This window comes from Leclercia sp. UBA2479 (genome assembly GCF_002341985.1).
Lineage (GTDB): Bacteria > Pseudomonadota > Gammaproteobacteria > Enterobacterales > Enterobacteriaceae > Enterobacter > Enterobacter pneumoniae.
Map to the genome: position 1 here is coordinate 57672 of NZ_DDPB01000001.1, position 115343 is coordinate 173014.

Annotated in this window: 107 protein-coding genes, 1 tRNA gene and 2 pseudogenes (2 of these 110 cut by a window edge); 51 read left to right on the forward strand and 59 right to left on the reverse strand. The window is 54.7% G+C overall.

Annotated features, from left to right (window positions below):
- From B3B59_RS00270 to trmL, 8 genes are all read left to right on the forward strand, one after another.
- On the forward strand, positions 1–1807 hold the 3' portion of the coding sequence (locus tag B3B59_RS00270; protein ID WP_040077872.1) for a PTS mannitol transporter subunit IICBA. 101 nt of this gene lie to the left of the window's left edge; the window shows 1807 of its 1908 coding nt (coding positions 102–1908); its start codon lies beyond the left edge, outside the window; the stop codon is at positions 1805–1807.
- A 102-nt stretch (positions 1808–1909) separates the two neighbouring features.
- A complete protein-coding gene (mtlD, locus tag B3B59_RS00275; protein WP_286807857.1) occupies positions 1910–3058 on the forward strand; it encodes a mannitol-1-phosphate 5-dehydrogenase in 1149 nt (382 codons plus the stop codon).
- A complete protein-coding gene (gene mtlR / locus B3B59_RS00280; RefSeq protein ID WP_040077870.1) occupies positions 3055–3645 on the forward strand; it encodes a mannitol operon repressor MtlR in 591 nt (196 codons plus the stop codon). Before mtlD ends, mtlR begins: the two co-directional genes overlap by 4 nt.
- Before the next feature lie 59 nt (positions 3646–3704).
- Entirely contained in the window at positions 3705–4067 is a 363-nt protein-coding gene (locus B3B59_RS00285) for a YibL family ribosome-associated protein (RefSeq protein ID WP_046886287.1), read from the forward strand.
- Positions 4068–4386: 319 nt separating this feature from the next.
- Positions 4387–6042 carry an L-lactate permease gene (lldP, locus tag B3B59_RS00290; protein ID WP_040077868.1) on the forward strand — a complete coding sequence of 552 codons (1656 nt, stop codon included), beginning with the start codon at positions 4387–4389 and terminating at the stop codon, positions 6040–6042.
- Positions 6039–6812 carry a transcriptional regulator LldR gene (gene lldR / locus B3B59_RS00295; protein ID WP_040077867.1) on the forward strand — a complete coding sequence of 258 codons (774 nt, stop codon included), beginning with the start codon at positions 6039–6041 and terminating at the stop codon, positions 6810–6812. Before lldP ends, lldR begins: the two co-directional genes overlap by 4 nt.
- Positions 6809–7996: an FMN-dependent L-lactate dehydrogenase LldD gene (gene lldD / locus B3B59_RS00300; protein WP_040077866.1), complete on the forward strand. Its 1188-nt coding sequence runs from the start codon at positions 6809–6811 to the stop codon at positions 7994–7996. The genes lldR and lldD overlap by 4 nt, the downstream gene beginning before the upstream one ends.
- Before the next feature lie 43 nt (positions 7997–8039).
- A complete protein-coding gene (trmL, locus tag B3B59_RS00305; RefSeq protein ID WP_040077865.1) occupies positions 8040–8513 on the forward strand; it encodes a tRNA (uridine(34)/cytosine(34)/5-carboxymethylaminomethyluridine(34)-2'-O)-methyltransferase TrmL in 474 nt (157 codons plus the stop codon).
- On the opposite strand, the gene cysE is transcribed toward trmL, so the two are convergent.
- The 5 genes from cysE to B3B59_RS00330 form a co-directional block, all read right to left on the reverse strand.
- Positions 8510–9331 (reverse strand): serine O-acetyltransferase, encoded by an 822-nt coding sequence (gene cysE / locus B3B59_RS00310; RefSeq protein WP_040077864.1) that lies wholly within the window; start codon positions 9329–9331, stop codon positions 8510–8512. The two genes, trmL and cysE, sit on opposite strands and share 4 nt — an antisense overlap.
- Before the next feature lie 132 nt (positions 9332–9463).
- Positions 9464–10495 carry an NAD(P)H-dependent glycerol-3-phosphate dehydrogenase gene (gene gpsA, locus B3B59_RS00315; protein WP_046886289.1) on the reverse strand — a complete coding sequence of 344 codons (1032 nt, stop codon included), beginning with the start codon at positions 10493–10495 and terminating at the stop codon, positions 9464–9466.
- A complete protein-coding gene (secB, locus tag B3B59_RS00320; RefSeq protein ID WP_014168079.1) occupies positions 10495–10962 on the reverse strand; it encodes a protein-export chaperone SecB in 468 nt (155 codons plus the stop codon). Before secB ends, gpsA begins: the two co-directional genes overlap by 1 nt.
- A 34-nt stretch (positions 10963–10996) precedes the next feature.
- Positions 10997–11248, reverse strand: a complete 252-nt coding sequence (grxC, locus tag B3B59_RS00325) for a glutaredoxin 3 (protein WP_040077862.1) — start codon at positions 11246–11248, stop codon at positions 10997–10999.
- Positions 11249–11262: 14 nt separating this feature from the next.
- The gene (locus B3B59_RS00330) at positions 11263–11694 is read right to left on the reverse strand and encodes a rhodanese-like domain-containing protein (protein ID WP_046886290.1); all 432 of its coding nucleotides are present in this window, start codon (positions 11692–11694) and stop codon (positions 11263–11265) included.
- A gap of 247 nt (positions 11695–11941) precedes the next feature.
- On the opposite strand from B3B59_RS00330, the gene gpmM reads away from it, so the two are divergent.
- Genes gpmM through B3B59_RS00345 form a run of 3 tightly spaced genes read left to right on the forward strand, consistent with a single transcriptional unit; the run spans position 11942 to position 15748 of the window.
- Positions 11942–13486, forward strand: a complete 1545-nt coding sequence (gpmM, locus tag B3B59_RS00335) for a 2,3-bisphosphoglycerate-independent phosphoglycerate mutase (protein ID WP_286807858.1) — start codon at positions 11942–11944, stop codon at positions 13484–13486.
- Between the two features lie 33 nt (positions 13487–13519).
- Positions 13520–14779 (forward strand): murein hydrolase activator EnvC, encoded by a 1260-nt coding sequence (gene envC / locus B3B59_RS00340; protein ID WP_286807920.1) that lies wholly within the window; start codon positions 13520–13522, stop codon positions 14777–14779.
- Positions 14780–14782: 3 nt separating this feature from the next.
- Positions 14783–15748, forward strand: a complete 966-nt coding sequence (locus B3B59_RS00345; RefSeq protein WP_286807859.1) for a divergent polysaccharide deacetylase family protein — start codon at positions 14783–14785, stop codon at positions 15746–15748.
- Here the strand turns inward: B3B59_RS00345 and B3B59_RS00350 are convergent.
- From B3B59_RS00350 to kbl, 3 genes are all read right to left on the reverse strand, one after another.
- Positions 15735–16769: a glycosyltransferase gene (locus tag B3B59_RS00350; protein WP_286807921.1), complete on the reverse strand. Its 1035-nt coding sequence runs from the start codon at positions 16767–16769 to the stop codon at positions 15735–15737. The genes B3B59_RS00345 and B3B59_RS00350 overlap by 14 nt on opposite strands.
- 241 nt (positions 16770–17010) lie before the next feature.
- Positions 17011–18039, reverse strand: coding sequence for an L-threonine 3-dehydrogenase (tdh, locus tag B3B59_RS00355; RefSeq protein ID WP_040077852.1), 1029 nt, complete (start codon positions 18037–18039; stop codon positions 17011–17013).
- Positions 18040–18048: 9 nt separating this feature from the next.
- Positions 18049–19245 (reverse strand): glycine C-acetyltransferase, encoded by a 1197-nt coding sequence (gene kbl, locus B3B59_RS00360; protein WP_046886295.1) that lies wholly within the window; start codon positions 19243–19245, stop codon positions 18049–18051.
- Positions 19246–19460: 215 nt separating this feature from the next.
- On the opposite strand from kbl, the gene rfaD reads away from it, so the two are divergent.
- The 5 genes and pseudogenes from rfaD to B3B59_RS00385 form a co-directional block, all read left to right on the forward strand.
- A complete protein-coding gene (rfaD, locus tag B3B59_RS00365; protein ID WP_046886296.1) occupies positions 19461–20393 on the forward strand; it encodes an ADP-glyceromanno-heptose 6-epimerase in 933 nt (310 codons plus the stop codon).
- A 12-nt stretch (positions 20394–20405) separates the two neighbouring features.
- The gene (gene rfaF / locus B3B59_RS00370; protein ID WP_286807860.1) at positions 20406–21452 is read left to right on the forward strand and encodes an ADP-heptose--LPS heptosyltransferase RfaF; all 1047 of its coding nucleotides are present in this window, start codon (positions 20406–20408) and stop codon (positions 21450–21452) included.
- Positions 21453–21455: 3 nt separating this feature from the next.
- Positions 21456–22418: a lipopolysaccharide heptosyltransferase RfaC gene (gene rfaC, locus B3B59_RS00375; protein WP_286807861.1), complete on the forward strand. Its 963-nt coding sequence runs from the start codon at positions 21456–21458 to the stop codon at positions 22416–22418.
- A gap of 27 nt (positions 22419–22445) precedes the next feature.
- Positions 22446–23678: an O-antigen ligase RfaL gene (gene rfaL, locus B3B59_RS00380; RefSeq protein WP_286772313.1), complete on the forward strand. Its 1233-nt coding sequence runs from the start codon at positions 22446–22448 to the stop codon at positions 23676–23678.
- 226 nt (positions 23679–23904) lie between these two features.
- A pseudogene (locus B3B59_RS00385) lies at positions 23905–24035 on the forward strand (IS4 family transposase); the annotation flags it as partial.
- Positions 24036–24234: 199 nt separating this feature from the next.
- Here the strand turns inward: B3B59_RS00385 and B3B59_RS00390 are convergent.
- The 8 genes from B3B59_RS00390 to B3B59_RS00425 all read right to left on the reverse strand — a co-directional run bounded on the left by B3B59_RS00390 (position 24235) and on the right by B3B59_RS00425 (position 31627).
- Positions 24235–25377, reverse strand: coding sequence for a lipopolysaccharide N-acetylglucosaminyltransferase (locus tag B3B59_RS00390; protein WP_286807862.1), 1143 nt, complete (start codon positions 25375–25377; stop codon positions 24235–24237).
- Positions 25378–25383: 6 nt separating this feature from the next.
- The gene (locus B3B59_RS00395) at positions 25384–26403 is read right to left on the reverse strand and encodes a glycosyltransferase family 8 protein (RefSeq protein ID WP_286807863.1); all 1020 of its coding nucleotides are present in this window, start codon (positions 26401–26403) and stop codon (positions 25384–25386) included.
- Positions 26404–26465: 62 nt separating this feature from the next.
- Positions 26466–27173 carry a lipopolysaccharide core heptose(II) kinase RfaY gene (gene rfaY / locus B3B59_RS00400; protein ID WP_286807864.1) on the reverse strand — a complete coding sequence of 236 codons (708 nt, stop codon included), beginning with the start codon at positions 27171–27173 and terminating at the stop codon, positions 26466–26468.
- A gap of 41 nt (positions 27174–27214) precedes the next feature.
- Positions 27215–28225: a lipopolysaccharide 3-alpha-galactosyltransferase gene (gene waaO, locus B3B59_RS00405; RefSeq protein ID WP_286807865.1), complete on the reverse strand. Its 1011-nt coding sequence runs from the start codon at positions 28223–28225 to the stop codon at positions 27215–27217.
- A gap of 49 nt (positions 28226–28274) precedes the next feature.
- Complete coding sequence (rfaP, locus tag B3B59_RS00410; RefSeq protein ID WP_286807866.1) at positions 28275–29072, reverse strand: lipopolysaccharide core heptose(I) kinase RfaP; 798 nt, start codon at positions 29070–29072, stop codon at positions 28275–28277.
- Positions 29065–30189: a glycosyltransferase family 4 protein gene (locus B3B59_RS00415; RefSeq protein ID WP_040077837.1), complete on the reverse strand. Its 1125-nt coding sequence runs from the start codon at positions 30187–30189 to the stop codon at positions 29065–29067. Before B3B59_RS00415 ends, rfaP begins: the two co-directional genes overlap by 8 nt.
- Positions 30186–31256, reverse strand: coding sequence for a lipopolysaccharide core heptosyltransferase RfaQ (gene rfaQ / locus B3B59_RS00420; protein ID WP_286807867.1), 1071 nt, complete (start codon positions 31254–31256; stop codon positions 30186–30188). Before rfaQ ends, B3B59_RS00415 begins: the two co-directional genes overlap by 4 nt.
- 170 nt (positions 31257–31426) lie before the next feature.
- Positions 31427–31627, reverse strand: coding sequence for a hypothetical protein (locus B3B59_RS00425; RefSeq protein WP_233803681.1), 201 nt, complete (start codon positions 31625–31627; stop codon positions 31427–31429).
- Positions 31628–31663: 36 nt separating this feature from the next.
- Between B3B59_RS00425 and waaA the strand changes: the two genes are divergently transcribed.
- Positions 31664–32941 carry a lipid IV(A) 3-deoxy-D-manno-octulosonic acid transferase gene (gene waaA / locus B3B59_RS00430; RefSeq protein WP_040077834.1) on the forward strand — a complete coding sequence of 426 codons (1278 nt, stop codon included), beginning with the start codon at positions 31664–31666 and terminating at the stop codon, positions 32939–32941.
- Positions 32942–32949: 8 nt separating this feature from the next.
- Positions 32950–33429 carry a pantetheine-phosphate adenylyltransferase gene (gene coaD, locus B3B59_RS00435; protein ID WP_286807869.1) on the forward strand — a complete coding sequence of 160 codons (480 nt, stop codon included), beginning with the start codon at positions 32950–32952 and terminating at the stop codon, positions 33427–33429.
- A gap of 17 nt (positions 33430–33446) precedes the next feature.
- Here the strand turns inward: coaD and mutM are convergent, their stop codons facing one another.
- The 4 genes from mutM to radC all read right to left on the reverse strand — a co-directional run bounded on the left by mutM (position 33447) and on the right by radC (position 35637).
- Complete coding sequence (mutM, locus tag B3B59_RS00440; protein WP_046886307.1) at positions 33447–34256, reverse strand: bifunctional DNA-formamidopyrimidine glycosylase/DNA-(apurinic or apyrimidinic site) lyase; 810 nt, start codon at positions 34254–34256, stop codon at positions 33447–33449.
- A 72-nt stretch (positions 34257–34328) separates the two neighbouring features.
- Positions 34329–34496, reverse strand: a complete 168-nt coding sequence (gene rpmG / locus B3B59_RS00445; protein WP_003024094.1) for a 50S ribosomal protein L33 — start codon at positions 34494–34496, stop codon at positions 34329–34331.
- Between the two features lie 22 nt (positions 34497–34518).
- The gene (gene rpmB, locus B3B59_RS00450; RefSeq protein WP_002436699.1) at positions 34519–34755 is read right to left on the reverse strand and encodes a 50S ribosomal protein L28; all 237 of its coding nucleotides are present in this window, start codon (positions 34753–34755) and stop codon (positions 34519–34521) included.
- 216 nt (positions 34756–34971) lie between these two features.
- A complete protein-coding gene (radC, locus tag B3B59_RS00455) occupies positions 34972–35637 on the reverse strand; it encodes a RadC family protein (RefSeq protein ID WP_286807870.1) in 666 nt (221 codons plus the stop codon).
- Between the two features lie 174 nt (positions 35638–35811).
- Between radC and coaBC the strand changes: the two genes are divergently transcribed.
- The 3 genes from coaBC (at position 35812) to slmA (ending at position 38179) form a co-directional block, all read left to right on the forward strand.
- The gene (gene coaBC, locus B3B59_RS00460; protein WP_286807871.1) at positions 35812–37026 is read left to right on the forward strand and encodes a bifunctional phosphopantothenoylcysteine decarboxylase/phosphopantothenate--cysteine ligase CoaBC; all 1215 of its coding nucleotides are present in this window, start codon (positions 35812–35814) and stop codon (positions 37024–37026) included.
- Positions 37004–37462: a dUTP diphosphatase gene (dut, locus tag B3B59_RS00465; RefSeq protein ID WP_040077828.1), complete on the forward strand. Its 459-nt coding sequence runs from the start codon at positions 37004–37006 to the stop codon at positions 37460–37462. Before coaBC ends, dut begins: the two co-directional genes overlap by 23 nt.
- Positions 37463–37582: 120 nt before the next feature.
- The gene (gene slmA / locus B3B59_RS00470; RefSeq protein ID WP_040077827.1) at positions 37583–38179 is read left to right on the forward strand and encodes a nucleoid occlusion factor SlmA; all 597 of its coding nucleotides are present in this window, start codon (positions 37583–37585) and stop codon (positions 38177–38179) included.
- 60 nt (positions 38180–38239) lie between these two features.
- Here the strand turns inward: slmA and pyrE are convergent, their stop codons facing one another.
- On the reverse strand, positions 38240–38881 hold the full coding sequence (pyrE, locus tag B3B59_RS00475) for an orotate phosphoribosyltransferase (RefSeq protein WP_040077826.1): 642 nt from the start codon (positions 38879–38881) through the stop codon (positions 38240–38242).
- Between the two features lie 62 nt (positions 38882–38943).
- Positions 38944–39660 carry a ribonuclease PH gene (gene rph / locus B3B59_RS00480; RefSeq protein ID WP_040077825.1) on the reverse strand — a complete coding sequence of 239 codons (717 nt, stop codon included), beginning with the start codon at positions 39658–39660 and terminating at the stop codon, positions 38944–38946.
- Between the two features lie 125 nt (positions 39661–39785).
- On the opposite strand from rph, the gene B3B59_RS00485 reads away from it, so the two are divergent.
- Both B3B59_RS00485 and B3B59_RS00490 read left to right on the forward strand, forming a co-directional pair.
- A complete protein-coding gene (locus tag B3B59_RS00485; protein ID WP_040077824.1) occupies positions 39786–40649 on the forward strand; it encodes a YicC/YloC family endoribonuclease in 864 nt (287 codons plus the stop codon).
- A 210-nt stretch (positions 40650–40859) separates the two neighbouring features.
- On the forward strand, positions 40860–41477 hold the full coding sequence (locus B3B59_RS00490) for a trimeric intracellular cation channel family protein (protein ID WP_040077823.1): 618 nt from the start codon (positions 40860–40862) through the stop codon (positions 41475–41477).
- Here the strand turns inward: B3B59_RS00490 and ligB are convergent.
- Positions 41404–43158, reverse strand: a complete 1755-nt coding sequence (ligB, locus tag B3B59_RS00495; RefSeq protein WP_286807872.1) for an NAD-dependent DNA ligase LigB — start codon at positions 43156–43158, stop codon at positions 41404–41406. The two genes, B3B59_RS00490 and ligB, sit on opposite strands and share 74 nt — an antisense overlap.
- A 252-nt stretch (positions 43159–43410) precedes the next feature.
- On the opposite strand from ligB, the gene gmk reads away from it, so the two are divergent.
- From gmk to recG, 5 genes are read left to right on the forward strand one after another with little or no spacing between them, the layout of a single operon-like run.
- A complete protein-coding gene (gene gmk, locus B3B59_RS00500) occupies positions 43411–44034 on the forward strand; it encodes a guanylate kinase (protein WP_040077822.1) in 624 nt (207 codons plus the stop codon).
- 54 nt (positions 44035–44088) lie between these two features.
- Positions 44089–44364 carry a DNA-directed RNA polymerase subunit omega gene (rpoZ, locus tag B3B59_RS00505; RefSeq protein WP_000135058.1) on the forward strand — a complete coding sequence of 92 codons (276 nt, stop codon included), beginning with the start codon at positions 44089–44091 and terminating at the stop codon, positions 44362–44364.
- A gap of 19 nt (positions 44365–44383) precedes the next feature.
- The gene (gene spoT / locus B3B59_RS00510) at positions 44384–46495 is read left to right on the forward strand and encodes a bifunctional GTP diphosphokinase/guanosine-3',5'-bis pyrophosphate 3'-pyrophosphohydrolase (protein WP_040077821.1); all 2112 of its coding nucleotides are present in this window, start codon (positions 44384–44386) and stop codon (positions 46493–46495) included.
- A gap of 4 nt (positions 46496–46499) precedes the next feature.
- On the forward strand, positions 46500–47189 hold the full coding sequence (gene trmH, locus B3B59_RS00515; protein WP_040077819.1) for a tRNA (guanosine(18)-2'-O)-methyltransferase TrmH: 690 nt from the start codon (positions 46500–46502) through the stop codon (positions 47187–47189).
- A gap of 3 nt (positions 47190–47192) precedes the next feature.
- Entirely contained in the window at positions 47193–49274 is a 2082-nt protein-coding gene (gene recG / locus B3B59_RS00520) for an ATP-dependent DNA helicase RecG (protein ID WP_286807873.1), read from the forward strand.
- Between the two features lie 3 nt (positions 49275–49277).
- On the opposite strand, the gene gltS is transcribed toward recG, so the two are convergent.
- Complete coding sequence (gltS, locus tag B3B59_RS00525) at positions 49278–50480, reverse strand: sodium/glutamate symporter (RefSeq protein WP_207292723.1); 1203 nt, start codon at positions 50478–50480, stop codon at positions 49278–49280.
- Between the two features lie 222 nt (positions 50481–50702).
- Here gltS and B3B59_RS00530 point away from each other — a divergent pair, with 222 nt between their 5' ends.
- Entirely contained in the window at positions 50703–52094 is a 1392-nt protein-coding gene (locus tag B3B59_RS00530) for a nucleobase:cation symporter-2 family protein (RefSeq protein WP_286807874.1), read from the forward strand.
- Positions 52095–52212: 118 nt separating this feature from the next.
- Entirely contained in the window at positions 52213–53928 is a 1716-nt protein-coding gene (locus B3B59_RS00535) for an AsmA family protein (RefSeq protein ID WP_286807875.1), read from the forward strand.
- Positions 53929–54063: 135 nt separating this feature from the next.
- Here B3B59_RS00535 and yicI read toward each other — a convergent pair whose 3' ends face one another.
- Both yicI and B3B59_RS00545 read right to left on the reverse strand, forming a co-directional pair.
- Positions 54064–56382: an alpha-xylosidase gene (gene yicI, locus B3B59_RS00540; protein ID WP_286807876.1), complete on the reverse strand. Its 2319-nt coding sequence runs from the start codon at positions 56380–56382 to the stop codon at positions 54064–54066.
- A 12-nt stretch (positions 56383–56394) separates the two neighbouring features.
- Entirely contained in the window at positions 56395–57786 is a 1392-nt protein-coding gene (locus B3B59_RS00545; protein WP_286807877.1) for a glycoside-pentoside-hexuronide family transporter, read from the reverse strand.
- Between the two features lie 291 nt (positions 57787–58077).
- On the opposite strand from B3B59_RS00545, the gene B3B59_RS00550 reads away from it, so the two are divergent.
- A tRNA-Sec gene (locus tag B3B59_RS00550) sits at positions 58078–58172 on the forward strand.
- 4 nt (positions 58173–58176) lie between these two features.
- Here B3B59_RS00550 and B3B59_RS00555 read toward each other — a convergent pair.
- Together B3B59_RS00555 and B3B59_RS00560 are read right to left on the reverse strand one after the other, a co-directional pair.
- A complete protein-coding gene (locus tag B3B59_RS00555; protein WP_286807878.1) occupies positions 58177–58980 on the reverse strand; it encodes a toll/interleukin-1 receptor domain-containing protein in 804 nt (267 codons plus the stop codon).
- A 23-nt stretch (positions 58981–59003) separates the two neighbouring features.
- Positions 59004–59195: a toxin-antitoxin system HicB family antitoxin gene (locus B3B59_RS00560; RefSeq protein WP_286807879.1), complete on the reverse strand. Its 192-nt coding sequence runs from the start codon at positions 59193–59195 to the stop codon at positions 59004–59006.
- Between the two features lie 125 nt (positions 59196–59320).
- On the opposite strand from B3B59_RS00560, the gene B3B59_RS00565 reads away from it, so the two are divergent.
- Complete coding sequence (locus B3B59_RS00565) at positions 59321–59620, forward strand: SymE family type I addiction module toxin (protein ID WP_286807881.1); 300 nt, start codon at positions 59321–59323, stop codon at positions 59618–59620.
- A 531-nt stretch (positions 59621–60151) separates the two neighbouring features.
- On the opposite strand, the gene B3B59_RS00570 is transcribed toward B3B59_RS00565, so the two are convergent.
- From B3B59_RS00570 to B3B59_RS00580, 3 genes are read right to left on the reverse strand one after another with little or no spacing between them, the layout of a single operon-like run.
- Complete coding sequence (locus B3B59_RS00570; protein ID WP_286807882.1) at positions 60152–60622, reverse strand: Hcp family type VI secretion system effector; 471 nt, start codon at positions 60620–60622, stop codon at positions 60152–60154.
- A gap of 11 nt (positions 60623–60633) precedes the next feature.
- The gene (locus tag B3B59_RS00575; RefSeq protein ID WP_286807883.1) at positions 60634–60981 is read right to left on the reverse strand and encodes a putative T6SS immunity periplasmic lipoprotein; all 348 of its coding nucleotides are present in this window, start codon (positions 60979–60981) and stop codon (positions 60634–60636) included.
- Positions 60978–61520: a type IV secretion protein Rhs gene (locus B3B59_RS00580; protein ID WP_286807884.1), complete on the reverse strand. Its 543-nt coding sequence runs from the start codon at positions 61518–61520 to the stop codon at positions 60978–60980. Before B3B59_RS00580 ends, B3B59_RS00575 begins: the two co-directional genes overlap by 4 nt.
- Positions 61521–61744: 224 nt before the next feature.
- Between B3B59_RS00580 and B3B59_RS00585 the strand changes: the two genes are divergently transcribed.
- Positions 61745–61870, forward strand: a complete 126-nt coding sequence (locus tag B3B59_RS00585; protein WP_286807885.1) for a hypothetical protein — start codon at positions 61745–61747, stop codon at positions 61868–61870.
- Between the two features lie 19 nt (positions 61871–61889).
- On the opposite strand, the gene B3B59_RS00590 is transcribed toward B3B59_RS00585, so the two are convergent.
- The 8 genes from B3B59_RS00590 to B3B59_RS00625 form a co-directional block, all read right to left on the reverse strand.
- Positions 61890–62345, reverse strand: coding sequence for a GNAT family N-acetyltransferase (locus B3B59_RS00590; RefSeq protein ID WP_286807887.1), 456 nt, complete (start codon positions 62343–62345; stop codon positions 61890–61892).
- A gap of 46 nt (positions 62346–62391) precedes the next feature.
- A complete protein-coding gene (locus tag B3B59_RS00595) occupies positions 62392–62655 on the reverse strand; it encodes a YkgJ family cysteine cluster protein (RefSeq protein ID WP_040077809.1) in 264 nt (87 codons plus the stop codon).
- Complete coding sequence (locus B3B59_RS00600) at positions 62652–64301, reverse strand: GTPase (RefSeq protein WP_286807888.1); 1650 nt, start codon at positions 64299–64301, stop codon at positions 62652–62654. The genes B3B59_RS00595 and B3B59_RS00600 overlap by 4 nt, the downstream gene beginning before the upstream one ends.
- Position 64302: 1 nt before the next feature.
- Entirely contained in the window at positions 64303–66132 is a 1830-nt protein-coding gene (locus B3B59_RS00605; protein WP_286807889.1) for a dynamin family protein, read from the reverse strand.
- Positions 66133–66148: 16 nt separating this feature from the next.
- The gene (locus tag B3B59_RS00610; protein WP_286807890.1) at positions 66149–66685 is read right to left on the reverse strand and encodes a hypothetical protein; all 537 of its coding nucleotides are present in this window, start codon (positions 66683–66685) and stop codon (positions 66149–66151) included.
- A gap of 11 nt (positions 66686–66696) precedes the next feature.
- Positions 66697–67530 carry a GTPase gene (locus B3B59_RS00615; protein WP_080346633.1) on the reverse strand — a complete coding sequence of 278 codons (834 nt, stop codon included), beginning with the start codon at positions 67528–67530 and terminating at the stop codon, positions 66697–66699.
- Between the two features lie 201 nt (positions 67531–67731).
- Positions 67732–68733: a class I SAM-dependent methyltransferase gene (locus B3B59_RS00620; RefSeq protein ID WP_286807891.1), complete on the reverse strand. Its 1002-nt coding sequence runs from the start codon at positions 68731–68733 to the stop codon at positions 67732–67734.
- Positions 68734–68820: 87 nt separating this feature from the next.
- Positions 68821–69345, reverse strand: coding sequence for a lipocalin family protein (locus B3B59_RS00625; protein ID WP_286807892.1), 525 nt, complete (start codon positions 69343–69345; stop codon positions 68821–68823).
- Positions 69346–69456: 111 nt separating this feature from the next.
- Between B3B59_RS00625 and B3B59_RS00630 the strand changes: the two genes are divergently transcribed.
- The 5 genes and pseudogenes from B3B59_RS00630 to B3B59_RS00650 all read left to right on the forward strand — a co-directional run.
- Positions 69457–70182 (forward strand): MerR family transcriptional regulator, encoded by a 726-nt coding sequence (locus B3B59_RS00630; protein ID WP_040077802.1) that lies wholly within the window; start codon positions 69457–69459, stop codon positions 70180–70182.
- A gap of 86 nt (positions 70183–70268) precedes the next feature.
- Positions 70269–70679: a hydroxyisourate hydrolase gene (uraH, locus tag B3B59_RS00635; protein ID WP_040077801.1), complete on the forward strand. Its 411-nt coding sequence runs from the start codon at positions 70269–70271 to the stop codon at positions 70677–70679.
- Positions 70680–70805: 126 nt separating this feature from the next.
- Positions 70806–71765 (forward strand): YbgA family protein, encoded by a 960-nt coding sequence (locus B3B59_RS00640; protein ID WP_207292712.1) that lies wholly within the window; start codon positions 70806–70808, stop codon positions 71763–71765.
- A gap of 145 nt (positions 71766–71910) precedes the next feature.
- Positions 71911–72999, forward strand: a complete 1089-nt coding sequence (locus B3B59_RS00645; protein ID WP_286807893.1) for an AAA family ATPase — start codon at positions 71911–71913, stop codon at positions 72997–72999.
- Positions 73000–73247: 248 nt separating this feature from the next.
- Positions 73248–73967, forward strand: a pseudogene (locus B3B59_RS00650) (IS3 family transposase); the annotation flags it as partial.
- Positions 73968–74046: 79 nt separating this feature from the next.
- Here B3B59_RS00650 and B3B59_RS00655 read toward each other — a convergent pair.
- Together B3B59_RS00655 and B3B59_RS00660 are read right to left on the reverse strand one after the other, a co-directional pair.
- Positions 74047–74538 (reverse strand): hypothetical protein, encoded by a 492-nt coding sequence (locus B3B59_RS00655; protein WP_233803375.1) that lies wholly within the window; start codon positions 74536–74538, stop codon positions 74047–74049.
- A 352-nt stretch (positions 74539–74890) separates the two neighbouring features.
- Positions 74891–75139 carry a hypothetical protein gene (locus B3B59_RS00660; protein WP_212478194.1) on the reverse strand — a complete coding sequence of 83 codons (249 nt, stop codon included), beginning with the start codon at positions 75137–75139 and terminating at the stop codon, positions 74891–74893.
- A 536-nt stretch (positions 75140–75675) separates the two neighbouring features.
- Here B3B59_RS00660 and B3B59_RS00665 point away from each other — a divergent pair.
- Positions 75676–75861: a SymE family type I addiction module toxin gene (locus B3B59_RS00665; protein WP_286807894.1), complete on the forward strand. Its 186-nt coding sequence runs from the start codon at positions 75676–75678 to the stop codon at positions 75859–75861.
- Positions 75862–75916: 55 nt separating this feature from the next.
- On the opposite strand, the gene B3B59_RS00670 is transcribed toward B3B59_RS00665, so the two are convergent.
- The 6 genes from B3B59_RS00670 to B3B59_RS00695 all read right to left on the reverse strand — a co-directional run bounded on the left by B3B59_RS00670 (position 75917) and on the right by B3B59_RS00695 (position 93112).
- Entirely contained in the window at positions 75917–76168 is a 252-nt protein-coding gene (locus B3B59_RS00670) for a MafI family immunity protein (RefSeq protein WP_207292709.1), read from the reverse strand.
- Between the two features lie 10 nt (positions 76169–76178).
- On the reverse strand, positions 76179–88472 hold the full coding sequence (locus tag B3B59_RS00675) for a hemagglutinin repeat-containing protein (protein WP_286807895.1): 12294 nt from the start codon (positions 88470–88472) through the stop codon (positions 76179–76181).
- A 14-nt stretch (positions 88473–88486) separates the two neighbouring features.
- Positions 88487–90184, reverse strand: coding sequence for a ShlB/FhaC/HecB family hemolysin secretion/activation protein (locus B3B59_RS00680; RefSeq protein WP_207292706.1), 1698 nt, complete (start codon positions 90182–90184; stop codon positions 88487–88489).
- A gap of 291 nt (positions 90185–90475) precedes the next feature.
- Positions 90476–91276, reverse strand: a complete 801-nt coding sequence (gene nlpA, locus B3B59_RS00685; protein ID WP_046886327.1) for a lipoprotein NlpA — start codon at positions 91274–91276, stop codon at positions 90476–90478.
- A 118-nt stretch (positions 91277–91394) separates the two neighbouring features.
- Positions 91395–91532 carry a hypothetical protein gene (locus B3B59_RS00690; RefSeq protein WP_154298902.1) on the reverse strand — a complete coding sequence of 46 codons (138 nt, stop codon included), beginning with the start codon at positions 91530–91532 and terminating at the stop codon, positions 91395–91397.
- 92 nt (positions 91533–91624) lie between these two features.
- Positions 91625–93112 carry an MDR family MFS transporter gene (locus B3B59_RS00695; RefSeq protein ID WP_207292704.1) on the reverse strand — a complete coding sequence of 496 codons (1488 nt, stop codon included), beginning with the start codon at positions 93110–93112 and terminating at the stop codon, positions 91625–91627.
- 78 nt (positions 93113–93190) lie between these two features.
- Here B3B59_RS00695 and B3B59_RS00700 point away from each other — a divergent pair, with 78 nt between their 5' ends.
- A complete protein-coding gene (locus B3B59_RS00700; RefSeq protein ID WP_286807896.1) occupies positions 93191–93838 on the forward strand; it encodes a TetR/AcrR family transcriptional regulator in 648 nt (215 codons plus the stop codon).
- Here the strand turns inward: B3B59_RS00700 and B3B59_RS00705 are convergent.
- Entirely contained in the window at positions 93835–94251 is a 417-nt protein-coding gene (locus tag B3B59_RS00705; RefSeq protein ID WP_040077786.1) for a GNAT family N-acetyltransferase, read from the reverse strand. The genes B3B59_RS00700 and B3B59_RS00705 overlap by 4 nt on opposite strands.
- Positions 94252–94472: 221 nt before the next feature.
- Between B3B59_RS00705 and B3B59_RS00710 the strand changes: the two genes are divergently transcribed.
- A complete protein-coding gene (locus tag B3B59_RS00710; protein WP_040077784.1) occupies positions 94473–94769 on the forward strand; it encodes a YicS family protein in 297 nt (98 codons plus the stop codon).
- Positions 94770–94796: 27 nt separating this feature from the next.
- Here the strand turns inward: B3B59_RS00710 and B3B59_RS00715 are convergent, their stop codons facing one another.
- Positions 94797–95750, reverse strand: a complete 954-nt coding sequence (locus B3B59_RS00715; protein WP_040077783.1) for a LacI family DNA-binding transcriptional regulator — start codon at positions 95748–95750, stop codon at positions 94797–94799.
- Between the two features lie 292 nt (positions 95751–96042).
- On the opposite strand from B3B59_RS00715, the gene B3B59_RS00720 reads away from it, so the two are divergent.
- The 6 genes from B3B59_RS00720 (at position 96043) to B3B59_RS00745 (ending at position 101983) form a co-directional block, all read left to right on the forward strand.
- Positions 96043–96357 (forward strand): PTS sugar transporter subunit IIB, encoded by a 315-nt coding sequence (locus B3B59_RS00720; protein ID WP_040077780.1) that lies wholly within the window; start codon positions 96043–96045, stop codon positions 96355–96357.
- Between the two features lie 12 nt (positions 96358–96369).
- Complete coding sequence (locus B3B59_RS00725) at positions 96370–97695, forward strand: PTS sugar transporter subunit IIC (RefSeq protein WP_040077779.1); 1326 nt, start codon at positions 96370–96372, stop codon at positions 97693–97695.
- Between the two features lie 17 nt (positions 97696–97712).
- Positions 97713–99101 (forward strand): glycoside hydrolase family 1 protein, encoded by a 1389-nt coding sequence (locus B3B59_RS00730; protein WP_286807898.1) that lies wholly within the window; start codon positions 97713–97715, stop codon positions 99099–99101.
- A 6-nt stretch (positions 99102–99107) separates the two neighbouring features.
- Positions 99108–99410 (forward strand): PTS lactose/cellobiose transporter subunit IIA, encoded by a 303-nt coding sequence (locus tag B3B59_RS00735; protein WP_040077777.1) that lies wholly within the window; start codon positions 99108–99110, stop codon positions 99408–99410.
- A gap of 139 nt (positions 99411–99549) precedes the next feature.
- Positions 99550–100929: a carbohydrate porin gene (locus B3B59_RS00740; protein ID WP_046886332.1), complete on the forward strand. Its 1380-nt coding sequence runs from the start codon at positions 99550–99552 to the stop codon at positions 100927–100929.
- Positions 100930–101077: 148 nt separating this feature from the next.
- Entirely contained in the window at positions 101078–101983 is a 906-nt protein-coding gene (locus B3B59_RS00745) for an EamA family transporter (RefSeq protein WP_040077775.1), read from the forward strand.
- A gap of 102 nt (positions 101984–102085) precedes the next feature.
- Here the strand turns inward: B3B59_RS00745 and nepI are convergent, their stop codons facing one another.
- The 9 genes from nepI to ivbL form a co-directional block, all read right to left on the reverse strand.
- The gene (gene nepI / locus B3B59_RS00750; protein WP_212478204.1) at positions 102086–103273 is read right to left on the reverse strand and encodes a purine ribonucleoside efflux pump NepI; all 1188 of its coding nucleotides are present in this window, start codon (positions 103271–103273) and stop codon (positions 102086–102088) included.
- Positions 103274–103405: 132 nt separating this feature from the next.
- Positions 103406–103858, reverse strand: a complete 453-nt coding sequence (locus B3B59_RS00755; RefSeq protein WP_040077773.1) for a DUF1198 domain-containing protein — start codon at positions 103856–103858, stop codon at positions 103406–103408.
- 231 nt (positions 103859–104089) lie between these two features.
- Positions 104090–105487 carry a hexose-6-phosphate:phosphate antiporter gene (gene uhpT, locus B3B59_RS00760; protein WP_006177624.1) on the reverse strand — a complete coding sequence of 466 codons (1398 nt, stop codon included), beginning with the start codon at positions 105485–105487 and terminating at the stop codon, positions 104090–104092.
- A 142-nt stretch (positions 105488–105629) separates the two neighbouring features.
- Positions 105630–106940, reverse strand: a complete 1311-nt coding sequence (locus B3B59_RS00765; RefSeq protein ID WP_040077770.1) for an MFS transporter — start codon at positions 106938–106940, stop codon at positions 105630–105632.
- A complete protein-coding gene (gene uhpB, locus B3B59_RS00770) occupies positions 106933–108438 on the reverse strand; it encodes a signal transduction histidine-protein kinase/phosphatase UhpB (RefSeq protein WP_286807900.1) in 1506 nt (501 codons plus the stop codon). Before uhpB ends, B3B59_RS00765 begins: the two co-directional genes overlap by 8 nt.
- Positions 108435–109028 carry a transcriptional regulator UhpA gene (gene uhpA, locus B3B59_RS00775; RefSeq protein WP_040077767.1) on the reverse strand — a complete coding sequence of 198 codons (594 nt, stop codon included), beginning with the start codon at positions 109026–109028 and terminating at the stop codon, positions 108435–108437. The genes uhpB and uhpA overlap by 4 nt, the downstream gene beginning before the upstream one ends.
- A 76-nt stretch (positions 109029–109104) precedes the next feature.
- Entirely contained in the window at positions 109105–109392 is a 288-nt protein-coding gene (gene ilvN / locus B3B59_RS00780) for an acetolactate synthase small subunit (protein ID WP_040077766.1), read from the reverse strand.
- Between the two features lie 3 nt (positions 109393–109395).
- Positions 109396–111084, reverse strand: a complete 1689-nt coding sequence (gene ilvB / locus B3B59_RS00785) for an acetolactate synthase large subunit (RefSeq protein ID WP_286807901.1) — start codon at positions 111082–111084, stop codon at positions 109396–109398.
- A 114-nt stretch (positions 111085–111198) separates the two neighbouring features.
- Entirely contained in the window at positions 111199–111297 is a 99-nt protein-coding gene (ivbL, locus tag B3B59_RS00790; protein ID WP_088208941.1) for an ilvB operon leader peptide IvbL, read from the reverse strand.
- A 523-nt stretch (positions 111298–111820) separates the two neighbouring features.
- Here ivbL and tisB point away from each other — a divergent pair.
- The 4 genes from tisB (at position 111821) to emrD (ending at position 114675) form a co-directional block, all read left to right on the forward strand.
- Positions 111821–111910: a type I toxin-antitoxin system toxin TisB gene (gene tisB, locus B3B59_RS00795; protein WP_040077764.1), complete on the forward strand. Its 90-nt coding sequence runs from the start codon at positions 111821–111823 to the stop codon at positions 111908–111910.
- Positions 111911–111974: 64 nt separating this feature from the next.
- Positions 111975–112421, forward strand: a complete 447-nt coding sequence (locus B3B59_RS00800; protein WP_040077762.1) for a GNAT family N-acetyltransferase — start codon at positions 111975–111977, stop codon at positions 112419–112421.
- A 61-nt stretch (positions 112422–112482) separates the two neighbouring features.
- Positions 112483–113316, forward strand: coding sequence for an EamA family transporter (locus B3B59_RS00805; RefSeq protein WP_046886340.1), 834 nt, complete (start codon positions 112483–112485; stop codon positions 113314–113316).
- A 174-nt stretch (positions 113317–113490) separates the two neighbouring features.
- Entirely contained in the window at positions 113491–114675 is a 1185-nt protein-coding gene (emrD, locus tag B3B59_RS00810; RefSeq protein WP_040077760.1) for a multidrug efflux MFS transporter EmrD, read from the forward strand.
- Here emrD and B3B59_RS00815 read toward each other — a convergent pair.
- Positions 114578–115343, reverse strand: partial view of a cellulase family glycosylhydrolase gene (locus B3B59_RS00815; protein WP_286807902.1) — the 3' portion only. The gene runs 323 nt beyond the window's last position; the window shows 766 of its 1089 coding nt (coding positions 324–1089); its start codon lies off the right edge, out of view; the stop codon is at positions 114578–114580. The genes emrD and B3B59_RS00815 overlap by 98 nt on opposite strands.

Consider the following 115343-nt stretch of genomic DNA (forward strand, 5'->3'; position numbering starts at 1 on the left):
TGCATTGTTCATTCCGACAGGGTGGTTGCCTAACGAAACGCTGGCAAAACTTGTTGGCCCAATGATTACTTACCTGCTGCCACTGCTCATCGGTTATACCGGTGGTCGTCTGGTGGGCGGTGACCGCGGCGGCGTAGTGGGTGCCATCACCACTATGGGCGTGATCGTCGGTGCAGATATGCCAATGTTCCTCGGCGCGATGATTGCCGGTCCTCTGGGCGGCTGGGCGATTAAGAAATTCGACGTCTGGGTAGATGGTAAGATCAAGTCCGGCTTCGAAATGCTGGTGAACAACTTCTCTGCGGGCATCATCGGGATGATCCTCGCGATTCTGGCGTTCCTCGGCATTGGCCCTGCGGTTGAAGTTCTGTCCAAAATTCTGGCGGCAGGCGTTAACTTCATGGTGGCGCACGACATGCTGCCGCTGGCGTCTATCTTTGTTGAACCGGCGAAAATCCTGTTCCTCAACAACGCCATTAACCACGGTATCTTCTCCCCGCTGGGTATTCAGCAGTCGCATGACCTCGGCAAGTCCATCTTCTTCCTGATTGAAGCAAACCCGGGTCCGGGTATGGGCGTGCTGCTGGCGTATATGTTCTTCGGTCGCGGCAGTGCAAAACAGTCTGCAGGCGGCGCGGCGATCATCCACTTCCTGGGTGGTATCCACGAAATTTACTTCCCGTACGTGCTGATGAACCCACGTCTGATCCTGGCCGTTATCCTTGGCGGTATGACCGGCGTGTTCACCCTGAGCGTGCTGGGCGGTGGTCTGGTTTCTCCGGCCTCTCCAGGTTCTATCCTGGCGGTACTGGCGATGACACCGAAAGGCGCTTACTTCGCTAACATCGCCGCAATCTGTGCGGCCATGGCGGTCTCCTTCGTGGTCTCGGCTATCCTGCTGAAAACCAGCAAGGTGAAAGAAGAAGACGATATCGAAGCGGCAACCCGTCGTATGCACGACATGAAAGCGGAATCCAAAGGCGCAACCCCGCTGGCGGCTGGCGATGTCTCTAACGACCTGAGCCACGTGCGTAAAATCATCGTTGCCTGCGACGCCGGTATGGGCTCCAGCGCAATGGGTGCAGGCGTCCTGCGTAAGAAAGTGCAGGACGCGGGCCTGACCAACATCTCCGTCACCAACAGTGCTATTAACAGCCTGCCGGGGGACGTTGACCTGGTTATCACCCACCGCGACCTGACCGAACGCGCGATGCGCCAGGTGCCGCAGGCGCAGCACATTTCGTTGACCAACTTCCTCGACAGCGGCCTGTATACCAGCCTGACCGAACGTCTGGTTGCTGCTCAGCGCCATGAAAGCAACGAAGTGAAAGTGCGTACCAGCCTGCAGGACAGCTTTGACGAGAGCAATGCGCATCTGTTCCGACTGGGCGCGGAAAACATCTTCCTTGGCCGTACTGCTACTACGAAAGAAGAAGCCATTCGCTTTGCGGGTGAGCAGCTGGTTGCCGGCGGTTACGTTCAGCCAGAATACGTTGAAGCGATGCTGGAACGTGAAAAACTGACCCCGACCTACCTGGGCGAATCCATTGCGGTTCCACACGGTACGGTTGAGGCGAAAGACCGCGTGCTGAAAACCGGCGTTGTGTTCTGCCAGTATCCGCAGGGCGTACGTTTCGGTGAAGAAGAAGATGACATCGCCCGTCTGGTGATTGGTATCGCCGCACGCAACAACGAGCACATTCAGGTGATTACCAGCCTGACCAACGCCCTCGACGATGAAACCGTCATTGAGCGTCTGGCTAACACCACCAGCGTTGAAGAAGTGCTGGCGCTGTTGAATAAGTAAGTTCGTTCTCTTCCCTCTCCCCCATGGGGAGAGGGCTAGGGTGAGGGGAAAAGTTCCTCACCCCAGCCCTCTCGGGTAAAAACATTAATGAAGGTTAACACTATGAAAGCATTACATTTTGGCGCAGGTAATATCGGTCGTGGATTTATCGGCAAACTGCTGGCAGACGCGGGCATTACGCTGACATTCGCCGATGTGAATCAGGTAGTCCTCGATGCCCTGAATGCCCGTCATAGCTATCAGGTGCACGTGGTGGGTGAAAACGAACAGGTAGATACCGTGAGCGGTGTTAACGCGGTCAGCAGCATTGGCGACGAGGTCATTGACCTGATCGCTGAAGTCGACCTGGTAACCACCGCCGTTGGCCCTGTCGTCCTGGAGCGTATCGCCCCCGCCGTAGCAAAAGGGCTGGCCAAACGTAAAGCCCAGGGCAATGACGCGCCGCTGAACATTATCGCCTGTGAAAACATGGTGCGTGGTACCTCCCAGCTGAAAGGCCATGTGCTGGCCGCCGTGGCTGAAGAAGATAAAGCCTGGGTTGAAGAGCATGTTGGTTTCGTGGACTCCGCCGTAGACCGTATTGTGCCGCCGTCTGCCTCCGCGACCAATGACCCGCTGGAAGTGACCGTTGAGACCTTCAGCGAGTGGATCGTCGATAAAACCCAGTTTAAAGGCCCCCTGCCCACCATTCCGGGTATGGAGTTGACCGACAACCTGATGGCCTTTGTCGAACGCAAACTCTTCACGCTGAACACCGGGCATGCTATAACCGCCTACCTCGGAAAATTGGCCGGCCATCAGACCATCCGTGACGCGATTCTCGATGAGAAAATTCGCGCTGTGGTAAAAGGTGCCATGGAAGAGAGCGGCGCGGTGCTGATCAAACGCTACGGTTTTGATGCCGAAAAACATGCGGCATACATTCAGAAAATCCTCGGCCGTTTTGAAAACCCGTATCTGAAAGATGACGTCGAGCGCGTGGGCCGTCAGCCGCTGCGTAAGCTAAGCGCAGGCGACCGTCTGATTAAGCCGGTACTGGGCACCCTGGAATATGGCCTGCCTAACAAAAACCTGGTCAAGGGGATTGCCGCCGCCATGCATTACCGTAGCGCAGAGGATCCGCAGGCTCAGGAACTGGCGCAATTAATTAACGATAATGGCCCACAGGCCGCACTGGCGCAGGTATCCGGACTGGATGCAAATAGCGAAGTGGTTGTGGAGGCGGTTAACGTTTACAACGCAACCAAATGATGCAGGAACTGGCGCAGGTCATCCTGCGCCCGGATAAAAGATTGTCAGATATGCAGGCAATAATGGAACAAACCCAGGCCTTTGAAAATCGTGTGCTTGAACGTCTGAATGCTGGCAAAACTGTACGAAGTTTCCTGATTTCCGCCGTCGAGTTACTCACCGAGGCGGTGAATATCCTGGTGCTTCAGGTGTTTCGCAAAGACGATTACGCGGTGAAATATGCGGTAGAACCGTTACTGGACGGCGACGGACCGCTGGGCGATTTATCTGTCCGCCTGAAGTTAATCTACGGTCTGGGCGTTATTAGCCGACCGGAGTACGAAGATGCCGAACTGTTGATGGCCTTGCGGGAAGAGCTAAATCACGACGGCAACGAGTATGGTTTCACCGACGACGAGATCCTCGGGCCGCTGGGTGAGCTACATTGCGTTACGGCTCTTCCCCCGGCGCCGCAGTTCGATACCAGCGATCCTGAGCTTTACGCCATGCAGAAGCAGCGTTATCAGCAGATGGTGCGCTCCACCATGGTGCTCTCTTTAACTGAGCTGATTTCCCGGATCAGCTTAAAAAAAGCGTTTCAGAAGTAAGCCTGCGCACATTGGTGTATCCTTCCCTGTAATCTCCCCCGTTTTTAGAGTTATTTGTGATGAAAGAAGTCGAAAAGAACGAAATTAAACGCCTGAGCGACCGCCTGGATCTGATCCGCCACCAGATGGCTGGCCTCTCGCTGGTTGAGTCCGCCGAGAAGTATGCCGAGCTGGAAAAAGAGACCGCGACGCTGGAAGCCGAAATTGATCGCCTGCGCGCAGTGAAAAACCACAAGCTGAGTAAAGAAGCGCAGAAGCTGATGGACATGCCGCACCGCCGCCCGATCACCAAAAAAGAGCAGGCTGATATGGGCAAGCTGAAGAAAAGCGTTCGTGGTCTGGTCGTCGTGCACCCGATGACTGAACTTGGCCGTGAAATGGGCCTGAAAGAGATGACCGGCTTTTGTAAGACGGCATTCTGATAATTTCCCCTCCCTCTCTTCCTAAAGAGGCGAGGGAACTGCGCCTTTCTCCCCCTTCCGGGGAGAGGGCCGGGGTGAGGGCATCAGGCCTTACCCCGCCCAAAATTGGCCCAACCAATTCCCCCTTTGACTGTCCACTGGTTCACATTTCCATTATTTCCCATCACAAAATCGTTGCCCAATCATAACATCTGGTTAACCATTCATTGTCATTACCCCTACATCACCCTATTGGCAGGACCACTTTTACACGCATTGTGACGTTGAGATGAGCGCAGACTCACCGCGTACAGGGCGGGTGGTCCTCAGGAGACCTGCAATGAGCCTCTGGCAACAAAACTACGATCCGGCCGGCAATATCTGGCTATCGAGCCTGATCGCATCGCTACCCATTCTGTTCTTCTTCTTTGCGCTGATTAAGCTCAAGCTGAAGGGCTACCTTGCCGCGACCTGGACTGTCGCCATCGCCCTGCTGGTCGCGCTGTTCTTTTATAAAATGCCGGTCGATCGCGCGCTGGCTTCGGTTGTCTATGGCTTCTTCTACGGTCTATGGCCCATCGCATGGATTATTATTGCCGCCGTATTTGTCTATAAAATCTCGGTAAAAACCGGTCAGTTCGACATTATCCGTTCGTCGATTCTCTCCATCACACCGGACCAGCGCCTGCAAATGCTGATTGTCGGCTTCTCTTTTGGGGCATTCCTGGAGGGGGCGGCTGGCTTTGGCGCGCCGGTGGCCATCACCGCAGCCCTTTTGGTAGGTTTAGGCTTTAACCCGCTCTATGCCGCCGGTCTCTGTCTGATCGTTAACACCGCGCCGGTCGCCTTTGGCGCAATGGGGATCCCGATTCTGGTGGCCGGTCAGGTGACCGGGCTGGACAGCTTTGAGATTGGCCAGATGGTAGGACGTCAGCTGCCGTTCCTGACCATTATTGTGCTGTTCTGGATCATGGCGATTATGGACGGCTGGCGCGGCGTGAAAGAGACCTGGCCTGCGGTGATGGTCGCAGGCGGTTCCTTCGCCATCGCTCAGTACCTCAGCTCCAACTTCCTCGGCCCGGAGTTGCCGGACATTATCTCGTCGCTGGTTTCTCTGGTATGCCTGACGCTGTTCCTCAAGCGCTGGCAGCCGGTGCGTATTTTCCGTTTTGCCGATATGGGCGCCTCACACGTCGATCAGACCCTGGCGCGTACCGGTTATACTCCAGGACAAATCATTCGCGCCTGGTCGCCCTTCCTGTTCCTGACGGCAACCGTCACCCTGTGGAGCATTCCGCCGTTTAAAGCCCTGTTCGCCCCAGGCGGCGCGCTGTATGACATGGTGATTAATATCTCCGTGCCCTTCCTCGACAAGATGGTCGCGCGTATGCCGCCGGTGGTTAGCGAGGCGACACCCTATGCGGCGGTCTATAAGTTCGACTGGTTCTCCGCCACCGGTACGGCCATCCTGTTTGCCGCTATTCTTTCTGTGGTGTGGCTGCGCATGAAGCCTGCCGCCGCGGTGCAGACGTTTGCCAGCACGCTGAAAGAGCTGGCGCTGCCGATCTACTCCATCGGGATGGTTCTGGCGTTCGCGTTTATCTCGAACTACTCCGGGCTGTCGTCGACGCTGGCCCTGGCCCTGGCGCATACCGGGCACGCGTTTACCTTCTTCTCGCCGTTCCTCGGCTGGCTGGGTGTGTTCCTGACCGGGTCAGATACCTCGTCCAACGCCCTGTTTGCTGCGCTACAGGCGACGGCGGCCCAGCAGATTGGCGTCTCCGACGTCCTGCTTGTCGCGGCTAACACGACCGGCGGGGTGACCGGCAAAATGATCTCGCCGCAGTCCATCGCTATCGCCTGTGCGGCGGTAGGCCTGGTGGGCAAGGAGTCCGATTTGTTCCGCTTTACCGTCAAACACAGCCTGATATTCACCTGTATGGTGGGCGTGATCACCACGCTACAGGCCTACGTCTTAACCTGGATGATTCCATGATAGTGATGCCCAGACGTCTTTCCGACGAGATTGCCTCTCGCGTAAAGACGCTGATTAAAGAACAACAGCTGGAGGCGGGCATGAAATTGCCCGCCGAGCGCCAGCTGGCAGCCCAGCTTGGCGTTTCGCGTAACTCGTTACGTGAAGCCCTGGCGACGCTGGTGAATGAAGGGGTGCTGCTGAGCCGTCGTGGCGGCGGCACTTTTGTGCGCTGGCAGCATGATGACTGGTCGGAACAAAACATTGTTCAACCGTTAAAAACGCTGATGGAGAACGATCCGGACTACAGCTTCGATATCCTGGAAGCGCGTCACGCGATCGAAACCAGCACGGCATGGCATGCGGCCATGCGGGCGACGGAGGCCGACAAAGAGAAGCTTAAAGCCTGCTTCGACGCGACGCAAAGCCCCGACCCGGATATCGCCTCCCAGGCGGATGTCCGTTTTCACCTTGCCATTGCTGAAGCCTCGCACAACGTGGTGCTGCTGCAGACCATGCGCGGTTTTTTCGACCTGCTGCAATCCTCCGTGAAGCAGAGCCGCCAGCGTATGTATCAGGTGCCGCCGGTCTTTGCCCGCCTGACTGAGCAGCACGAGGCGGTGCTGAACGCCATTCTGAACGGAGATGCCGAAGCGGCGCGCAAGGCGATGATGGCGCATCTGGGCTTTGTCCACACCACCATCAAACAATTCGATGAAGATCAGGCCCGACAGGCGCGTATTACCCGTCTGCCTGGCGACAACGACACTACCAGGGAGACCAAAGCATGATTATTTCCGCAGCCAGTGACTACCGCGCCGCAGCGAAGCGCATCCTGCCCCCGTTCCTGTTTCACTATATCGACGGCGGTGCTTATGCCGAATACACGCTGCGCCGTAATGTAGAAGACCTGTCGGAAGTGGCCCTGCGTCAGCGCGTGCTGAAGAATATGTCCGATCTTAGCCTCGAGACAACGCTGTTTAACGAAACGCTCTCGATGCCGGTGGCTCTGGCGCCGGTGGGTTTGTGCGGCATGTATGCCCGGCGTGGAGAGGTGCAGGCCGCGGCGGCGGCCGATGCGAAAGGTATTCCCTTTACCCTCTCCACCGTTTCCGTCTGCCCCATTGAAGAGGTGGCGCCGACCATTAAGCGCCCGATGTGGTTCCAGCTGTATGTCCTGCGCGATCGCGGTTTTATGCGCAACGCGCTGGAGCGCGCTAAAGCGGCCGGCTGTTCGACGCTGGTCTTTACGGTGGATATGCCCACCCCCGGCGCGCGCTATCGTGATGCCCACTCAGGTATGAGCGGCGCCAATGCAGCGATGCGTCGCTACTGGCAGGCTGTGACCCATCCTCAGTGGGCATGGGATGTGGGACTTAACGGCCGTCCACACGATCTGGGGAATATCTCTACCTATCTGGGGAAACCCACCGGGCTGGAGGATTACATCGGCTGGCTGGCGAATAACTTCGATCCCTCCATCTCCTGGAAAGACCTGGAGTGGATCCGTGAATTCTGGGACGGCCCGATGGTGATCAAAGGGATCCTCGATCCGGAAGATGCCCGCGATGCGGTCCGTTTTGGTGCCGATGGCATTGTGGTCTCTAACCACGGTGGCCGCCAGCTGGATGGGGTGCTCTCTTCAGCACGGGCATTGCCTGCCATTGCCGACGCGGTGAAAGGGGATATCGCCATCCTGGCCGACAGTGGCATCCGCAACGGGCTGGATGTGGTACGCATGATTGCGCTGGGCGCAGACAGCGTGCTGCTGGGGCGCGCTTATCTCTATGCGCTGGCGACGCACGGCCAGGCGGGCGTGGCGAATCTGCTGAACCTGATCGAGAAAGAGATGAGGGTGGCGATGACGCTAACTGGCGCGAGGTCGATTAGTGAGATCAGCAAAGACTCTCTGGTGCAAGAGTTGAGTAAGCTTCCGGCTGCACTGGCCCCCTTGTCGCAGGGCGACGCGGCGTAGTGAAAATGCTATCCTGCCCCCCGCAAATAAGGGGGCAGTCAGCATGCTTAACATCGTACTCTTCGAACCAGAAATTCCGCCGAATACCGGCAATATCATCCGCCTGTGCGCTAACACCGGTTTTCGCCTGCATATCATTGAGCCAATGGGCTTTACGTGGGACGACAAACGCCTGCGTCGCGCGGGGCTGGATTACCATGAATTTACCGCCGTGGTTCGCCATCGGGATCTCGCGGCTTTTCTGGATGCAGAGAAACCCCAGCGCATGTTTGCCCTGACCACCAAAGGTACGCCAGCGCACAGTGCCGTGAGCTATCAGCAAGGGGATTATCTGCTGTTTGGCCCAGAGACGCGCGGCCTGCCCGCAACGATTCTGGATGCGCTGCCTGCTGAGCAAAAAATTCGTATTCCGATGATGCCGGACAGCCGCAGTATGAACCTCTCTAATGCGGTGTCGGTGGTGGTTTATGAAGCCTGGCGCCAGCTAGGTTATGCCGGCGCCATCCTCAGAAGTTAAATGCCATCACCATACTCAAAGGTATGGTGAATACCGTTGAAGAACTGATCCATATCCATCGCCGGCTTGTCGCTATCGGGCTTGCCGACAATACGCGCCGGAACGCCTGCGGCGGTGGTATGAGGAGGAACAGGTTGCAATACCACTGAGCCGGCACCAATTTTCGCACCGCGCCCCACTTCGATATTCCCCAGAATCTTCGCCCCGGCACCAATCATCACCCCTTCACGAATTTTCGGGTGGCGATCGCCGCTGGTTTTACCGGTACCGCCCAGGGTCACCGACTGCAGGATCGAAACATCATTTTCGATCACCGCCGTTTCACCCACCACAATACCGGTGGCGTGGTCGAGCATGATGCCCCGCCCAATCTTCGCGGCCGGGTGAATATCGACCTGGAAGGTGACCGAAACCTGGTTTTGCAGAAAAATCGCCAGCGCGCGGCGGCCTTCATTCCACAGCCAGTGGCCGATGCGGTAGGCCTGCAGCGCATGAAACCCTTTCAGGTAAAGCAGAGGGGTGGAGTATTTATCCACCGCCGGGTCACGCGTGCGTACAGCCTGAATATCACAGGCGGCAGAGGCGATCATTTCCGGGTCGGCGGCATAGGCCTCTTCGACCACTTCGCGAATGGCAATGGCGGGCATAATGGCGGAAGACAATTTATTGGCGAGCATATAACTCAGGGCACTGCCAAGATCTTCATGCTTGAGGAGCGTCGCGTGATAAAAGCTGGCCAGCATAGGCTCACAGTCGGCCAAAGCCCGGGCTTCGGCTTTAATATTGTTCCAGACGATATCCAGTTCTTCACACGGCATTGCTTACTCCAGACGTAATGGTACGACCGGCCAGTCTCTGCTGGCCGTGTCGTTGGATGACAAAGGATCCCTGCGATTATCCCCGACCGACATCAGGCTGCAGGGTTATTGGTTATTACCCTGCGGCCCCGGTTATTTCGGGGAGGCTTCGTTGCTGCGCTCGTCCTTTCGCGCACGACCTAATAAGGTCAATGCTGCCTCGCGCGCATTTTTTCCGCAATACAATACCTGATAAATTTCCTCGGTTATTGGCATTTCGACACCAAAACGGTGCGCCAATTCGCGAACTTCTTTGGTATTGCGGTAGCCTTCAACCACCTGACCAATCTTCTCCTGCGCGCCCGTGACATCCATGCCCTGTCCGAGCATCATGCCGAAGCGGCGGTTACGTGACTGGTTGTCGGTGCAGGTAAGCACCAGGTCGCCCAGCCCCGCCATGCCCATAAAGGTTGTAGGATCGGCACCCAGCGCAGCGCCCAGTCGGGACATCTCGGTCAGGCCACGGGTGATCAGCGCTGTTCGCGCATTGGCACCAAAGCCAATACCGTCGGACATCCCGGCACCGATGGCAATCACATTCTTCACCGCACCACCCAGCTGCACGCCGATAAAATCGGGGTTACTGTAGACACGGAAGCTCTTACCGCAGTGCAGAAGCTGCTGCAAATCGTCGGCAAAAGTCTCATCGGTGGACGCCAGAGAGATGGCCGTAGGCAGACCCGCTGCCAACTCTTTCGCAAATGTCGGACCGGAGATCACCGCCAGCGGTATCTCATCCCCCAGCGCTTCGCGCGCCACATCCTGCAGCAGACGTCCGGTTTCGGCTTCCAGCCCTTTGGTCGCCCAGACGATACGCGCATCGGCTCGCATCAGCGGTTTTATCTGACGCAGAACCTGGCCAAACACATGGCTGGGTACCACAACCAGAATGTTACGGCTGGCCGCCAGCGCCGTCGCGAGGTCGCTTTCAAGGTGCAGTGAGTCGGGGAAAGGCACATCAGGGAGGAACGCCACGTTACAGCGATCGGCTTGCAACGTTGCGATATGTTTTGGGTCATGGCCCCAGAGCACAACCTGGTGGCCATTTCTTGCCAGAGTAATGGCAAGAGCGGTGCCGTAAGAGCCGGCACCGATCACAGTCATTGACGCATTAACAGTACTCATCAGGCATCCTGATGTTGTTCAGTACCTTCGCCAGCTTGCTGCTGCAGATAGTTCATGAACAGCGCATCGAAGTTCACCGGCGCAAGGTTCAGTTGCGGGAATGTACCACGAGAAACCAGGCTGGTAATGCACTCACGGGCATACGGGAACAGAATGTTCGGGCAGTATGCACCCAGGCAATGCGCCATCTGGTTGCCTTCAATGCCACCGATAGAGAAGATACCACCCTGCTGTACTTCACACAGGAACGCCGTTTCTTCGCCCAGAGAAGCAGTTACGGTCACACGCAGCACGACTTCATACACGTCATCCGCCAGTTGGGTGGATGCGGTATCAAGATCAAGTTTAACCTCTGGCTGCCAGTCTTTCTGGAAAACATGCGGCGCATTTGGAGCCTCAAACGAGACATCCTTGGTATAAATGCGCTGGATCTGGAAAGTCATTTCGGTGTTGTTTTGTTCTGACATGAAAAAAACCCTTTTTTTATTGTCTTAAAACGCCTTAGCGCAGCAGAGGATCAAGCCCGCCGCGCGCGTCGAGCGCATATAAATCATCACAGCCGCCAATGTGCTGCGCATCGATAAAAATCTGCGGAACCGTCGTGCGGCCACTTCGCTTAATCATCTCTTCACGCTTCGCGCCGTCGCCATCAATCGGCAACTCCTGGAAAGAGACACCTTTGCTGTCCAGCAGCGCTTTTGCGCGATGGCAGAACGGGCAGGTCGCTTTGGTATAGATTTCGATATTGGCCATGACTTAACTCCTGTTTATTTGCCGCGAACCAGAGGCAGATTCTCGCCGCTCCAGCCGGAGATACCCTCTTTCAGGACGCTCACTTTTTCAAAGCCTGCCTTGTAGAGAATATTGGCGGGCTCCTGAGCCTGCATGCCGGTACCGTCCACAACGATAATCGGTTTCTCTTTATGCTTTTCCAGTTCGCCAAAATTGTTTGCTTTGATTTCAGCGGGCAGCAGGTTGATAGCGCCTGCAATGTGCCCTTTACGGAAATCGTCACGCTGACGCAGATCGACAACCACCGCGTCTTCTTTATTAATAAGACGCGTTGCTTCGCCACGAGTGATCACTTTCACTTTAGACGTGAGGCCTTTGAAAGTAGTGAACAGCACAGCGGCCAGTAAACCAATCCACGCGATACAAAGTATGGGGTGGCGGCTAACAAATTGCATAATTTCTTGCATGGGGGGTAACGACTCCCGACTAAGTGAATAAAAAACCAGGACAGGAGTATACCTGCGCGTTGGAGCAAATACAGCCAGCGACACTAAGCTAATCCATTTTCTGCGGCCTGCCACGAAAAAAAAGACCAAAATTGCCCTGAAGAACCTCTGCCCCGCGGGTTTCTTTGATCTTCTGCGGCTATTTGCACGATTCAGCTGTAGTAAAATTACGCAAATTTTTTGTCTATTACGCACAGAGGTTGTCGCAATGTCGGTTTCGAAAAAACCTATGGTACTGGTGATCCTGGATGGCTATGGCTACCGTGAAGAGAGTCAGGATAACGCCATTCTCAACGCCAAAACCCCGGTCATGGATGCACTGTGGGCTAAACGTCCTCATACCTTGATTGATGCTTCCGGTCTGGAAGTTGGTCTGCCGGATCGCCAGATGGGCAACTCCGAAGTCGGACACGTAAACCTGGGCGCCGGGCGCATTGTTTACCAGGATCTCACCCGTCTGGATGTTGAAATTAAAGAACGGACTTTCTTTGCTAACCCGACCCTGTGCGGCGCGGTAGATAAAGCGGTAGCGGCAGGCAAAGCAGTACACATTATGGGTCTGCTTTCTGCAGGTGGTGTGCACAGCCACGAAGATCATATTCTGGCGATGGTCGAGCTGGCGGCAGAACGCGGTGCAGAAAAAATCTATCTTCACGCCTTCCTTGATGGTCGCGATACCCCACCGCGTAGCGCTAAACACTCTCTGCAGCTGTTTGAAGAGAAGTTTGCTGCTTTGGGTAAAGGGCGCGTGGTTTCTCTCATCGGCCGTTACTACGCCATGGACCGCGATAATCGCTGGGATCGCGTTGAGCAGGCCTATGACCTGATGACGCTGGCAAAAGGTGAATTCCAGTTTGCGACCGCCGTCGAAGGCCTGGAAGCCGCTTACGCACGGGATGAAAACGACGAATTCGTGAAAGCGACCGTTATTCGCGCTGAAGGCCAGCCTGATGCCGCCATGAACGATGGCGATGCTTTGATCTTCATGAATTTCCGCGCCGATCGTGCCCGTGAAATTACCCGTGCGTTTGTAAACCGCGATTTCGACGGCTTCGCCCGTAAAAAAGTGGTCAATCTCGACTACATCCAGTTGACCGAATACGCCGCTGACATCAATGCCCCTTGCGCCTATCCCCCTGCTTCGCTGGAGAATACCTTCGGTGAGTGGATGGCGAAGAATGACAAAACCCAGCTACGTATCTCCGAAACCGAGAAATATGCTCACGTTACCTTCTTCTTTAATGGCGGCGTCGAAGAGCCGTTCAGCGGCGAAGATCGTATTCTGATTAACTCCCCGAAAGTAGCGACCTACGATCTGCAGCCTGAAATGAGCTCTGCAGAATTGACTGAAAAACTGGTGGCGGCAATCGAGAGCGGGAAATACGACACCATCATCTGTAACTACCCAAATGGCGACATGGTTGGTCATACCGGCGTAATGGAAGCCGCGGTGAAAGCCGTTGAAGCCCTGGATCACTGCGTTGAGCAGGTCGCGAAAGCGGTGGAAGCGGTGGGTGGACAACTGCTGATCACCGCCGACCACGGCAATGCCGAGCAGATGCGCGATCCGTCTACCGGGCAGGCACATACGGCGCACACGAACCTGCCCGTTCCGCTGATCTACGTGGGTGATAAATCAGTGAAAGCGGTCGAAGGCGGCAAGCTTTCTGACATCGCGCCCACTATGCTGACGCTGATGGGTATGGAAATCCCGAAAGAGATGACTGGCAAGGCGCTGTTCATCGTGGAATAATCCTTCCCCATGAGGGGAAAGGCGATTTTTTCAATCACATGGGTCGTGAAGCCGATACGGTTATCAGTCAGACCTCTGCTTTACGCCAGCGCGCTCAGCGCTGGCGTATTGCTGTGCGCTGCGTCCGCCCATGCGGATGACCGGGATCAGCTTAAATCTATTCAGGCCGATATCGCCGCGAAAGAGCGTGCGGTACGCCAGCAACAACAGCAGCGCGCCGCACTGCTTGCGCAACTTAAGCAGCAGGAAGAGGCGATTTCCGCCGCGACGCGTAAATTGCGCGAAACTCAAAACATCCTCACTCAGCTTAACAAGCAAATCGATGAAATGAACGCGTCGATCGCCAAACTTGAACGCCAGCGCATTAGCCAGGAGCGTAATCTTGCGGCGCAGCTCGACGCGGCCTTCCGTCAGGGCGAACATACCGGCATTCAATTGATTTTGAGCGGTGAAGAGAGTCAGCGTGGCCAGCGTTTGCAGGCCTATTTTGGCTATCTGAACCAGGCGCGTCAGGAGACCATTGCGCAGTTGAAACAGACGCGCGAAGAGGTCTCCTCACAAAAAGCCGAGCTGGAAGAGAAGCAGAGCCAGCAGCAGACCTTGCTCTACGAACAGCAGGCGCAGCAGGCGAAGCTGGAGCAGGCGCGCAACGAGCGTAAAAAAACGCTGAGCGGGCTGGAGTCTTCCATTCAGGCTGGTCAGAGTCAGCTCAGCGAAATGCGCGCTAACGAATCTAAATTGCGTAACAGCATTGCCCGTGCGGAAGCGGCTGCCAAAGCGCGTGCCGAAAAAGAGGCGCGCGAGGCGCAGGCTGTACGCAACAAACAGCAGGAAGCGTCCCGTAAAGGCACCACCTATAAACCAACTGAAAGCGAACGTTCATTGATGTCGCGTACCGGTGGCCTGGGCTCCCCGCGCGGTCAGGCTTACTGGCCTGTACGCGGTACAATTCTGCATCGCTATGGCGAACAACTGCAGGGTGAGCTACGTTGGAAAGGGATTGTTATCGGTGCGTCTGAAGGTAGCGAAGTGAAAGCCATTGCCGATGGCCGCGTAATTCTGGCCGACTGGCTGCAGGGTTACGGGCTGGTGGTAGTGGTGGAACACGGTAAAGGCGATATGAGTCTTTACGGCTATAACCAGAGCGCTCTGGTCAGCGTGGGCACCCAGGTGCGCGCCGGCCAACCCATCGCCCTTGTGGGCAGCAGTGGCGGTCAGGGCCGCCCGTCACTCTATTTCGAAATTCGTCGCCAGGGTCAGGCGGTCAATCCACAGCCGTGGTTGGGAAGATAAGTTTTGCTTCAATTTCGTCGTATCGTTCTCTCCGTCGCCAGCGCACTGGCGCTGGTTGCACCCGTTTACGCAGGCAAACTTGCCATCGTCATTGATGACTTCGGTTATCGTCCGCACAATGAAAATCAGGTGCTGGCGATGCCTCCCGCTATCTCCGTAGCAGTATTACCGAACGCGCCCCACGCTCGCGAGATGGCCACCAAAGCGCACAATAGCGGTCACGAGGTCTTGATTCATTTGCCGATGGCACCGCTAAGCAAACAGCCCTTAGAAAAAGATACACTGCGCCCGGAAATGAGCAGCGACGAGGTTGAACGCATCATCCGGGAGGCCTACGGCAAAGTACCGTACGCGGTGGGGCTGAACAACCATATGGGCAGCGCCATGACCTCAAGCCTGTTTGGAATGCAGAAGGTGATGCAGGCGCTGGAGCGCTATAACCTCTATTTCCTCGACAGCATGACCATTGGCAACAGCCAGGCGATGCGTGCGGCACAGGGTACAGGCGTGAAAGTGATTAAGCGCAAAGTGTTCCTGGACGATACGCAAAACGAGGCGGATATCCGCGTGCAGTTTAATCGTGCCGTTCAGCTGGCACGCCGCAATGGTTCTGCCATTGCGATTGGGCATCCCCACCCTTCTACCGTGCGCGTATTGCAGCAGATGCTACCGACGCTGCCCTCTGACATTACGCTGGTGCGCCCAAGCAGCCTGTTAAACGAGCCGCAGGTGGATACTTCCACACCCAATATGACGCCGCCGAAAGGCAATGCACCTGACACCCCGCGAAATCCGTTCCGCGGCGTGAATATCTGTAAACCGAAGGGGGCGCCTGAGCCGGTATATGCAGACCGATTCTTTAGCGTACTGAGCGACAGCATCGCTCACAGCATGCTGGTGAGCTATTTCCAGCATCAGTGGCAGGGATGGGGGCGATCCCCCGGTAGCAAAAACGTTAGCGTAGATTGAGCACTTTGCGGGTAATACGGTGGGGCGACAGCGTTTTGTCGCGCCATTTCCACAGGCGATATGTCCACAGCATCGCCTGCCAGGCCAGTTTCACGCTGCGCACGTTCATAACCATACGTTTATACATCCCGGAAGCATAAATCTCAGCAATCATACGTTGGCGCGTTGAGATATCTTTTTCTTTACGTACGCAGTGGCATACGCGCAATGCTTCATAGGTGATTTGCTGATGAAACTCAGGATAAATCGTAATGCGATTTGCATAGTCACGATTTAATTTCTCAAGTAATCGTGTGATCTTCATATAATGACGCTGGTAATTAAGGTTTTTATCCCCTTGTCTTTTAAGACGACTTACTGACTGGTCATGTAAAAAATATTTATATAAAGATTCTTCGGTATATCTTGCGCGGACAGCGTTAAACATAAATTCAGTGGTCCACACAATGTCCTGATGGTGTAAACCCGGAACAAACATAATTTTGTTTTTGAGAATAACCTCACGCCGATATACACCCATCCAGACAACATGCGTCCAGCGGCGTGATGCCAGTGCCATGCGCAACCAGTCCGGGCCGGTTAATATACCCGTAGAACGCAGACGATCGGTAGGGATGGATTGCCAGGTACTGCCCGTTTCTCGCACGCACCAGTCAGCATTACACTGGGCGACATCAAGATCGTCCTCCAGCGCCATCTTCATCAGCGTTTCGTACATATGTGGATAGACCAGGTCATCCGCATCGACAAAGGCGACGTAGTCGCCTGTAGCGACGGCAAGCCCGCGGTTACGGGCGACAGAGGCCCCGGCGTTACTCTGATGAATCAGCTTAACGTGGGGGTAGTTTTCAGCATAATATTGTGCAATTTCAACGGAGTTATCTGTAGAACCGTCGTTGACAATAATAATTTCCAGAGCAGTCCATGTTTGCCCGATTAATGATTCCATGCAGGCATTAAAGTCCTTTGCCGCATTGTACAACGGAATAATCACACTGAGCCTGATTGAACTATTCATCATCACTTACCAAATACCCTTGAGGTTACGCGGCATTGTACAGCCCTTATATTAAGAAAGTATTAAGGCTGGCAATGTATGCGGCGTCTAAGTGTAAAGTGTATTGACGTTCAGGTTAGGTAATTAAAATTAGCAGCACAACGAGACAATAACTCAATTACGCAATATTTATGACAAATGACATTTATTTACAACATTTCGGACAAGCCTTATAAGAAAAGGCCGAATAATTCGGCCTTTTTTATTATTTGTCCCAGCTGAGGATGACTTTACCGGATTGACCGGAACGCATGGCGTCGAAGCCTTTCTGGAACTCATCGACAGAGAAGTGATGAGTGATAATCGGAGTCAGATCCAGGCCAGACTGGATCAGCGCCGCCATCTTGTACCAGGTTTCGAACATCTCACGGCCATAAATGCCTTTGATGAAAAGCCCTTTGAAGATGACCTTGTTCCAGTCGATAGACATATCCGAAGGCGGAATACCCAGCATCGCGATACGACCGCCGTGGTTCATGGTGTCGAGCATGGTACGGAACGCTGGCGGCGCGCCGGACATTTCCAGACCGACGTCAAAACCTTCGGTCATACCCAGCTCTTCCATGACGTCATTCAGACTTTCTTTCGAAACATCTACCGCGCGGGTCACGCCCATTTTACGTGCCAGCGACAGGCGATACTCATTCACGTCAGTGATAACAACATTACGCGCACCCACGTGCTTCGCAACCGCAGCCGCCATAATCCCAATCGGGCCGGCACCGGAGACCAGCACATCTTCGCCCACCAGGTCGAAAGAGAGGGCGGTATGGACCGCGTTACCGAACGGGTCGAAGATGGAGGCCAGATCGTCAGAGATGTTGTCCGGGATTTTGAAGGCGTTGAACGCCGGGATCACCAGATATTCTGCGAAACAACCCGGACGGTTCACGCCTACACCGACGGTATTACGACACAGGTGCGTACGTCCACCACGGCAGTTACGGCAGTGGCCGCAGGTAATATGACCTTCGCCAGAGACGCGGTCGCCAATTTTGAAGCCTTTGACTTCCTGCCCGATACCGACCACTTCGCCCACATATTCATGACCTACAACCATCGGCACCGGGATGGTCTTCTGTGACCACTGGTCCCAGTTGTAGATATGAACGTCTGTGCCGCAGATGGCGGTTTTACGAATTTTGATCAGCAGATCGTTATGACCGACTTCCGGCTCCGGCACGTCGGTCATCCAAATCCCTTCTTCCGCTTTCAGTTTGGATAACGCTTTCATTACACGTCCTCAGGCAATTACGCCCAGCTGTTTACCGATGCGGGTAAAGGCTTCTACCGCACGTTCAATTTGTTCAGGCGAATGCGCCGCAGACATTTGGGTGCGGATGCGCGCCTGACCTTTTGGCACCACCGGGAAGAAGAACCCGGTAACGTAAATTCCTTCTTTTTGCAGCTCGCGAGCAAAGTTCTGTGCCACCACCGCATCGCCCAGCATCACCGGGATGATCGCGTGGTCAGCACCCGCCAGGGTAAAACCTGCCGCACTCATTTTCTCGCGGAATAGACGAGCGTTGGACCACAGACGGTCGCGCAGTTCGCTGCCCGCTTCTACCATCTCCAGCACTTTGATAGAGGCCGCAACAATCGCCGGGGCCAGCGAGTTGGAGAACAGATACGGGCGAGAACGCTGACGCAGCCACTCCACCACCTCTTTACGCGCAGCGGTATAGCCGCCGGACGCGCCGCCGAGCGCTTTGCCCAGCGTACCGGTGATGATGTCCACGCGGCCCATCACCTCACAGTATTCGTGCGAGCCACGGCCATTCTCACCTACGAAGCCGACGGCGTGAGAGTCATCAACCATTACCAGCGCGTCGTATTTGTCCGCCAGGTCGCATACGCCCTTCAGATTGGCGATCACGCCGTCCATAGAGAATACGCCGTCGGTGGCAATCAGCACATGGCGAGCGCCGGCTTCACGCGCCTCTTTCAGACGGGCTTCCAGCTCAACCATGTCGTTGTTGGCGTAACGGTAACGCTTCGCTTTACACAGGCGCACACCGTCAATAATGGAGGCGTGGTTCAGCGCGTCGGAAATGATTGCATCCTCTGCGCCAAGCAGCGTCTCAAAGAGACCACCGTTAGCATCGAAACAGGAGGAGTACAGAATGGAATCTTCCATCCCGAGGAAGTTCGCCAGCTTTTGCTCAAGCTGCTTATGGCTATCCTGCGTGCCGCAGATGAAGCGCACGGAGGCCATACCGAAACCGTGGGAGTCCATGCCATTTTTGGCTGCGGCAATCAGCTCAGGATGATTCGCGAGACCTAAGTAGTTGTTGGCGCAGAAGTTGATCACATGGCTGCCGTCGGCAACGGTGATATCGGCCTGCTGAGCAGAGGTAATAATACGCTCTTCTTTGAACAACCCTTCCGCACGTGCGGTCTCCAGGTCGCTGTTTAACTGTTTGTAAAAATCCCCACGCATTGCAATTCTCCAGACTCGGCAAATTTTGGCACATATTACCCAAAGCTATACGGGGATACGAGATGACGCATCATCTGTTGTCGTTTTTGCAGCATAAATCACGTGTATCCCTGCGGTGTATCGGTGAATGGCTGAAGGGTCGCCATACTAATGATATGATAGAACCATTAGCATCCGGGATTGTCCCCGGGCTCCACACTTCAAAGGTTACAGTTATGATCATCGTTACCGGCGGCGCAGGTTTCATCGGAAGTAACATCGTTAAAGCCCTTAATGACAAAGGCATCACCGACATCCTGGTGGTGGACAACCTGAAAGACGGCACCAAGTTCGTTAACCTGGTGGATCTGAACATTGCTGACTATATGGATAAAGAAGATTTCCTTATCCAGATTATGGCGGGTGAAGAGTTCGGCGAGATCGAAGCCATCTTCCACGAGGGGGCATGCTCCTCCACCACCGAGTGGGATGGCAAGTACATGATGGACAATAACTATCAGTACTCCAAAGAGATCCTGCACTACTGTCTGGAACGTGAAATCCCGTTCCTGTATGCCTCTTCTGCAGCAACCTACGGCGGCCGTACATCTGACTTTATCGAATCCCGCGAGTATGAGCAGCCGCTGAACGTCTACGGCTACTCCAAATTCCTGTTTGATGAATATGTCCGTCAGGTGCTGCCTGAAGCAAATTCCCAGATTGTTGGCTTCCGTTATTTTAACGTCTACGGGCCGCGTGAAGGGCACAAAGGCAGCATGGCGAGCGTGGCGTTCCACCTTAACACTCAGCTGAATAACGGTGAAAGTCCGAAACTGTTCGAAGGCAGCGACGGCTTCAAGCGCGACTTTGTCTACGTGGGCGATGTGGCAGCGGTGAACCTGTGGTTCTGGGAAAACGGCGTGTCCGGTATCTATAACCTGGGTACAGGCCGCGCAGAGTCCTTCCAGGCGGTCGCTGACGCCACGCTGGCATACCACAAAAAAGGCAGCATTGAATACATCCCGTTCCCGGACAAACTGAAAGGCCGCTACCAGGCGTTCACGCAGGCTGACCTGACAAACCTGCGTAAAGCGGGGTACGACAAGCCGTTCAAGACCGTTGCCGAAGGGGTAACGGAATATATGGCCTGGCTGAACCGCGACGCGTAAGGCAGGCAAGCAATGAGGATACTGGTGATCGGACCGTCATGGGTGGGCGACATGATGATGTCGCAAAGTCTCTATCGCACGCTCAAGGCGCGTTATCCCCAGGCGATTATTGATGTGATGGCACCTGCGTGGTGCCGTCCGCTCTTATCGCGTATGCCAGAAGTGAACGAAGCGATCCCGATGCCGCTCGGCCACGGGGCGCTGGAAATTGGCGAGCGACGTAAGCTCGGCCACAGTCTGCGTGAACGACGCTATGACCGCGCCTATGTGCTGCCCAACTCCTTTAAATCTGCTCTGGTGCCTTTTTTTGCCAGTATTCCTCATCGTACAGGCTGGCGCGGCGAAATGCGCTACGGCCTGCTCAATGACGCGCGCGTGCTGGGTAAAGATGCCTGGCCACTCATGGTCGAGCGCTATGTGGCGCTGGCCTATGATAAAGGCGTGATGCAAACAGCGAAGGACTTACCGCAGCCCCTGCTCTGGCCTCAACTGCAGGTGAATGACGGCGAAAAGTCCCAGGTTTGCAGTACGTTTGGTCTTTCTTCAGAACGTCCAATGATCGGCTTCTGTCCGGGCGCAGAATTCGGCCCGGCAAAGCGCTGGCCGCACTACCACTATGCCGAACTGGCAAAACAGCTTATTGATGAAGGCTTCCAAATTGTGTTGTTTGGCTCAGCCAAAGATCACGAAGCCGGCAATGAAATTCTCGCCACACTCAGCAACGAGCAGCAGGCGTGGTGTCGTAACCTGGCAGGAGAGACTCAGCTTGAGCAGGCGGTCATTTTGATAGCCGCCTGTAAAGCCGTAGTCACTAACGACTCAGGGCTGATGCACGTCGCTGCCGCTCTTAACCGCCCGCTGGTTGCCCTTTATGGCCCCAGCAGCCCGGACTTTACACCACCGTTGTCGCACAAAGCTCGCGTGATCCGCCTGATTACGGGCTATCACAAAGTACGTAAAGGCGATGCGGCTGAGGGTTACCATCAAAGCCTCATCGACATTACTCCACAGCGCGTGCTTGAAGAACTCAACAGCCTGTTACTGCAAGAGGAAAGCTGACAGATGCGGGTTCTGATCGTCAAAACATCCTCAATGGGCGATGTATTACATACGCTACCTGCGCTGACTGACGCACAGCAGGCAATACCGGGTATTCGATTTGACTGGGTGGTTGAGGAAGGTTTCGCTCAAATCCCCTCCTGGCATGCAGCGGTCGATCGCGTTATCCCGGTAGCCATTCGTCGCTGGCGTAAAGCATGGTTTTCAGCGCCGGTAAAAGCAGAGCGTAAAGCGTTTCGTGAGGCTGTACAGGCTGAAAAATACGATGCGATTATCGACGCGCAGGGTCTGGTTAAAAGCGCTGCGCTGGTCACCCGCCTCGCGCGCGGGATTAAGCACGGCATGGACTGGCAGTCCGCCCGCGAACCCCTGGCTTCGCTTTTCTATAACCAACGCCACTCAGTCCCAAAGCAGCAACATGCAGTGGAACGTACTCGTGAACTTTTTGCGCTCAGTCTGGGCTACAGCAAACCACGAGCACAGGGCGACTATGCGATAGCGCAGCATTTTTTGAATCATCTTAATGCAGATGCAGGCCAGTATGCGGTATTTTTACACGCTACGACCCGTGATGATAAACACTGGCCGGAAGCAAACTGGAGAGAGTTGATCGGATTACTGGCAGCGTCAGGGATTCGAATCAAACTGCCGTGGGGCGCGCCGCATGAAGAGGCGCGAGCCAAAAGGCTGGCAGACGGGTTTGAATACGTGGAAGTGTTGCCACGAATGAGTCTTGAAGAGGTGGCGAGGGTACTGGCTGGCGCGAAATTTGTTGTGTCGGTGGATACAGGTCTGAGCCATCTTACCGCGGCGCTGGATCGCCCAAATATCACTTTATATGGCCCAACGGATCCTGGGTTGATTGGGGGTTATGGGATGAACCAGTTGGAGTGCCGTTCTGCAAATAAAATGCTTGCGAACTTACCCGCTTCTATTGTGTTTGACCAATTAACGTCTAAATTTTAACTCTCGTGAGCAAACGTCGGAGAAAAAATGGCCTTAGCATTACTTTTCAATAATGAGAATAAAAACTGGAAGCAATACTGGAACAGAGCATTGGTTTTTTTGTTCATTGCGACTTACTTTTTAGATGGTATTACTCGCTATAAGCATCTTATTGTCATTTTGATGACAATTTCTACAATAGTCTATTTGTACAAACAACCCAGTCATTATGCAACGTTATTTAAGACTTTCATTTTTGGTAGCGTAGTATTATTAACAGTTTTGGCGTTTTTTTCGTTGTTTCACACACCAGATCTTAAAGCAAGCTTCAAAGCCATCAATAACTCTGTTGTTGAAAACCTTCTATTAAGCTCTATAACAATTTCGGTTTTATTAAAAAATGAAAGTAGAGAAATAATATCTAAAATAATATTATTTTCATTTTTAACCGCATTGTGCTTACGCTCACTTACCGAACTGGTTCTATATTTACAAGATTACCAGCAAGGTATTATGCCTTTTACGACATTTAAGCATCGTACGATTTCTGACTCAATGGTATTTTTGTTTCCAGCGCTGCTGAACCTATGGCTATTCAAAACGACAAAAGCACGTATTGCATTTTTGGCATTAAGTGTCATTTATCTTTTCTTAATGTTAGGTACGCTCTCGCGAGGCGCGTGGTTGGCTGTGCTTATCGTTGGCGTTGTGTGGACGCTAATGTATAAACAGTGGAAGTTATTGGTTTTGGGCGGAATCATTGCGGTGCTCGCATTAACGGCCATATTTTCACATAAAGACATAACTGCAAGGTTAGTTTTTAAGTTGCAGCAAACCGACAGTTCATACCGTTATGAAAATGGAACGCAGGGCAGCGCTCTGGATTTAATTAAAGAAAACCCTGTGGTAGGCTACGGTTTCGGAAATAAAGCTTATGACTATGTTTATAATAACAGAGTTGTAGACTATCCTGGCTGGAAGTTTAAAAAATCGATTGGCCCTCATAACCTTGCCTTATTTGTGTGGTTCGGAATGGGCATTGCAGGACTTCTTTCTCTAATTCTTTTATATGCGGGTATTTTAAGAGAGTGTATAAAACATGCCTTTAAGGAGGATCATTATTCTCCTCTAAATGCTTATATGATTATTTTACTATCTTTCATTGGATACTTTATAATTCGCGGTAACGTTGAGCAGATCGAGTTAGATCTATTGGGGATTTTTGTCGGATTTCTGTTAGCAATGAAGGGAAAAAAGCTTGATGTTATAAAGGCTACTTAAGGCAGTATTATCGATCAGTTAAGGATCAGTTGATGAATCCTATGGCTGTGTAAGAATCCGGAAATGTTCACTCGTTTCCGGTTTTTTTATGCACATTTAAAAGGCTCTGGATCTGGTATCCCGTTACGGCTCATCGCTTAAATAGCTAGTTTATTGAAGTTATCTGGATCCGAAGCTTTTCTCCCGTTGCCTTGCCGAGGCTGGCACTGTCACCCTGTACAAACGTCGCCTGCTATCTTTGATGCGCAAAGGAAAGTCAGCCACCTGCTGACGTCGATGGCAGATGCGATGCGTTACCCCGCCGCAGAAATGACAGACCTGCACAGCCATAGCTGGGAAATCGAACTGGGATACAGGTAGATAAAGCAGACGATACAGCTGAATAGGCTGACGCTGAAGACCAGGAAGCATGGTGGCAGCCGGTCAGGTTACCGACAAGAAGAGAAGGAACTTTTCTGAGGGTGCCCGGGAGAAGATCTGGAAATACACTACAGCCCCGAAAAAAGGGCCAGCCAGTTGCTTAACTGACTGGTATTATTTTTTATTAACGTGTTCTTTAATCAAACCATTGGCGTATGACATCTTCAAAAACTTGTGTTACTCCTAACCAACTGTAGTGCTCATAAACAAATTTTTTTCCATTCAATGCAATATTCGTCAATTGCTTATCCTTAAGGGTATTAACGATATCCTCTGCGATAGAATCAATGGTCATCGGTTCTCTAAGATGAAAACCTGTCTGTTTATGTTTCACAAATTCAGTCATACCTCCACGCGTACTTACCAAAACGGGTTTTCCCGCACCCATAGCTTCTATTGCTACCATGCAAAAAGCTTCTTGAACTTGTGATGGAATTACAACCAAATCTCCAACGGCATAGTAATTATTCATTTTCTCGGGAGACATACTGCCAAGCAATAAACACTTTCCATTTAGTCGCTCGGATATATTTCTCACTTCACGCTGGTATGCACCTTTATCACTTTTACTCACTTCTAAGTGATCGCCAACCACGACGAGTTTTAAATTCTCGTGAGATTCGGATATTTTCTCGAATGCTTGAAGTAATTGCAAAATCCCCTTATCAGGAACAATACGCCCTGCATAGAATATGACCGTATCATTTGCAGAAAGACCCAGATCGACTTTGGATTTTTCTTCATAACTTGCCTGATACGCTTCAAGATCAATCCCGTTTGGTACGATTGCTATATTCGCCTGTGGCAATTTTGCTTGATAGAAATCTTTAAGGAAGATACTTGGTACAATCATTTTGACATCAGCGTCAAGACCTTTGACTTCCAACGCGTTGTGCATGTGTAAAACAATTTTAGTTTGTGGCGCGCGCTCCCTGATCTGTCGATAAAGCTTCATACTGTTATGTACGACAATGACGCTGTTATCGGTAATCGGAAAATCGTTTGCTATGTTAAGAATACGTTGCGAATAGGGTAAAGGATCGAGACGCGTCCATTTCTGAAAAATGCGTTTGTAAACCCGACTAAAACCGATGCGATGTATACTGCAGTTATCGTTCACCTGCGTATAATCAGAATATCCTTCGTTTTTAATACACACAATACGATTAGGAATGGTGGTTCGTTGAGCAACCTGATACATCCATGTCTCTACTGCTGCGGCGCCCCGAGGAGGAATAGAGAATATCGGCGTAACCGTAAAGATGATTTTATCAACCATTCTAATTTAGCTCTTCATCAAATTATATTTAATTGCTGTGTATAAACCGGAAAAGTACTTATTTTGATATAATAAATGTTTGTATTTCTCACGGCACTCGTGTTTTCTTACGGCTGGCTGCAAGGGCTTTACTTTCCATGGCGAAAGCGCATAAACATCACGGAAAAAACGGGCTGACGGATAGTTTGCCCAGTCATGCCAGGGCTTCGTCACGCCCGTATAGTGTATAAACACTGTTTTATCTGTGATAAATGAAAGGTAATACTCTTTATTCTTTTCTTCAAACTCAGATTTAAGAGAATAAATTGTATTATATTCCCGCGGAAGAAGTTCAGCATGGTGGAGGAACATAATATTTAAAATATCCTGGTCTGGATACTTTATATTCTCTGTCACTTGAGGATCAGAAAGCAAATCAAAAAACTTTTCCGTCAGATGCGAATTCAACCACTGCTTCAGATTAATATACATCACACCAGAGTTAAAATAATGACCTTCGAACTCTGGATTTTTCAGTCGCTCGGCACTCTTCTTCTGCATAGAATCGACATCAACAACTACCGCACCGTACTGATCGTTAAACTCCAGAGCAATCAACTCTTCTAGTGAGCCTTTACAGGTGATGTCAGCATCAAGATACAACAGTTTATCCAGCCGTTCAGAGAAGTAATCGAACGATAGCAGTCTATAATAAATCGACACGGGCCAGATATTCGTTTTGGGTAGTGTCGATAAAGGTGCTGCATCAATATGATAGAGCTTAATAACTGTTCTGTACTGTTCAGCAAGCTCAGTAAGCAGATGAACAAACTCAGGATCTAAGACATCCGAAATAATATGAAAGGTAAACGGCGTGTCATGCTGCTTGTTATTCTCCAGGATCGATGCGATGGATATTGCTGCACCGATCTGATAGTTTTTATCGATACCCCATGAAATATTAAAAGTATCGCGGTCGTCGCATTTTTCAATGCGTTTATCCAGCACAATTATGTCTTTAAACCGGGTTAATTGTTTAAAATCCAAGTTATTTACCTTTCAGGCGTATTATCTACACGTACTGTTACTTACTAAGTCTTCAGAAATAACTAGCGTTTCTTCAGACCCAGCTTAACCTTTATTTCTCTAATAATATTTTTAACTTTCTTTTTAAAGAGGAGCGAGTTATATCCAGAATCATGCAGTGTATTTTTGATTCCGTAATGACGCTCAAGATCAAGCCTGTCTTTCGCTTTCAATAATGGGCTCGTTTTTTTACCAGAAAGATCTATCAAGCGTAATCCCTGCTCCGACACAATGAAATTAGCCTTATGTGGATCGCCTGACACCATACCATGATCATGTAACTCTTTTATTGAATCTGAAATCTCTTTCTTAATATGTTCAGGGACGTCAACATATTGTTCTAAACCTGTACCTTCAATGTATTCAATTAACATTATAAAGTAATGGGAGAAATTCAATGTCTTTTTCTCAGCCAATAGATAGTAATCATTAATCGAGGATACACCCTCGCTTCTGACTCTATTAGTCTGATAAATTAAGTTTTCGTAGTAATCTCTCTTTACGCACGATTTCAGGAATCGCTCTACTTTTTTATGTTTCGGCGCAAAGACTTTTAGTACTATCGGCCCGCGTTCGGTTTCGATCAGTATGACTTTAGTATCTTCAATTGAACGGAATACTTTTGTCACTTTAAGATTAAAACGAAGAAAATCTTTCAAAATATTTTCATAAAAGGGATCGTTATCTTTTACGAAAACCACTAAATTATCTATTGTCTTTTTTTGAATCATAATGAAACCGTTATTTTTAAATTTTTAGTAAGTATTTATCATTACTTAATAAGTTTACTTTTATAATAATTAATGTAACTCAAAATACCTTGCAAGGTCTTTCCTTGCCTGAATTTATGCTTGGCACAATATCTATACTGATTACTATTTACTGGTTTTAAAAGCTCAACGTTTTGCCATGGAGAATGCTTCTTAGCATCAAGGAAACTTTGCGATACCGGATAATTTACCCATTCATGCCAGGGTTTTGTAGGACCAACATAGTGAATAAATACTGTTTTATCATTCACAGGATTCACAACATCATCTTTCAGTTCATAATTGATACTAAAACGTGTGTTGTACTTCCCGTCGATAAAATTCACTTTACCTGCCAGTAAAATGTTCAGTACGTCCTGATCCAAATGCGTGATTTTCTCTACCCACTCAGGTATACGCAGCATTTCAATCGCTCGGGTAGAAATGTCATTTTTTTGCCATTCATTAATGTTGATCAGCAAAAATCCGGCATTAAAATACCCTGAAGCCAGGGCTGGGGTAGTAAGGGTATTCGCGCGATTGGTCCACCATTCGCTATCCCTTTCTGTTACCACCGCTGCAACTTCATTTTCCGCAAACGTATATTCGGCTAGTTCTTGAATAGTGCCCTTACAGGCGATGTCTGCATCAAGATACAATAACTTATCGATTTTATGATAAAAATAATCCGCTATAATAAAACGGAAATAAGTTGCATAGGACCAATTTTTGGTAAACGGAAGCGTCTTAAGTTTATCGCAATTAATCAGATAAACTTTAACAGAAGTGTGGTATTGCGCAGCCAACTCGGAAAAACGTACTTTATCTTCGTCGCTAAAATAATCGGTAAATACATGGAATTCAAAATTTAGCGATTTATTATTCAGCAATATTGATGCTATCGCAACACCACAGCCAAAGAGGAAGTTTTTATCGATGCCGAATGCAATATTAAGGCTATCGTTCGATTTAATTTCTCGATAGTCATAATCAAATACTGAAAGGATGACATCTTTGTCACTAAACTGAGACATGTTAATTCTTGTCCGCTAAATATAAAGAGAAAGGATAGCCCCGGGCGGGTTACAACGACTTGCGAATCGTTCTTTCGCGAATTTTACTGGCTTTTTCTTCTGCCTGCGTTAGTAGATCGCTCTCCTGGCGAAGAATGTCTTTTAATGGCAACTCAAAATAAATCTTCATAAATCGCCAGATATCCCGCTGCGTCAATCCAATATTCATTGACGAAAAATAGAGCCCAATAAGGTCCTTATCGCGCCAGCGGCGTGGGACTTGTTCACGAATTTGCGCACGATGGAGGTCAATCATTGAGATCTTTAAATCCGCTTCGTCGCCACTGAACGGCAGATGCAGAAGAAAGTGACAAATATAACAATCGCGGTGATTGATCCCTCCCGCGTGCATTTTACGAACCATGGTCGCAACACGATCGATAAGCATACGTTTCACGCGCACGTCCGGAGGATTGGTTGCCCAATCCGCACAGTAATCTTCCAGGCTTATCGTCGGGGTTAAATCTTCCGTTATGATGAAAGACGTACGCGTGAGTGGATTGAGGCCTTTCTCACCAAAGCCGACACCATACATGGTATCTACGCCCAGCTTGCTCAGCCGATGAATGGCGTGCCACTCTCTGTCGGCACCTAAAACCGGCATACGCAGCGAGAGCAGATTTTTCACGATCTCTTTCACGGACGTCCCGCGGTGCCATTTCAGAAAATAACTTTTACCAGCCAGCTCGAAGCGCAAGGTACGGCGAGTTTCCAGCTCCCGGAAGACCTCACCCTGCAGATTTTTGACCTCTTCGAAAGCATCTTTACCGCGCCATAATGTGGCTAACGGCTCTTTCAGCTCAACCATCTAAACCACCTGTTATGATATCCGCCGCTTTCTCCGGCAGGCTGTATAAATCCTGGGTATCCGCATAATGGCGCGCATTTTCCGCCCAGGCAGCGCGCAGTGACGGTTGTGTCAGCGCTTTGCGTAACGCTTCATTCAACGCTTCTTGCCGGAAAGGCTCTGCAATGGCGACGCCGCAATTAGCATCCTCAATATAGTGTGCATAGCCGCAAACTGCCGTTGTCAGTACGGGCAAGCCTGCGGTAATCGCCTCCAGCAATACGATACCGGCGGCTTCCTGATAGGCAGGATGCAGCAGTAAATCTGCCGCTGCCATCAGCTCTGCAACATCGTTACGTCCGGAGAAGAAATGAACATTACTGCGAACGCCGAGTTTTTCCGCCAGCGCCTCAAATTTCCGCGGCTTGTCCTGGCCAACGACAAAAAGCTGGGTATTCTGACGCTGCGCCTGAGGTAGCGACGCCAGCGCCTCGATAGAACGGTCTACGCCCTTACGGCTAAAGTCAGAGCCGACCTGCAGTATTAAGTGCTGCTGCTCGTTAATGCCATTTTTTTGACGATAGATTTCGCGACTGTTTGGAATCTGTTGGCTGTACTTCCGGTCGGGGTAAATACCGGGCGGAAGGATGTGAAAACGCTCAGCTTCAGTCTGATAATGTTTCTGAAAATCAGCGATCTGCTTATCCGTCAACATCAGTAATTGCGTTGGCTTGCCGTTCTCGAAGGTCGCACGTTCAAAGGCCGCATAGTGCCGATAGCGCGAAGTCAGACGATAGAAAAATCCCTTCTCCTGCGCCACTTTCTCGGCGTAACAGACATCGGCTGCATAATAGACATCGAGGCCAGGCATCTTATTAAAGCCAACGACCCGATCCACCGGATGGTCACGAAGATGTGCCTGTACCCAGGCATGATATTCCGCGTTACGTCCATGATTGGTGCGGGATTTTACCGGGACGCGTATCAACTCAAATACGTCCGGGCACTCACCTTCCCAGGACTGGGTGTACACGCGAACATGATGCCCACGAGCCGCAACGGTCTGAGCAATGCGCATAAAATCACGCTGCAGACCGCCGAACGGGAAATATTTATATAAACAGAAAGCAACGATCATAGTGCGTCACCTTCCAATGTCGTCACATGACTTACAGGCAACATTTTCTTTACCGCCGCAATAACATCACTGGCAGGAATGACGGATAGATACATCTCATTGCGATCGCGTTGCTCGCGCGGCGGCATTGGTCGGTAATCACCGGCCCAAAACTGAATCATATTCGTAGACCAGGGGCGCCAGAAATTATGGTCTGTCGCACCAAATAAGCACACCATAGGTGTGTTAACCGCCGCCGCGATATGTCCGGGCGCGGAATCCACGCCAATAAACAGTTCCGCATGATCAATCAGCGCCCCCAACTCAGGGAAAGTCACTTTACCGGCAAGCGCCGTTACGGGAGGCGTTTTACAGCCTTCGGCAATCGCCTTTATACAGGCCAGATCATCACTACCAGGCCCGGAGGTCAGTACGACCTGATAGCCTTCTGCATGCAGGGCATCGATGACCTCGGAAAACTTCTCGTTGTTCCAGCATTTAAATACCTGACGTGCCGTAGGCTGGATGACAACATAATGTTCGCCGACTCCGGCTTTATCCAGTTCGCTACGCACGCGTTCCCAGCATGACGGGTTATAACTCATCGTGGTACGGCTGACGAACGAGGTCAGGTTCAGGGGAGCCAGTACTGAGAGGTTACTTTCAACCACATTCTCGCCTACTAAAGGGGCAAGATGAGTAAAGCTATTGCGCCAGAATGATGACTGGCGATGGCTGTAATCTTGTGAAATCCGAACGGGTACGTTGAGAAGCCTGACTAATAGCGCAACCATCCACTGATCTGTCAGGTTAACAATCAGGTCATATCGATTAGCGCGGAGGGTTTTAATTAAATTTGCGAAATTCGCTATTTTCTCCGCCGCGTTGGCCTTCTTATTTTTAATGCCATACAGCGCATTAATTTCAGGATTCTCAGACAATATCGGCATCGTATCCTGATAAAGAAGCACATCAATCTTTGCGTCAGGATAATTCTGTTTTAGCGTACTGATGACAGGAGTTGTTAATAACATATCTCCATGGAAACGCATCTTTATAACCAGAATTTTTCGAAATGACTTTTCCACAAGCGGCTCTTTTGTTGTGATTGTCCGGTAAAGGCAGGCAGAAAAAAGCACGCTACCGCCCCAGGCTCAACAGCTACCTGAATACTGATACCGCACTCACTTTTGTGCGCTAGTGTAACACTTCTTTCGCTTCAATCCGATACGAATAAAATTTAATCAGAGCATTCATTTTATGCAGTTAAATCAGCATGATAAGCATGATAATTTGCGGTAAAAGCGGCTTGTTCACGTTGGTTCCGGGTGCCCCTGGCGGTAAAATTCAACAAATCGCATAAAAATACAAAAATCATAGGCATCGCAAGTGGCGGGGTACAGGCGTCTAAATAGACCAAAAACAGGAAAAGTAATGGCAAAGGCGCAGCTAAATACATAGAATCCCCAGCACATCCATAACCCAGCGATTTACTATGCTCGAATTGCTTTACACCGCCCTTCTATACCTCATTCAGCCACTGATCTGGATACGGCTATGGGTGCGTGGACGTAAAGCACCGGCTTATCGTAAACGTTGGGCGGAACGCTACGGGTTCTACCGTCGTCCACTCAAGCCAGGCGGCATCATGCTGCATTCGGTCTCCGTGGGCGAAACGCTGGCCGCAATCCCACTCGTTCGTGCTTTACGCCACCGTTACCCCGATCTGCCGATCACCGTAACTACCATGACTCCAACAGGGTCAGAGCGCGTGCAGTCAGCTTTTGGTAGCGATGTTCAGCATGTTTACCTGCCTTACGATCTACCTGATGCCGTTGGCCGTTTCCTGAATAAAGTTGACCCGAAGCTGGTGTTAATCATGGAGACGGAGCTGTGGCCAAACCTAATTGCGGCCCTGCATAAACGCAAAATTCCCCTGGTGATTGCCAACGCGCGTCTCTCTGCTCGTTCGGCGGCGGGGTATGCAAAGCTGGGCAAATTTGTACGCCGGCTGCTACGTCGTATTACCCTGATTGCCGCACAAAATGAAGAAGACGGTGAACGCTTTGTGACATTAGGTGCAAAGAACAATCAGGTTACCGTCACCGGCAGCCTTAAGTTCGATATTTCCGTCACGCCGCAGCTTGCAGCGAAAGCCGTCACGCTGCGTCGTCAATGGGCGCCGCACCGTCCAGTGTGGATTGCTACCAGCACGCACGATGGCGAAGAGAGCGCGGTGATCGCAGCCCATCAGGCATTGTTAGAACAGTTTCCTAATCTGCTGCTGATTCTGGTGCCACGTCATCCCGAGCGATTCCCGGATGCCGTTAACCTTGTGCGTGGCGCGGGTCTAAGCTATATCACACGTTCATCTGGCGAAGTACCTTCTGCCAGCACGCAGGTTGTGGTCGGCGACACGATGGGCGAGCTGATGCTGCTTTACGGCATTGCCGATCTCGCTTTCGTGGGCGGTTCGCTGGTTGAACGTGGTGGGCATAACCCCCTGGAAGCGGCAGCGCATGCTATTCCCGTCTTGATGGGGCCACATACTTTTAATTTTAAAGATATTTGTGCCCGTCTCGATAGTGCAGGCGGTCTGATTACCGTGACCGATGCTGCGACGCTGGCGAAAGAGGTCTCCTCTTTGCTAACCGATGCCGATTATCGCAATTTTTACGGCCGCCATGCCGTTGAAGTGCTGTATCAAAACCAGGGCGCTCTGCAACGCCTACTCCAGTTACTGGAACCGTATCTGCCACCTAAAACGCATTGAGGGCTGTTATGCTTAAACGGGCGATTTATCCGGGCACTTTCGATCCCATTACCAATGGTCACATTGATATTGTCACGCGCGCAGCAAGCATGTTTGATCAGGTTATCCTGGCCATCGCTGCCAGTCCCAGCAAGAAGCCGCTGTTCGACCTGGATGAACGTGTCGCCCTTGCAGAAAGCGCTACGGCTTACCTGCCCAATGTCAAAGTGGTCGGTTTTAGCGATTTAATGGCGAATTTTGCCCGCACACAGCAGGCCAACATCCTGATACGTGGCCTGCGTGCCGTTGCTGATTTTGAGTATGAAATGCAGCTGGCGCACATGAACCGCCATCTGATGCCCGAGCTGGAAAGTGTCTTTCTGATGCCGTCAAAAGAGTGGTCATTTATCTCTTCATCGCTGGTGAAAGAAGTGGCGCGTCATGCCGGGGATGTCACTCACTTCCTGCCAGAAAATGTCCATCAGGCGCTGTTAGCCAGGCTGAAATAAACGCCTGGCTTGCCATGTCATTTCTGGCACTGGCGGCAATAAAATGTTGCTCGCTGGGCATGTTTTGTCGCCACTATGGGCGAGCCGCATACCCGACAAGCCTCCCCTTTGCGGCCATAAACCTGCAGCTCTTGCGCAAAGTAGCCTGGCTTACCGTCGCTTTGCAGAAAATCCTTCAACGTCGTGCCGCCCTGCTCAATCGAGCGCTGTAAAACGGCTTTAATCACTTTTACCAGCAACGCGCACTCATCAGCAGAGAGTGACGAGGCCAGGCGATCCGGATGGATCCCGGCAGCAAACAGCGATTCACTGGCATAAATGTTACCGACACCCACGACCAGCTTGTTATCCATCAGCCAGGGCTTGATAGGGGTTTTCTTCTTCTCGCACTTAGCCTTCAGGTAATCCGCATCAAAATCTTCGCTCAGCGGCTCAGGGCCGAGATGAGCCAGTACATTGTGCCCTTCCAGCTCTTTCGTCCACAGCCAGGCACCAAAGCGACGCGGATCGGTATAGCGCAGCACTTTACCGTTGCTCATGACCAGATCAACATGGTCATGCTTCTCTGGTGGCAGCTCATGAGGCAAGATGCGCAGGCTCCCGGACATGCCGAGGTGGATGATAATCCAGCCATCAGGCAACTCCAGAAGCAGATATTTCGCGCGACGTTGCACACTGAGCACGGGTTTGTCGCTCAACGCATGAATCTCATCGGAGACAGGCCAGCGCAGGCGACCGTTGCGCACAATCGCATGAAGAATGGTTTCGCCGACCAGATGAGGCTCAATACCGCGGCGGCTGGTCTCTACCTCGGGTAATTCAGGCATGTTTCCTCCGTTGGGCTACGCAGAATGCAAAAAACCCCGCCGAAGCGGGGTTTTTCTACAAGGAGTCTAAAATTATTTAATTTTAGCTTCTTTGTACAGTACGTGCTGGCGTACAACTGGATCGAATTTTTTCAGTTCCAGTTTTTCCGGCTTAGTACGTTTGTTCTTCGTGGTGGTGTAGAAGTGACCTGTACCAGCAGAAGAAACCAGCTTGATTTTCTCGCGAATACCTTTAGCCATGATTTATTTCCTCTTTAAGTACTTAGTACTTTTCGCCACGGGCACGCAGTTCGGACAGAACTGTATCGATGCCTTTCTTATCAATAACACGCATACCTTTAGCAGATACACGCAGGGTGACAAAACGCTTCTCGCTCTCAACCCAGAAACGGTGAGAGTGCAGGTTCGGCAGGAAACGGCGTTTAGTCGCGTTCAGTGCGTGGGAACGGTTGTTACCGGTCACCGGACGCTTGCCAGTAACTTGGCAGACTCGGGACATGTCTATTCTCCAAAAATCAAATTAGCTCGAGCTTCGTATGGGGTATCGGCGCCTCGTCAGGCTTTACAGCCCGGTCATCGCAGTTCTAAGTGAACTCTCGATTGCCAGGCCCAAATGCCAAACCCGAGATTCTCAAAGGTGGCGTAGTATACGCTGACTCGGCGGTGTGCTCAAGTCCCGAACAGACAAAGATCCCTATGGATCGCGTGAAATGGCCTAAATCCAACCATGTTCTGCAAAAGAAACGTACTCTCCGCGGCCAATGATCAGATGGTCAACGACTCTAATGTCCATGAATTGACAACATTTTATGATACGTTGGGTCACTTCTTTGTCGGCGTTGCTCGGCTCTGCGCGCCCCGAGGGGTGATTATGCGCGAGGATCACGGCGGCTGCATTTACTTTTACTGCCTCCCGCACGATTTCACGCGGATGCACCTCAACAGAATTCAGCGTTCCTGAAAACAGACGGCAATGATGAATGACTCGATGCTGATTATCCAGAAAGATCACCATAAAGATCTCACGTTCTTCTTCACTTAGCTGGCTTTGTAAAAAGGCGAGGGCCTGGTCAGGGCTTAGCAGCGAGTCATCCTCGTGCATCTGTGACACGTAATAACGACGGGCCAGCTCAGCAATTCCTTTTAACTGCGCGTATTTCGCGATGCCGATACCTTCGACGCGCTCAAAATCAACCAGCTCGGCCGACAGCAAGCTATACAATGAGCCAAAGTGTTCGAGCATTTCGCTGGCAAGCGTAAAGACGTTTTTACCGCGCGTACCGGTGCGCAAAAACAGCGCCAGTAACTCGGTATCTGTTAAGGTGGCAACGCCATCTTTCAGCAGCTTTTCCCGGGGCAGCATCGGGCAGGTTATTTCCATATGCTTATCTCCTTACTATTGCAAAAGCATGCTGCCACAGGCCCGGACAGCACTCGACCTGAAATTTGCCGTCTTGCGTAGCGCCTCGCAAAGTGATTCAAGGGACAACAACACGATGCTTTTCGGATTGTGATAAAATGCCCCACTCTCTGGTGAACCCAACAGGAAAGAATCATGAAGAGCCTGGCCGGTAAAAAAATCGTTCTTGGCGTGAGCGGCGGTATTGCTGCCTATAAAGCGCCAGAGCTGGTGCGCCGTTTGCGCGAGCGCGGAGCGGAAGTACGGGTGGCGATCACCGAAGGCGGTAAAGCCTTTATCACGCCCATGAGCTTACAGGCCGTCTCCGGTTTTCCGGTTTCCGATAGTCTTCTCGACCCGGCAGCAGAAGCCGCCATGGGCCATATTGAGCTGGGGAAATGGGCAGACCTCGTGATTCTTGCCCCGGCGACAGCAGATTTAATCGCCCGCGTTGCAGCGGGCATGGCTAACGACCTTGTGTCGACAATTTGCCTGGCTACACCGGCCCCCGTAGCAGTGGTGCCGGCCATGAACCAGCAGATGTATCGCAATGCCGCAACCCAACATAACCTTGCGACGCTTGCGTCGCGCGGTCTGCTTATCTGGGGTCCGGACAGCGGCAGCCAGGCTTGTGGCGATATCGGTCCAGGGCGCATGCTCGACCCGCTTGCGATTGTCGATCTTGCCGCTGACCATTTTTCGCCTGTAAACGATCTGCAACATCTCAACATCATGATCACCGCGGGCCCGACACGTGAGTCCCTGGATCCGGTGCGTTACATCACGAACAAGAGCTCCGGTAAGATGGGGTTTGCTATCGCTGCCGCCGCTGCAGAGCGCGGGGCAAAAGTGACGCTGGTCAGCGGACCGGTCTCACTACCCACGCCGCCGCAGGTCCACCGTATTGATGTGACCACCGCGCTGGAGATGGATGCGGCTGTTCAGTCAGACGTCCAGCAGCAGCATATTTTTATCGGCTGCGCCGCCGTCGCGGATTACCGCGCAGCTGACATTGCCGAGCAGAAAATCAAAAAGCAAGGCGATGAAATTACAATAAAAATGGTCAAAAACCCCGATATCGTTGCGAATGTGGGGGCATTAAAGATCAATCGACCTTTTGTTGTTGGATTTGCTGCTGAAACAAATAATGTGGAAGAATACGCCCGGCAAAAACGTACCCGCAAACATCTCGATTTGATTTGTGCGAATGACGTATCGCTGGCTACACAAGGATTTAACAGCGACAGCAACGCGCTGCACTTATTCTGGCAGGATGGAGAAAAACGCTTACCGCTTGAGCGAAAAGCGCTCCTGGGCCAACAATTACTGGACGAGATCGTTACCCGTTATGATGAAAAAAATCGACGTTAAGATTCTGGACCCGCGTGTTGGACAGCAATTTCCGCTGCCAACCTATGCCACCTCCGGCTCTGCCGGTCTTGACCTGCGTGCCTGTCTCGACAACGCCGTAGAACTGGCTCCGGGCGCCACCACCCTGTTACCGACTGGCCTGGCAATTCACATTGCCGATCCTTCTCTGGCAGCGGTTATTCTGCCGCGTTCTGGCCTTGGCCATAAACACGGTATCGTCCTGGGCAACCTGGTCGGGCTGATTGACTCCGATTACCAGGGCCAGTTGATGGTTTCTGTCTGGAACCGTGGTCAGGACAGCTTTACCATTGAACCGGGCGAGCGTATCGCGCAGATGGTGTTTGTACCCGTAGTACAGGCAGAATTTAACCTGGTGGAAGACTTTGATGCCACCGACCGTGGCGAAGGCGGCTTCGGCCATTCCGGGCGCAAATAAACGCCCGAACACTCCGTATTTCACAGCGCCATAATGTCATAACAAACCGCAAACGCCAGTTTGCGGTCGCTGTGTGGATGCGAGCCTGACAAGTGCTTATTTTCAGGGGTATTTTGTAACATGGCAGAAAAACAAACTGCGAAAAGGAATCGTCGCGAAGAAATACTTCAATCTCTGGCTCTGATGCTTGAATCCAGCGACGGCAGTCAACGCATCACCACCGCTAAGCTGGCCGCCTCTGTCGGCGTGTCGGAAGCGGCGTTGTATCGTCATTTCCCCAGCAAGACACGCATGTTCGACAGTCTGATCGAGTTTATCGAAGACAGTCTGATTACGCGTATCAACCTGATTCTGAAAGATGAGAAAGACACCTCTGCGCGCCTGCGCCTGATTGTCCTATTGATTCTGGGATTCGGTGAACGTAACCCCGGGCTAACCCGTATCCTGACCGGACACGCGCTGATGTTCGAACAAGATCGACTGCAGGGGCGGATTAACCAGCTTTTTGAGCGTATCGAAGCGCAATTGCGTCAAGTGCTACGCGAAAAGAGAATGCGTGAAGGTGAAGGTTACACCATCGATGAAACGCTGCTGGCAAGCCAGGTGCTGGCTTTCTGTGAAGGCATGCTCTCCCGTTTCGTGCGCAGCGAGTTCAAATATCGCCCAACCGACGATTTCGACGCCCGCTGGCCGCTCGTCGCCGCGCAATTGCAATAACATCCGTTTCACTCTGCAAAAAGTATAAGCCCGGTAAGCATCGCGCCACCGGGCTATTTATTACACGCCGTATGCTTCCCTGTACGCACGCACCGCCGCCAGGTGATCTGCCATTTCCGGTTTCTCTTCCAGATAGCTAATCAGATCTTTCAGGGTCACGATAGAGATCACTTTGCAGCCGTAATCACGCTCCACTTCCTGAATGGCAGAAATCTCGCCGCGACCACGCTCCTGGCGATCCAGCGAAATGAGCACGCCTGCCAGCTCCGCGTTATTTGCCTGGATAATCTCCATCGATTCACGAATCGCAGTTCCCGCCGTAATCACATCGTCCACCAGCATGACACGTCCCTGCAGTTCGCTACCGACCAGGTTGCCGCCCTCGCCGTGTGTTTTGGCCTCTTTACGGTTGAAGCAGTATGGAACATCGCGTTCATGGTGTTCAGCCAGCGCCACCGCCGTGGTGGTCGCAATCGGAATGCCTTTGTAAGCAGGGCCGAACAGCAGATCGAAGTCAATGCCGGAATCCATCAGCGCTTCGGCATAAAAACGGCCTAACAGTGCCAGATCGCGCCCGGTATTAAACAGCCCGGCGTTGAAGAAATAGGGGCTCTTGCGCCCGGATTTCAACGTAAACTCGCCAAACTTCAGTACCTGCTTGTTAAGCGCAAATTCAATAAACTGGCGCTGATATGCTTTCATGGATTCGCTCCTCATTCACTTTTCTACAGACAAAAAAAAGGGCGACAACGTCGCCCTTAAAATCAGTTTTCCAACGCCGCCTTCTGCGTCGTTACGATGGACTCAATCCCCCCTCGGGCCAACGCCAGCAAGGTAAGAAGTTCTTCATGGGTGAAGGGTTCGCCTTCTGCGGTGCCCTGCACCTCGATAATGCGCCCGTCTTCGGTCATCACCACGTTCATGTCGGTCTCTGCAGCGGAATCTTCTACATATTCCAGATCGCATAGCGCTTCGCCATTAACAATCCCGACGGACACCGCAGCCACCATCCCTTTCATTGGGTTGGTTTTCAGTTTACCAGCCGCCACCAGCTTGTTCAGGGCATCGGCCAGCGCCACGCAGGCACCGGTAATAGAGGCTGTACGGGTACCGCCATCGGCCTGGATAACGTCGCAGTCCAGCGTAATGGTAAATTCACCCAGCACTTTCAAATCAACAGCTGCGCGCAGCGCACGCGCGATCAGTCGCTGGATTTCCATAGTGCGGCCGCCCTGCTTACCTTTCGCCGCTTCGCGGGCGTTACGGGTATGTGTGGCACGCGGCAACATACCGTACTCGGCGGTGATCCAGCCCTGGCCCTGGCCTTTCAGAAAGCGTGGAACGCCCTCTTCAATCGAGGCGGTGCAGAGCACTTTGGTATCACCAAATTCAACAAGCACGGAACCTTCAGCGTGTTTTGTGTAATTACGGGTCAGGGTGACGGGGCGCACCTGATTTGCGCTACGACCTGCTGGACGCATGATGGAATCTCCGGCTTGAAACGAATGTGGCTGCGCATTATACGGATTAATGCCGCTTATTCCTATCCTGGGAAGGCCCCGAAAGCTATAATCCCCCCATCTCTCCTTTAAAAACAGGAACGACTATGATCCGCAGTATGACCGCCTACGCCCGGCGTGAAATCAAAGGTGCATGGGGTAGCGCCACATGGGAAATGCGCTCGGTAAACCAGCGCTACCTGGAGACCTATTTTCGTCTGCCGGAGCAGTTCCGTGGCCTCGAGCCAGTGATTCGTGAGCGTATCCGCTCCCGTCTGACTCGCGGCAAAATCGAGTGCAGCCTGCGCTACGAACCCGATGCCAGCGCACAGGGGGAGTTGGTCCTGAACGAAAAACTGGCTAAACAGCTGGTTAATGCCGCGAACTGGGTCAAAATGCAGAGTGACGAAGGGGAAATTAACCCGGTTGATATCCTGCGCTGGCCAGGCGTGATGGCGGCTCAGGAACAGGATCTGGACGCCATTGCCGCAGAAATCCTCGCCGCGCTCGACAGCACCCTGGATGATTTCATCACCGCACGTGAAACCGAAGGCCAGGCACTGAAGGCGCTTATTGAGCAGCGTCTGGAAGGGGTGAGCGGTGAAGTGGCGAAAGTGCGCACTCACATGCCAGAAGTCCTGCAATGGCAGCGTGAACGCCTGGTTTCCAAACTGGAAGAGGCCGAAGTTCAGCTCGAGAACAATCGCCTGGAACAAGAGCTGGTGCTGATGGCTCAGCGCGTAGACGTTGCTGAAGAGCTGGACCGTCTGGAAGCGCATGTGAAAGAAACCTATAACATCCTGAAGAAGAAAGAGGCAGTAGGCCGTCGTCTCGACTTCATGATGCAGGAGTTCAACCGTGAGTCGAACACTCTGGCTTCAAAGTCTATTAACTCTGAAGTGACCAACTCTGCTATTGAGCTGAAAGTGCTGATCGAGCAGATGCGCGAGCAGATTCAAAACATCGAATAACCCGCGTTGTCTCCTATGGCCCCGTCTGGGGCCATTTACTCATTTTCCTCGAGTAAATCTAATCCTTATTCTTCCCTTAAATCACTCAACCCCAGCATTATCACTGTCCACGCATTAGAAAAAGTATGGGAAAGTGCCTCACACAAAAAAATCTAAATCGTGAGCTAACCCACAAAACGCTACCCTGACGCCCTCACATCTGGGGGTTATATGCTGCTACATATCCTTTACCTTATTGGTATCACCGCCGAAGCCATGACCGGTGCGCTGGCCGCAGGCCGCCGACGGATGGATACTTTCGGCGTGATCATTATTGCCACAGCGACGGCGCTTGGCGGCGGTTCAGTGCGCGATATCCTGCTGGGTCACTACCCGCTTGGCTGGGTAAAGCATCCTGAATACGTGATTATTGTCGCCGTAGCAGCCGTGTTGACGACCATTGTCGCCCCCGTCATGCCGCATTTGCGCCGCCTGTTCCTGGTGCTGGACGCCCTGGGCCTGATCGTCTTTTCCATTATCGGTGCCCAAATCGCCCTGGATATGGGCGAAGGCCCGGTCATTGCGACCATTGCTGCCGTCGTGACCGGCGTGTTTGGCGGCGTATTGCGGGATATGTTCTGCAAGCGCATCCCGCTGGTGTTCCAGAAAGAGCTATACGCCGGCGTGTCATTCGCCTCTGCCGTGTTATATGTGGCCTTACAACATTACGTTTCCAGCCAGGATGTGGTGATTATCTCTACTCTGCTGTTTGGCTTTACGGCTCGCATGCTGGCGTTGCGCCTGAAGCTGGGTCTGCCGGTTTTCCATTATCGCCACGACAGCCACTAATCTCCTCCGCCTGGAACCCTTTTACGCCCTGCGTCCTCAGCCATGAGGTCAGGGCGATTAGCGTAGGGTGATGAACAAATTCAATAAGCCTGCGTGCCCTCGCTTGTCCCACCCCGGCAACCTGCTGCCAGCTGCGTTCATCCCGCTGTTGAAGTGTTAACCAATCCTGGTCGCGAAGCGCATTCAAAGCGGTGCGCGGTAGTGGCACCCCAAGGGCTTCCAGCCAGCGAGTAAAAGGCAGCTGGCGCGCCAGATCAAAGCGGTGCCAAAGCTGAAGCCCGCGCTGGGCTGATAGCCCCGGCGTCTGTTGCAACTGCGCCTTGCTCAATGTCAGCCACGAAAACAGATGCTCGAAATGGTGGATCTGATGAAGCAGACGCCATCCCGCCTCCCCTACGCCTTCGATATTTAAAACCGATGGCGCGCTCAGCCGTACGAGCCGGGCGATAAACTGTTCACGACAAGCCGGTGTGGCATAAAAACAGGTTAGCGGGGTATACCCGGAGGCAGGAGGTTCAGGTTTTGTACGATCCGCCCCTCGCCAGACCACGCTGTCAATGCGCGGTATGCCCTGCCCCGCCAGGCTAACCTGAATCTGATCTCCCGGCGCAAGATCCAGCCTCTGCCAGCGCGCCACAGAACCGAGGTTAACCCGCTGGACACGCTTGTCATCCAGCTGTACGGGCTCCAGCGTGGCGACTACCGCTATTCGCCCGGTGCGTCCCACGGTAAAAGTAATTGCCTTCACTTCTGTCACCCGGGCCGCCGGGGCATATTTCCACGCCACGACCCAGCGCCCCTCGCCCGGCAACCACTCCTCTCCCTTTGGCTCTTGCCCCGAGCGAACCACAATGCCATCCGTTACGAAGGGCAACGGCGAGTGATACCACTGCTGGCGGAGCGCTTCTGCCTCTTCTGCACGGGTGATTTTTCGTGTCCATGCTTCGGTCCAGAGAAAACCGGCCTGGGTGAGCGCCGTCAGCCGCTGCGGCATCGAAGCGGGCCCATCAGGCCAGGCCCAGATAAAAACAGCAATATCGTTAAGTAGTGCGCTTTCACCATGTCGCATCATTGCCCCGGCAACCCTGGCCCGCGCGTTCATCCCTCCCATTTGCTGCTGAATGTGCCCCTCACGGCGTAAAAAGAGCTCTCCCTGCAAGACGCTGTTTGCCAGCAGACCCGTCGTATGAACAGGTATCCGCGGCAACGCCTGCACTTTTGTTGTCCAGTCCTCTCCTTTCAGGCCATCTCCGCGGCTCGTCGCCTGCACCAGTCGCCCCTGGCGATAAACCAGCGTGACCGCCACCTCATCAACCTTAGGTTGCACCCAGAGATCGCCACGATTTCGCATCCACTCGCGAAGCGCCGCGCTATCTTTGATTTTTTCTACACCGGTATGGCTAACAGGATGGCGGGTTGTGCCCCGCGTGGCGGGCAGCATCAGTGCCGCGTGCTCATCGCCAAAACAGCGCTGCCACTGTTTTAACCGCTCGCTAAGTTGGTCATACACCTCGTCGTTGACGTTGCTCACCCCATCCTGCCAGTAAGCCTTATCCCAGCGGGCAATCTGCGCGCTAAGCCGGTTTATCTCTTGCTCGGCTTTTGCGTGCGACCAGACAGGGCAAACCGCCATTCCGTAGCCGCTCCATACCATCATTACTGCTCCAGCCCATCGCCACATTGTTACCCCTCCCTGCAATGAAAATGGGTATAACGCAGACCGACTCCCGGGAGCGACGGGCAAAAACCAATTCCACGAGGCGTTATCCAGAAATTGTTTTTGTTGCAGCAAACGGGCAATAAATCTGGAAAAAAGCAGGCAAAAATCTGCAAGAGAGGGAAAAAATGTGACAAAGGCTACGTCGCGCAGCGGCGACGTGTATAATAAGCCCGTATGTAGGACTTTCTTCGCTAACACATACAAAAGACTCTCATGGCTCAAGGCACGCTTTATATTGTTTCTGCCCCTAGTGGCGCGGGTAAATCCAGTCTGATTCAGGCGCTGTTAAAAACCCAACCGTTGTACGACACGCAGGTGTCCGTTTCTCATACCACGCGAGCGCCGCGTCCAGGTGAGGTGCACGGTGAACACTATTTCTTTGTTAATCACGACGAATTCAGAGCGATGATTGCCAGAGATGCGTTTCTTGAACACGCCGAGGTCTTTGGCAACTATTACGGCACATCCCGCGAGACCATTGAGCAAGTTCTGGCTACGGGCGTAAATGTGTTTCTGGATATCGACTGGCAGGGCGCGCAGCAAATCCGCAATAAAATGCCTGATTCGCGTAGCATCTTTATTTTACCGCCGTCGAAAGATGAGCTAGACCGCCGCCTGCGTGGCCGTGGTCAGGATAGCGAAGAGGTAATCGCCAAACGTATGGCTCAGGCAGTTGCGGAAATGAGCCATTACGCTGAATATGATTACCTGATTGTGAATGATGACTTTGATGCCGCCCTGAGCGATCTCAAAACCATTCTTCGCGCCGAACGTCTGCGTATGAGCCGCCAGAAGCAGCGACATGACGCATTAATCACCAAACTGTTGGCAGACTGAACCTACATTCAGTATCATGCCCAGTCATTTCTTCATCTGTGGAGCATTTCAAGTATGGCACGCGTAACTGTTCAGGACGCTGTAGAGAAAATTGGTAACCGTTTTGACCTGGTGCTGGTCGCCGCGCGTCGCGCTCGTCAGATGCAGGTTGGCGGTAAAGATCCGCTGGTACCGGAAGAAAACGATAAAACCACCGTTATTGCACTTCGCGAAATCGAAGAAGGTCTGATCAACAACCAGATCCTCGACGTGCGTGAGCGCCAGGAGCAGCAAGAGCAGGAAGCCGCAGAACTGCAGGCCGTTACCGCCATTGCTGAAGGTCGTCGTTAATTAAACCTGCGGGTCGCCCTTGTATCTGTTTGAAAGCCTGAATCAACTGATTCAAACCTACCTGCCTGAAGACCAGATTAAGCGTCTTCAGCAGGCGTATCTCGTTGCACGTGACGCTCACGAGGGCCAGACACGTTCAAGCGGTGAACCCTACATCACGCACCCGGTGGCGGTTGCCTGCATTCTGGCCGAGATGAAACTCGACTATGAAACGCTGATGGCCGCGCTGCTGCATGATGTGATCGAAGATACCCCCGCCACCTACCAGGATATGGAACAGCTGTTTGGCAAAAGCGTTGCCGAGCTGGTGGAAGGGGTCTCTAAGCTGGATAAGCTTAAATTCCAGGATAAGAAAGAGGCGCAAGCCGAAAACTTTCGCAAGATGATAATGGCGATGGTGCAGGATATCCGCGTCATTCTCATTAAACTCGCTGACCGTACCCACAATATGCGCACGCTGGGCTCACTTCGCCCGGATAAACGTCGCCGCATCGCCCGTGAAACCCTCGAAATCTATAGCCCGCTGGCGCACCGTTTAGGTATTCATCACATCAAGACCGAGCTTGAAGAGCTGGGCTTTGAAGCGTTGTACCCGAACCGCTTCCGCGTGATCAAAGAGGTGGTGAAAGCCGCACGTGGCAACCGTAAAGAGATGATTCAAAAAATCCTCTCTGAAATCGAAGGGCGTCTACAGGAAGCGGGTATTCCGTGCCGCGTCAGCGGTCGCGAAAAACATCTCTACTCCATCTACTGCAAAATGGTGCTTAAAGAGCAACGTTTTCACTCGATCATGGATATCTACGCCTTCCGCGTCATCGTCCATGATTCCGACACCTGTTATCGCGTGTTGGGCCAGATGCACAGCCTCTACAAGCCGCGTCCGGGGCGCATGAAAGACTATATCGCCATTCCTAAAGCGAACGGCTATCAGTCTCTGCACACCTCGATGATCGGGCCACACGGCGTGCCGGTCGAAGTGCAGATCCGTACCGAAGACATGGATCAGATGGCAGAGATGGGGGTTGCGGCACACTGGGCGTATAAAGAGCACGGTGAAACCAGCACTACGGCGCAAATTCGCGCCCAGCGCTGGATGCAAAGCCTGCTGGAGCTGCAACAAAGCGCCGGTAGCTCGTTTGAATTTATCGAGAGCGTTAAATCCGATCTCTTCCCGGATGAGATTTACGTTTTCACGCCGGAAGGGCGCATTGTCGAACTGCCTGCCGGCGCCACGCCGGTTGACTTCGCCTATGCCGTGCACACCGATATCGGTCATGCCTGCGTAGGTGCCCGCGTCGACAGACAGCCGTATCCGCTGTCGCAGCCGCTGACCAGCGGTCAGACCGTGGAAATCATTACCGCACCCGGCGCCCGCCCAAATGCGGCGTGGCTTAACTTTGTCGTCAGCTCCAAAGCCCGCGCCAAAATTCGCCAGCTGCTGAAGAACCTCAAGCGTGACGACTCCGTCAGCCTGGGGCGTCGTCTGCTCAACCATGCTCTGGGCGGTAGCCGTAAACTGAACGAGATTCCGAAAGAGAACATTCAGCGTGAGCTTGAGCGCATGAAGCTCGCCACGATGGACGATCTGCTGGCGGAAATCGGTCTTGGCAACGCCATGAGCGTGGTCGTGGCGAAGAATCTGCAACAGGGCGAAGCCACGCCGATAGCACCTGGCGCGTCTGGCCACACCCATCTGCCCATCAAAGGCGCAGACGGGGTGCTTATCACCTTCGCCAAATGTTGCCGCCCGATCCCTGGCGACCCGATTCTGGCGCACGTCAGCCCAGGTAAAGGCCTGGTTATCCACCACGAATCCTGTCGTAACATCCGCGGCTACCAGAAAGAGCCTGAGAAGTTCATGGCGGTTGAGTGGGATAAAGAGACCGAGCAAGAATTTATCACCGAAATTAAGGTCGATATGTTCAACCACCAGGGGGCACTGGCGAACCTGACGGCTGCCATCAATACGGCATCCTCCAATATCCAGAGTTTGAACACGGAAGAGAAAGATGGCCGCGTCTACAGCGCCTTCATTCGTCTGACGGCCCGTGACCGTGTGCATCTGGCGAACATTATGCGCAAAATCCGCGTGATGCCGGACGTCATCAAAGTCACCCGTAACAGAAACTAAGCTGATGAACGCGAAACGTTACGAGCGTATCTGTGAGATGCTCGCCAGGCGACAGCCAGATCTGACGGTGTGCATGGAGCAGGTACATAAGCCGCATAACGTCTCTGCTATCGTCCGTACCGCCGATGCCGTGGGTGTGCACGAAGTGCACGCCGTCTGGCAGGATCACCGCATGCGCCCGATGGTGTCTGCGGCGGCGGGCAGCAACAGCTGGGTGCAGGTAAAAAATCACAAAACCATCAGCGAAGCCGTTTCGCACCTTAAAGGGCGCGGAATGCAGGTGCTGGCGACCCATCTCTCCGATAAGGCCGTCGATTTCCGCGAGATCGACTACACCCGTCCTACCTGCATCCTGATGGGCCAGGAAAAGACCGGGATCACCCAGGAAGCGTTAGATCTGGCGGATCAGGACATTATCATCCCGATGATTGGCATGGTGCAGTCGTTAAACGTCTCGGTGGCCTCCGCTCTGATTCTCTACGAAGCACAGCGACAGCGTCAGAACGCCGGTATGTACCAGCGTAGCAACAGCATGTTGCCGGAAGAGGAGCAGCAGCGTCTGCTGTTCGAAGGTGGTTATCCGGTGCTGGCCCGTGTGGCGAAGCAGAAAAAGTTACCCTACCCCCACGTCAACGCGCAGGGCGAGATCGAAGCCGATGCCGGGTGGTGGGCTACCATGCAGTACGCGGGATAAATCATGAAAGGCCGCCTGCTCGACGCCGTTCCTCTTAACACGCTTACGGGCGTGGGTGCGGCGCAAAGCAGTAAACTGGCGAAGATTGGCCTGCATACCGTGCAGGATTTGCTGCTTCACTTCCCCCTGCGTTACGAAGATCGCACCCATCTCTACCGCATCGACGACCTGTTGCCTGGCATATACGCCACGGTTGAAGGCGAAGTCCTGAACTGCAACATCACCTTCGGCGGCCGCCGGATGATGACCTGCCAGATTAGCGATGGCTCCGGCGTTCTTACGATGCGTTTCTTCAACTTCAGCGCGGCGATGAAAAACAGTCTTGCCACCGGGCGACGGGTTTTAGCCTATGGCGAAGCCAAACGCGGCAAATACGGCGCGGAGATGATCCACCCGGAGTATCGTGTGCAGGGGGATCTCAGTACGCCTGAGTTGCAAGAGACGTTGACGCCGGTTTATCCCACCACCGAAGGGGTTAAACAGGCGACGTTGCGTAAACTCACCGACCAGGCGCTGGAGTTGCTGGATACCTGCGCTATCGCCGAGCTTTTGCCGCCAGAACTGGCGCAAGGGATGATGAGCCTGCCGGAAGCGATGCGCACCCTGCACCGTCCGCCGCCGTCATTGCAGCTTAGCGATTTAGAGAGCGGACAACATCCCGCCCAGCGGCGGCTTATCCTTGAAGAATTGCTGGCGCATAACCTCAGTATGCTGGCCCTGCGTGCGGGCGCCCAGCGCTTCCACGCTCTGCCTCTTACGCCGCGCGATGATTTAAAAGATAAGCTGCTGGCCTCGCTGCCGTTCAAACCCACCGGTGCCCAGGCTCGGGTAGTGGCTGAAGTTGAGCGCGACTTGGGGCTCGACGTACCGATGATGCGTCTGGTTCAGGGGGATGTGGGCTCCGGTAAAACGCTGGTTGCCGCGCTTGCCGCCTTGCGCGCCATTGCGCACGGTAAACAGGTGGCGCTGATGGCGCCCACCGAACTGCTGGCCGAACAGCATGCCAATAACTTCCGCAACTGGTTTGCCCCGCTGGGCATCGAAGTCGGCTGGCTGGCCGGAAAGCAAAAAGGCAAAGCACGCCTTGCGCAACAAGAGGCCATCGCCAGCGGCCAGGTGCAGATGATTGTCGGAACCCATGCCATATTCCAGGAACAGGTGCAGTTTAATGGCCTGGCGCTGGTCATTATTGATGAGCAGCACCGCTTTGGCGTGCATCAGCGCCTGGCGCTGTGGGAGAAAGGGCTGCAGCAGGGTTTCCACCCGCATCAGCTGATCATGACCGCGACCCCCATTCCGCGCACCCTGGCGATGACCGCCTACGCCGATCTGGATACCTCCACCATTGACGAGCTGCCGCCAGGCCGAACGCCAGTGACCACGGTCGCTATTCCGGATACGCGCCGCAGCGAGATTATCGACCGCGTGCGCAACGCCTGCATGCAGGAAGGGCGGCAGGCGTACTGGGTCTGCACCCTGATTGAAGAGTCCGACCTACTGGAAGCGCAGGCCGCCGAAGCGACCTGGGAAGAGCTAAAGCTCGCCCTGCCGGAGCTGAATATCGGCCTGGTACATGGCCGTATGAAGCCGGCCGATAAACAGGCGGTGATGCAGGCATTTAAACTGGGCGAGCTGCATTTGCTGATTGCCACCACGGTCATTGAAGTGGGCGTAGACGTGCCCAATGCCAGCCTGATGATTATCGAGAACCCGGAGCGTCTGGGCCTTGCGCAACTCCACCAGCTGCGTGGCCGCGTCGGCCGTGGCGCGGTGGCGTCTCATTGTGTATTACTTTATAAATCCCCGCTCTCGAAAACCGCCCAAATGCGCCTGCAGGTGTTGCGCGACAGTAACGACGGGTTTGTGATTGCACAAAAAGATCTGGAAATCCGCGGGCCGGGCGAATTGCTGGGCACGCGTCAGACCGGCAACGCCGAGTTTAAGGTGGCGGATTTAATGCGCGATCAGGCCATGATCCCCGAAGTTCAGCGCCTCGCCCGCCATATTCATGAACGCTACCCCGAGCAGGCGGCAGCGCTTATCGAACGCTGGATGCCTGAAACCGAGCGCTACTCCAACGCCTGAGGCTTAGCCAAAAATGGGCAGCATCAGATAGAGTTTTATGACCAGCGCGTTCACGATATCAATAAAGAACGCACCGACCATCGGCACCACCAGAAACGCCATATGCGATGGACCAAACCGCTCGGTTATCGCCTGCATATTGGCAATCGCCGTTGGCGTGGCCCCCAGACCAAACCCGCAATGCCCTGCCGCCAGCACCGCCGCATCGTAGTTTTTACCCATCAATCGCCAGGTCACAAAGATGGCATAAAAGGCCATAAACAGCGTCTGGACTGCCAGAATCGCCAGCATCGGCAGAGCCAGCGAGGCCAGTTCCCACAGCTTCAGGCTCATTAACGCCATCGCCAGGAACAGCGACAAGCAGACGTTCCCCAGCACCGACACCGCGCGTTCAAACACACGATAGAACCCCATCAGCGACAGGCCATTGCTGAGGATGACCCCAACAAAGAGCACGCAAACGAAGGTCGGTAATTCAAACGTCGTCCCCGCCAGCCATTGCGCAATGAGCTTACCGGCGGTCAAACAGATGGCGATAAGCGCGATGGTTTCAATCAGTACCAGCGACGTGATCACACGGCCAACCTCGGGCTTTTCAAAAGCCGACGGCACCATTTCATCGTCCGGCCTGCCGTTTGGCGTGGAGGAGCGTTTCACCAGATAGCGCGCCACCGGGCCGCCGATCAGTCCGCCCAGCACCAGCCCGAACGTTGCGCAGGCCATCGCCACTTCGGTGGCATTCTGAAAGCCGTAGCGCTCAATAAAGACTTTGCTCCACGCCGCCCCGGTACCGTGTCCGCCTGAAAGGGTAATTGAGCCCGCGAGCAGTCCCATCAGCGGATCCAGCCCCAGCAGAGAGGCCATGCCAATGCCGATGGCGTTCTGCATTACCAGCAGCCCGACCACCACAATCAGGAACACCCCCAGCACTTTGCCACCGGCGCGCAGGCTGGCCAGATTTGCGTTCAGGCCGATCGTCGCGAAGAACGCCAGCATCAGCGGCTCTTTCAAAGTCATATCAAAGTTGATTTCCCAGCCCATGCTTTGTTTCAACGCCAGCAGCGCCAGCGCTGCCAGCAGGCCGCCGGCGACGGGTTCGGGAATGGTATAGCGACGAAGAAAGGAAACACGATGAACCAGCTTACGTCCGAGCAGTAAAACCAGCGTTGCCGCAACAAGCGTCGACAACGTATCGAGATGAATCATAGAAGGCTCCTTTTATGCGTATGTTCCATGCACACACGGCGTTATCCTGGCCGGTTTGCGCTCCTCATGAGCCCCGGCGATGGAAGTGTAATGAACTTTTTTCTCCCGATATAGAAAAGCCGCACAAACTGGAGGTCTTTATCCGTAAATTTCGCTGGCAATCGTTTGCTTTTATTGCGCCATCGGCTAGAATGCCCGCTTTTCCTCCTGGGATCGCAGCCGATGTCCGTTAACGCCGTAGAACAGCAAGATGCGCAACCGATTGCGCAGCAGCATAACAGTGAACTGATTTACCGTCTTGAAGACCGCCCACCGCTGGCGCAAACCCTGTTTGCCGCCTGCCAGCATCTGCTGGCGATGTTTGTCGCGGTGATAACGCCGGCGTTGCTGATCTGCCAGGCGCTCGGTTTACCGGCACAGGACACCCAGCACATCATCAGTATGTCGCTGTTCGCCTCTGGCGTGGCCTCTATTATCCAGATTAAAGCCTGGGGTCCGGTGGGCTCTGGCCTGCTGTCGATCCAGGGCACCAGTTTTAACTTTGTGGCGCCGCTGATTATGGGCGGCACCGCGCTGAAAACCGGCGGCGCCGATGTGCCGACCATGATGGCAGCGCTGTTTGGCACCCTGATGCTGGCGAGCTGCACCGAGATGGTTATCTCCCGCGTGCTGCATCTGGCGCGCCGCATCATTACCCCGCTGGTCTCCGGCGTGGTGGTGATGATTATCGGCCTGTCGCTGATCCAGGTAGGACTGACGTCTATCGGCGGCGGCTATGCAGCGATGAACGACCACACCTTCGGCGCACCGAAAAATCTGCTGCTGGCAGGTATTGTGCTGGCCATCATCATTCTGCTTAACCGCCAGCGTAACCCTTACCTGCGCGTCGCTTCGCTGGTGATCGCGATGGCAGCAGGCTACCTGGCAGCGTGGGCCATGGGCATGCTGCCCGAGAACACCGCACCGACAAACAGTGCACTGATCACCGTCCCGACGCCGCTGTATTACGGCCTGGGCATTGACTGGGGTCTGCTGCTGCCGCTGATGCTGGTCTTTATGATCACCTCTCTGGAAACCATCGGTGATATCACCGCCACCTCTGATGTTTCTGAGCAGCCGGTGTCTGGCCCGCTGTATATGAAACGCCTGAAAGGCGGCGTGCTGGCAAACGGGCTGAACTCGTTTGTTTCTGCGGTCTTTAACACCTTCCCGAACTCCTGCTTCGGCCAGAACAATGGCGTGATCCAGCTGACGGGCGTTGCCAGCCGTTACGTTGGCTTTGTGGTGGCGCTGATGCTGATTGTGCTGGGTCTGTTCCCGGCGGTGAGCGGCTTTGTTCAGCACATTCCGGAACCGGTACTGGGCGGCGCGACGCTGGTGATGTTTGGTACCATTGCTGCCTCTGGCGTGCGCATTGTCTCGCGTGAGCCGCTGAACCGTCGTGCAATCATGATCATTGCGCTCTCTCTGGCCGTGGGCCTGGGCGTTTCTCAGCAGCCATTGATCCTGCAGTTTGCGCCGGACTGGGTGAAAAACCTGCTCTCTTCCGGCATTGCCGCCGGCGGTATCACCGCTATCGTGCTCAACCTGATCTTCCCGCCAGAGAAGAACTAATCCCCTTTTCACGGCAGCCGCGTCCGGCTGCCGTGACATCGATTTACCAATCCCGCCTTGAGCATTGCGCCCAAATGTTGCATAACTCCTCTATGTGCGTTTTGCGGGATGGAAGACCATGAAATTTATTGGAAAGCTGCTCGTCTATATTCTTGTCGCCATATTGATTGCGATTATTGCGCTCTATTTTCTGGTCCAGACCCGCTGGGGCGCGGCTCAGGTGAGTGGCTGGATCACCGTCAATACCGATTACGAGCTCAATTTCGACCTGATGGATCACCGTTTTTCGTCCCCGACACATATCCTGCTGAAAAATGTCACCTTTGGCCGGGACGGGAAACCTGCCACGCTGGTTGCCAAAACCGTGGATATCGGCCTGAGCAGCCGCCAGGTGACCGATCCGCTGCATATGGATACCATCACCCTCTCTGACGGCACCCTGAACCTTTCCCCGCAGACCGCGCCGCTCCCTTTCCAGGCCGATCGCCTGCAGTTGAATAACATGGCCTTTAACAGCCCGAATATGGAGTGGGATCTGAGCGCGCAGAAGGTGACCGGCGGCGTTAACCCATGGCAGCCCGAGGCAGGTAATGTGCTGGGCAAAAAAGCGCAGATTCAAATCAGCGCCGGGTCGCTGACCCTGAATGGCGTAGAGACCAGCAACGTGCTGATTCAGGGCGAGCTGAATGGCAAGGAGGTGGTGCTGAGCACCATCGGCGCCGATATGGCGCGCGGCTCGCTCACGGGCACCGCTCGTCGCAATGCCGACGGCGGGTGGGTGGTGGATAACCTGCGCCTGAACGAGATTCGCCTGCAGAGCGATAAAGCCTTAGCCGATTTCTTCACCCCCATCACCACCTTGCCGTCTTTTAAAATTGGCCGACTCGAAGTGACCGACGCCCGGCTACAGGGGCCGGACTGGGCGGTGACCGATCTCGATCTGAGCTTGCGCAACCTGACGTTAAGCAATGGCGACTGGCAGAGCGACGATGGCCGCCTGTCGATGAACGCCAGTGAGTTTATTTATGGCTCGCTGCACCTGTTTGACCCGATTCTGAACGCGGAGTTTTCCCCGCAGGGCGTGGCGCTGCGTCAGTTTACCTCCCGCTGGGAGGGGGGGATGATCCGTACTTCCGGTAACTGGTTGCGCAACGGTAAGGCGCTGGTGCTGGACGATGTGGCCATCGCCGGGCTGGAGTACACCCTGCCGCAGAACTGGAAAAATCAGTGGATGGCTGAGTTACCGACCTGGCTGAATAGCGTAACGCTGAAGAAATTTGGCCTGAGCCGTAACCTGGTGATTGATGTGGATCCCGCCTTCCCATGGCAGATCACCGCGCTGGATGGCTACGGCGCGAATCTGCAGCTGGCGAAAGATCGTCAGTGGGGAGTGTGGAGCGGTAGCGCGACGCTGAACGGCGCAGCGGCGACCTTTAATCGCGTGGATGTGCGTCGACCGTCGCTGGCGCTCAATGCCAACGCCTCGACGGTAAATATTAGCGAGCTGAGCGCCTTCACCGAGCGAGGTATTCTGGAAGCCACCGGCACCGTTTCGCAGTTGCCGCCACGGCAAACTACTGTCAGCCTCAACGGACGAGGCGTGCCGCTAAACGTGCTGCAGCAGTGGGGCTGGCCCGCGCTGCCTGTGACCGGAGATGGCAATATACAGCTTACCGCCAGTGGAAGCGTGCAGGCTAACGCACCGCTAAAACCGACGGTGAACGGCAAGCTGCGTGCGATAAATATGGATAAACAGCAGGTGGTGCAGACGATGACGGGTGGCGTGGTTTCAACGGCGCCGGCTGTTTCACCCTCACCCCAGCCCTCTCCCTGAAGGGAGAGGGGGTAAAACCCAGCCCGCACTTACCGGTTCCCTTGTCACGGAAGGAAGAGTGGGCAACCCCCAGCCCGCACATAACAGTCCCCTCTCCCTATGGGAGAGGGTTAGGGTGAGGGGAGGAAAACCGCATCAGAGCTGAATCACCACCTCACTCCCCTCCGGTTTCACCACCACGCCCCACTCGCTCCCCGCATAAGACGCCCCTTGCACGCCTCCAACCTGCTGCACATTGCGCAGGCACAGCGTCCAGCTGCGGGCATCGCCCTCGCCTTTCACCCTCACAGTGCCGCCGCTGCGCGTCGCCGTTAGCGTAAATACGACAGTGCCGTCTGCCGCAGGCACTTCGCTCACTGCCGTTGCGCCATCGCTCAGGTTAAACAGCTGGAAAGCCGTCCCCTCGTTCCAGGCGTAGTCCGGCTTCTGGTTGTTGTTGCCCAGCGCCAGCAGGGTATTGTCGCGCACATAGACCGGCAGGCTCTGGAAGTCGTGCTGCTGCTTATGCCAGCGGCTACCCTGAAGTTCATCGTTATGCCACAGGTGCGTCCAGCGCCCTTCCGGCAGATAAAACTGTACGTCACCCGCTTCGGAGAAGACCGGTGCAACCATCACCGCCTCCCCCAGCATGTACTGACGGTCAAGATAATCACACGCCGGATCGTCCGGGAACTCCAGCATCATCGCGCGCAGCATCGGCGTCCCGAACTCGCGCGCCAGCGCCGCCTGACGATACAGGTACGGCATCATCTGGCATTTCAGCTGAGTAAAGTGGCGCACCACGTCGCAGGACTCGTCATCGTACGCCCACGGCACACGATAGGATTTGCTGCCGTGCAGGCGACTATGGCTGGAGAACAGACCGAAGGCACACCAGCGTTTATAGACGTGCGCCGGAGCGGTGTTTTCGAACCCGCCGATATCGTGGCTCCAGAAACCAAAGCCGGACAGGCCAATCGACAACCCGCCGCGCAGGCTTTCTGCCATGGATTCATAGTTGGCGTAGCAGTCGCCGCCCCAGTGAACCGGGAACTGTTGCGCACCAACGGACGCCGAGCGGGCAAACAGCACCGCCTCGTCTTCGCCCACTGTCTCTTTCAGCACGTTCCACACCAGTTCGTTGTAGATGTAGGCGTAGTGGTTGTGCATCTTCTGCGGGTCCGAGCCATCAAACCATTGCACGTCCGTCGGAATTCGCTCGCCAAAGTCTGTCTTGAAGCAATCTACGCCGATATCCACCAGCCCCTTGAGCTTGTCGGCATACCACCGGCAGGCTTCCGGGTTGGTAAAGTCGTAAATCGCCAGCCCCGGCTGCCATTTGTCCCACTGCCACAGGGAGCCGTCCGGGCGTTTCAGCAGATAGCCTTTCTCTTTCAGCTCCTTAAATACCGGCGACTTCTGGCCGATATAGGGGTTAATCCAGACGCAGACCTTCAGCCCTTTCTCCTTCAGGCGGCGGATCATCCCCTCCGGGTCGGGGAAGGTCACCGGGTCCCACTCAAAATCGCACCACTGGAAGGCTCTCATCCAGAAGCAGTCGAAGTGGAAAACATGCAGCGGCAGATCGCGCTCGGCCATGCCGTCGATAAAGCTGTTTACCGTCGCTTCGTCGTAGTTGGTGGTGAATGAGGTAGTCAGCCACAGGCCGAACGACCATGCCGGCGGCAGCGCCGGACGCCCGGTGAACTGCGTGTAGCGGTTTAGCACCTCTTTTGGCGTCGGGCCGTCGACCACGAAATACTCCAGATATTCGCCTTCGACGCTGAACTGCACCTTAGAGACTTTCTCGGAGCCGATCTCAAAGGAGACGTTTTCCGGATGGTTCACCAGCACGCCGTAGCCGCGGTTGGTGAGGTAAAACGGAATGTTTTTATACGATTGCTCGGTGCTGGTACCGCCGTCGCGGTTCCAGGTTTCCACCGTCTGGCCGTTGCGCACCAGGGCGGTGAAGCGCTCGCCCAGGCCGTAGACCGTTTCGCCCACGCCCAGGTCCAGACGCTCGAACATGTAGTTGTGATCGGTGTTACTGTCCTGCACGTAGCCGTTATTTTTCAGCTGGCTGCCGGTAATGCGCTGCCCGTTGCGCAGGAAATCCAGCGCCCAGAACTCGCCTTTGGTGACGCGCACGCTAACGCTGCCACTTTTCAGCTCGGCAAACGCCGCGTTGTTTTCAATCTCGACCTTCACGTCGTTGAGAACGTTAAGGGGATAGTGCGGGCCGTTATCCAGCGCCCCCTGGAAATGCTCGATGCGCACCCCGACAATCCCTTCCTGCGGGGCAAATAGACGAACCGTGAACATCAATGTGTCGAGCTGCCAGGTGCGTTCGCGCACGTCACGCGGCGCCACGTAGACCACCAGGTCGTTACCCTGCTGCTCCACATCAAACACCTGAACCGGATAAGTCACGTTCAGACCCGGTTGAATAAGCCAGTTTCCGTCACTGATTTTCATACTCTCGTCCTCTTAGTTCCGTAATTCTTTGCTGACCGGCAGGGTTTCAAACTCTTGCTGATTGCGGCGCGCGCCTTGTGCCAGCTCGCCCATGATTTTGGTCAGGAAGGGGGTTTTCAGCGTGTAATAGCGTTTGGCGATGATGGCGCTCAGCACGTAGCAGGCCGCCGGCACCAGGGTAAACAGGCCGATGATGATGCTGATGGTCGCGCTATTCTGGGTTTTGGCCGCCGCGTCGTAACCGCCGCCTGCCAGCATCCAGCCGATGAGTGCCCCGCCCAGCGCCAGGCCCAGTTTCAGTACGAACAGCGTGCCCGCAAAGCTGATGCCGGTCAGGCGTTTGCCGTTAGTCCATTCGCCGTAGTCGACGGTATCGGACATCATCACCCACTGGATTGGTGTTACCAGCTGGTGCAGCACACCAATGACGAAGATGAAAGCGAACATCAGGACGGTGGCCTGCATCGGCACGAAGAACATCGCCACGCTCACCGCTGCCAGCGCGGCGTTGGTCCACCAGAAGATACTGACTTTGCATTTCCAGTCAGTAAGCGGTTTCGCCAGCGCGGAGCCAATCAGGTTGCCGACGCAGTAGGTGGTGAGGAAGGCGACGAACACCTCCGGCGACCCCATAATCCAGGTGCAGTAGTACATCATCGCGCCGCCGCGCACGCAGACGGCAAGAATGTTGAGGATGGTGAGCACACCTACGACGCGCCACTGGTCGTTTTGCCAGATGTCACGCAGATCTTCGCGCATGGAGGTGGTGCTTGGCGGCACCTGAATGCGCTCTTTGGTGGTAAAGAAACAGAACGCCAGCATCAGGAAGGCCACCACCGACAGCACGGCGATCCCGCCCTGGAAGCCGAACGCTTTATCGTCTCCGCCAATCAGGTTCACCAGCGGCATCATCAGCACCGTGGAGAGCATGCCGCCCGCCGTCGCCAGCACGAAGCGCCAGGATTGCAGGGAGATACGCTGCGTCGGGTCGTTGGTGATCACCCCGCCCAGCGCGCAGTACGGGATGTTGACCACCGTATAGAGCAGGGTCAGCAGGGTGTAGGTGACGGCGGCGTAGATCATTTTGCCGTTGAGGCTGAGGTCCGGCGTGGTGTAGGCCAGCACGCAGACCAGGCCAAACGGAATGGCCCCGAACAGGATCCACGGCCGGAACTTGCCCCAGCGGCTGCGGGTGCGATCAGCAATCAACCCCATGCAGGGGTCAGAAATCGCATCCAGCGCGCGTGCCAGCAGGAACATGGTGCCGACAAACCCGGCGGGGATGCCGAAGATATCGGTATAAAAAAACATCATGTAAAGCATGACGTTATCAAAAATAATATGGCTGGCGGCGTCACCCATGCCGTAACCAATTTTCTCTTTTACAGACAGTACTTCGCTCATCTTTTTTTATCCTTCACGCTGTAGGGGGCGCTGAGACCGGTTACAGAGGTTGTAAACCATTGGCGATGAAGCGGGTATTCTGTTTTCTGGTTAGCAGATTACGATTCTTCTTTTTTGTGATCGCGGTAAAATTCGATGAGCACAAAATGCTAAGCTCAGGAATTCGTTGAGATTTACCTGAAATGGATCAATGCAGGCCCTGTCAGGGGCGAAAATAAGTGTGTCAGGGTATGTGGTTAATGTCTGAAAGTAGCTATAATGCGCCCCGCCTCCATGTAGCAATCGAGGCGCGGAAGATCGTCATCTCCGGTGAGGTGGCTGGACTTCAAATCCAGTTGGGGACGCCAGCGTTCCCGGGCAGGTTCGACTCCTGTGATCTTCCGCCAAAATTTATTTTTTATTTGACAAACTTTCCAGTGCTGATAATAAATCGTTCAATCCAATGTTGAAATCATTTCTAAAGTCAGCATATTTCTTTGTTTTTAATAATTCAGGTATCTTGCAATCCTTTAAAAGGATAGGTAGTACATGAATACGACCATGCTGAATTTCATTCCAGTACTTAGTATGCCACTCTCTTTCTACCCATTTTGAAGTGACAGCGTTTTCAGAAAGAATAACAATAATAAAATCCGCTTCTTCCAACCCATTAGAAATTTTTTCAGGAATACTTTCGCCAACTTTAATGTCCCATTCATCCAACCACGGGATATATCCATTTGCTTCAAGATCCATACATAACATCTTTGCAAAAGGTTTATCTAATGATGAATGGGATATAAAAACCTTAGCTCCACTTGGTTTATTCATGTAGCGTTGCTCCACGATTTGTTCTAAAAGAGTAGTTTCAACATAATGCAACTCAGAGAAATAGCTACATAATTTTTTATATGAAGTTTTATTATACGGTGAACATAAACTAGTTAGTTCAGTTTTACGATTCATTAAATCATACATAGATGCATATTCTAGATCATCATAAGGAATATAATGATGTTCTGTTGCTAACGAAAAATAACCAAAATAGACAATAGCAACATGGATGACACCCTCCGGCGTCACATCGTCATTTTCTTCATTCCATTCATAATCTTCTGGAAAAATTGAATCATCATCGTCGTAATAGCCAATACGACCTTTGAATTCACCAGAAATTACTTTCACGGTACCATATCGATCCATTTCTTTAGGCATAGCTTGAACCTATATCATTGACGCTAGCCCTTAGGCTCAATTTTCCTTAACCGCAAAGCCTCCCTCGCCAGTTCCTTCAACCAGCTGGCGAGACTCACCCCCTCTTCCGCTGCTATAGCATCTAACTGCTCCTTCAATGCCGGATCAATACGCATTTTAAACTGCGGGGATTGCCCGCCGCCTTTTGGTTTTTTTTCGCGCGATATGATTGACATGAGGCCACCTATCCATCTACTCTGATACATATAGGAGGCCACCTAAACCTCCTGTACTAGCAACGCTCCGAAGTGCGGGAACACAACAGGAGCGTCTAACCTCACCAACTATCAAGGAGTTGATTATGGCTGATTCGCATTCTACCCCAGACGTCACCGCAACAGGAACAGAGCGCACATTAATTGTGGGATATCGCCCGAATGTTTTCGACAAATCCACGCCCAGTATCCATCTGTCCGGTAAATGGCTACGCGCGGCAGGATTTGATACAGGGCATCGGGTGACGGTAAAGGTGATGGATGGCTGCATCGTGCTGATGGCATATAGCGAGAACGAACAGCGGCTACTGGACGAAAACAGGCGAGTAAAAGAGACGCTGGCACAGGTTGATCGACGTCTGGTTGAACTGAAATCAACTTTATAGACAAGCAAGTTTGAACGTCGGGGTTTACGTCCGCTGACACATGGGCATACCCAATTGCAATACTCTTGTTGGCTACCCGTGAATCAATAATGGTTAGTTAAGCTGTGCGGTAATAATGTTGTGATATCGGACAGCCCCGATACCTAAACGTAAGCACCTGAAAGGGCGCTTACGTTTCAGCGATAAAACCACTTATCCGCTTTGACATCATTACCACTGTCACAGGTACAGGGGATGGTCTCTTTTGCCAGAAGGGATATTCGTACTCGAAGACATTTCTGGCATCAAATATGGATAATCCACGCTGAATGACCCTAAACATCAATCAGAAATTTGTGTGCATCTTCAGGGATAAAGTTAAAATCATCCTTAAGCGTCCCTTCTTCGGTGACCTGCTCAACGCCAGGTCTGAACCCGTGTTCTCAGATCGGATTCTTTTCCATGATGTATCCCATAACCTCAGTTTCGATGTTTCTCATTCAGGGGAGTTGAGATCGCTAAGCCCTTTCAAAGATTCTTTCATCGAGACATCTAATTCCAGCTATCTTCATACTTGATATTTCCATCCAGATAAAACCACTTAATACCGTGATAACGAATACTGATACTTTCCAGCATATTATGACCACGCGAGCCTGGAACCCAAGTATGGGCTGCATCAACAGATATTATCACGATGCTATCTAACGTTACGCGGTACACTTCATATTCAAAGCCAGCTTCGTTAACGTCGTAGTAATGGATGACAGACTTTTTTAGCCTCTTACTTTGACATAAGGCATAAGCAAAGTATGGAGACGTTTTGTCGATCTGATTATGAATATTGAACGCACCATGTTCCCTGGCCCCCATAAGCTTGCCCGTATTTGAACAGCACACCTGGTTTATGTGGTAATTACTGTTAAGGATCTCAATAGCCCCTTCCCTGCCAGCGACGTTGCTACTGCCTTTAATCGGGTTTCCGTTCTCATCATAAAGAAACATATATGCGGGTAATGACATTTATTTTCCTCCTAGTGATAACTCATTATTCTGCCGTCATTATCTTTAAAAAAAGGATAGTAATAATCCCGCTCATTCAAGGTATAAGAAACTTCATAGGCATAACCAGCTGGCAGAGCGATCTCAATACAGCTTTCAGGATATGAAAAATTTTTTAAGTCAGCAGCCGCAAATTCTTTATACTTACCCTTTTGTGTAGACGAAACGACATACCTATTTAAGACTTCATGTTTATCAACGCTGAAGCAAAGATGATTTTCATTAATCATTACACTTCTCTGCTCAGGAATAGTGATCTTTTCACCTGGGCACCCAACTATTGATAATACAAGAGGCAAGAACAGAACCTTTTTTTTCATTGCGGAAAGTCTCCTAAAATAGTTTCATATCGTTTGAGGAGCTCATGTGTGGGTTCTGAAGGATTGTAATCAATCAGTTTATGCAAATTATTGTGGTTTTCGAAACCATACGTTTTAAGTAACCAATAGTCACTAATAAGCGAGGCCTGCTGCTCAAGCCCATAAGCCAGTAAATGATGTTTATCGAGACTATATGTGTAATCAACAGCCCAGGAAAACGCACCACGCAGGCGTACCATCATACCGTGTTGGTGTTGCCATACATGCATCATTTCATGCAGAAAAAGATGCGCCCCTACAATACGGGACATTGTACGATGGGACATGGAGAAATCGTGTTCATAGGTCCCTTCCATAAAATAAATTTCACCATTTGGTGTCATTGCAGTTCTGAAATCCTGCATATTGAAGGGCAGATAGCTTCCCCGATGGATCCATACTTCATTGTAGCGAATACTTAATCCATAAAGCGTTTTTGAAAGATTTATTTCACCGAGCGTAAGTAGGCGTAATCCACCTATTTTTATTCCATTGCTCATAGACATTCTCCTTTTGCAATGGACATATTATTCCCAATAAAAATTTACACAATTATTTTTATAATGAATTGAATTAGGAGTTTTATTTCGTCACATAATCAATCAGATGATTAAATAAAACCTTAATGATAAAAACAAAAAACAACTGACAATGTAATCACCCGGCTGAATATGTAGTCATATCCATTTTATTTACCCATTAAACAGGTGATGGATGACTGCACGTGCTGATGGCGTATAGCGCGCAAGAGCAGCGGCTGCTGGATAAACTGAAAGCGGTACAGGCGAAGCTGAAAAGGATAAAAGGGGCGCTGTTGCCCGCCGAAGGAGAAAAAGACATCGTCAGCTGATTAAAATGGGAGAAGCAGGCTAAGCGCTAATCCCGGTATGTCTGCTCAGCCGCATATGCAGCAGCGGAAACGGGTTCCCCTGCCCGTCCAGGGCCGAGCGCCCCACCTGCACAAACCCCATGTGTTGATAAAACGCCACCCCTTGCGGGTTTTGCTCGTTCACATCCACTTCGTTGACGCCGAAATGATTAACCGCACAGGTCAGTAACAATTTGCCGACGCCTTTCCCCCGGCTCGCAGCATCCACAAACAGCATTTCGATGCGGTTCTCGTCCACGCCTAAAAAGCCGTGAATACTGCCCTGCTCATCACGGGCAATGATCACCTGTAAATTCGGCAGATACATATTGAGCAGGAGCGGGCGTAACGTCGCAATGTCGCTTTCCTGCAAGAAATGGTGCGTGGCACGAACGGAGGATTCCCAGATCGCGGCCAGACGCTCGAAGTGTGAGGGCAGTGCGGTTTCGATTTTCATCCGCTAACGATGCGTGTCAGCCGCCATAAAATCAACCTCCTGCCCCTTACAATCTCTCGCAAATCGCCACATTCAGCCGGACAAAGTCGTCCCAGGCAATGACCTCGCTCAGCCTGGCGCGGTAGTAGTCCTCTACGCGACAGACTAGCGGTCGGGTGGCGTAGATGGCGCACAGGTGGGTTGTTTCATCGAAATGGCCGCACACCCCGTCGCCGCGATCGAGAAACGCGGTTTCGGGGCTGGCGTTGACCCTGCGGCAGCACTTGCCGCAGGCATTGCAGGGGAAAGGCGTTAACGCGTCGTCACTCATGCCTGCGTACATAACGACGAAGCGAGGCGCTGTACTTCTATGATGCGATCGCTCAGCTCACGATCCTGCTGGCTGGCGATATCCCGCGCGGCTTTCACTTTGTCCAGTAACTCTGCGAACCAGGGCTCCAGCGACTCATCCACCAGCCGTAACGCACCGGATTCAAACTGTGCGGCCGTCGTGAAGGCAAAATCGTCGATCTCTTGCTGATAACGCTCCCATTCGCGGCGTTGTTGCTCGCTTTGTTCACGTGCCTGTTTGGTTTCACGATCTTCTGCGAAGATATCCCACAGCGAACTGACTACAGTGATGGCTGGCCCTACGTACGGCAGCCATTTGCCCACCACCAGCGTACCCCACTTCTCCATGGTTTTTGGGCCAATCCCCTTCATCAGTGACGGTAGCCACTCTTTCACCACTTTCAGGCCGCTGACCACGTGTTCCGGTTTTGCCATCGAACCCAGCGTATTGACCGCGTGGTTCATCATCTCGGCGTTAATGCCCCCGGGCTCTGGCGATACCCCCTGCTCCTGAGTTGCCTGCGCACCCGGCATGTGCGGAATCGACTGCGAGGCACCCTGTTCTGCCTGTCGGGCGATCGCCGCTTGCAGGCTGTCGACATCATCGGCAAAACGCTGCACCAGATAGGTCATCTCACGGTTTTGCGCCGCTTCCACTTCGCCGCTGGCCTGCCGGAAAAGCGCCTCGATGTGTGCCTGCGCGTGTTCAGGATCCTGGCGCAATGCCGCCTTGCTGCCCCGGTACATGACCTCACGCTGGTTCTTCACCTCATCGATCACCGCGTTACGGCAAAGCTGCTGCTGCGCAACGATATTTTTCAAAAGGGTATCGAAACTGCGCACGGTGTCACTGGTGGTCTGCTGCTCTAACGTGTGCAGCAACTTGTCGAGGAAGCCGTTCAGCGTCGCGCCCAGTCGACGGTAGATATGCTGGCTATCAATGCTGGCGATAAAGGTGGTCAGCGCCTCTTCGAAGATCGGGAACTCACTGGCGCGCAGTAGCCCCGGCACATTGTTCAGCTTCGCCTGCAGCGCCATCTCCGCATTGACGCGCAGGATAGGGATATCCTGCAGCACATCCTGCAGACCCTGCGCTTCCGCCAGGCTTTGCAGACGAATACGAATGTCGTTTTTGAGGCGGGTTAAGGTCTCGACGTCCATGCGATCTTTATCGTTGAGCACCAGGAACAGCTTTTTGCGGGCCTGTAAAATCTCGACCAGCACCTTGAGTGTCTTCTCCTCTTCGGCGGCACCGGACGGGTTTACCACAAAAATCACCGCATCCGCTTTCAGCATCTGTTCCCGGGTGACCGCTTCATGATCCAGCGGCGCATCCACGCCCGGGGTGTCCAGAATGGTGCTGTTATTCCAGCAATAGGAGTCAACAGAGGCGGTTAACGGAACATCGCCGGTCGCTGCCACGCATTCGCCAACCAGAGCGTTGATAAGCGTGCTTTTGCCGGCGTTATACACGCCGTAGACCATAATGCTGGCATCCGGCTGGTTGCGCTTGTCTTCAAACTGTTTCTGCACAGGCGCAAATTCTGCCGCCAGCGCAGGATACTGGCTTGCCAGTTTCGCCGTCAGGTCGTAAGTTTCAAAAAGTTCTGCCGCTGACATCGCCATGTTACGCGTTCCCCTCACTCGTTAATTGCTGCTCTGCTTGCTGCTTCAGTCTGCCAATCGCCCGCTTAAACTGTTCCACTTCATAATTTAGCTGGCTACAGTCCTTCTCCATCTCGTTGAGTAAGGTGCTTAATAGCGTACCAACCTGAGTGGTGATCTCGTTTTCGATACCGTCCAGGTAAAGGCTCAGGATCCGGTTACGGACTTCGCTGAGGTTATCTCCCACCACCATTTCAATGGTGCGGGTGGTTTGTTGGGCGCTGTCTCCGGTCATCGATCCCAGCCCGGCCCCGAGAGTGGCGCCTATGGCCGCGCCCGCAGGCCCCAGCAGCATCCCAATGCCGCCGCCGATCAATGCCCCCAGCCCACCGTTACGGCTACGCGTGCTTTTGGTGTAGCCTTCAGGGATCTGCTCGGTCACTTTTTCTACCGAGAAGGCAGGCAGCGTGAGCGAGGAGGAGGTCCAGGTGGTGACAACCGCTGATTTAAAGGCCTTCATCGCCTTGTTCAGGATCGCCTCCAGCGCATCCCCGGTGAGGGTCGCCATCCGGCTGTCCCATCTTTTTTGTGCGGCTAGCAGGGCGCTATTCAGCCCGGCTTCGTCGTTGCGGCTGGCGGCCAGCTCGTTAAAACTGGCCTGAATGGTTTGACGTAATTCAGACTGGGCAAGGCGTACGGCCGGGGTAATCTGTTTTTTTACATCCTGGTCGACCGTCGCAATCATCGTAGCCAGAGATGCCGTCAACGCCTGATATTTCTCCATTTCCACCAGGCAGCCGGAGAGGAAGTTTTTGAAATTCGTCATCGGCACCGCACGCTTCATGCGCACGCCCTCTTCCTGCGAGATTTGCTTCAGGCGGGTAAATAGCTGCCCCATTCCACTGTCGGCGATGGCCGCCGGATCATTCCCGTGCAGTTCGGCATAGCGGGCGGAAAGGGACAGCACTTGCACACGCCCGGTATCAACGCCTTCGGCCTCCAGCTCGCGCTTTACGAAATCCTGCTGCATCTGGCGATCCTGCGCTGATTTCATCACGCAGATATCGACAGGCACCTCATTGACCTCATCCCAGCCATGCTGCTTTTTATCGCTGCCCGTCAGCAGCAACATGATCTCCTTCTCTTTCCCCAGCAGTTGACGGATCTCGTTTAAATCGCTGGCGCGTCCCGGCGCATCCGATTTCATGGTGTAGAGGATCAGGTCAGCATGGTCGGCGTGCGCTTTCGCCAGCTCGCCGTTTTGCGAACGCACCGAGTGCAGGCCAGGGGAGTCCACCCAGGTCAGCCCCGGCAGACGGAAGCTCTGAATCGAGCTGGTCGCCTCGGTGGCATCCACGCGAAATTTGCCCTGCAGCGCCGCTTCGTTATGCGCATCACCGTTCTCTGCGTCCGTATTGCCATGGGAGTCATACTTCAGCGTGGTATTCCCGGCCTGCTGGGCAGGGGTCGGGTTGGTATGGCCCCAGGCCATATAATTGCCCAGCGAGCTTTTACCCGACTTCACCTTGCCGTAGACATAGACCAGCAGCGAATCTTCAAAGTTTTTCCGGAAACTCAGCCCCTTGTTCTGATTATCCAGCTTTGCTTTCCAGCCGCTGTCGATCTCTTTCAGGCCGTTGATAAACCCCGCCAGCGACTGGCTTAACGGGCTGGTCTCAGGTAATTTCTCCTGCGCGTCGGCCAGCAGCCCGGCAAGGTTAGAATGAAACTGGCTGTAGTGAGCCGCAAAGGCTTTATCCAGCTCTTTAGCCTGCTCTAATGAAGAGGCGAACTGCATCTCCAGCGTTTCGAAAGAGGTTAGAAGATCCTCGCGAAGCATCTCGTTACTCATCTTTATTCCTGTCTGCTTAGCCGCGCAAATGCTGGCGAATACGTTCAAATTGTTCGCGATAAACTTGCAGTGTCTCAAGCTGGACCTGGCAATCTATCAGGGTATCAACCACGTCATAAAAGTCTTCGGTCATGGTCAGTTCCACGTCGTAGCAGGATTCCAACGCATTCAGGTTCTGGCGCGTTTTGGCGTCCAGGAAGGTTAGCTCATGGCTTTCGGTAAAATGTTCTGCCACCACGCGCTGATACTGCTTACCCGTTGCCAGCACGTTGGCTTTAAAGGGCGATGTGCTCTGATAGTGCACCTCAACCCAGCCGGAGAGCGCCTGCTTTAAGTCGTCAGCGCGCAGCGTGCCGACGTTTTGAAGCGAGGCCTTAATGGTTTCGCGCTCCTCTTTTTGCTCGCGTTCGCGGCGCTCACGTTCTGCTCGTTCCCGGCGTTTGCGCTCTTCGTCGTCGCCATTGCCATTCGAGCTGTCATCATTGCTGGAGGAAGAGGCGATTAATGCGCCCACGCCCAGCACCGCTGCACCAATTAACCAGGGTAATGCCATTTTCGCGCTCCTTAGACAGCCGGGAATTTTTTGAGGGTGTTTTTCATCCAGCCGCGGAAATCGGTCATGATCGTATTGAAGGGCTGGAAACCGCTGTTGATTTGCTGATGGATTTGCGCCTGCTTCTCCTGCAGCGCGTGCTCGGCCTGCATAAACTCGGCGAGGATCTCTTCAATCGCCACCCGCTGGCGCTCGCGTTTTACGGCGTACGCGTCAGTGTTCAGCGCATCCAGATGCTGAGCGAGATCGAAAAGGTGGCTGGCGCGGATCAGGCCGTCTTGTTTCTGCGTCACCCCGGCCTGGAAACGGGAACCAGACAGGGCATAGCAGCGCGGCGTAAAACCGAGATCGTCGCGGCACTGTTCCAGCATGCGTTTTTCAATTGCCGCAATGCTTTCGGCGCTTTCTACGTCCGCTTTGCTGAGGACAAGGATGATGTTTTGCTCGGCATACTGGCCAAAAGAGTCTTTTAACTGGCGCAAAAAATCGATCTCAATCTTTTCCAGCTCACCCTGGGGCTGGTGGACAAATAGCACGATGTCGGCCTTTGCCGCCCCCTGCAGGGCAATCAGATCGTCGGCGTTGTTGGCATCCAGGCCTGGGGTGTCCAGAAAGATAAAATCTTCGGTCTCACACTCTTTGAGTTCCGCCGTTTCACGAATGTCGTTAGTGCGAAAACATTCCGTCTGAATATGGTTCGTTAACATATTCAACAGGAAGCTTTTACCGGCATTCATTAATCCCCAGGCGGCGACAACCGGTTTTCCGGGGGCGAGTTGCTGTTCCAGCAAGGCATCCGCCTTGTGTAATAACGAGGCGTGTGGAGAGGTACTGACATCAGCCATGATAAATATCTCGCTACGTTAATGAGTTATTTTTGAGGACGTTGCGTATTAAGTGTTATTAACGGCATACCATCCGAAAACTGCAGTAACCCTGCGAATTTTGGTGGTAACGATAGCGAGAAGAGTAAGACAGGCCGCTGACAGTCCGTGTCAGTGCAAAGGGAGTTTTAGGCAACGAAACAGCGATTATCTGCGCGCAGCTCAGGGCACCCGCACCTCCATCACGGCATAGACCCCATCTTCAGGCACGACCACGGTGACATTTTCTACCGGCACGCCGGCAGCGAGATGGATCTCCTGCAGCTCGTCTAAGGAACGTGGGAAGAGGTGCTGCCAGCCAATGCAGCGCAGGGCAAAATCGATCTGTGGGCTGGTATCCAGCATGTTTGACAGGATCACCGCTCCGCCGGGCTTCACCAGCCGCAGAGCGCGTTTTAGAAAGGTCACGGCATCGTCATGGTTAAAGTATTCGAAGATGCCCAGGGCATCCACCAGCTCGGCCTGCTGCTCCCCCAGCTCCAGCACCAGATCGTCGTTACGAATCAGGTGATACACCAGATTCCGGCGCAGCAGGGTGATCTGCTCTCCCACGACCAGCCCCTGCTGAGCCGCCATGGTCTCGGCCCAGCGCAGGGCGACGGGGTCGTCATCAACCAGCGAAAGATGCACCTTCTGTCCATCGAGCTTCGCGGCACACAGCGCCTCCAGCACCGGGATGGCCGCGCCGCTGGCCAGGCTTACCCAGTCGCTCTCGATATCGTTATGGATGTATTTGTCCACCAGCGTCGCCAGCACCCGGGCGCGGGAACGCACGCCAATGGCATCGTTGGCGTGGATAAACCACTGGCGGCTGGCGCTGTCCATCACCGTCCCTTCCGGCAGTTTATCCTCCAGAGGGTTTTGCACCGCAAACAACGCCAGCGCCGAGGGCACCAACCGCACGCGCCAGGCCGCCAGCGCCGGGCGATGACGGAATGCCTCCTGCGACCAGGCATGTTGGGCGATCAGCGTTAACTCACCGCGGTCTCCCTGCTCAATCAGCGGCGGCTGCAGGGACGGGTCGGCCTTCAGCGCCCGATCGATGGCGTTAATTTCCCGGGTCGTTTCGTCTTTCATCGGCCATTTATCACTAACATCAGGAAACGAGGCGCTGTAAATGGTCATGTTTGCAGGTGCTTTACCGCGATAGGCTTGCCAGGTCATGTCGTTGTCTCCCGTTTGGCCGATAACGGAAGTGTATTCATGCCTGGCAGCATTACCCTACGAAGAAAGCACGAATTCCCGCCTGGGTTAGTGTTTCACCCAGACCAGTTGATCGATGCGGAAGCCGAGGCTACGGGCGATGCGCACGTAATCGTCTTTCACCTTATCCGGGATGGTTGGCGTACGCGCCAGGATCCACAGGTAATCACGGTTCGGGCCGCTTACCAGCGCATATTTATACTCATCATCCAGGGCAATCACGTTATACCCGCCGTAGAAAGGCCCAAAGAATGACACCTTCAGGGCGGCGGTGGTCGGCGCACCGGTAAAGTACGCTTTGCCTTCGCTTTCGTTCCATTTTTGTTTACGTGGATCGTAACCCCGGTTCAGCACGCTAATACCGCCGTCGCTGCGCTGGCCGTAGGTGGCAGTCACCTGCTCCAGTCCGCGTTCGAAGCGGTTTTCCAGGCGGGCGATTTCATACCATTTGCCGAGATAGCGCGAGGCATCAAAATGGGTAATGGGCTGCACCCCTTTCGGCGGGGTAGGCGTTTTGCACGCTACCAGCGTCAGCGCGATCGCCACACCGGTCACAACTGGCCATAATTTCATGTGAGCTCCTTTCGTTTGCGTGATGTAAGTGTAGTGCAGAGGTCGACTGCTTCATTCCGGATGCAAATATTCGTAGTATATTGAGATTATTCTTTCTCACCGGACAGGCGCATGGCTTACTCCATTGGCGAATTCGCCAAACTTTGTGGCATTACAGCCACCACGCTGCGCGCGTGGCAGCGCCGCTACGGTTTGCTTAAACCGCTGCGTACCGATGGCGGCCACCGTCAGTACAGCGAAGAGGATGTTCAGCAAGCGCTTAAAATCCTCGACTGGGTAAAAAAAGGGGTGCCGATTGGCCAGGTTAAACCCCTGCTCGAGCGCCCTACCGCGCGGCGTACCAACAACTGGCAGACGCTCCAGGAGAACATGCTGCAGCGTCTGAAAGAGGGCAAAATCGATGCCCTGCGCCAGCTGGTGTACAACGCCGGCCGGGAATACCCCAGACCAGAGCTGGTCACCGAAGTATTGCGTCCGCTGCGCAGCCAGGTCTCGGCGCGCGTGCCGGCGATGATGACCCTGCGTGAGATCCTCGACGGCATTATCATTGCCTACACCTCGTTCTGCCTTGAAGGGGATAAAAAAGCCCCTGGCGATAACTATTTAATCACCGGCTGGCACCTGAGCGATCCCTGTGAAATTTGGCTCGAAGCCTTAAAACGCACCGGGCAGGGTCACCGTATCGATGTGCTGCCCATCCCGCCAGCCGCCCTGGCACCCGAGATATTCCCGGAGCGCAAATGGCTGCTGATCGCCAGCGGCAAACTGAGCGCCGCCCGAAAAAAACAGATAGAGCAGTGGCAGCAGGCGGTCGCGCTTGAGGTGGTCATCCTCTAGCGTCAGTTATCACGAAAAGTTGAATATTTTCTTTTCGCCAGAGTGCTAACGTTTTCCTGTTACTTATCAAAACACAGGAATTCATGATGAAAAAAAGTGCCGCACTGCTGATGTTGTCCTCCCTCGCTTTCGCCCCTGCCGCCTTTAGCGCCCCGGTCGGTACGCTTAGCGTGCATATTCTTAATCAGCAGACAGGTGTCCCCTCGTCTGACGTGACCGTTACCCTGGAAAAAGAGCAGCAGGGTAACTGGGCTCAGCTTGCCAGCGGTAAAACGGACCAGGATGGCCGCATCAAATCACTCTATCCGCAGGACAAGGAGATGGAGCCGGGCGTTTATCGCGTCGTCTTCAAAACGGGCGACTATTTCAAAAGCCAGAAGGCCGACAGCTTCTTCCCTGAGATCCCGGTGCTCTTCACCGTTACCCGCACCAACGAAAAACTGCACATCCCACTGCTGCTTAGCCAGTATGGCTATTCAACCTACAAAGGCAGCTGATCGCTTACAAAAAAGTGGTTTCGTAACCTTCTGATATCGCAAGTTATAACAAAATAATTCTGCGAATACTTGGACAAATTATTCATGGTGTGTAAGTTTTAAGAAAGGCTTAGGAGGTAGCACACCATGAATACGAAACCCGTACTCGGAATTAGCGGATGTTTAACCGGGTCCGCCGTGCGCTTCGACGGCGGTCATAAACGCATGGGCTTTGTGATGAACGAGCTGGCCCAGTGGGTAAGCTTTAAACCGGTTTGCCCAGAAATGGCGATTGGCCTGCCGGTACCGCGCCCGGCGCTGAGGCTGGTTCAGACCACCGACGGTGAAACGCGTATGCGTTTTAGCAAGGACAGCACCGAAGACGTATCAGAGAAAATGGCGAGCTTTGCCGCCAGCTACCTGCCGGGCATCAGCGACTTTGCCGGGTTTATCGTCTGCGCCAAATCCCCAAGCTGCGGCATGGAACGCGTACGGTTATACGATGAGCAAGGCAACCGGGGGGCGAAAGCCGGCACCGGGCTGTTCACCGCCGCCCTGATGGAGAAGTATCCATGGCTGCCCGTCGAGGAAGACGGTCGCCTGCACGATCCCGTACTGCGCGAGAACTTTGTCGAGCGGGTCTTTGCCCTGCATGAACTGAATACCCTGCGCGCAAACGGTCTGAGCCGCCGCGCCCTGCTGGATTTTCACAGCCGCTATAAACTGCAGCTGTTGTCCCACCATCAGGCGGGATATCGCGCTATCGGGCCTTTTGTCGCCTCGCTGTATGAGTGGGACGACCTGAACGCCTTTTTCGAGGTTTACCGGGATAAGCTGATGGCGATCCTGAAGCAACCCGCCTCGCGCAAGAATCACACTAACGTGCTGATGCACGTGCAGGGCTATTTCCGTAATCAGCTTAACGCCCGCCAGCGCGACGAGTTACGCGAAGTGATCCTTAACTACCGCGCCGGTCTGTTACCGATCCTCGCCCCGCTGACGCTGTTGAAACATTATCTTGCGGAACACCCACACAGTTATCTGCTGACGCAAAACTACTTTGATCCCTACCCTAATCATTTAGGTTTACGTCTTGCTACTGGCTAAATATCAATGAAGCGAAGGCCCCGTTGACCCGCAGAGGCCCATACTGTACCCCTTTAGACGACACCCTCACTGTCGTCTTTTTTTTGCATTTTGCGCAAGAATACTGGCAATATATACAGGCCTTTTCGCCGCTTCGGGAATGCTCATGATCAAGACGCTGCATATCGAAAACTACCGCTCCATCCGCCGCCTGTCGCTGGATCTGGAGCAGCTTAATATCGTTTTCGGGCCAAACGGCACCGGTAAATCAAACATCTATAAAGCTATCCATCTGATGCACAGCGCGGCGCAGGGGCAGTTTTCTCAGGCGCTGGCGAACGAGGGCGGGATTTTAAAAGTGTTCTGGGCCGGTAAGACGCGCAGCGACCAGCTGCGGCGGATGAATCTGGCGGTAGAGACCGAAACGTACGAATACGAGCTGCAGGTGGGGTTTGTTGAGAGACTGCCGTATCCGTCGCAGTTTCAGCTGGATCCGGTGATAAAAGAGGAGACTATCTGGTTGAGCCAGCAGCACCGCCGCCCCTCGTCGCGGCTGATGCAGCGTAAAAACCAGACTGTGTTCCTGAACAACGTGCATCACGAAAAAGTGACCCACAGCGGCACGCTGTATGAGAATGAGTCGGTATTTGGTCAACTGGGGGAGCCGCATCTGTACCCTGAGGTATCGCAGATGCGTGAATCGCTACGCAACTGGCGTTTTTATCATGAGTTTTCGGTGGCTTCTGGCTCGGCGATGCGCGCCCCGCAGGTGGGGTTCCGCTCCCCGGTGCTGGCGAGCGACGGCGCAAACCTGGCGGCGGCCTTTCAGACCATTGTGGAGATTGGCGACGAGCTGCTGCTGATGCGAATTCTCGATCAAGCCTTCCCCGGCTGCGTGTTTTACAGCGACAACCGCGACGGCCGTTTTCGGATGATGATGCAGCGCGAGGGACTAAGTCGCCCGCTGGAGCCTGCTGAGTTTTCTGATGGTACGCTACGCTTTCTCTGCCTGGCGGTGGCGCTGCTCAGCCCGCGTCCGCCAGCGTTTATCGCCCTCAACGAACCGGAAAATAGCCTGCACCCGCAGATGCTGCCTGCGCTGGCAAGCCTGATCGCCGAAGCCAGCCGCTATTCGCAGATCTGGCTGACCAGCCACTCGCCAGAACTGGCGACCTTAATTGAGCAGCACCGTTCGTTTTCGCTGTACCAGCTGTCGATGGCGGAGGGCGAGACGCGGATGGAGAGGCTGGGTTAGGAACCTTATTCTCAATAGCGAAATAGCTGCCTTCTGGTCCGTTACTCAGGCGGTTTTTTACGCCTCTTCCGCTCATCGAGGAGGGCGAATAACCACGATCTGAAGGCTGCCGCGGTTGCTGCAATCGCGCTTACGACAGCCACCTGCTTAATATCTGCCCGTTCAATCACAACCTCATGGTGGATAATGAATTTAATGGCAATTAGGGCCAGAGAGAAAAATATCAGGCAGCAAATAAACAAGTAGACAAACAGTTCTGGCTTGAGTCTGGCTGCGTCTATGGTTATGGCAAGATCCATCTGGTTCTGCGTAATACCGGGCAACAGTGCGGAGTGAACCGGGTCTGGCGGCTGATGAAGCGTGCCGGAATAAAAGCTCAGGTTGGGTACTGTAGCCCACGGGCATGTAAAGGCGCAGCCAGCATCGTGTCGCCCAACAGGCTCCAGCGACAGTTCAATCCGGATGCTCCGGATGAGCGTTGGGTAACGGACATAACCTACATAAGGGATAACGAAGGCTGGCGGTATCTGGCCGTGGTTGTTGACCTGTTCTCACGTAAGGTTATCGGCTGGTCAATGCAATCCCGCATGACAAAAGAGATTGTCCTGAACGCATTACTTATGGCGGTATGGAAGCATAATTCTCAAAAACAGGTATTGGTTCACTCTGTTCTGGGCTGTCAGTACACGAGCCATGAGTGGCAGTCGTTCCTGAAATCACATGATCTGGAGGGCAGCATAAGTTGTCGCGGTAACTGCGACGACAATGCGGTTGCGGAAAGCTTTTTCCTGCTACTGAAACGCGAACGGATTAAGAAAAAGATATACGAAACAAGGGACGAAGCCAGAAGCGATATTTTTGATTACATCGAAATGATTTATAACAGTAAGCGTCGGCATGGTTCGAGCGAGCAGATGCCACCGGCTGAATATAAAAACCTATATTACCAACGGCTCAGAAGTGTCTAAATTATCCGTGGCGATTCAGGCCCTCTCCCACATCATTGCTATCTCACTCGCGAGGTAGTGGAGATGGTTAACATTCAAACTATCGTTCTTTTCTTATAATCGATTGGTAATTTCCAAATACAGGGAAATTTTCATAATTCCCGGAAACATCCACTTTTGTTTCACTTTCATCCAAAAGATGTGGGTTAAAACGTTCTTCTCTGATAACGGTATGACCATCTTCTTTAAAAAGATAAGTCGTACCATTAGAAAAATTCATAAAACCAGCGCCTTCACCTTCGCTCCCGGCAAACTCTCGGTGAACAGCCATTGAAAGAAAAAGTCGCTCATTATCCAGAACTTTAAAGCTATAAAGAAGATATTCTCTTAGTTCTTCATCTAAAAAACCGACACTAATCCAGCCAGCATTTTTTGTGACCTGAATAACATGTGATGGTTTTACATCAGAACCGATAAGTGCAGTATATGGCATCCCGCGAGAATGCTTTTTTTTGGCTTCATTCTCGCTCAGAGGATTCATTGATTCTTTATAACCAACGGACCATTTTTTACAAAAAAAAACCTTGTCCATTATTTGTAAACCTTCCCATTAGTATCTCGGATAATGACATCAGCTTGCTTAGCCGCATTAATAACTGATTGTGGAATTGGTTTCATCTGAGGTGGAACCTCCAGGAGGTTACTCCCTTCCATCTGGCTTCCAGCCAACTTATCACTGGAAGGAACATTTGCGATTGTAGCGCCGGCACCATCATATCAGCCACGTACAGCAGAACCTACCATACAACGCCCGGAAGCGTCTGTATGTGACTGATAGTTTGTGGGTATCAGGGCAGCGCCCTGACGAGATTGTTTTGTCTGCTGGCAAAGGGATTCAGGGCAAAAAATCCCGCCAGCTATGGGCGGGAACAATTACCATACAACTATATCAAGCCAAGTGATTCAGGAAGCTCTTTTATATAGATTGCATGATCTCCTTGATATTCTTTTGATATCAAGTCAAAAGCATTTGCTACTTTCATTTTATCATCAAGACTTAAAAGTTGTAGTTCAGCCGCAATACTTTCCATCATTCCTACTGCAATATCAGGATCTAAAGACTCTTCATCAGAGAACTCAAGAAAAATAGCCATGTCAGCTATTATCTTCACCAAGCGAGCATCACTATTCATGGACAATTTTCACCTCTATATTTTTGATACCTAATTCATCAAACATTTTTTGAGCTCGATTAGCCTGAGCTTAATTTGGGACTTCCCAACGTCCAGTTATTCCATTACTTTTCAAGGCCTCAGACTGCCTTATCGGCTGAATTTTAGCTTTTGGTGTTGTTACAACTGATATTTTTCTGACAATCACAACATTACCATCAACACCATCAAATCGAACTGGTCTGTTTTTTCCAGCGTCATCAATTCGATCGATCGTTGGAGCCTGTCCTTTTTAGGTGTCAATATTTGAACGAGCACCAGAAGCAGAATCATTATAGTCTCCAGCTCTTGAACTCATTCCGGCATAGTTTTCCTGCTTATAGCGTTCGTTTTCGGTTTTACGTGCTCTTCGGCTTTTTGCTCCTACGTCTTACCTTCAGACTGTGCCTGCGCAATATCACTGAGCGCATTATTCTCAACAACAACTAGTCAGAGGTCGTCATTATGGCTAGACGCGATTCTACGTCACAGAGAACCTTTCCAAAGCGCAGCGGCGGATGAAGATCGGTTATGTCAGCATCCGGCATTTTTATCACCACAACCTCCTGGCCACCTGGTATTCCCGCAGCCCCAGCCTGCGCCTGAACGGTAACTGGCTGGCAGATGCGGGATTCAGCACCGACAGGGCGGTTACGGTCAGCGTGGAACCGGGACGACTGGTGATCGAGCCGGTTAAGGGCTGATGGTTAAGAAGAAGATCCCGGCCTGAGGCCGGGATTAGTCATAGCTATCAGGATGTTATTTCTCTGGATTGATATATGTATATCTACTATTTATTTCTAGTCCAAGATCATTAGCTATTTTAAGCACTTGTGTGTATTCATCTTTGCTAATCACAACATCATGATCAGCGATGTGATCACATAGCGTTTCGAATGCTAATACGTTCTCTGAGAACCCAATATAATCTAGGGCAAAGTCAACTAGCGAAGGATCCAACCGATCCTTTAACCTTTCACCTAATGATCTAATTTTGTCATTAATATCCATCGCGCCCACACTATTTCTTAATTGCCTTTAAAGCTGGAGGAGCCGGATTATTATCCGGGAACGCTGTTACTATTTTCCCACTAGCTGGCTCGTATACCACACGAACTCTAACACCCTCTCGCTCTTCCCAGGCAACCCATCTTGCTGGTCTCCCTGCATTTGTATACGTCCCGCCCGTTCCGGTCTGGGCAAACCATTTGGTATCGGGTGAAGTAGCTATATCACCCACAGTATGAACAACCTTGTCTGCTGACCAACTTTGAGGGAAAACTGTTTTTCCTGGATTTCCGGGATACAGATGTCCACCTTGTGTAGGGCTATCCCCATATAAAATATGCTGTTTCGCTTCCGGCGAAAGGATATCCACATATTTCTGGTTTGTAGGTGATAATCCAAGATCGGAGCTTTTCGCAACAGATAAAAACGCTTTAGCTGCTACATACTGAATCAGTTTTGCTTCACTGGTCGGCACACCACTCGCCAGGATTTCCGCTGCCCGTTGCGGCGTCATTTCTCCATCAGCCGTCAACGCACTGACCGGAACCCCAAAGAACTCGCCCCAGGCGGTTAACAGACCTTTAACTGCATCCTGCCCTTCAGGTATCTGACCCTGTGAGTTTTTAATCAGCGCTTCTGTTAACTCATCTGCTGTAGCGCCATTCTGGATCATACTGACAGCAAGCGACTGCTGGGATAACCCCATATCAGCCATGCCTTTTCCGAAGCTTTCAGGACTCAGCGAGTTATTCTCAACCGCATTCTTCCCGGCCTGTGCCCCCGCACCCACCGAGGCCGTGCTGTTTCCCACCAGCCCACCAGCCATGCCTGCGGATATCGATGCCAGGGTACTGACGGTCTGCATTTCTGATTCATTCAGGTCATTGACCGATTTACCCGGATACATCGTCGCAATTATCGCTTTTGCCGCGAGCTCACCCGCAGCCGCCCCCATCGCACCCGCCGCTGCGTTATTGCCCTGCAGTGCCGCCACCGCCCCGCCGAGAATGGCGTGTGCGAGGGTGTTCACCGCCGGGTCTTCTTCGGTGGATTTGATAAGATGCGCCAGTTCCGGTGCCGATGCGCCGGCCAGCGCGCCGGCCACGTTACCGCCCGCTAACCCCTGCAGCGCCGCCGTCGCGGCCTGAATACCGCGCTGAAGTTCGCTGCCGGTACCGAAACTCTTCATCTCTTTCTGGTATGTCGGGGAATTACGCAGGGCAGCAACGTAATCCTGGCGCTCTTTCTCCGTGGCGTTGGCCTTCAGCGGCGCCATCTTTTTCTTCGCAGCCTCGAGGGCGTAGATGTCACCCTGAGTGCGGGCGATATCTGCCGCCTGGCTGCCAATGTCGCTGATCAGCCCCACCGCTTTCAGGCGATTCTGCTCTTTCTCCTTATCGAAGATTGGGCTAATGCTGTCGTTAGCATTCACCGTATCCCGACTCAGGTTCGCCAGGTCCTGCTGCTGGTTAGCCTTATCACGAACGGTAATGGTGCCATCCGCCACTGCCGCCTGGGTGGTACCTTCCGCATGGCCGCTGCTGCCTGCCGCCGCGATCATGCCGCCAGGCAAATTGCCTTTAAAGGTATCGCCAAAGCTGCCGCCGCCGCTCAGGCTCACCCCCGTATGGCTGACTTTGTAATCCGCTTCGTTATGCAGATCGCTAAAGCCGAGCGTGCCGGTATCGAGACTGTTTTTATCCGCCGTCGCCGTCGAGGCGATCACCGCGCCGTCCAGTTGGGTATGCCGCCCTACGGTCACGTCAAAGCCGCCGTCGCCAGCAAACAGTCCGGTCTGCTCTTGCACCGAGTCGAAGGTGCTTTTCATCTTGTCCTGGCTGGCGCTGATGTAGCCGGAGCCGGTCATACTGCCAAAGGTAAAGCTGCCGCCCGCCGCCACGCTGGTCTGCTTCGAGTTGTAATCGTTGCTATCCTGCTGACTGCTCAGCCAGAGATCGCGGCCTATGTCGGCCACAATCTTCTCGCCGTTGACCTGTGCGCCGTTCAGTATGGCGTCGCGCCCGCTGGTCATAGAGACCTTGCCGCCGCTGTCGATCGTGGTTTCGGTCCAGGCGGTGCCATTGCCTTTTTCATTACCTTTAGCGGCATTCACGTTGGCAAAGACGCTGATGCCCGCCCCCCCGCTACCGGCGCCAATGCTGACGCCTACGCCACCGCCGCTGCTGCTATTTTTACCGGTCGTTTTTTGCGTGTTCGCCGCACCCGTCAGCAGGATGTCGTTTTCGGCATTCAGCGTCGTATCGCCTCCCGCCTTCATCTGACTGCCGCCGATCAAAATGTCACCACTGTTGGCGCTGGTGCCTTTCCCCGTCGCAGTGATTGTCAGATCGTCCCCGGCATTCAGCGTACTGCCCGCCACCGTGTCGCTCTCGGCATGCTGCTGCGATTTGGATTTTTGCGTGGTCAGGGAAAGGCTGACGCCAAATCCGTTGGAAGGATCGCCCGTCTGCTGGGCCACCACTGCACCCTGCCCCGCCTGTACGCCGGAAAGTGCAGCTTTCGTTGCCTGAAGCGCGGCCAGTCGACCGTCGCTCTCTTTGGTTGCCTCCTGCGCCGTGGTCACCGCGCTGTTGATCGCGCTACCAACGACGCCAGATAGCGCGACCGTCAGGCCACTGGATTTTTGTTCAAAGGTCTCATCCCGGGTGCGTTTATCATGACCCGGCTCGATCATCACGCTATCGCCGGTGAGCGACATATCTTTGCCCGCCACCAGATCCGCGCCGCCCACATGCAGCTGATTACCCGCCGTGATGCTCACATCTCCGCCCGTGGAGCCTATGGTGCTAAAACTCTGGCTCTGGGTAGTGCCACTTTCACGCAGATCATGGGTAGATTTACTGCTGCCGATGGTAAAGCCGATGCCGCCGGTGCCCATCAGGCCGCTCTTTTTGGTCTCTTTGAAGCGCCAGTCGGTATTGCTGTTGGTGGCGGCAACGATGTCGACATTGTTGCCCGCCGTCAGGCCGACCGCTCTGTCGCCCACCACGGACGACCCCTGCACCAGCAGGTTGTTACCTGCCGTCACCTGTACGTTGTCTCCGCTGAGCAGCGTGCCCGCTTCACGCGTTGCGCTGCTCTCCTCAATGGTGTGGGTGGTTTTTTTACTGAGGAACCCGCTTTTGGTTTTGGTCTGCTCTTTGTAGTAGTAATCGCTCTCGGTAGCAGTATTAAGATCGACATCGCGACCCGCTGCCACCGCAATATCGCCCTTCGCCGTCACCTGAGCGGCTTCGGCTGTCACGTCACGTCCGGCAATAATCGCCGTATCGCCGCCGCTGGCAATCTCGGTACCTTGTTGACGCACCGACTCGTTAATGACCGTTTTCTTGCTGGCTTTGTAGCTGTCGCCCTCTGTGGTGGCCTCTGCGTTTAGATTTACGTCGCGGCCCGCCTGCAGGCCGACGCTCTTCCCGGCGGCCAGCGCTGCGGCCTGCGCGTTGATATCCTGCCCGGCTTTCAACACCAGATTATCGCCCGCCGCCAGGGTGGTGCGATCGAGCCCGGTGCTATGAGTTTCACTCTTGCCGCTGCGGTTGCTTCCGCTGGTCTGCCCTGCGTTCAGATTAAGGTCATGACCTGCGCTCAGCCCCAGACCGCCGCCCGCTTTCAGGTCGCTGGCGGTCATATCGACGTTGTTCCCGGCGTTGGCCACCAGATTACCGCCCGCACTGAGGCTGCTACCCGCATAAGAGACGGATGAGCGTGCGGTATTTGCCCGATTTGAGCTGTACGCGTCGTTCACCTGATTGGCATTCACGGCGATATCGCCCCACGCGTTCAGCAGCATATCGCCGCCTGCTGCCAGGCTCGCGCCAGTAACGGTGATGTTTTTCCCCGCCTCCAGAGACAAGGAATCCTGCGCCGTAATTGACGCTGTGCTGCCCAGAACGGTGTCTTTAATGCTGACGTTGTTGTATTTGCCTTTGGCGTTGATATCGATCTGCTCGGCCAGCGTCAGGTTGTTGATGCTGCCATCCGTGCTCTCCAGCGCCACCGTTTTGCCGCTGATGGTGGAGCTGATGTTGTTGATATCGCCAATGGCGCTCAGGTTGAGATCGCCTCCGGCTTTTATCAGGCTGTCGTTGAGGTTGCTGATGCTGTTCTGGCTGTCGAGCGTCAGGTTATTGCCCGCCAGCAGCGTACTGCCGCTGTTGGTGATGTTGCCGCCCTTCAGGGTGACGTTATTACCGGCGATGACGCTGCCGTTATTGACGCTGACATCCTTCGGTGAGAGGTAGAGCTTCGGCACCATCACCGTTTCGCCGTTGATGACGGCTTTTTCCCACCACAAAATACTGTGGTCGAGGGCGGCAATCTGCTCCGCCGTCAGCGAGACGCCAAATTGCAGCCCCAGCGATTGCTGGGCCGCTGCGGCGTTGTCCATCAGGTAGCGCATCTGATCCAGATCGGAGCCGATGCCGTTCAGGTAGCGGTTACCGGTCTGGTTCAGGAGTGCATTTGAGACGTACCGGGTATCGAAGGCCGCATCGCCCAGGAAGCGGTAATCGTAGTCCGGGTTCAGATCCAGCCTGCCGAGCATGTAAGAGGAGCCGAGGAACTGCTTCTCATCGGTAAAGAGCGCCCGGGTCTCCTGCGGGGCGCTGGAGGCAGGCTTATTGCCTAACATCGCGTTCAGATTGGCAAACAGAGCAGGATCTAGCTGCCCCAGCTCGTTGAGTTTGGGGTTAACGCTGATGAGATAGGGGCTTTTTGGATTATCTGAAATAACGAAATAGCCGTTGTTACCCGACGGCAGCGGGTACGCGCTGGTATCGACGCGCTGGCCCTGGTACTGCCCACTGGCGCTGCCTTTGGCGATATTGAGGTCGGCAGTGGTTACGCCCGCGTCTGCCAGCGCACCCAGCTGCCCCAGGTTGGCGTTACCTTTTTGGGTGGTGCCGATGTTGCTGAGAGGCGTGCTGCCGGCACTGTTATTGTCCAGCGCACCGCCGCCGTTAATCTGTTGCAGGGCGCCCTGCAGCTGATCTTGCCACTGGGGCGAGCCGACCGCCACGGTGCCGGTGTTCGTCAGATTTTGCTTTTGCGCTCCGCTGGCGATGGTCTGGTTGCTGAGGGTGTTCAGCGAAGGCGTAGAGATAACGTTGCTGACGCCGCCCGCGTTGGCAGTGGTATTGGTATTGCTGATGTTATTGGCGAAGTTGGCGGTAACATTGCCACCGGCCTGGATGACGGCGCGATAGATTTGTCCAATTTCTTCCCTAATGTCATGCCCGACCAATTTCAGTGAGATCGATTTTTTGACAGGGGGTTTAGTCGTGTCCTGTAAACCGCCACCGCCCCCGGAATTAGAGACCGAGCCAGTAACAACTGTCCCTGCAATGGGGCCCTGATACTCATAAATTAAATAATCAGTTTTAGTACTTTCCTGGAAACTATTGTTATTAAGTGTATTTCCAGCAAGCGATATATTTCCATTCGCTAATATGTTGCTTGCAGTATTATTAAGCTCATTTGCATTAATAGTTATATTCCGCCCGGAAGAAATACGTGACGCAGCACTCTGACTGTCGACAGTCAGGGTTTCCTTAGTGACCGCCAGGGCTTTTTGAAGACCTCTCTCCTTAGGAGCATATACCTGCTGCATGATATGGTATTCGAAGCACCAATGGCTGCTACAGGAGCCTGCATGAATAACATTATCAATGGCATAAGTGCCATATTCTTTAGGGTCGAAATAGGAGAGAGGAACATCTGCTATAGCATCACCAAGCCACGGATATTCCAGATTTAAGTTCTCTTTTACTGAAGTGGATTGTAACCCCTCTCGCTGATTCAACAGTTGCGCTGTACGAATCGTAATATCGCCGTTCTGCGTCTCAATATTCCCCGACGTATTCACGATCTGGGCGCTGGCATTCCCGGCTGCATCTCTCTGCATCGACAGGTTATTGCCCGCCATGATGTCGCCGCGCTGGTTGGTGATGCTATTGGCATAGAGCGCCAGGTTATTGGCCGCGTACAGCAGGGCAGTATTGATGATAGAGCCCGGTGCGCTCAGGGTGAGCGAGCCGCGCGTGCCGGTGAAACCGTCCACCGTCATATTGCCACGGCTGGCAACGGTAATATCCCCGCCGCCCTGAACCGATCCGGTGCTATTCAGCGCCACACTGCTACCAGAGAGCGTGCTGGAACCGCTGCCGGTGGTGATCTGTCCGTTATTGCTAAGCTGCCCGCCCGCCGTCAGGTTGACGGCCTGGCCCTGCAGTACGCTGCGGTTATCGATCCCCCCATTGCTGGTGATGGCGAGGGTTTTCCCCGCCGCAATGGCGGTTTTACTGGTGAAGGCGTTGGTCAGCTTCAGGGTCAGATTACCCAGCGACACCAGTTGCCCCACCAGATCCAGCCCTTTACTCTCCAGCCACAGGTCGCCGCCGCTGAACAGCTTGCCGCTGGCGCTTTGCGTCAACGAATCCGCGTCGATATTCAGTTGAGAATTGCCGAGCAGCGTCCCGCCATTCGTAAGCTGGCCGTAATTTACCGCCAGGGTGCCCGCCTGAGTAGTGCCCTGGTTGGTGAAGGTGGTGCCGGTCAGCGTGGCGCGGTCGGCAATCCAGGTGCCGCCGCCGTTGGCGGCGTTGGCGGCGTTGAGGATCAGATCGGTGGCCTGCAGCCAGCCACTGCCGGTGTACTGCGGCGTATTCAGCGTGAGGCGCGCGCCAGAGAGTAGTTTACCGTCGTTACGCGCCTGGCTGGTGGCCTTCAGGAGGGTCTCGCCGCCCCCCTGAATCAGCCCGTCATTCAGAAGCGTCGGGGTCGTCACCGTCAGCCCCTGACGGCTGACAATCTCCCCACCTGCATTGTTGGTGAGCGTGCCGCCCAGCGTGAAGGTCGCGCCGTTATCCCCCTGCAGACGCCCGCTGTTAGTCAACGCGCCGGTGGTGATACCGAGCGTGGCCCCCTGGATTTTGCCTGCGTTAGCGACGGAGGCGGCATTGAGATTTAGCGCCCCGCCTGTCAGCATGGTGCCGCCGGCAAGCTGGTTAACCGCTCCCGTCTGGCTCAGCGTCAGACCATTCACCCCGCTCACCGCCCCGCTGTTACTCAGCGAGCCGCCCTTCAGAGTCAGGTTTTTTGCAACCCACTGCCCCTGGTTGGTAAGCGAGGCGGCCTGCAGCGTTGCCGCCCCCAGGGCGGTGATCTTGCTGCCTGTTGTGGCGGTGAGTGTATCCGCCAGCGTCAGTTGCAGCCCGTCTGCGCTCTGCACGGCGCCGCTGTTGTTAAGCGACTGCGCGTTTAGCAGGATGTTTTGCGCCTGCCAGCTGCCGGCGTTGTTCACCGCACCGGAGGTGATGTTCAGCGTACCCTGAGTGAGCAACTTGCCGTTCGCGCCGTTGATCAGCTCCTGCTGCGGCGCAGCCATCGCCATACGTGCCATCAGCCGCTGCTGCGCCTGCAGCGTCAGGCTTTGCAGGCCGGTAAGGGTGCCCTGGTTATTAATGCTGCGCTGCTGAAGCGCGAGGGTTTTACCCTGTACCGTGCCGCTATTTTTAAGCGCGCCGCCGCCGAGCGTGACGTCGCCTTCGCTGAGGATCTGCCCACGGTTATCCAGCGTCTGGGCCGTGAGGGTCGTATTGTCCTGGCTCATTAGCGATCCGCTGGAGGTCAGGGTTCCACCGATGTTCGCGGTGAGTGTCCCCTTGCTTAGTAGCGACCCGCTGTGCGTCCACTCCGCGGCGCTTACCTCTATGCCGTTCCCCTGCTGTGTGCCCTGGGTGGTCAGTTTCCCCGCATCCAGGGTTAATTGCCCGCTGGTCAGAGTGCGTGACGCCGCCCCGGTGGTGAGCGTATCCCCGGTGAGGGTCAGGCCGTTAGCCCCCTGCCAGAGCCCGCCGTTATTCAGATCCCGGCCACTGAGCGCCAGGGTGCCGCCCATCATGCGTCCAGGGTTGAGCAACGCATCCGCCGTCAGCGTCGTGGCGCCCGCGCTCTGCATCAGCCCGGTGTTGGTCAGCGTGCCGGTAAAGGTGCCTGTCAGCCCCGACAGGCCATTCAGGGTGCCGCTGTTGGTCAGCGCACCGCCGTTCACTGCCAGCGTATCGCCCTGCAGGACCCCCGCGTTGCTGAATTGTCCGCCCTGCAGGGTGAGTGCCCCACCGGAGAGCCCTTTCCCGGTCGTCTCGTTAATAAAGCGCGTAGCGGCGGCGTCGATGGCGTTAGTGCCCTGCATCAGGCCGCTGTTGCGTAGCTCGGTCGCCGTCAGTTCCAGGGTTTTACCCGCCACGGTACCGCTGTTGGTCAGGTTCGCCGCAGCGAGAGTGGCCGCGTTGCTGGCCAGGGTGTTGCCCTGATTAGTAAAGATGTTGGTCAGGCGCAGGTTCAGGTTCTCAGCCTGAATATCGCCCCGGTTGGTCAGCGCGTTACCCTGCAGAGTAAAGTCATCGCCCACCAGCAGCAGCCCGGCGTTATCCAGCCTGTCGAGGTTCAGATCCAGTCCGCTACCGCTCACCAGCTGTCCGCGCTGGTCATTCAGCAATGTCCGGGTGGTGAGCTGCAGGCGCTCATTACCCTGCATAATGCCGGTGTTGGTGATCTCAGGAGCATGAAGAGAGAGCGCCTTTCCGGCCAGCTGTCCGTCGTTGAAGAGCTGCGCCGCCGTCAGGTCAAAGAGATTCTGGCTGAGTAATGCCCCCTGGTTCTCTGCCTTACCGGTAAGGGTGAGCGTCAGGTTATCCAGGGTCTGTACCGCGCCGCTGTTGGTCAGGTTATCGGCGCTTAGCGTCGCACGCTGCGCCTGCATTTGCCCCTGATTGGTGAGGGTTTTCCCGGTCAGGCTCAGCGTGTCGCCGCCCGTCACCTGGCCCTGACTCTGGTTAGTGAAGGCGTTACCGCGCCAGCGCAAATCGCTGCTCCCCTGCAGCAGGCCGCTGTTTTGCAGATCGCCATGCAGGGCCAGCACTTTGGCCATCAGCTGTCCGCGGTTGTCGATACTGGCAGCGTCCACCTCCTGGTTTTGCTGGCTCAGTACCTTGCCCTGGTTGGTGAACTGACCTGTTACCTTCGCGGTGACGCCCGCTTCACCGAGCGCATTACCGCTGTTAATCCACTCCCCGGTCGCCAGATTCAGCGTTTTACCCTGCAACAAACCGGCGTTGTTGAGCGTAACCTGTTGCATATCCAGCCCGCCGCCTGCGAGCATTTTCCCGGCCTGCAGGTTATTCAGCTGGTTACCGATCGCCGTCAGCGTCGCCGTGCCCTGTAACGTGCCGCTGTTGGTGAGGGCCTCGCTGTTGAGCTGCGTATTTTTGCCCGCCAGCAGTCCGCCATTGGTCAGTGCCGCCGTGGTAAGAGTTAACCCGTCCCGGGCAATCGCCCGCCCGGTCGCGTCGTTAGTGACCTGCTGCGTCAGGGTGAGCAGGAGCGTTGTTGCGCTCAGTTCGCCGCTGTTGGTCAGGGTATTGCCGTCCAGTTTCAGCGCATCACCACTTTGCAGAGTGCCGCTGTTGGTGGTGTCGGCGACCTCCAGCGTGATGCCGTTATCGCCCTGCAGCAGTCCTCTGTTTTGCAGGCTGTTCCCTGCAAGATGCAGATTATTCGCCGCAATACTCCCTTCGTTGGTCAGCGTCGTCCCGTTGAGGGTCAGCTGGTCGTCGGCCAGCAGTCGCCCTGCTCCGATGTTGCTCAGGCTGGCGTAATCGCTCTCCAGACTGGCGCCGTTGATCTCGCCCCGGTTGACCAGGGAGGTTCCCTTCAGCCGCAGCGTACCGTCGGAGGTGATCAGACCGCTGTTAGTAAAAGTGGGGATGTTCAACGTCAGGTCATTCACGCCGTAAAGCGAGCCCTGGGCGAGGTTGGTGAGCGTGTCGGCCTGCAGGGTAAACCGTGTGTTGCCCTGCAACAGCCCGCCGTTGCTGATGGCGCGGCTCTCTAACGACAGGGTATTGGCCACCAGCGTACCGCTGTTGGCGATCCACACGGGGGCCGTCAGGGTCAGGCTGTCCGCCTTCGCGATCCCGCTCTGGGAGAGCTGTTGTCCGCTAAGTGTTATCGTATCGGCGGTTAACTCGCCGCTGTTGCTGAGTGCCTGCGCGGCGCGGAAATCCAGCGTCTGCCCGGTGGATTTGCCGCCGTGAACCAGAGTGTCGGCAGAGAGGTCCAGCGACCCCTTCGCGGCCTGAATGCCGTTCAGCGTCGCACTGTCTGCCTGCACTCTCAGTCGCTGGCCGCTTTGCAGCCGCGCCTGTTGCTGCGTGGTCAGCGTTGCAGCGTTGAGATCAAGGTTGCCTGCGGCATCTGTCAGGCCATTTAGATCCGCACGCTGGCGGGCGGTGAGCTGTATATCGCCCTGGCTGGTGGTGAGGGACGCTTTCCCGCTGGTGAGCACCCCGGTCTCTGCCGTCAGCCCCTTCGTCCCGGACAGCGTGCCCTGTTGAGTAAGCGTGGCCGCTTTCAGGTTTAGCGTGCCTTCGGCAAGGGTAGAGCCAGTGTTGGTCAGCCCATCGTTAACCGCCAGGCTGGCATCGCCTTTGGCACTTAGCGTGCCGTGCTGGTTCAGGGTATCTGCGTTTAAGGTTAGCTGGCCGCCGCTTTGTACTGCCCCGCTGTTAGTCAGCGTGCGCCCCTGAAGCGTGACGTCATTCCCCTGTAGCGTACCGCTGTTCGTCAAGGAGTCCGTCTGCGCAGAGAATTTTCCTTTCGCCGCTAACTGGCCGCTGTTCGCTACATTTTTGCCGGTGATCGTGATGTCTTTCCCGGCGTTCACCTGGCCCTGATGCGTCATCGTATTCCCGCTCAGGGCAATATTGCCGCTGGCATCCGCTCGGCTTTGACCGTTCAGCGTCAGTCCTGCGCCGCTCAGGGTCAAATCACCGCCAGCGGCGATCGCACTGTCAGAGGCCGTAAGCGTGCCACCGCTGGTGACGGTGGTGCGGGCATCGCTGCCGACGGTGGCGTGGGTCAGGGTCATATCCTGCCCGCCGCGCACGTTCATTTCCCCTTTGCTGGTCAGCGAACTGCCTTTCACCGACAGCGCGCCGTCGGTGGCCAGAGTGGTATTTCCCTGCCCGACCAGCGTGGCATCCGAGAGGGCGACTCCCGCTTTACCCGTCACGCTTAATGCCCCGCCTTTGCCAGAGACGCCGCCCCCGGTCTGGGTCAGCTTGCCCTGGCTGTTCAGCGTGGCGCTGTTGGCGGCAACCAGCGAGGTCTCCTGCAGAACCATATCCTGCCCGCTGTTTATCGTCAGGCCCCGTTTGCTGTCGGTACCGCCGCCAGTGATCTGCAGTTTTCCGTCACTGGTGAGGCGCATCTCGCCGCCGCTGGCGAGGGTACTGTTGTTAAGCGTCATTCCCTGCGAGCTGGTCACATCAAGTGCCCCACCCGCCTGATGGCTGCCGTTGAGCGTCACGCCCGCACCCTTCGCGGTAATCGCCCCGCTGGCCAGGCTGTTGTTGACCGTCAGCTTGCCGTTGGCGTCGAGCTGAATATCGCCCTGGCGGGCATTCAGGTTGCCCAGGTTTACACCCACCCCCTTCTCGCTGGAGACCAGACGGATGCGGTTGGCATACATACCGCCCAGCGCGCCGGTATCCACGGCGATTTTCGGCGCTGCGCCCTCGCCGGTAAGGGATTTGACACGCCCATCCGCAGCAACGCGGTTGGCCCCGACGGTCACGGTAAGATCGTTGGCGTGGATCGCGGCGTTCACCTCGGTGGCGCGTGCAATCAGAGAGAGGGCGTCGTTTTTGCTGGCATCCAGCCCCTGCCCCTCAATGGTGATGGCCCCTTTCGTCACATCCAGCGCCAGCAGGTTGCCGTTGGCATCAAGCTGTGGCTTGCCGGTGGTCAGGGTCACATTGGGCGTATTGATAAATCCGCAGCCGTTACAGGTGATGCCGTAAGGGTTCGCCACCATAACGTTGGCCGCTTTCCCGGCCACCTCGGTATAGCCCTGAAGTTGCGACCGGCTGCCGCCCGTCACCTCGTTGATGATCCCCTTCGCTTCACGTCCTGCCTGCAAATGCGGGTTATTCTGGATTAGCCCACCAAGCTGGGTCTGATTCAGGCTATTGGTGGCGTTATTAAGGATCAGCCCCTCTTTGCCTACGTTGTACTGGTTGAACTGGTTATGCGAAATACCCGCCCCGTTTGGCGTGGCGATGTTAACGATGGGCACCCCGTTACCGGCTTTGTCCATAGTGGTGTTGCCGGTCGGCGTCATCACCGCCGCCATGGCGGGCGCCATCGGCTGCCAGACCATTAAGCCGCAGACAGCCCAGCTAATCAGGCGCTGTGAGAAACGAACGGGAGGATGACGGGTTTCCATAGTCGTAAATTCTCTTAAAGCATAAAGGCGATACGCCAGTTAACAGTCACATGATCCGGGCCCAGCCAGTCGGGGTAGTGCAGCGGTGTGCCCACTGAGATCTGGCTGCTGTACCCGCGTCCGGCGCTGCTTAAGCCCACAGACGCGCCCCACAAGGTGCCGGAAGCAAAACGGTCTTCGCGATCTTTTTCCAGCCAGCCGCCATCCACCGCCAGGGTGGCGTTCACCTGGCCGATAAACGGCAGGGTAAACAGCGAATAGCCCAGTTCATTACGCCAGTAGCCGCCGTTATCACCAGAGAGGTACTGCTCTTTAAACCCACGCACTGAGCTTTCTCCCCCCAGCGTGAGCCGCTCGGCGCCGTAAAGGCGATCCGGCGACCACTGACCGTAGGCGCTGGTCAACCACCACAAGTTATTGGTGAGCGGACGCTGGAAGCTGGCGTTCAGGCTCCATTTGCGAAACTCGGCGCGCGGTTCATCACCGGTTTTATCTTCGTCCGTTTCGGCGTTGAACCAGGGCATGCCGTGGCTCCAGGTGGGGTTGAAAGTGGCGACGCCGCCCGCCAGTTTTTGCGTGTGAGTGATGCCAAGGATCAGGCTGGAAAGATTGCGGGTACTGCTTTGCAGCGGGGCGTCATTCAGCCAGTTGCGGCTTGAGCGCTGCACCATGCCCGCCGCGAGACCGGTTTTAATATCGCCATTGCGATAGACGACCCAGGAGGCATTAACACGGTGAGTTTTGGTATCGCCGGTCGAGATCCAGTCAAACCCCATATTATCGATGGTGGTGCGGTAGTTGCTCCACGCGTAGCTGTAATCCAGCAGCCCGTAGCCGAACGGCAGGCTTACTCCCGCCTGGAAATTTTGCGCGTCGTAGCGGGTGGCAAAATCACTGCTTCGACCGCCGCTGATAAACCACTGGTCTGCCAGACCTAACATATTATTGGCATACAGCGCACCATTCAGCTGATTCTCTCCGGTACTCTCTTGCCCGCTATTATCCAGACTGATAGTTGCCCTTAACGGAAATTCGGGTTTCGCCGTAAGATTTACCACTGAATATTCCGGTTGCGATCCGGGTAATATATCGATCTGCACCGGTTCGGCACGCAAACGGTTAATTTGCTCCATGCCTTGTTCAATATCGCGTAAATTGAGGATGCGCCCTGTCCGACCCGGAAAAGCCATCTTTAGCATTAGCGGGGTTTTGCCCTCAAGGCGAATCGCTTCCAGCTTCCCTTCCAGCACTACAATATTTAACTGACCGTGGGAGAGATCTTGTTCGGTCAAAAATGCCCGGCTGGTGATATAGCCGCGGCTAATATACCAGTCAGAAATATGGGTGGTTAATTCGTTTATTTTCACCTGATCCAGACAGCGATTTAGCCAGGGCTCTACCAGCCGCTTACGGGCTTTTTCAGCGATTACGGTAGCGCCTGAAAGAGTAATCGTATGGATGGTGAAGCAAGGCCCGGAGCCTTGCGCGGCGGGCTGCGGCCGGGTGGGGGCTGGAAGGGGGATACTGCGTTCCAGTTCATCTCGCTGCTGCTGATTTTGTATTAAAAGCTGTTGTTGTTGCTGCTGAATGGTATCGCGATCGGCAGGCGACAGCGGGGCCGCTTTCACCGGGAGAGATAAAAGTGCGACCATCAAGATAAGGATATAGTTACTGGCGGAAATTATTCCACCTTTGTGCATAAGGGTGCTCATCCGTGCCCTGAAAATAAACCCTAATAAAAGAGAGTTATTAATATAGGACGAGTCTAATTTGAGTTATATAAAATTTAACTTATGTCACAGACTAAAATTAATTATGTGAATTACGTCAGGTTTTAATAATATTAGCGAGAAGGATATTTAATATATCCTCAGTTCGTTCTTACTCAATAACGTATTTTCAGGAGGAGAGTAAAATCACCCTCCTGAATTATTCAGATTCGCTTTATTGATACTTTAGTCATGCTAACACCCGCTAAATTCAGCAGCGGGTTATTCACGTGATTACCAGCCAGGCACCGCGCCGCCATTAAAGATCTTCTCCGCCGCTTTCGCCACCTCCGGCGACTGGTAAGCGTGGATAAACGCTTTGACGTTCTCGGCGTCTTTATTGTCTTCCCGTGCGACCACGATATTCACATAGGGCGAGTTTTTGTCTTCAATAAATATCCCATCATGCACCGGCGACAGCCCGGTTTGTTGCAGATAGGTGGTGCTGATAATGGCCACATCGACTTTTGGATCATCCAGCACGCGCGGCAGTTGCGCCCCTTCCAGCTCCATGATGTTCAGCTTCTTCGGGTTAGCCGTGATGTCCAGCGCGGTGGGCAGCAGACCGATGTCCGGTTTAAGGGTAATCAGCTTCTCTTTTTGCAGCAGCAACAGGGCACGCCCCAGGTTGGTTGGGTCGTTGGGAATCGCGATGGTGGCACCATCTTTCAGTTCAGCCACTGATGTGATCTTGCGGGAATAGCCTGCCATCGGGAAGACAAAGGTATTTCCCACCGCCACCAGCTTATAACCGTGCGCTTTATTATCTTCCGCAAGGAACGGACGATGCTGGAAGACGTTGGCATCCAGTTCGCCGTGGTCAGTTGCATCGTTCGGCAGCAGCGAGCCGCTAAAGCCGACCAGCTCCACATCCAGGCCGTATTTCTCTTTCGCCACCTTTTTGGCGACCTCTGCCACTTCCTGCTCGGCGCCGTTAATCACGCCGACTTTAATGTGTTTAGCATTACTGCCGCCCTGATCGCAGCCCGCCAGCAGCAGGCCCGCAAGAAGAAGTGCACCCAATCGACGTTTCACCAGCCGGTTCCTTTTGATAAATGTTTACCCGACTATATCGGTAACCCAGCGGCAGGCTAAAAAACGAAAAGGAATCAAACAGAAGAAAAAGATATATGCCGCTCAGCGGTGCTTTTTCTCATGGCAAGCAGCCACGCTTTGCGGGCAACGCCAGCGCCTGGTAATGCGACGTCTCACCGTAGCCGACGCGGGCAATCCCTTGCCAGACGGCCTGCTGAAACAGGCTGCCCGGCGTATCCAGGGTCTTAAAGTTCATGGGTCTCTCCGGTTGTGAGCAGTGAGTCCAGAGTGGCGTTTTCACCTCTGTGCTCACAACCGAAAAATGGACGACCATTTTTTTGCGCTAGCTTACGCCTGACTTTTGCGTAACGGCGCTTCGCGCAAGAACCATGACAGCACAAACGCCAGCACCATAATCCCTGCCGCCATGATAAATACCGCGTGAATGGCGGAGCCAAAGGCATCCAGATAGTCCGCCCTGAGGGCATCCGGCAGATGGTGGATAGCGTCAGGATCCAGCCCTCGCGGCAGTTCACTGCCTTCGGGAATGCGTGCCATTAGCCCTGATTGCAGTTGATGGGTAAATACCGCGCCAAACAGCGCCACACCAATCGCCCCGCCGATGGAGCGGAACAAGGTGACGCCCGACGTCGCCACACCGTACTGGCTGGACGAGACGCTGTTCTGCACCGCCAGCACCAACACCTGCATCACCAGCCCCAGACCCATCCCCAGCACGCCGGTGAAGAGATACAGCTGCCAGGTGGGGGAGTCGATGGTGATCCGCGTGAGCAGCGCCATGCCGATCACCCCCAGCAGGGTACCGAGGATCGGGAACAGGCGGTACTTGCCGGTACGGCTGATAATGCGCCCGCTGATGATGGAGGTCAGCAGCAGACCGCCCATCAGCGGGATCAGCTGTAATCCGGCCTGGGTTGGCGTGGCCTCTTTCACAATTTGCAGATACAGCGGCAGGAAGGTCACTGAACCGAACAGCGACATCCCGATGATGAAGCCAATCAGGCTACACAGCAGGAAGCTGCGATCGCGAAAGAGCGAGAGCGGGATAATCGGCTCCCAGGCCAGACGCTCTTCATAGATAAATCCGGCAATCCCCGTCAGGCCGAAGGCCAGAATGCACCACAGCTGTGGGTCGCTCCAGGAGCGTACCGTTCCCCCTTCGCTGGTGAAGAGGATGATACAGAGCAGCGCCATGCTGAGGTAAATTGCCCCGAGATAGTCGATTTCATGTTTGTTTCGTTTGGTATTGCTGTGGAACACCGCGCCGATCACCAGCAGGGCAAACAGCCCCAGCGGCAGATTAATGTAGAAGATCCAGCGCCACGAGGCATGCTGCACGATAAACCCGCCGATCAGCGGCCCAATCACCGTTGCCAGCCCAAATACGCCGCCGAAGAGCCCCTGATAGCGGCCACGCTCGGCAGGCGGGATCACATCGGCCACCGCTGCCATGCTGATCACCATCAGTCCGCCGCCGCCCAGCCCCTGCAGGGCACGCATCAGCACCAGTTGCGTCATGTTTTGCGCCAGTCCGCACAGGGCCGAGCCCAGCAGGAAGAGCACAATCGCAATCTGCAGTACGATTTTTCGGCCAAACAGATCGCCGAACTTGCCATACAGTGGCACCACAATGGTGGAGCTCAGAATGTAGGCCGTCACGACCCAGGAGAGTTTATCCAGCCCGCCCAGCTCACCCACGATAGTGGGCAGCGCCGTGGAAACGATGGTTTGATCGAGGGCAGACAGCAGCATCACCAGCAGTAGCGCGCTGAACAAGAGCTTTATCGAAGGGGGCTTTTGCGCGTCAGGCATCATAAGAGACCGCTTGAAATTAATTAATGAGATAATTAATATTCAATGAAGTTATGAATACGGTCAAGGGATCGCTCCAGCATGTCAGCACATAAAGATAATTCTGAACCGCGCCGCCCCGGTCGCCCTCGCGGGGGCAAACGCGCCGCCACCAGCCGCGAGCAGTTGCTGGACATTGCGCTGGATCTCTTTTCTCGTCAGGGGATCGCCAACACCTCTTTAAACGCCATCGCCAAAGAGGCGGGCGTAACGCCGGCGATGCTGCATTACTATTTTAACTCACGCGAACAGCTGCTGGATGCGATGATTGAGGAGCGTTTTCTGCCGCTGCGCAGCACCATCGCTGCCACCTTTAGCGCCCATCCCGACGATCCGGTGGCTTCCCTGACCCTGATGGTCCAAACGCTGGCGAGCCTCGCCGGTCAGCATCACTGGTTTGCGCCGCTGTGGATGCAGGAGGTGATCGGTGAAATGCCGGTTTTACGCGCCCATTTGCGAAATCGAGTGGGTGAAGATAACTACTCCGTGACGCTTGCCACGCTGAAGCGCTGGCAGCAGGAGGGGAAACTGAACCGCGAACTGGCTCCGGAGCTGCTGTTTACCACGCTGTTAAGCCTGGTGCTGGTGCCCTTCGCGAGAAGGCGTAATGACGAGAGGTTAAGCGCCCTCTCGTCTGCACAGATTGTGCGCCACGCCTTAGCGGTGATGGGCCAGGGCATTGGCGCTTAAAGCGCTTTGGTCAGATAGTGGCGCTGCATCCCCTGGTTCGGGAAATCGGGCAACGTCATCTGGAGTTGATAACCCAGCTTTTCGTAGAAGGGCCGCGCCTGGAAACTGACGGTATCCACCAGCGCATTCAGGCAACCTTTGCGCTTCGCCTCTTCTTCGGCGGCCAGCATGATCTGGCTGCCTACACCACTGCCACGCACCGCGCTGCTCACCCACACATAGCTGATATCCAGCCACTCCCCTTTGCGACGCCCAATAACCCCGCCGATGAGGGTACCGTCGTCATCGCGGGCAAAGACCGCCAGATCGCCCCAGGTGCGGGTATCGACAAACTGCTCGTTATAGGCGCGCAGCCCGGTTAATAACGCTTCCTGATCGTCGGCGGTGATGGTATCGACAATATCTAGCTGCATCCTGTTTTCCCTCATTTTTTTATCGTTACCCTAAGTTCGCGCAACGGCAGAAAGGAGACAATAAATTTTTGTTGGCGCCCAAGAATTTGGCAAAAAGTGCGGCTACGCTTTTAACGTTTAGTCGCCGGAATGCGCAAATTCATACTTTCCACCTGGATCGCATCGGCGAATGTAACGATATATTTCAAATGGAATGCCGTGGTTATCAACCGGAGGTCAACATGAAGTCAGCACACCTGTTTTGCCTGATAGTCTGTCTGCTTTTTGCCGCCTTCGCCCATGCGCAAGACAACGACGATCCCGCCAAACTCGAACAGAAAAAACAGCTGATTTTGAAAGATGTGAAAAAAGCCTGCGCCCCGCAGCGTAAACAGTCTGACTCGGAGTGGCAGGCGATGATTATGTCTTCAGAGGCGAATAAGCTCTTGATGCGCAACGCCATGCTGGCGGTAGATCGTAACAACCAGGAGGCCTACTGGGACGCCGTCAGCCGCATGGACTGCATGGAGGATTATTAAGCGTGAAGCGGGCTTCACGCTTGCTGATTAACGTTTACGTATTTCAGGAATAATTAAATCGCCCCGCAGAACCCAGGATTCCAGCATCTGGGTTTTTTCGTTCAGCCAGCTCACAATGCGTGCAGCCATCGCATCCATCGAGTATTCAATCGCCGGAATGGTTGGGATACCCGGTAAATGCAGGGAGCCAGCCAGACTGAAGACCATGATGTCACCCGGTACGGACTTGTTAAACGCCTGCAGCTGCGGGATCACCCGCTGCGCCTCTTGCTCATCAGCAACCAGTAAGGCGTTGAAGTTCAGCGTGCTCGCATTGTTCAGCAACTCCTGCAACGCCACGGATGACGAGGTGGCCTCCATAAAGACCAGGTTGCGATTAAAGGGCAGGAAGTTTTTCTCCAGCGCGTGCTTGTAGCCCAGCAGCACCTGATCGGCAAAGCCGCTACCCTGCGGATGGATCAGCGCTATCTGGCGGCGCCCCTGGCTGGTGAGGAAATTACAGGCGGTTTCTGCGGCGAACGCGTGATCGAACTGAATGCTGTTGACGTTATCCGCCGCCTGCATGCAGTCCACCAGAATGACATTTTCCTGATCGACACTCAGCGGAAAACGGGCGCCAATAATGAGAATGTCGTCGCACAACCCACACGAAAGCTCTTCAAGCGCGTTCATCACCTCGGCTTTGGTGTTGGCAAAACGCAACAGCAGATGCTTTTGATGCTGACTAAGCTGTTTTTCCAGCGCGTACAGGTAACCAGTGCTCTGGTTGATATTATCCTGCGCACAGATCACCCCGATACAGCCGGTTGACTGGCTCAGCAGCGACTGCGCAATCACATTGGGTCGATAGTTCAGCTCATCCACCGCTTTCAAAACGGCCTGACGGCTGGCTTCCTTTACACCGCGCGACCCGCTCAACACCCGTGATACCGTGGCTTTGGACACCCCGGCCAGACGTGATACATCGTTGATTGTAGACATCTTTCTCCCCTGACAGGACGGCCCCGCCCTGCAAATTCCATTACCGCATTGGCTCACATTTTAGCCAAAAAGAAGTATATCCGTTTCCGTTTTCTATGGAAACCGATTTTCCGTTTCCACTCATTTTGATGCAAAACACGCCAAATAGTGTGACACCGATCGTGATAATTAGCGCCATAAGTAACGGATATTGATAGCTGTCACACTTCTGTCTTTTATAAATGGAAACCGGTTTCCGCATGATGTCCAATCAGACCCGCAATAACTTTTTACATTTAGAGGATGGTCGTCGATGTTCAAGATAATGCTGTGTTGTTCTGCCGGAATGTCCACCAGCCTGCTGGTCAGGAAAATGGTTGAAGCGGCGGATGAGCGAGGTCTGCCGGTGAAGATTGATGCGTACGGCGTGGCCGAATTTGATACGCAGTTTCCGCAATACCAGGTGGTACTTCTCGGACCACAAGTGAAATACATGATAAAGACGCTGTCAGACAAGGCTGCTACGCAAGGCATTCCGGTGCAGGCCATCGATATGATGGACTACGGCATGCAGCGTGGTGATAAGGTGCTGGATTACGCTCTGTCGCTCATTGAAGCGGCACACTAAGAAGGTGTTCTCATGAGTTCGTTATATCAGTCTATGGTTGCCGTCATTGAGCAGTCCATTACCCCGCTGGCGGCGAAGCTTGGCCAGCAGAAGTATGTGATTGCCATCCGCGACGGCTTTACCGCCGCGCTGCCGTTCATGATCATCGGCTCGTTTATGCTGGTGTTTATCTTCCCGCCGTTCTCAGCGGACACCACCAACAGCTTTGCCCGCGGCTGGCTGGATTTCTCCCAGACCTACCGCGAACAGCTGATGCTGCCCTTCAACCTCAGCATGGGCGTAATGACTTTCTTTATCTCGGTGGGTATCGGCGCGAGCCTGGGTCGTCAGTTTAACCTCGACCCGGTGATGTCTGGCCTGCTGGCGTTTATGGCATTCTTGCTGGTGGCTGCGCCCTATGCCGATGGCAAAATCTCCACCCAGTATCTGTCGGGCCAGGGGATTTTCACCGCGCTGATCACCGCCATCTACTCCACCCGCGTCTATGCGTGGCTGAAGCAGAACAACGTCACCATCCGCCTGCCAAAAGAGGTGCCGACCGGGGTGGCCCGTTCGTTTGAGATCCTGATCCCGGTGATGGTGGTGATCGGTACGCTGCACCCGCTGAACCTGTTCATTGAAGCGCAGACCGGCATGATTATTCCCCAGGCGATTATGCACCTGCTGGAACCGCTGGTTTCGGCGTCTGACTCCTTGCCTGCCATTCTGCTCTCTGTGCTGCTGTGCCAGATCTTCTGGTTCGCAGGCATCCACGGCTCGCTGATTGTGACCGGCATCATGAACCCGTTCTGGATGGCAAACCTCTCTGCAAACCAGGCCGCACTGGCCGCAGGGGCTGCCCTGCCACACGTATACCTGCAGGGGTTCTGGGATCACTACCTGCTGATTGGCGGCGTCGGTTCTACCCTTCCGCTGGCGTTCCTGCTGCTGCGCAGCCGCGTCACCCATCTGCGTACCATTGGCAAAATGGGCGTGGTGCCAAGCTTCTTTAACATCAACGAACCGATCCTGTTCGGTGCGCCGATCATCATGAACCCGATGCTGTTTATCCCGTTCGTGTTTGTGCCGCTGGTGAATGCGTGTCTGGCCTACGGTGCTACTAAGCTCGGCTGGCTGGCGCAGGTGGTGTCGTTAACCCCATGGACCACGCCGGCACCGATTGGCGCCTCATGGGCGGCCAACTGGGCATTGAGCCCGGTGGTGATGTGCGTGGTGTGCATGGTGATGTCGGCGCTGATGTACCTGCCTTTCCTGCGCGCTTATGAGCGTACGTTGGTGAAAAACGAAGAGCAAAAAGCCCAGGCGGCTGTTGTAGGCGCTGAGCCGGCCAGTAACTAAGTTAAAGAGGAAGCATTATGAACTACTCATTTCCCGAGAACTTTTGGTGGGGTAGCGCAAGCTCCGCGCTGCAAACCGAAGGGGAGAGCCAGGGCGGCGGCAAGGGATTGACCACCTGGGATCACTGGTTTAGCCAGCAACCAAACCGTTTCCATCAGGGTATAGGGCCGCAACAGACATCGACCTTTTACCAGAACTGGAAAGCGGATATTCAGCTGCTGAAAACGTTGAACCACAACAGCTTTCGCACCTCGATTAGCTGGGCGCGTTTGATCCCTGATGGCATCGGTGAAGTGAACCCTGAGGCGGTCACGTTTTACAATCAGGTGATCGATGAACTGATTGAGCAGGGCATCACGCCGTTTATCTGCCTGTTCCACTTCGACATGCCGATGGCGATGCAGGAGATTGGCGGCTGGGAAAACCGCGACGTGGTGGCTGCCTATGGCCGCTATGCGCAGACCTGTTTCAAACTGTTTGGCGACCGGGTGTTGCACTGGTTTACCTTCAACGAGCCAATTGTGCCGGTTGAAGGGGGCTATCTGTACGATTTCCACTATCCCAACGTGGTGGATTTCCGTCGTGCGGCGACCGTGGCGTATCACACCGTGCTGGCCCACGCCCACGCGGTGCGCGCCTTCCGCACCGGAAACCATGCCGGTGAGATTGGGATCGTACTCAACCTGACCCCGTCATATCCCCGTTCGCAGCATCCGGCGGATGTGAAAGCGGCGCATATTGCCGACCTGATGTTTAACCGGAGCTTCCTCGACCCGGTGCTACGCGGGAAATACCCGGCCGACCTGGTGGCGCTGCTGAAGTCTTACGATCAGCTGCCTGCCTGCCAGCCTGAGGACAGCAACCTGATTGCCGACGGGCGTATCGATCTGCTGGGCATTAACTACTATCAACCGCGTCGCGTGAAGTGTCGTGACAGTGCGGTGAACCCTCAGGCGCCGTTTATGCCGGAGTGGTTCTTTGATAACTACGAAATGCCCGGCCGGAAGATGAACCCGTATCGCGGTTGGGAAATCTATGAACCGGGTATTTACGATATTCTCGTTAATCTGCGTGATAATTATGACAACCCGCGCTGCTTTATTTCTGAAAACGGCATGGGCGTAGAAAACGAACAACGATTTATCGAAGCCGGACAAATAAACGACCAGTATCGTATCGAATTTATTTCCGAACATCTTAAATGGCTGCATAAAGGCATTAGCGAAGGGGCAAACTGCCTTGGTTACCATATGTGGACATTTATCGATAACTGGTCATGGTGCAATGCGTATAAAAACCGCTACGGCTTTATTCAGCTGGATTTAGCGACGCAGCAGCGCACGATAAAGAAAAGTGGAGAGTGGTTTGCCGCTACCTCTCTGAATAATGGTTTTGAAAAAGAGTAATCACTCATGATCGCATTAGAAGAAGCCGTAATGGAAATTATCGTTAACGCCGGTCAGTCGCGCAGCCTGTGCTTTGAAGCGCTGCACGCCGCGCGTAATGGCGATATTGATGAAGCCAAAAGCCTGCTGCGCGAAGCCGATGGCTACGCGCGTCAGGCGCACCATATGCAGACCAAACTCATTGAGCAGGATGCAGGCGAAGCCCGTCAGCCGATGACGTTAATTATGGTGCATGCCCAGGATCATTTAATGAACTCGCTACTGGCGCGTGAATTATCCGAAGAAATTATTCATTTATATCAGAGATAATCTATGGCGAAAAAACGGTAATGTAATACCTCTGTACCTAATAATAGAAATCCACTTGTTCTGATGATAGCGACATATTCTGTCAGATCGGAGCGGGATGGTTATTGTCTGAATAAAATTAAACTATATTGAGATAACCATGAACACAATTAAAAAACTTCCATTAACAATGGCGGTTATCGCCGCGCTTTGCCCAATTTCTGTACTCGCACAGGAGTTCACTCAAGAGCAAATCGACGCCATTGTGGCCAAAGCGGTGGATAAAGCCCTGGCAGAACGTCAGGCAAAAATGGATGCTGCGGTGGCGAAAAAAGCCGACGTGGTCACCGAGCCGCAAAGCGCGGCGCAGTCGCCGGATATGGCTATTCCGTTCGGGGTTAAATTTACCGGTTATGCCCGCTATGGCGCCCATTTCCAGGCCGCCGATCAAAAATACGTAGCGGTGGATGGCTCCTATAACGGTGCGTCGGCAATTGGTCGTCTGGGTAACGAAGGCAACGGCGGTGAATTCCAGCTCTCCAAAGCCTTTAAAGGCGATAACGGCGCCATCTGGGACATCAACGTGATGATCGACCACTGGGGCGACGAAGTTAACCTGAAAAAAGCCTATGCGGGCGTCACCAACATTATGGCGTCCAACCCGAACGCCTACTTCTGGGCCGGTCGTGACTTCCACCAGCGTCCGCAGCAGGGTATCAACGACTACTTCTGGATGAACCACGATGGCCAGGGCGCCGGGGTGAAGAACTTCGACATTGGCGGCGTGCAGTTTGACGTGGCGACCGTGGCGGCCGTGGAATCCTGTAGCCCGGAAGTGATGGAAGACGAAGCGAACCCATCGCGCATCACCTGTACCGGCGGTTCCGGCACGGGCGACAAAGGTAACTACGCGGCCACCTCTAAAATCCACGGCATGAAGCTCGGCCCGATCGACCTGGAGCTGTATGCCAACTACGGCTTTGACTCGAAAGCGATCGACAGTGAAGAGCGTCTGAAGGCCTGGCAGGGTGGCGTGGTGCTGAGCCACACCAACGACAGCGGCGTGAACAAAGTGATTGCCCGTTACTCTGATAACTCGGATAACAGCGTCTTCAACAAGACCGAGGATCTGACCACGGTCTACGCCAGCTTCGAAGGGCTGCATAAATTCACCCAGGCCACCCAGGTAGAGTACATCCTCGCCTTCCACGACTATGACAATAGCCGCGACGGCACCGATAACCGCAAGAACTACAACGCCATTGTCCGACCAATGCACTGGTGGAACGACGTCCACTCGACCTGGCTGGAAGCGGGCTGGCAGCACGTTGATTACGACAACGGCGGCGATAACAAAGGCTGGAAACTGACCCTGTCGCAGAACATGTCTATCGCCATGGGGCCAGAGTTCCGTCCGATGCTGCGCTTCTACGTCACCGGCGGCAAGGTGGATAACGAACGTACCGCCCGCGTGAACGGTACCCAGGACGAGACGCTTGACGATTTCAACGTCGGCGCCATGTGGGAAGCCTGGTTCTAAGGTAAATGCAAAACGGCAACGCCAGTTGCCGTTTTTAGTCTTTGCCCCCTCTCCCCGTGGGAGAGGGCCGGGGTGAGGGCACCAGATCGCACCAAACCCACCAATCCTCATGTTATGCTACAAAAAAACCAACATAACAGGGGAGAACATGGGTTCCACACGTAAAGGGATGCTCAACGTCCTGATCGCTGCCGTTTTATGGGGAAGTTCAGGCGTTTGCGCGCAGTACATCATGGAGAAAAGCCACATCTCTTCACCTTATCTGACCATGGTTCGCCTGCTGTTTACCGGGGTGATCCTGCTGACGCTCTCCTTCGTTCACGGCGACAAAATTTTCTCGGTCATCAAAAACCGCAAGGACGCCATCAGCCTGCTATTTTTCTCGCTGGTCGGCGCGCTCACCGTGCAGCTCACCTTCCTGCTGACGATTGAAAAATCCAACGCTGCCACCGCCACCGTGCTGCAGTTCCTGTCGCCAACCATTATCGTGGCGTGGTTCGCACTGGCGCGGAAAAAGCGCCCCGGCCTGTTTGTGTTATCCGCGATATTCACGTCGCTTGTCGGCACCTTCCTGCTGGTGACGCACGGCGACCCGACGTCGCTCTCAATCTCGCCTGCCGCGCTGTTCTTCGGCATCGCCTCGGCCTTTGCTGCGGCGTTCTATACCACCTACCCGTCAACGCTGATCGCCCGCTACGGTACGCTGCCGATCGTCGGCTGGAGCATGTTGATTGCGGGACTGGTGCTGACGCCGTTCTACGCGGGGCGCGGCACCACCTTTGCGTTCGACGGTAGCCTGCTGCTGGCGTTCTTCTATCTGGTGGTGATCGGTACGGCGCTGACGTTCAGCCTGTATCTGAAAGGGGCACAGATGATCGGCGGGCCAAAGGCGAGCATCCTGAGCTGCGCCGAACCGCTGAGTAGTGCATTGCTGTCGGTGATCCTGCTGGGCGTGGCCTTCACCCTGCCGGACTGGCTGGGCACGCTGCTGATTGTCTCGTCGGTGATACTGATTTCGATGGATTCGAGAAGACGGGTGCAGACATCAGCCTGATATCCCCTCACCCTAACCCTCTCCCCAAAGGGGCGAGGGGATTGTCCGGTGCGGTCTTTTCACCCTCGCCCCTTTGGGGAGAGGGCCGGGGTGAGGGGTAATTTACGACTTTGCCCTCACCTTCGCTGCCACCAGCAACGCCGTCATCAGCATCAGCGTACCGGAAATCACCAGCGGTGAGGTCAGCCCCAGATGGTCGAGCGCCACCCCGCCCACCGCCGCGCCGCAGGTGTTCGCCAGCTGGATCACCGCTACCTGAATCGACCCCGCTTTTTCCGCCTGATCGGCCAGCGAGCGGGTGATCCACGTCGACCAGCCCACCGGCACCAGTGCAAAGGCGAAGCCCCAGATAATGGCGATCGCCGAGGCGACCCACTTGTCGCTGCCCCACAGAATCAGCACGGCGGCGCTGATCGCCAGCACCAGCGGCGCACCGGCCAGCGCCACCTTGAGGGAGCGTTTCAGGAACTGCGCCGACAGCGAGGTGCCGACAAAGCTGGCAATACCGAAGCTCAGCAGCACCAGCGTCAGGCCATCCACGTCAAAGCCGGCCATGGTCATAAACACCGGGCGGATGTAGGTGAAGAAGGCAAACTGCCCGGCGAAGGCCATAAAGATGGCGGTCATCCCCGCCAGCACGCCCGGACGTTTCAACAGCGTAAACATGTTCTGTTTGTGATGCGCCGCTTCACCCGGCAGCGACGGCAACGCTTTCCATACCCAGATAATGCAGAGCAGGCCCATCACCGCCGCGGCGTTAAAGACATTACGCCAGCCGATAATCCCGCCGAGAAAACTGCCCAGCGGCGCGGCAATTACCAGCGCGATGGAGACCGCGCCGAAAATCACGGACAGCGCTTTAGGCACCGTGCGGGCGGGCACCAGGCGCATGGTCAGCGAGGCCGACATCGCCCAGAAGCCGCCGAGCCCTAACCCCAGACAGGCGCGCCCGAGCAAAAGCAGGCTAAAGCTATTGGCGAAGGAGACCAGCAGGCAGGATGCCGTCAGCAGCACGCTGAAGAGAATGACCACTTTGCGGCGGTCGATGGTGCCAATTGCCTGGGTAATAAAGAGGCTGGCGAACATCGCCACAAAGGCGGTGACGGTAACGGACTGCCCCGCCACACCTTCCGAAATACCCAGATCCTGCGCCATCGGCGTCAGCAGGCTGACCGGCAGAAACTCAACGGTAATCAGGCAGGCCACGCAGAACGCCACCGAGAAAACCGCCGACCAGTTGGGCCGGGCGACCTCTTTAGCGTGGGGAGCGGGCTGAATATGTTCTGTCATGACGTCACCTGAAGATAAAAATGTGCGGAAAAGTCGCGCAGTTTATCATCAAAAGTGTGACGAATTTAACGTTTCGACAACTTTTGCCGGGGTTTGCCGGCTGACGTGGTGCTGGCCCCGGCCCGCAAGGCCTCAGTGAAGGTAAAACACACCCTCTTCCGGCAGGAAAAGTTGGTTATAGCGCAGCTGGAAGGCGTTCAGCTCCTGCGGATCGGGGTCCATTTCGCGCATAAAGCCAAGGGCCAGGCGGATCTGCGCATCGGTGAGCGGTGCGGCGAGACGGGCTTTACGCAGCAGGCGATGCCAGCTGAGCAGATTTTGTTCACTGCCATCAACAATACACACCTGCCAGATCAACAGCACCTGGGCCGCGTTTTGCAGATGCGCCTCGTCCGGGCGCTCGAGGTAGCGGATAAACTCATTTCCGGACGTTTTACCAAACTGGTCGATCATCGACTCGACCGTCACCAGCGAAATGCCCAGACGTTCACTTAAACGTTTGATGGCGCGGCGAGAATCGGAGGTCAGGATACGAAATCCTATGACAAACACGACTATGAGGGTCGCCAGCATTATCCAGATCATGAGTTCTCCTAAGTAACAGCCGCTCATAATATCGGGAAAAGCAGCGTGGTCGCCAGCAGACAACGTCATATAAGTGAACTGAAATTACGTAGAAAACCGCGGCCTTTCGATTGTGCTTCGCACCGGGCGAGGCGAGCATGGGGTCAAATTGCACACCAGAGGCGCTACAGCCTTACCGACAAACCATAAAAAAGCCCGGCATCACACCGGGCAAAGAGGTCACCTGCACACTCAGGCTGCTTTCAATTTCTGTTTCTGCGCACGATTCTCACGGCGGATTTTACGTTCTTCCAGCACCGCGACCATCGCCATCAGGACGATACAGCCGATGGCGGCGGCGTCCAGCGCGGCGAAGGTGCCTGCCCAGCCGGTGAGGCCAAAGACCGGCGTGCCGTCGGCGATCATCCCCAGACCGAGCTTGGCGAAGCTGTCGCCGATCAGGTAAGCGAAGGTGCCCTTAATCCCATCGGCGGCGCCGATCGCTTTTTTCGGCACAAAACCGACCGCCGCCACGCCAATCAGCAGCTGCGGACCAAACACCAGGAAGCCGAGCGCGAACAGAGAGGCAAGGTACACATACTGGTTGCTGGCGTGCTGGTATACGCCGAGCGTGGCGATAATCAGCGCCAGCGCCACGCAGGCCACCAGCGCGCGACGCCCATTGGCGAGGTCAGAGAGCCAGCCCCACAGCAGCGTGCCGACCAGCGCACCCACTTCAAACAGGGTAAAGCCCTGAATTGCCACTTCTTTCGAGAGTTTCAGCTCCTGGAAGGCGTACACGGTTGACCACTGGTCGATACCGATACGCACCACGTACAGGAAGATGTTCGAGAAGCATAGCAGCCAGATCACCTTGTTTTTCAACACGTACTCAACAAAGATCTGCCATTTGGTCATCTCGTTTTCTTCGGTCTCTTTATCCTCTTCGCTGATCTCCTCACCGAACAGCTCTTCGGCTTTGCCGAGGCCGTAGGATTCCGGGGAGTCGCTGCCGAAGCGCAGGCCGATAAAGCCGACGATCAGGGCGATAATCGACGGGAAGATAAACATACCGATGACGTGACCGTCGAACAGATAGTTGGCGCCGAACAGCGCCACGCCTGCCGCGCCCGCTCCGCCGAGGTTGTGGGAGATGTTCCACATGCCGAGGTACGAGCCACGCTTGCGGCGCGGGGTCCATTTGGTGATGGTCGAGTAGCTGCACGACCCGCCGGTACTCTGGAAGAAGCCGCTCAGGGCGTAGAAAGCGATCATCAGGAACAGGCTGACGGAGCCTGAACCCATGCTGGCGCTGAAGCCAAGCATACAGATGGCGGAGAGGATCAGCATAAACGGCAGGAACTGCTTGGTGTTTTTGCCGTCCGCGTAGTAGGAGACCAGCGTTTTCCCCACGCCATAAGTGATGGAGAAACCCAGGCCAATCATCCCCAGCTGCGTCATGCTCAGCCCGTAGGTTGAGATCATGTCGTTCTGCGCGATGTTAAAGTTCTTGCGGATCAGGTACATGGTCAGGTAGCCGATAAAGACCACCAGGTAAGACTGCATGAAGGGTTTGAACCACATTTTGCGCCGCACATCGAGCGGCAGATCCAGGGTCGGCTTGCGCACCTGGTTAAGGAAGGCCAGCATGGGTTGCTCCTGAGCTGATTTTTATACCTGCGAATGGCAGGCATTGTAAAAATCAGCCGGGTGCAACGCCTGAGACAGCGTCCAGGTGAAACCGGGAAAATTTCTTAGTTTTGCGCCACTCGGCGCCAAAAGGTGAGGCGCGTCACGCTTCGCGCGGAGCCTGGGCGTGCAAAAACGGCAGCAACAACAGAGCAGAGATCCCCGCCGCGATGGCGATCACCGCGAAGAAGCCGCTCCAGTGCCAGACGTCGATCACCCATGCCAGCGGCCAGCCAGAGAGCGATGCGCCGAGGTAGGCAAAGAGTCCGACGAAGCCCGTCGCCGCGCCTGCCGCCTCTTTGTGCGAGCACTCTGCCGCCGCCATGCCGATCAGCATCTGTGGGCCAAAGACGAAGAAGCCGATTGTGAAGAAGCACGCCGCCTGCATCACATAGCTGGCAAAAGGCATCAGCCACAGCGAGCCAACGGAGAGCAAAATACCGGCGGCGAAAATCAGGTTCATCGGCCCGCGGTTGCCATTAAATAGCTTGTCCGATCCCCAGCCCGCCACCAGCGCGCCGATAAATCCGCCCAGCTCGAACATGGTGACCGCCGAGTTGGCGGTGACCAGATCGACGCCGAGCGTCTCGGACATGTACAGGTTGCCCCAGTCGTTGATCGCCGCGCGCACCACATACACCAGCACGTAGCACAGCGATAACAGCCAGATGTAGGGATTTTTCAGCACATATTTCGTCAGAATCGCTTTGTGCGTCAGCCCCGCCCCCTCCTGCTGCTGGGCGATCTCCATCTCGTCATGCCGCCAGTCGCCAACGGGGGGAAGCCCGACGGTCTGCGGCTTATCGCGCAGGCGCCAGCAGAGGAACAGCCCGGCGAGGATGGCAAGCCCGCCCGCAATCATCATTCCCGCACGCCAGCCGTAGTGCAGCGCCGCCGCGCCCACCACGATGGGGATCAGCGCCCCGCCGACGTTATGCGCCGTGTTCCAGATTGCCCACCAGCCGCCGCGCTCATTGCGTGAGTACCAGGTGGTGAGCAGGCGGGCGCACACCGGTGCCCCCCAGCCCTGGAAAAAGGCGTTCAGGGCCCACAGCAGGGCAAACGCCCACAGGGAGGTGGAGAAGCCGAACAGGATGTTCACCACGCCGGTGGCGATCAGCCCCGTGCCCATGAAGTAGCGGGCGTTAGAGCGGTCGCTGACGATACCGGAGAAGAACTTCGACAGGCCGTAGCTGATGTAAAACAGCGTCGCCAGCAGGCCGATATCGGTGCGGGTCATCACACCGCTGGCGAGGATTTCCGGCGCGGCGGCGTTAAAGCTTTTGCGGGTGAAGTAAAACAGCGCATAGCCGAGCCAGATAGTGATCAGGATATGGCGCCGCCAGTAGCGGTACCGGGCGTCGATGTCGGCCTGGTTGCCGACGGGCGCGGCATTGGCGGGGGTGTTAAACATGGTGACTCCGTAGCGGCAAACTGGCGCTGACGCGCGTGCCGTGCGTGCAGGAGAGGGTCAGGGTACCGCCCAGCGCCACGACGCGCTCGCGCATCCCCGCCAGGCCAAAGCCCTGCTGGCCGGAGCCCGGCGGCAGGCCGCAGCCATCGTCTTCAATAATCAACATCAGGCGGTCTTCCTGCTGCCAGCCCTGCAGCGTAACCGCGCTGGCGTTGGCGTGTTTCACCACGTTGTTTAGCCCCTCCTGGCAGACGCGGAACAGCGTGACGCGCTGGCCTTCGCTCAGCGTCCGTTCATCAATATTCCAGTCGAGATGGCTGACGATGCCCCGGCTTTCCAGCTCCATTTCGCGCATCAGGGAGCGCACCGCCTGCTCAAGCGAAAGGTCGTCGAGCTGGCGCGGGCGCAGTCTGCCGAGCAGGCGGCGCACGGAATCGTACACCCCCAGCGACAACTGCTCGATATGCGCCCCACCCTGCTTCACGCCTGCGTTTTCCGCCGCCAGACGCTGGACAATGCCCGCCTGGGTGCGGATAGCGGTGATGGTCTGGCCGATGTCATCGTGCAGCTCGCGGGCCACTTCCTGGCGCACGCTCTCTTCGGTCTCCAGCAGACGCTCTGCCAGAAGCCGGTTGCGCGCCAGCTCGGTTTGCAGGGACTGATTCAGTTCGCGCAGACGCTGGATACCCGCCCCCAGCAGCAGCCCGGTCAGGCTCTGGGCCAGCAGCGAGAGCAGCAAATCAACGGGGTGATCGTGCCATGTCTGGCTGGCGATCAGCGCGATGGCGTTCATCAGGGTCGCGATCAGCGCCCCCTGCCAGCCATAGTGCCAGGCGAGGGCGATAATCGGCAGCGCCAGACAAAACGGCGTAAAGCGGGAAAGCTCGGCGGGCAGGCCAAGCTGCAGCCACAGGCTCAGAACAAACAGCAGCAGATACCAGATAAGGTGCCGGGCGCGCCAGTTTACCGGCTGGGAGACCAGCGCCGGGCCGAGCGGCTGCCAGACGGTGCTGGTGAGGTAGTGCCAGATAACCAGACAGGTGGGGGCCAGCGTCAGACCGCCGGTGAGGGTCAACAGCAGGGCGTTCAGCATCTCTTGCTCGCCGAGCCACGGCAATGACTGTAACAGCGCGGCGGCCATCAGCGCCGCGCCTTGCCACAGCAGCGTGCGCCAGTCCCGTTGATGGCGATAGCGCGAGATCAGCGTGACCGGAAGAAGCGTCAGCACACTCCCGATCATCAATAATGGCAGATGGGCCAGCGCCACTTCCTGCGCCAGCCAGAACAGCATCAGCCACTCCGCGCCCAGCAGCACCGGCCAGTAGCCGCGCGGGCATTGCAGCATCAGTCCAAGACGCAGGCCGAACGGGAACAGCAGCACTGCCAGTTCGGGCCGTTCAACCAGATGCAGGCTAATACTCCACAGGCAGAACCAGGCGGCGGAGAAGATAAAAAAGCTGGCAACGACGGCGATCAGCCGCGAAAACACCGGGTTCATTGCCAGTTATCAAACATACGCCGGGCCAGCTCAACGTCGTTACTGACGCCCAGTTTTTCCATCAGGTTTGCCCGGTGAACGTGCACGGTCTTTGGCGATAGATCCAATTCAGCGGCAATTTCTTTAACCGACATTCCCTGGGCGAGTTTCTCTGCCACCTGACGTTCACGCTTTGTGAGCGGATCCTGGCGTCCGGTCGCCAGCTTGACGGCGATATCCGGGGTTAAATAACAGCCGCCGGTGGCAACGGTGCGTACGGCGGCAATCAGTTCGTCCGGACTACAGCGTTTTGAGAGGAACCCACGCGCCCCCGCGTTAAGCGCCTGCTCCACCAGCGCCGGGCTGTCGTGAACCGACAGCATGATGGTCGCCATCCCTTTCGGCAGTTGGCTTAACAGTTCAAGACCGGAGAGATCCGGCATGGAGATATCGCAGATACAGACCTGCACCCCGCGCCCCGGCAGACCTGCCAGCGCCTCACGGCCAGAGCCAAATTCCGCAACAACCTGGAAATCGGCCTCCAGACTCAGCAACTGGGCGAAGCCGGAGCGGACGATAAGATGGTCGTCGATGAGGGCAATGGTGGTCATGTGCGTTCCTGGCGGGCGGATAAAAAAACGCGCTTACCTTAACGATAAGCGCGCGGGCGTTCAAGCAATGAGCGATTTATTCGAAGAAGACCGCAATTTTGTTAAACATGGTTGGATCGGACTGGTTACGCACCACTTTGGTCACATCTTCCAGCTTATCGATCTGCGCCATCATCTGCTCCAGGCGCTGGTCATCGTTGACCAGTAGCCAAATGCGGCTGTGTTCACTGCCCAGAATTGGCAAACAAAGAATGCCTTCCACGTTGAATGCGCGGCGGGCAAACAGCCCGCAGACGTGGGTCATCACCCCCGGGTGGTTGCGGACGGTAAGTTCGAGAATGACGTTGTCGTGTTGTTTCTGCATGGCTTATTCCCCCACCATTTCTGTATTGGCCGCACCGGGTGGGACCATCGGATAGACTTTTTGTTGCGCGTCGATACGCACGTGGATCAGCGCCGGGCCAGGGCGGGAAATCGCCGCCTGCAGGGCGGCATGCGCATCGGCTTCGGCATTCAAATCGCAAGTGTGCAGACCAAACCCGGCGGCAATCTGCATAAAATTAATCATCCCCGGATAGGTCGCCGCAAAGACGCCCTGCTTGTAAAACAGACTCTGCTGTTGGTGTACCAGCCCCAGCGCTTCGTTATTCATCAGAATAATTTTCACGTCTAACTGGTTTTCCGCCGCGGTCGCCATCTCCTGAATATTCATCATCAGGCTGCCATCGCCGGAGAAGCAGATTACTTTGCGATCCGGGTTGGCCAGCGCCGCCCCCACCGCCGCAGGCAGGCCAAAGCCCATGGTGCCCAGGCCGCCAGAGGTGAGCCACTGACGGGGACGGTTCAATGGATAGGCTTGCGCAGTCCACATCTGATGCTGGCCCACGTCGGTGGTGATAATGGCGCTGTCGTCCACGCAGGCGGCCACGGCGTTGATCAGGCCATAGTGGCTCAGCGGATCGCCCCCGGTTGGGATGGCACCCGGGAACTCCTGTTGTAAATCGGCCACCAGCTGGTGCCACTCCGCACGCGGGGCCGCCTCAATTTGCGGCGTCAACTGGGCCAGCACTTCGCCCACATCCCCCTGAATGGCCACGTGCGGCTGCTTAATTTTACCCAGCTCGGCGCGGTCGATATCCACATGAATGATTTTCGCGTTCGGGCAGAACTGCTCGGTTTTACCAATCGCCCGGTCATCAAAACGTGCCCCGAGCACAATCAGTAAGTCCGCCTCTTGCAGGATGTAGTTGGTGCTGCGCGCGCCGTGCATCCCCAGCATGCCCAGCGACAGCGGGTGCGCTTTTGGCAACATACCCAGCGCCATCAGCGTCATGGTGGTGGGTAATTGCGCCTTTTCGGCCAGCTCGCGCACCGCCTCCGGCGCGTTGATCACCCCGCCGCCCAGATAGAGTACCGGGCGTTTGGCGGCGTTAATCATGGCCGCGGCATCACGCACGCTCTCTGCGCTGAATTCTGGCGCAGGGGCGCGATCGCCCGGCTCTGGCAGGACATCGATGTCGATCTCTGCGGTCTGGACATCCTTAGGAATGTCTATCCACACCGGGCCTGGGCGGCCGGACTGCGCAATGCGGAACGCATCGCTGATAACCTGCGGAAGCTCGGCGATATCGCGAACTAAGTAGTTATGTTTGGTGATGGGGATAGAGATGCCGTAGGTATCTACCTCCTGAAAGGCGTCGGTGCCGATCATGGACGAGGGGACCTGGCCAGTAATGCAGATCAGGGGGATAGAGTCGAGACGCGCATCGGCGATGGCGGTGACCAGGTTAGTGGCCCCCGGGCCGCTACAGGCCATACAGACCGCCGGTTTACCCTGGGTACGCGCCATGCCCTGGGCGATAAAACCCGCGCCCTGTTCGTGGCGTGCCAGTACGTGGCGGATTTTGCTGCTCTGGCTTAACGCATCATACAGCGGGAGTACCGTGCCGCCAGGGATACCCGCCACCGTGGTGATGCCCTGCCGTTCCAGTAAATGAACGATTAACTGCGCGCCCGTAAAACGCGTCTTGTTGGATGTTGTGCCCGAACTTGCCATGCTCCAGTCCTTTTATTCTGATCTGAGCCGACTTTCCGGGAGAGGGTCGCTAAAACGAAAAACCCCGCCCGGTTTGCGCCGGCGGGGTTTTGGATTCGTGTGTTGATCCAGTCCCTACGGCGCATTGCCGACGACGACCACCACACGCACGACGACCACTGCGGCGGGTTGCGCAGTTTTTAGTAGGGTCGCGGTGAACAGGGATGGAGTCATGAGGAACCTGTGTTTGGAATCATTGATAGAATTTATACAACCACAGGTTTTAAGGCGTGACAATGGAAAAATAGATATCCGCATAAAAATGCGTCAGGGATCACGTTTCGTTTGTTGCGCCGTGAAAACAAAAAACCTCGCCTAAGCGAGGTTTTTATCAGGGTGTTGCGGTTGGTTTCCGCAGAACACACTGTGTTACGTCAACGGCAAAAGTATACGCGATCGAAGACGAACGCGCAATTTCTGGCACGGATTTTGACGTTTTTGAGTATGGACCGCCTTCTGATTTTTGTCCATAAAATACTGTTCATACATACAGTATTTATCTATACTGAGTCTGTTCGCAGTGAGCGAGGGGGCCGCAGTTCTACCGGCGCAACGACGTCCTGGCTGAAACGGGTGGTGCCGTCAGTGCCTTAACCCCCTGAAGTGAGCACACTGTGTTACGTCAATCCAGGTGCTGGTAACAGGCGGCGGAAAGGTACGCCAGCATCGTGCTCCTTTTTACCAAAAGGAGACGCGTATGAGCGTAGTGGATATGGTTGTACTTATCCTCAAACTCATTGTTGCAGCACTGCAACTGCTTGATGCTGTCCTGAAATACACTCGGTAATTCAGGTTCAAGTCGCACCTGAGAGGGGCGGGAAACCGCCCCTCTTTAATAACGAGGGAATGCTATGTCGCGTCTGTTAATTGAGCCTGTCACCCCGGACGAACCGGGATATATCGCCCTGAAGGCAGAGAGTATTGCGCTACGTTTCAATATGCTGCGCAGGCTGGAAGAGAACTGGCAGCGGGGTGAGAATCGCTTTAACGCACCGGGCGAAAAGCTGCTGGGAGCGTTTCTTAACGGCAAGCTGGTGGGCGTGTGCGGCTTAAACCGCGATCCCTTTAGCCAGCAGCCCCGTGCGGGGCGTATTCGCCACCTTTACGTCAGCGAGAAGTGCCGGGGGCTGGGTATCGGGAAGCAGCTTTTGACCGTCGTAATGGCCGATGCCAGCATCTGGTTTGATTTTCTGAATACCCATGCACCGGACACCGCGTACGGATTTTATCATCGGGCTGGTTTTACGCTGGTCTGCGACGAACCCCGGGTGACGCACCGCCTTTTCTGTGCGGTATAACCGCCTGGCAGGCTAGGGTGTGAATGTTACAGTTAGATGACAATTCACCACCCGATACGCTATGACCCTCACCGTTTTCTGCATTCTGTTGTTTGCCGCTCTGCTGCATGCCAGCTGGAATGCCATCGTCAAAGCCGGAACGGACAAACTCTACTCCGCGATCGGCGTGAGCGGCTCTGCCGCGCTTATCGCTCTGGTAATACTCCCTTTCTCTCCACAACCCTCTGCTGCCAGCTGGCCGTTTTTGGTCGTCTCTTGCGCGCTGCAGGTGGTGTACACGGTGTTGGTAGCAAAGACCTATCAGGTCTCTGATATGAGCCAGACCTACCCGCTTATGCGCGGCACGGCGCCGCTGCTGGTGGCGCTAATCAGCGTGCTGGCGCTGGGGGATAGCCTCTCAGGACTGGCATGGTCCGGCATCGGGGTGATCTGCCTGTCGATTCTTGCCATGGCGATGAACGGTCGCATGCGATCGCGTAAAGGGATCGGGCTGGCGTTGCTGAATGCCTGTTTTATTGCCGGTTACACCCTGGTGGACGGCACCGGCGTGCGTCTGTCTGATACCGCGCTGGGCTATACGCTCTGGACCTTTCTGATGAACGGCTTCTGCCTGCTCGCCTGGGCGATGGTGGCCCGCCGCCGGGAAGCCACCCGTTATCTGTGCCTGCACTGGAAAAAAGGGTTGCTCGGTGGCGTGGGCACGCTGGGATCCTACGGTCTGGCGTTATGGGCGATGACCCAGGCACCGCTTGCCGTCGTTGCTGCCCTGCGCGAAACCTCGATACTCTTCGGGGCGCTTATCGCCTTTGTGCTTTTAAAAGAAAAGGTTGCCGGTTTACGCATCGCTGCGGCGTTGGGTATAGCAGGCGGAGCCATGCTGCTTCGCCTGGCATAAATTCATGGCAACATTCGTTGCCGCTCATGTTTACAAATCCTGCCTGACCCGGTTTTTCCATTCCTTATCGCAATGCTTAAATTGTCATCTCATTGTGGTAGATTCCTCGCGCATTTATGGGAATGCGCAGTCACTTATTCTTTCTTTTATCTTTAAGCAAACATATTCAGCGACATGAAAAAGCAACGGAACGTTAATTTATTGTTGATGCTGGTGTTACTGGTGGCCGTCGGGCAGATGGCGCAAACCATCTACATACCGGCGATTGCCGATATGGCAAAGGAACTGAATGTCCGCGAGGGCGCAGTACAGAGCGTAATGGCGGCCTACCTGCTGACCTATGGCGTATCGCAGCTCTTCTACGGGCCGCTCTCTGATCGGGTCGGGCGTCGTCCGGTGATCCTGGTGGGCATGACCATTTTTATGGTCGCGACCGTGATAGCGATCGCGACCCATAGCCTGACCGTCCTGATCGCCGCCAGCGCCCTGCAGGGTGTCGGAACCGGCGTCGGTGGAGTGATGGCGCGCACCTTACCGCGCGATATGTATCAGGGCACCCAGCTACGTCATGCTAACAGCCTGCTGAATATGGGCATTCTGGTCAGTCCGCTACTGGCACCGCTGATTGGCGGCCTGCTGGATACGGTGTGGTCCTGGCGCGCCTGCTACGCCTTCTTGCTGGTGCTGTGCGTGATAGTCACCTTCAGCATGGCGCGCTGGATGCCGGAAACGCGTCCGGTGGATGCGCCGCGCACCAAACTTCTCACCAGCTATAAGACGCTGTTCGGCAACGGGGCGTTTACTTGCTATCTGCTGATGCTGATTGGTGGCCTGGCGGGTATCGCGGTGTTTGAAGCCTGTTCCGGGGTGCTGCTGGGTGCGGGGCTTGGCCTGAGCAGCATGGTGGTAAGTATTCTGTTTATTTTGCCGATCCCGGCGGCGTTCTTCGGCGCCTGGTTCGCGGGTCGCCCCAACAAGCGTTTCTCCACGCTGATGTGGCAGTCCGTTATCAGCTGTCTGCTGGCGGGGCTGATGATGTGGATCCCAGGGCTGTTTGGCGTGATGACCGTCTGGACGCTGCTCATCCCGGCGGCGCTGTTCTTCTTCGGGGCGGGAATGCTGTTCCCGCTCGCCACCAGCGGCGCGATGGAGCCGTTTCCGTTCCTGGCAGGCACCGCCGGCGCACTGGTTGGCGGCTTGCAGAACATCGGTTCTGGCGCGCTGGCCTGGCTTTCCGCCATGATGCCGCAAACCGGACAGGCTAGTTTAGGTTTGCTGATGACGCTGATGGGGCTGCTGATTTTGCTGTGCTGGCTGCCGCTGGCGTCGCGCGTGCCGCATCACGAGCAGCCGGTTTAATCCCATGATGGCCCGACTTCTCGTCGGGCTTTTCACAGCGCGGGGCTATCATCGTTTGCAGTAACGGCTCTGATGAGGGTCGCCACGCCCCCTCTTCTCCGTCGTAGAATTGATTATCCGCATTGATGGCATAGGGTATTTTTGCCTTTTGCAGTTCACAGGCCATAAAGGTAGCAAAGGCCAGCTGCGAGGCCGTAGGCGTAGAGTTGATGGTCTCCCCTACCGTCCAGCCCCCTACCCAGCTGCTGTGCCCGGTTTTTTGCTGCCAGCGCAGGGCCGCGCTTATCCGCCCATGAATCGCCACCTTTTCGGCCGCCGTGCCGGAGGTCCAGGGGTATTTGCCGTTACTCTTCAGCGGCCCCCAGGGAAAGATGTGCCACTCTGCCAGTACATAGCCCTGGCTGTGGGCCGGCAATTTCAGGCCGGAAAGATCCTCAGGTGCGGCCCGCAGACGTGGGGCGATAAAAATCATCCGCTGCGGGTCGATGCCATGAATGGCTTTGATGGTTTTTTCGTAGACACGATTAAGCGCAGCGAGGTTATGGTTGAGCTTTTCGGCAGGCTCATAAATCAGATCAAAACCCAGCAGCGGAGAACTCTGGCCGAAATAGCGGGCTACCGCTATCCACCAGTTCACTACCGCTTTCTCATTTTCCGGCTTCGGGTCG

Bases quoted from the DNA above. Each gene is read 5' to 3' on its own strand.
- uraH (WP_040077801.1), top strand. From the start codon at position 70,269: ATGAAAAAAAGTGCCGCACTGCTGATGTTGTCCTCCCTCGCTTTCGCC.
- lldD (WP_040077866.1), top strand. From the start codon at position 6,809: ATGATTATTTCCGCAGCCAGTGACTACCGCGCCGCAGCGAAGCGCATC.
- tdh (WP_040077852.1), bottom strand. From the start codon at position 18,039: ATGAAAGCGTTATCCAAACTGAAAGCGGAAGAAGGGATTTGGATGACC.
- B3B59_RS00570 (WP_286807882.1), bottom strand. From the start codon at position 60,622: ATGTCATTACCCGCATATATGTTTCTTTATGATGAGAACGGAAACCCG.
- B3B59_RS00485 (WP_040077824.1), top strand. From the start codon at position 39,786: ATGATCCGCAGTATGACCGCCTACGCCCGGCGTGAAATCAAAGGTGCA.
- kbl (WP_046886295.1), bottom strand. From the start codon at position 19,245: ATGCGTGGGGATTTTTACAAACAGTTAAACAGCGACCTGGAGACCGCA.
- B3B59_RS00710 (WP_040077784.1), top strand. From the start codon at position 94,473: ATGAAGTCAGCACACCTGTTTTGCCTGATAGTCTGTCTGCTTTTTGCC.
- B3B59_RS00565 (WP_286807881.1), top strand. From the start codon at position 59,321: ATGGCTGATTCGCATTCTACCCCAGACGTCACCGCAACAGGAACAGAG.
- B3B59_RS00755 (WP_040077773.1), bottom strand. From the start codon at position 103,858: ATGATCTGGATAATGCTGGCGACCCTCATAGTCGTGTTTGTCATAGGA.
- rpmB (WP_002436699.1), bottom strand. From the start codon at position 34,755: ATGTCCCGAGTCTGCCAAGTTACTGGCAAGCGTCCGGTGACCGGTAAC.
- rph (WP_040077825.1), bottom strand. From the start codon at position 39,660: ATGCGTCCAGCAGGTCGTAGCGCAAATCAGGTGCGCCCCGTCACCCTG.
- lldP (WP_040077868.1), top strand. From the start codon at position 4,387: ATGAGCCTCTGGCAACAAAACTACGATCCGGCCGGCAATATCTGGCTA.
- grxC (WP_040077862.1), bottom strand. From the start codon at position 11,248: ATGGCCAATATCGAAATCTATACCAAAGCGACCTGCCCGTTCTGCCAT.
- B3B59_RS00630 (WP_040077802.1), top strand. From the start codon at position 69,457: ATGGCTTACTCCATTGGCGAATTCGCCAAACTTTGTGGCATTACAGCC.
- gpmM (WP_286807858.1), top strand. From the start codon at position 11,942: ATGTCGGTTTCGAAAAAACCTATGGTACTGGTGATCCTGGATGGCTAT.
- B3B59_RS00735 (WP_040077777.1), top strand. From the start codon at position 99,108: ATGATCGCATTAGAAGAAGCCGTAATGGAAATTATCGTTAACGCCGGT.
- B3B59_RS00595 (WP_040077809.1), bottom strand. From the start codon at position 62,655: ATGAGTGACGACGCGTTAACGCCTTTCCCCTGCAATGCCTGCGGCAAG.
- B3B59_RS00530 (WP_286807874.1), top strand. From the start codon at position 50,703: ATGTCCGTTAACGCCGTAGAACAGCAAGATGCGCAACCGATTGCGCAG.
- yicI (WP_286807876.1), bottom strand. From the start codon at position 56,382: ATGAAAATCAGTGACGGAAACTGGCTTATTCAACCGGGTCTGAACGTG.
- cysE (WP_040077864.1), bottom strand. From the start codon at position 9,331: ATGCCGTGTGAAGAACTGGATATCGTCTGGAACAATATTAAAGCCGAA.
- rfaL (WP_286772313.1), top strand. From the start codon at position 22,446: ATGGCCTTAGCATTACTTTTCAATAATGAGAATAAAAACTGGAAGCAA.
- emrD (WP_040077760.1), top strand. From the start codon at position 113,491: ATGAAAAAGCAACGGAACGTTAATTTATTGTTGATGCTGGTGTTACTG.
- B3B59_RS00695 (WP_207292704.1), bottom strand. From the start codon at position 93,112: ATGATGCCTGACGCGCAAAAGCCCCCTTCGATAAAGCTCTTGTTCAGC.
- B3B59_RS00490 (WP_040077823.1), top strand. From the start codon at position 40,860: ATGCTGCTACATATCCTTTACCTTATTGGTATCACCGCCGAAGCCATG.
- gmk (WP_040077822.1), top strand. From the start codon at position 43,411: ATGGCTCAAGGCACGCTTTATATTGTTTCTGCCCCTAGTGGCGCGGGT.
- ivbL (WP_088208941.1), bottom strand. From the start codon at position 111,297: ATGACTCCATCCCTGTTCACCGCGACCCTACTAAAAACTGCGCAACCC.
- rfaC (WP_286807861.1), top strand. From the start codon at position 21,456: ATGCGGGTTCTGATCGTCAAAACATCCTCAATGGGCGATGTATTACAT.
- B3B59_RS00555 (WP_286807878.1), bottom strand. From the start codon at position 58,980: ATGCCTAAAGAAATGGATCGATATGGTACCGTGAAAGTAATTTCTGGT.
- B3B59_RS00605 (WP_286807889.1), bottom strand. From the start codon at position 66,132: ATGAGTAACGAGATGCTTCGCGAGGATCTTCTAACCTCTTTCGAAACG.
- B3B59_RS00715 (WP_040077783.1), bottom strand. From the start codon at position 95,750: ATGTCTACAATCAACGATGTATCACGTCTGGCCGGGGTGTCCAAAGCC.
- B3B59_RS00745 (WP_040077775.1), top strand. From the start codon at position 101,078: ATGGGTTCCACACGTAAAGGGATGCTCAACGTCCTGATCGCTGCCGTT.
- recG (WP_286807873.1), top strand. From the start codon at position 47,193: ATGAAAGGCCGCCTGCTCGACGCCGTTCCTCTTAACACGCTTACGGGC.
- ligB (WP_286807872.1), bottom strand. From the start codon at position 43,158: ATGTGGCGATGGGCTGGAGCAGTAATGATGGTATGGAGCGGCTACGGA.
- waaA (WP_040077834.1), top strand. From the start codon at position 31,664: ATGCTCGAATTGCTTTACACCGCCCTTCTATACCTCATTCAGCCACTG.
- mtlR (WP_040077870.1), top strand. From the start codon at position 3,055: ATGATGCAGGAACTGGCGCAGGTCATCCTGCGCCCGGATAAAAGATTG.
- B3B59_RS00670 (WP_207292709.1), bottom strand. From the start codon at position 76,168: ATGGATATTAATGACAAAATTAGATCATTAGGTGAAAGGTTAAAGGAT.
- B3B59_RS00625 (WP_286807892.1), bottom strand. From the start codon at position 69,345: ATGAAATTATGGCCAGTTGTGACCGGTGTGGCGATCGCGCTGACGCTG.
- rpmG (WP_003024094.1), bottom strand. From the start codon at position 34,496: ATGGCTAAAGGTATTCGCGAGAAAATCAAGCTGGTTTCTTCTGCTGGT.
- slmA (WP_040077827.1), top strand. From the start codon at position 37,583: ATGGCAGAAAAACAAACTGCGAAAAGGAATCGTCGCGAAGAAATACTT.
- secB (WP_014168079.1), bottom strand. From the start codon at position 10,962: ATGTCAGAACAAAACAACACCGAAATGACTTTCCAGATCCAGCGCATT.
- uhpA (WP_040077767.1), bottom strand. From the start codon at position 109,028: ATGACCACCATTGCCCTCATCGACGACCATCTTATCGTCCGCTCCGGC.
- uhpB (WP_286807900.1), bottom strand. From the start codon at position 108,438: ATGAACCCGGTGTTTTCGCGGCTGATCGCCGTCGTTGCCAGCTTTTTT.
- B3B59_RS00535 (WP_286807875.1), top strand. From the start codon at position 52,213: ATGAAATTTATTGGAAAGCTGCTCGTCTATATTCTTGTCGCCATATTG.
- B3B59_RS00615 (WP_080346633.1), bottom strand. From the start codon at position 67,530: ATGGCTGATGTCAGTACCTCTCCACACGCCTCGTTATTACACAAGGCG.
- B3B59_RS00330 (WP_046886290.1), bottom strand. From the start codon at position 11,694: ATGCAAGAAATTATGCAATTTGTTAGCCGCCACCCCATACTTTGTATC.
- trmH (WP_040077819.1), top strand. From the start codon at position 46,500: ATGAACGCGAAACGTTACGAGCGTATCTGTGAGATGCTCGCCAGGCGA.
- dut (WP_040077828.1), top strand. From the start codon at position 37,004: ATGATGAAAAAAATCGACGTTAAGATTCTGGACCCGCGTGTTGGACAG.
- B3B59_RS00560 (WP_286807879.1), bottom strand. From the start codon at position 59,195: ATGTCAATCATATCGCGCGAAAAAAAACCAAAAGGCGGCGGGCAATCC.
- B3B59_RS00645 (WP_286807893.1), top strand. From the start codon at position 71,911: ATGATCAAGACGCTGCATATCGAAAACTACCGCTCCATCCGCCGCCTG.
- B3B59_RS00680 (WP_207292706.1), bottom strand. From the start codon at position 90,184: ATGAGCACCCTTATGCACAAAGGTGGAATAATTTCCGCCAGTAACTAT.
- gltS (WP_207292723.1), bottom strand. From the start codon at position 50,480: ATGATTCATCTCGATACGTTGTCGACGCTTGTTGCGGCAACGCTGGTT.
- B3B59_RS00705 (WP_040077786.1), bottom strand. From the start codon at position 94,251: ATGCAGCTAGATATTGTCGATACCATCACCGCCGACGATCAGGAAGCG.
- B3B59_RS00700 (WP_286807896.1), top strand. From the start codon at position 93,191: ATGTCAGCACATAAAGATAATTCTGAACCGCGCCGCCCCGGTCGCCCT.
- B3B59_RS00425 (WP_233803681.1), bottom strand. From the start codon at position 31,627: ATGTATTTAGCTGCGCCTTTGCCATTACTTTTCCTGTTTTTGGTCTAT.
- B3B59_RS00285 (WP_046886287.1), top strand. From the start codon at position 3,705: ATGAAAGAAGTCGAAAAGAACGAAATTAAACGCCTGAGCGACCGCCTG.
- B3B59_RS00655 (WP_233803375.1), bottom strand. From the start codon at position 74,538: ATGGACAAGGTTTTTTTTTGTAAAAAATGGTCCGTTGGTTATAAAGAA.
- ilvB (WP_286807901.1), bottom strand. From the start codon at position 111,084: ATGGCAAGTTCGGGCACAACATCCAACAAGACGCGTTTTACGGGCGCG.
- uhpT (WP_006177624.1), bottom strand. From the start codon at position 105,487: ATGCTGGCCTTCCTTAACCAGGTGCGCAAGCCGACCCTGGATCTGCCG.
- waaO (WP_286807865.1), bottom strand. From the start codon at position 28,225: ATGTCTCAGTTTAGTGACAAAGATGTCATCCTTTCAGTATTTGATTAT.
- B3B59_RS00720 (WP_040077780.1), top strand. From the start codon at position 96,043: ATGTTCAAGATAATGCTGTGTTGTTCTGCCGGAATGTCCACCAGCCTG.
- lldR (WP_040077867.1), top strand. From the start codon at position 6,039: ATGATAGTGATGCCCAGACGTCTTTCCGACGAGATTGCCTCTCGCGTA.
- B3B59_RS00640 (WP_207292712.1), top strand. From the start codon at position 70,806: ATGAATACGAAACCCGTACTCGGAATTAGCGGATGTTTAACCGGGTCC.
- B3B59_RS00575 (WP_286807883.1), bottom strand. From the start codon at position 60,981: ATGAAAAAAAAGGTTCTGTTCTTGCCTCTTGTATTATCAATAGTTGGG.
- B3B59_RS00690 (WP_154298902.1), bottom strand. From the start codon at position 91,532: ATGAACTTTAAGACCCTGGATACGCCGGGCAGCCTGTTTCAGCAGGCC.
- B3B59_RS00740 (WP_046886332.1), top strand. From the start codon at position 99,550: ATGAACACAATTAAAAAACTTCCATTAACAATGGCGGTTATCGCCGCG.
- coaD (WP_286807869.1), top strand. From the start codon at position 32,950: ATGCTTAAACGGGCGATTTATCCGGGCACTTTCGATCCCATTACCAAT.
- B3B59_RS00590 (WP_286807887.1), bottom strand. From the start codon at position 62,345: ATGAAAATCGAAACCGCACTGCCCTCACACTTCGAGCGTCTGGCCGCG.
- mutM (WP_046886307.1), bottom strand. From the start codon at position 34,256: ATGCCTGAATTACCCGAGGTAGAGACCAGCCGCCGCGGTATTGAGCCT.
- radC (WP_286807870.1), bottom strand. From the start codon at position 35,637: ATGGAAATAACCTGCCCGATGCTGCCCCGGGAAAAGCTGCTGAAAGAT.
- B3B59_RS00580 (WP_286807884.1), bottom strand. From the start codon at position 61,520: ATGAGCAATGGAATAAAAATAGGTGGATTACGCCTACTTACGCTCGGT.
- B3B59_RS00675 (WP_286807895.1), bottom strand. From the start codon at position 88,472: ATGGAAACCCGTCATCCTCCCGTTCGTTTCTCACAGCGCCTGATTAGC.
- B3B59_RS00765 (WP_040077770.1), bottom strand. From the start codon at position 106,940: ATGTTTAACACCCCCGCCAATGCCGCGCCCGTCGGCAACCAGGCCGAC.
- B3B59_RS00725 (WP_040077779.1), top strand. From the start codon at position 96,370: ATGAGTTCGTTATATCAGTCTATGGTTGCCGTCATTGAGCAGTCCATT.
- B3B59_RS00415 (WP_040077837.1), bottom strand. From the start codon at position 30,189: ATGATCGTTGCTTTCTGTTTATATAAATATTTCCCGTTCGGCGGTCTG.
- B3B59_RS00730 (WP_286807898.1), top strand. From the start codon at position 97,713: ATGAACTACTCATTTCCCGAGAACTTTTGGTGGGGTAGCGCAAGCTCC.
- rfaF (WP_286807860.1), top strand. From the start codon at position 20,406: ATGAGGATACTGGTGATCGGACCGTCATGGGTGGGCGACATGATGATG.
- B3B59_RS00600 (WP_286807888.1), bottom strand. From the start codon at position 64,301: ATGGCGATGTCAGCGGCAGAACTTTTTGAAACTTACGACCTGACGGCG.
- tisB (WP_040077764.1), top strand. From the start codon at position 111,821: ATGAGCGTAGTGGATATGGTTGTACTTATCCTCAAACTCATTGTTGCA.
- trmL (WP_040077865.1), top strand. From the start codon at position 8,040: ATGCTTAACATCGTACTCTTCGAACCAGAAATTCCGCCGAATACCGGC.
- B3B59_RS00545 (WP_286807877.1), bottom strand. From the start codon at position 57,786: ATGAGCGAAGTACTGTCTGTAAAAGAGAAAATTGGTTACGGCATGGGT.
- B3B59_RS00660 (WP_212478194.1), bottom strand. From the start codon at position 75,139: ATGAATAGTGATGCTCGCTTGGTGAAGATAATAGCTGACATGGCTATT.
- gpsA (WP_046886289.1), bottom strand. From the start codon at position 10,495: ATGAGTACTGTTAATGCGTCAATGACTGTGATCGGTGCCGGCTCTTAC.
- rfaD (WP_046886296.1), top strand. From the start codon at position 19,461: ATGATCATCGTTACCGGCGGCGCAGGTTTCATCGGAAGTAACATCGTT.
- rfaY (WP_286807864.1), bottom strand. From the start codon at position 27,173: ATGATTCAAAAAAAGACAATAGATAATTTAGTGGTTTTCGTAAAAGAT.
- B3B59_RS00620 (WP_286807891.1), bottom strand. From the start codon at position 68,733: ATGACCTGGCAAGCCTATCGCGGTAAAGCACCTGCAAACATGACCATT.
- B3B59_RS00610 (WP_286807890.1), bottom strand. From the start codon at position 66,685: ATGGCATTACCCTGGTTAATTGGTGCAGCGGTGCTGGGCGTGGGCGCA.
- B3B59_RS00390 (WP_286807862.1), bottom strand. From the start codon at position 25,377: ATGGTTGATAAAATCATCTTTACGGTTACGCCGATATTCTCTATTCCT.
- rfaP (WP_286807866.1), bottom strand. From the start codon at position 29,072: ATGGTTGAGCTGAAAGAGCCGTTAGCCACATTATGGCGCGGTAAAGAT.
- rpoZ (WP_000135058.1), top strand. From the start codon at position 44,089: ATGGCACGCGTAACTGTTCAGGACGCTGTAGAGAAAATTGGTAACCGT.
- B3B59_RS00350 (WP_286807921.1), bottom strand. From the start codon at position 16,769: ATGATGAATAGTTCAATCAGGCTCAGTGTGATTATTCCGTTGTACAAT.
- coaBC (WP_286807871.1), top strand. From the start codon at position 35,812: ATGAAGAGCCTGGCCGGTAAAAAAATCGTTCTTGGCGTGAGCGGCGGT.
- B3B59_RS00800 (WP_040077762.1), top strand. From the start codon at position 111,975: ATGTCGCGTCTGTTAATTGAGCCTGTCACCCCGGACGAACCGGGATAT.
- B3B59_RS00665 (WP_286807894.1), top strand. From the start codon at position 75,676: ATGAAGATCGGTTATGTCAGCATCCGGCATTTTTATCACCACAACCTC.
- ilvN (WP_040077766.1), bottom strand. From the start codon at position 109,392: ATGCAGAAACAACACGACAACGTCATTCTCGAACTTACCGTCCGCAAC.
- mtlD (WP_286807857.1), top strand. From the start codon at position 1,910: ATGAAAGCATTACATTTTGGCGCAGGTAATATCGGTCGTGGATTTATC.
- nepI (WP_212478204.1), bottom strand. From the start codon at position 103,273: ATGACAGAACATATTCAGCCCGCTCCCCACGCTAAAGAGGTCGCCCGG.
- pyrE (WP_040077826.1), bottom strand. From the start codon at position 38,881: ATGAAAGCATATCAGCGCCAGTTTATTGAATTTGCGCTTAACAAGCAG.
- B3B59_RS00805 (WP_046886340.1), top strand. From the start codon at position 112,483: ATGACCCTCACCGTTTTCTGCATTCTGTTGTTTGCCGCTCTGCTGCAT.